The following is a 110,411-nucleotide window of genomic DNA, read 5'->3' on the forward strand; positions in this document are numbered from 1 at the left end:
GTACCAGAGTTTCGGCGGCCATAGCGCGAGGGAAACGCCCGGACACATTCCGAACCCGGAAGCTAAGACTCGCAGCGCCGATGGTACTGCAGGGGTGACCCTGTGGGAGAGTAGGACACCGCCGGACATTCTTTCGAGAAGAGCCACCCATCGCTGGGTGGCTCTTCTTGGTTTAAGCCCTCTCGGTTCCACCAGTCCGCACCGGCCTAGGCTGGGGGGATGGGGAATCGCTTGGGGGCGTCGCTGAGTCCCTACCTCCGGGCCCATGCCGACAACCCCGTCGACTGGTATCCGTGGGGTGACGAGGCGTTCGCCGCCGCACGCGAGCGCGACGTGCCCGTGCTCGTCTCGATCGGGTACGCGACGTGCCACTGGTGCCACGTCATGGCCCGCGAGAGTTTCAGCGATCCCGCGATCGCTGAGCTGCTCAACTCGCGCTTCGTCGCGATCAAGGTCGACCGCGAGGAGCATCCCGACGTCGATGCGAGCTACCTCGCCGCGGCATCCGCCTTCACGCGCGAGCTGGGCTGGCCGCTCACGGTGTTCGCGACGCCCGAGGGTCGCACGTTCTACGCGGGCACGTACTTCCCTCCGCGATCGGTGCGGGGCGTCCCGTCGTTCGCCGAGGTGCTCGGCGCGGTCGATGAGGCCTGGCGTGATCGACGCGGCGAGTTGCACGAGACCGCCGGAGCGGTCGCCGAGGCGCTGGCCGCGGCATCCGTCGCCTCGACCGCGGGCGAGCTGCCAGGGCCCGCCGAACTCGACGGCGCGGTGGCCTTGCTCGCGGAGGACGAGGACCGGCTGCACGGCGGGTTCGGCACCGCGCCGAAGTTCCCCGTCGCCCCGGTGCTCGGGTTCCTCAGCCAGGCCGGGCCTGAGGGTCGGCGCCTCGCGGAGCGATCCCTGAAGCTCATGGGCGCGTCGCCGCTGCGGGATCCGGTCGAGGGCGGGTTCTTCCGCTACGCGACCCGCGCCGACTGGAGCGACCCGCACTACGAGCGGATGCTCACCGACAACGCGCTGCTGCTCGGCGTCGCCGCGGACCTCGGTCGCGGTGACGGTGCGGCCGCATTCGCGCACCTGTTGGCGAGCGGCGTCGTCGGGTTCCTGACCGAGCGGATGCAGCTGGTCGGCGGCGGCTTCGCGAGCGCGCAGGACTCCGAGAGCTGGATCGACGGGCGGCGCGACGAGGGCGGCTACTACCGGCGCGATGCGACGGGCCGGGCCGGGCTCGAGCCGCCGGCACTCGACGAGAAGGTGCTCACCGGCTGGAACGGCCTCGCGATCGGCGCGCTGGCACGCGCTGGGTTCGTCTTCGATGACGCCGTGGCGATCGCCGCGGCCCGTCGCGCGGCGGACCACCTGCTCGACCGTCACGTGCGCGTGGACGGAACCCTCGTGCGGTCGTCGCTTGACGACGTGGCATCCGACGCCGTCGCGACGCTCGAGGACACCGGCATGCTGGCCGGCGGCCTGCTCGAGCTCGCCGCTGCGACGGGCGAGGTCCGCTACGCCGAGGCCGCTCGTCGTCTCATCGACCGGGCAGCGGATGCCGCAGCAGCCCTCCATGCCGCCGACGGCATGCACGGCCCGAGGGTGCCCTTCGCCGCGCCGTCGGGCGCGGATCCGGTGCTCGCGGCGTACGGCCTGGCGCTGCCGAGCGACCCCGCCGAGGGCGCCACGCCGTCGGGCATCACGGCGTGCGCGGACGCCGCCTGGCGGCTCTACGCGCTCGGCGCTGGCGATCAGTACCTCGATCTCGCCGAGCAGGCGATGCGTTCCGTCGCGGGCATGGCCGTGCGACGTCCGATCGCGTTCGGCGGTGCGCTGGCGGTCATGGCCCGGCTCGCCGCGCCGCTCGTGCAGCTCGTCACGGTCGTGCCCGACGACGATGCAGTGGAGGAGGGGGCGGGCGCACTGCTCCGTGCCGCGACGCGGCGGCACGCGGCATCCGTGGCGGCGATCGTCACCGACTCGCAGGCCCGTGCGTTCGCCGCGGCGGGCTTCGAGCTGTTCGAGGGCCGTACCGCGCAGGACGACGATGCGACGGCGTACCGGTGCCGGTCGTTCGTCTGCGCGTTGCCCGTGCACGAACCGGGCGCGCTCGAGGAGCTCGTCGAGCTGGAGTGACCCGATGAAGCCGCTCGGCACGGTTCGCGAGGGATCCGGGCGGCCCCGAGTCATCCGTACGATGGTCGCATGAGCGATCGCGCAGCAGTCGGCACGGCCTCCGTGGTCGTCGCCCTCGTCGTCGACGCCGTGCTCGTGGTCGTCTTCGCCGTCGTGGGCCGGTCGAGCCACGCCGAGGGCCTCGATGTCGCGGGCGTCTGGGCCACGGCCTGGCCGTTCCTGGCGGGCCTCGGCGTGGGCTGGATCGCGGCGCGGGCGTGGCGGCATCCGCTCGCCGTCTGGCCGACCGGGCTCATCGTCTGGGTGGCCACGCTCGTGGTCGGCATGCTGCTGCGGCTCGTGACCGGCCAGGGCACGGCCGTCGCGTTCATCGTGGTGGCCACGCTCACGCTCGCGGTGCTGCTGCTCGGATGGCGCGCCATCGCATGGGCCGCCACCCGACTCCGCGCGCGCAGCCGGGTCGGTGCCGCATGAACGTCCTCGAGTGGCTCTTCGACGCGCAGCTCGTGATCGGCGGCCAGGTGATCCTGTGGCGCGAGATCATCGGCAACCTCTTCGGCCTCGCCAGCGCGCTCGGCGGGCTGCGCCGGAAGGTGTGGGCGTGGCCGGTCGGCATCATCGGCAACGCGCTGCTGTTCACCGTGTTCCTCGGTGCGGTGTTCCACACGCCGAACCCGGTGAACCTGCTCGGCCAGGCGGCGCGGCAGGTGATGTTCATCGTCGTGTCGATCTACGGCTGGGTGCAGTGGGCGCGGCACCGGCAGGTGAGCGAGTCGGCGGTCGACCCGAAGTGGGCCGGCGCGCGCAACCGCATCATCCTGGCCATCACGCTGGTGGGCGGCACGCTCATCCTCACGCCGATCTTCCGCGCGCTCGGCTCGTTCGAGCCGGTCTGGGCCGACGCCTGGATCTTCATGGGCTCGCTGCTCGCGACCTGGGGCATGGCCAAGGGCTGGACGGAGTTCTGGCTCATCTGGATCGCCGTCGACATCGTCGGCGTGCCGCTGCTGGTCAGCGCGGGCTACTACGCCTCGGCGTTCCTGTACGTGTTCTACGGCGCGTTCACGCTGTTCGGGTTCATCACCTGGATGCGCGTGCAGCGGCGGGCGAAGCTCGCCGAGGGCGTTTCACCGGCCTGACCGGCGGGGTCGACGGCAGGCGGGTGTCACCGGTGGGGTGGAAACTCACCAGGCCGAGGGCACGCGGTCGAGCACCGACCACACGGCCGAGCTGAGCTCGGGGTGGTCGAGCGCGATGTCGCGCAGCAGTTCGAACTCGAATCGGGCCGCGTCGCCGTCGCGCGCGGCCGGGTGGTACGCCCGGGCGCGTGCCGGGCTCCAGCGCTCGGAGTGCAGCCGCTCCTCGCGGAGCGTGGCGACGACCTGCTCGTCGACCGACGGGAGGTCGGGCAGGAACACCCACGGGTCCTCGCCGAGCCGGCACCGCAACTCGATGAGCGCCGACAGCTCGTCGCGGGCGTCCTGTCTCAGGCGCTCCAGCGTCGATGCGTCACTCATGCGCGACCTCCCCTCGCTTCCTCGATCGTAGCCAACGCCACGTCGACCCCTGCAACGCTACGTGGCCCGTGTGACGTCGGGGTTACAGCGCATGAAGGCACGTGTACGCCAGATGACGACGAGATGACGCCGACGCGGCCTCCGCGGCCGACGCCTGCTTGAATGATCCGGCCGGGGAAGTCCGTGAGAGGAGTGCGCGTGGTCGCAGAGGTGCTGATCCTGCACGGGTGGCAGAACCGCCGCCCCGACGGGCACTGGCAGCGGTGGCTGGCCGGCGAGCTCGGGGCGAGCGGGGCGATCGTCCGCTACCCGCAGCTCCCCGAGCCCGACGAGCCCGTGCTCGACGACTGGCTCCGCGCGCTCGACGCCGAGCTCGACGGCACGGTCCCCGACGAGCTCACGGTGGTCGCGCACAGCCTCGGATGCCTGCTCTGGCTCGCGCACGCGGCGCGGCGAGCCGAGCGCGGCGAGGGCGCGCCGCTCGCCCGACGGGTCGTGCTCGTCGCACCTCCCGCGCCCGACATCGTCCGCGGCATTCCCGAGATCGCGGCGTTCGAGCCCACTCTCGATGGTGCGACGCGGGACGCACTCACGGCGACGGCGTGGGAGCGCGTGACGATCGTCGCCGGCACCGAGGACCCGTTCTGTCCCGAGGGCGCCGAGCGCGCGTACGCGATCCCGCTCGACGCCGAGTACGTCGAGGTCGTGGACGGCGGCCACCTCACGATCGACGACGGCTACGGTCCCTTCCCGCTCGTGGGCGACCTCGTCCTGCGCTGACCGTCGCCGCGGAGCTCGGCCCGGCTCGCCGGTGCGATTGAATGGTCCGGTGACCTCCGGCACGGCCCCCATCGACGAGCGCACGATCGACCTGGTGCGCCGGCTCCGCGACGACCTGCGCTCGGCCGGCTTCACCGTCGAGGCGCTCGACGACCTCTGGGGCGCGGATGCCGCGTCCGCCCTGCATCGCGGCGAACGCGTCCCGGCGCGACGCGTGCTCGACGCCCGCCGAGCCGGTCACGACCACGCCGCCGACCTGGCGTCGCTCGCGGAGCTGTTCGTGCTCGGCCTCCCCGTGCCCGAGCCCGAGGCGGCGCACGCCCTGCCGACGCTCGACGTCGACGGGGCCGTCGAGCTCGGGCTGCTCGCACGGGATGCCGCGGCGTCGGCCCGAGCCGAGACGACCGGCGACGGGGCATCCGTTCGCGCCCTGCTCGACCTGCGGCCGTACGCGTTCGTGGACGCGCTCGGCGACGGGCACTGGTGGATCCTCTCGGATCTCGGCGAGGTCGCCCTCGGCCACGAGCTCGGCGAGCAGCACGTGCTCGGCGTGGGCGGCGCGTCGATGACGCTGTCGGGCCTCATGCTCCCCACGCCCGCGCGCACGGTGCTCGACCTCGGCACGGGCTGCGGCATCCAGGCCATGCACGCGAGCCGGTTCGCCGACCGCGTGGTCGCGACCGACATCTCCGAGCGGGCGCTGCACCTCGCGCAGCTGAACGTGGCGCTGAACGGGATCGAGGGCGTGGAGTTCCGCCTCGGGAGCCTCTTCGAGCCCGTCGCGGGGGAGCGGTTCGATCGCATCGTGTCGAACCCGCCGTTCGTGATCACGCCGCGCGTGCCGGGCGTGCCCGAGTACGAGTACCGCGACGGCGGCATGGTCGGCGACGGCATCGTCGAGGCCGTGATGCGCGGTGCGGCGGAGCACCTCGAGCACGGCGGCATCGCCCAGCTGCTCGGCAACTGGGAGGTGCGCGACGACGAGGACGGCCTCGATCGCGTGCGCGGCTGGACGGGCCACCTCGAGCACTGGATCGTCGAGCGCGAGGTGCAGCGCGCCGCCGAGTACGCGGAGACCTGGATCCGCGATGGCGGCACGCGCCCCGGGACCGCCTCCTTCGATCGGCTCTACGACGCCTGGCTCGACGACTTCGAGCGTCGCGGCGTGCGCGAGGTCGGCTTCGGCTACGTGCTGCTGCGCCGTCCGGCCGAGGAGACGGCGCCCCGACTCGCGCGCGTGGAGCGGCTGCACGGGCCGCTCGGCTCGGGCGGGGACGCCGGCGGCCTCGGCGCACACCTCGCCGCGTGCCTCGACGCGCACGATCGGCAGGCGCGGCTCGACGACGGGGCGCTCGCCGCGCTCCGGCTCACCGTCGCAGGAGACGTCACGGAGGAGCGCCACCACTGGCCCGGCGACGAGCATCCCACGGCCATGCTGCTGCGGCAGGGCGGCGGGTTCGGGCGTGTGCTGAGCCTCGACACCGGGCTCGCGGCGCTCGTCGGCGCGTGCGACGGCGAGCTGCCCGTGTCCGTCATCGTCGCGGCGATCGCCGACCTCCTCGAGGTGGACGCCGACGCCCTCGGCGCCGACCTGCTGCCCGCGGTGCGGGCGCTGGTCGACGATGGGATGCTGCTGCTGCCGACCGAGTGAGGGCCGGCCCGCGGCATCCGCTCAGACCGTGCCGGCCGGCGGCCAGACCCCGATGATGAGCGCCATGATCACGACCGTGACGAGCTCGTGCGCGATGTTGAGGATCGTGAGCCCCGCGGGACGACCTTCGAACGCGTCGTGCGTGATGAAGCGCGCGGCGGTGAAGCCGGCCCAGAGCAGCACGCCGGTCAGCAGGGCGATGCCCAGGTAGCTTCCACCGAGCGCCGTCCACGCCACCTGCGTCGCGATCGCGAGCACCCACGCGCTGATGAAGCTCACGACGAGCGTCGTGAGGATCGGGATGGCGGCGTTCCGGTCGCCCGGATCGACCTTCGCGACGCGCATCCAGTAGTTGCCGAAGACCTTGGGCGTGTACCAGACCGACCCGACGACCATGGTCGAGAGCGTCGCCAGGGCGACGGCCCAGTAGTTGACGTCGAGCATGGCGGTGCCTCCCCCCGCGGCCCGGACCGGGCCTGTCCGGAGTCTATCGGCGGCGCCCACCGCGGCCGGGCCGCCGGGTCACGGCGTTCCCCGAGCCGTCGGCGGTATCCTCGGTTCGCACGTCCGAAAGCGAGCCCATGGCCGAAAGCCCCCTCTCCGAGTCCCCGTACGAGGTGCTCGGCGTGTCCGCCGACGCGGATGCCGCCGCGCTGCGCCTCGCGTACCGCCGGGCCCTGCGCACCGCCCACCCCGACACGGGCGGCGACGCCACGCGCTTCCACGCCGTGCAGCACGCATGGGTGCTCATCGGCACGCCCGAGGCCCGGGCGGCGTTCGACCGCGGCGTGAGGAACGGATCGGGCGGTCCGAGCGCCTCGACCCGCGAGGCGTGGGCGCCGGCCGCGCCGAAGCGGCCGCGCGACTCGCGCCCGCTCGCGCGCTCGTACGGGCACCCGGGCGGTCTCACCCGCGAGCGCTACCTCGACCGCATCCGGGAGTGGGTCGGCCGCGGCGTCGAGGTGCCCGATCCCTACGATCCGACGCTCGTGAGCCGTGCGCCCCGCGAGATCCGGCACATCCTCGCCGACGCCCTCGTCGAGGAGTCGACCGCCCGGTCGCTCTCGACGCTGGGCATCGCCTACACGATCTGGCACGACGTCGCGACGGATGCCGCGGGCCCCGGATTCCCGCCGAAGCTCGACCACCTCGTGCTCGGCCCCACGGGCCTGTTCGCGATCCAGTCCGAGGACTGGGGCGGACCCGTCGCACTGAAGCGCGGCGAGCTCGTGGGCGAGGCGCTCGCCGGCGAACGGCCCTTCCGCGCCCTCGCGGCGCGCGCCAAGGCGATCGGCCGGGCGGCGCGAGTGAAGCCGACGGCGCTCGTGATCGTGGTGCCCGATGAGTACGCGGCCGAGCCGCTCGCGCTCGGCGGCAGCATCCGCGGCGCCGCGGTGGCGCTCGTGCGCAGCTCGCGGCTGGCGAGCGCCGTGCGCGAGGGCATCCCCGGCTCCGCGCACCTCGGCGGCACCGAGGTCATGGAGGTGCGCTCGCGGCTGCAGGCGGTCGTGCGGTTCGCGTAGTCCCCGGACGGACAGGTCCGGGCGGACGAGCGGCCCCGCGGCATCCGGCATCATGGGAGGATGCCCGACCTCGACCGTGACGCCCACCTCGCCGACTTCGCCGAATTCATCGTCGACTCGCCCTCGTCGTACCACGCCGCCGTTGCGGTGGCCGCGCGACTCGAGGCCGCCGGGTTCGAGCGGCTCGACGAGCGCGAGGAGTGGCCGACCAGGCCCGGCAAGCGCGTAGTGGTGCGCGACGGCGCGGTCATCGCCTGGGTGCAGCCGGATGCCGCGAGCCCGACGACCCCGTTCCGGATCCTCGGCGCGCACACCGACTCGCCAGGCTTCAAGCTCAAGCCGGGCATGTCCACGAGCGCGGAGGGCCTGCTTCAGGCGGGCGTCGAGATCTACGGCGGCCCGCTGCTCAACTCGTGGCTCGACCGCGAGCTCGAGCTCGCCGGCCGGCTCGTCACGGCCGACGGCGTCGAGCACCTCGTGCGCACGGGGCCGCTGCTGCGCATCCCGCAGCTCGCGATCCACCTCGACCGCGAGGTGAACAAGGCCCTCACCCTCGACAAGCAGCGGCACATGCAGCCCATCTGGGGCGCCGGAGCCGGGCAGGACGTCGTCGCGCACCTCGCCGCCGTCGCGGGCGTCAATCCCGACGACGTGGTCGGGCACGACGTGCTCGTCGCCGACACCGCGGTGCCCGCCCGGTTCGGGCTCGACGACGTGCTGTTCGCCGCGGGCCGCATGGACAACCTCGCTTCCGTGCACGCGGGCCTCGTGGCCCTGCTCGCCGCGCCCGCGAGCACGGGGCACGTGAGCGTGCTGGCCGCATTCGACCACGAGGAGATCGGCTCGGAGTCGCGCTCGGGCGCGAGCGGGCCGTTCCTCGAGGACGTGCTCACGCGCATCGCCGCGGGCCTGGGCGCCGACGCCACCGACCGCCGCCGCGGGTTCGCCGACTCGTGGCTGCTCTCGTCGGACACCGGTCACGCCGTGCACCCGAACTACCCCGAGCGCCATGACCCCGGCAACCGCCCGGTGCTCGGCGGCGGACCGCTGCTGAAGCTCAACGCCAACCAGCGGTACGCGACCGACGGCGTGGGCTCGGCGCTCTGGGCGCGCGCGTGCCGGCAGGCGGGCGTCTCGACGCAGCCGTTCGTGTCGAACAACCAGGTCCCCTGCGGCACGACGATCGGCCCGCTGTCGGCGACCCGGCTCGGGATCCGCACGGTGGACGTCGGCGCGCCGCTGCTCTCGATGCACTCGGCCCGCGAGCTCGCGCACGTCGACGACCTCGTCGCGCTCGCCGAGGCGGTGACGGCGTTCTTCGCGCCCGAGGACTGATCCGCCGGCCCGGCTCGGCTCCGGCACGCTGGCCGGATCTCGCGGCACGACGGCGCGAATTGACGGGCCGGGCGGCGCGTGGCGGTGCGAGGGTGGTCGCATGACCGAGACGACCGCCCCCGCCGCATCCGCCCTGTTCGAGCACGTCGCGACGCGCGACGAGGCGATCGCCCACTTCCGCGGCCGCCTCGCGGTCGAGGCCGACGTGTCGGATGTCGCGGCCGCCCTCGCGGAGCCCGAGCCCGGGTTCGTGCTCGTCGACACCCGCAGCGACGAGTCGTGGGCGCAGGGGCACGTGCCGGGCGCGCTGCACCTGCCGCGGCGCCGGATCGAGGAGCTCGCTCCCGAGCTGGTCCCGGCCGGCACGCCCGTGGTCGTCTACTGCTGGGGTCCCGCCTGCAACGGCGCCACGCGTGCGGCACTGGAGTTCGCGCTGCTCGGCCACCCGGTGAAGGAGATGATCGGCGGCTTCGAGTACTGGGTGCGCGAGGGGTTCGCGTTCGACACGGCCGACGGGGCCGCGCAGCTGCCCGCCGACGCGCTGACGAACGTCGCGCCCGACGGGTTCGGCGCGTCGTCGGCGTCCGGTGCGCGCGGCGAGCTCCTGACCGGCGACGCGATCGCCGCGGGCATCACCTGCGCCTGCTGAGGGCGCGCCGTCCACGACGGACGACGCGCCGCCGGCGCGAGCCTCGGCTCAGGCGAGGATGACGAGCGGCGCGGCGGGGTCGGCCGTCCACTCGTCGAGCGACCCGTCGTAGATGGCGACATCGGGATGCCCCGCGCGTCGGAGTGCGAACCCGGTGCCGGCCGCCGCGATGCCGGCGCCGCAGTACACGACGACGCGCGCTGCGCCGCCCTCGGTCGCCGCGGCGAGCCGCGCGTCGAGCTCCGCGCCCTGCAGCAGCGTGCGGGTCTCGCGGTCGACGACGCTGCCCACGGGCACGTTGACGCTGCCGGGGATGTGGCCGCGACGGGCGCGCCGCCCGGTCTCGCCGCGGAAGTCGCTCGGCGGCAGCGCGCAGACGAGCGCGGCATCCGCCTCGCCGGCGACGATGCGCTGCACCTCGGGCCCGTCGGCCCAGAAGCCCTCGCGCGGCGTGAGCCTGAGCGCGCCGGCCTCGCGCGGCGCCTCGAAGCCGGTCTCGACGTCGCGGCCCTCGGCGCGCCAGCGGGCGAGGCCGCCGTCGAGCAGTGCCACCCGCTCCACCCCCGCCGAGACGAGGAGCCACCAGAGCCGGGCGGCCCACTGGCCGATCGAGGAGTCGTAGACGACGACGGCCATGCCGTCGTCGATGCCGAGGTCGCGGGCCGCCCGCTCGAGTCGCGCCGGCTCGGGTCGGGTGAAGGAGTACGGTCCGTCGGGGTCGGAGAGCTCCTCGAGCAGGTCGCCGAACACCGCGCCCGGGATGTGGCCCTCGATGAGGTACTCGTCGAGGCCGCTCAGCCAACGGAAGCCGGCCGCCGTCTCGGTGCCGAGCACGCTCGCGTCGACGACCACGAGCCCCGGATCGCCCAGGTGGGCGGCGAGCCAGTCGGTGGAGACGAGGTCGGACGGGAGGTCGAGTGCCGGCATGCCGACACGCTAGTCCGACGGTCGATACGACGTGGCGGATGCCGCAACAGGCCGTAACCCGCCGGCGCGGCGGCGCGGCGGCGCGTCAGCGCAGCATCCCCCGCCGGCTCTCGAGCCAGAGCGTGTGCTCGCGCAGCCCGTTCCGCACGGCGGACTTGATGATGAGGTAGCCGATCCAGAGCATGAGGGCGAGGATCGCGAGGTAGACCACCAGGCCGATGACGAGGCCGATGAGGCCGGCGCTGGTGACGAGGTCGGAGACGTCAGGGGTGTCCATCAGCACAGGTTGCCAGACGCGCGCGTCGGCGCGCGACCGTCCCGATCGGGGGACACCACCGGGCGACGGTGCCGACGGGACGCCGGGCGGGGCCGGCGTCTCGGGTTCAGCACTCGATGACGTTCACCGCGAGGCCGCCCTCGCTCGTCTCCTTGTACTTCGTCATCATGTCGAGGCCGGTCTGGCGCATGGTCTCGATCACCGTGTCGAGCGACACGAGGTGCGTGCCGTCGCCGTGCAGCGCGAGCCGGGCCGCCGACACCGCGGTCGACGACGCGATGGCGTTGCGCTCGATGCAGGGGACCTGCACGAGGCCCGCGACGGGATCGCAGGTCAGTCCGAGGTGGTGCTCCATCGCGATCTCGGCGGCGTTCTCGATCTGGCGCGGCGTGCCGCCGAGCACGGCGCACAGGGCCCCGGCGGCCATGGCGCAGGCGGAGCCGACCTCGGCCTGGCATCCGCCCTCGGCGCCCGAGATCGACGCGTTCTTCTTCACCAGGCTCGCGATCGCCGCGGCGGTGAGCAGGTAGCGGCGGATGCCCGCGGCATCCGCGCCCGGCACGAAGCGCAGGTAGTAGTGGCCGACGGCCGGGATGATGCCCGCCGCGCCGTTCGTGGGCGCGGTGACGACGCGGCCGCCGGACGCGTTCTCCTCGTTCACGGCGAGGGCGAAGGCGTGCAGCCACTCGGTCGAGGTGTCGCGCAGATGTTCGTCGCGGTCGTACTCCTCGAGGCGCCGGCGCACCTCGGGCGCGCGCCGCTTCACGCCGAGTCCGCCGGGCAGCGTGCCCTCGGTGGCGAGTCCGTGCTCGACGCACTGGGCCATCGCGGCCCAGATCGCGTCGAGTCCGGCGTCGATGCCCTCGGCGCCGTGCACGGCGACCTCGTTGTGCCGCGCGACGTCGCAGAACGAGACGCCGTGCTCGTCGCAGAGGTCGAGCAGCTCGGCCGCGTTCGAGTAGGGCAGCGGATGCCGCAGTGCCTCGGACTGCTCGGGCGCGTCGCCCTCGCGGCGGATGAAGCCGCCGCCGACCGAGTAGTACGTCTCCTCGGCGAGCGGGAGCGCGTCGTCCTCGCCCCAGGCCTGCAGCGTCATCGCGTTGGGGTGTCCGGGGAGGCGGGTGCGCGGTTCGAGGCTGAGGTCGTTGCGCGTCATGGTGATGGCGTGCGTACCGGCCACGCGCACCTCGGCGCCCTCGTCGCCGAGCCGCGTCCAGGCGCCGCGCACGTCGTCGGGGTCGCAGTCGTCGGGCTTCAGGCCGGCGAGCCCCGCGACGACCGCGTCGGGCGTGCCGTGGCCGAGCCCGGTGGCGCCGAGCGAGCCGTAGAGCGAGCAGGTGATGCGCGTCACACGGGGGAGGATGCCGTCGTCGGCGAGCCGCTCGGCGAACGCTCGCGCCGCCCGCATCGGGCCGACGGTGTGCGAACTCGAGGGGCCGATCCCGATCGAGAAGAGATCGAGGGCTGAGACGAACGCTGTCACCCCTCAAGGCTACGTCGCAGCACGCGCACGCATCCGTCGTCGGATCGAAAGAATCGTGCGCCGAGGGCCGGTTCGTCGCGGAACCACGCGAAGTGGGGCGCTGCGTGCTCACATGAGCAGTCCTCGACGATTGCTGGTGCGATACGCAACCGAGGTTGACAAACGCGCGGAAGCAACCTAGGTTGCCTGTATGGCCCCGATCTCACCACCGCCCATCGGCGGGCTCGCCGATGAACTCGCCGCCGTCGTCGCGCTGCGGGAGCATGCCGACCGGCTCGAGGACGCCGCGGTCGAGCGCGCCCTGCGCGACGGCTGGAGCTGGAGCGAGATCGCCGAGGCGCTCGGCGTGACGCGGCAGGCCGTCCACAAGAAGCACATCCGCCGGCTCGACGGGGCCGGCATCGACCTGAGGAGGCGTCGTGGCTGAGCAGGACTTCGCGCACGTCGCGCGGCGCACGATCGTCCGGGCGGTCGAGGAGGCGACGGACGCCGGCGCTCCCGCCGTCGAGGCGGAGCACCTGCTGCTCGCGATCGCGTCCGAGCCCGAGCAGGTCGGCCCCGTGCTCGACGAGTTCGGGCTCGACCGTGCCGCAGTCGTCTCGATGCTCGCGGTGGAACGCGAGCGTTCGCTCGCGACCGCCGGGATCGGCTCCGTCGACCGGGGCCGACTCGCCGCGACCCCGAGGCGCACGCGTCCCGGGTGGGGCACGTCGGCGCGGGAGGCGATCGTGCGGGGGAGCCGGCTCGGCCGCCGGGATCGACAGCGCACGAGCGAGGCCGACCTGCTCACCGGCATCCTGCAGGCCGAGCTCGGCACGGTGCCGCGGGCGTTCGCCTTCGCGGGCGTCGACCGAGCGGCGGTCGTCGCCCGGTTGCGGGAGCGCGCCTGAGCGCCGAGCGCTGATCGGCGAGCGCTGATTCCGGCTCGGCCTGCGGCGGGCCCGGCGGAGCCGTGCGCTCGGGCGCGCCCGACCTCCCGCGACAGCGCACGACAGCACCGTGACAGCCGCATGCAAGCGGCAGTGAGGAGCATCGAGGACATGGACACCACCACCACACGACCCGGCACCGCGCCGGCGACGGCCTGGGCCGTCGAGGTCGACGGCCTCGTGAAGTCGTTCGGCACGAACCGCGCCGTCGACGGCGTCGACCTGCGCGTCGAGACGGGCACCGTCTACGGCGTGCTCGGCCCGAACGGCGCCGGCAAGACCACCACCATCTCCATGCTCGCGACGCTCCTCCGGCCTGACGCCGGCAGCGCCCGGATCTTCGGGCACGACGTCGTCCGCGAGCCGCAGGTCGTCCGTCAGCTCATCGGCGTGACGGGCCAGTACGCCTCGGTCGACGAGACGATGACCGCGACCGAGAACCTCGTACTCTTCGCGCGGCTGCTCGGCGTCGGCCGCACCGCCGCGAAGCGCAAGGCCGCCGAGCTGCTCGAGGAGTTCGGGCTGACCGAGGCGGCGAAGCGCCCGCTCGCGCAGTTCTCGGGCGGCATGCGCCGCCGGCTCGACCTCGCCGCGAGCCTCATCTCGCAACCGCCGCTGATCTTCCTCGACGAGCCGACGACGGGCCTGGACCCGCGGACTCGCGCGCAGATGTGGGACACGATCCGCCGCCTCGTCGCCACGGGCTCGACCGTGCTGCTCACGACGCAGTACCTCGACGAGGCCGACCAGCTGGCCGACCGGATCGCGGTCATCGACCGCGGTCGCGTCGTCGCCGAGGGCACCTCCGACGAGCTGAAGTCGTCGGTCGGGCGCTCGAGCCTGCAGCTCCGGCTCGACGACCCGCGCGACGTCGAGGACGCGATCCTCGCGGTCGAGCGCGTGCTCGGGGCCCGCCCGACCGCCTCGCCCGAGGGCGCGCACCTCTCCGCGCCGATGCAGGACCCCGACCGGGTGACCGACCTGCTCCTCACGCTGCGCGACGCGGGCATCCACCTCACCGAGCTCAGCGTGCAGAAGCCGACGCTCGACGAGGTGTTCCTCACCCTCACGGGCCATGGGGTCGAGGCGGACGACGCCGACGCCGAGGCATCCGACACCGACCGCCGACTCGAAGGGAGCCGCGCATGACCACCGCGACCATCGTGCCGGGCGCCGAGCGCGTCCTGCCCAACCGGGTCGGCCTCGGCCAGACCCTCGCCAACTCGTTCAGCATGGCGTGGCGCGGCCTGATCCGGATGTACCGGCGTCCAGAGCAGCTCATCGACGTGACGCTGCAGCCGATCATCTTCACGGTGATGTTCACCTACATCTTCGGCGGCGCCATCTCGGGCGACCCGATGGCCTACCTGCCGTTCTTCCTGCCGGGCATCCTGGTGCAGACGGTCATCACGACCTCGGTCGTGACCGGCACCCAGTTGCGCGAGGACATGGACAAGGGCGTGTTCGACCGGTTCCGCACGCTGCCGATCGCGCGGATCTCGCCACTCGCGGGTGCGCTCCTCGCCGACACGCTGCGGTACGCGATCGCGACGACGATCACGTTCGTGACGGGCTATCTCATGGGCTACCGGCCCGAGGGCGGCTTCGGCGGCGTGCTCACGGCCTCGCTCCTCGTCATCGTGTGCGCGTGGGCGCTGAGCTGGATCTTCGCCTTCCTCGGCGTGATCGCGCGGTCGGCGTCGGCGGTGCAGGGCATCTCGTTCCTCGTGCTGTTCCCGCTCACGTTCCTCTCGAACGCGTACGTGCCCGAGAAGACGATGCCCGAGTGGCTGCAGTGGTTCGTGCAGGTCAACCCGGTGACGCACCTCGTGAACGCCGCGCGCGGGCTCACGATGGGCACCGACGCGACGGGCGACATCTGGGTCACGCTGCTCGGCGCCGCGGCCGTCGTGGTCGTGTTCGCGCCGCTCACGGTGCGCGCCTACATGCGCAAGGCGTAGCCGGCCGGCCGCTCAGGCCGACGCAGCCGACGGGACGGGCGCCGCGACGAGGTCGCGGGCTCGTTCCGTGCGTTCGGCGGCGGTCATCGCGGCGACGCGGCCGCGCACCTCGGCGAGTCGCTCGGCGCCCACGATCGCCTCCACCTCGACCGCGAGGTCGACGAGGCGCAAGGCGGGCAGGTCCTGCCGGGCGCGCAGCGCCTCCGCGAGCGCGAACAGTTCGAGCGCACGGTCGGCGAGGTCGGGTCGACGGATGCCCCAGGCGCTCCATCCGGCTGCGACCGTGCCCAGCACGGGCCGGTCGGTGTAGCCGGGCCGGGCGCGGAGCAGCCCCGACGCGCGACGCCGCAGGGACTCCGCCCACGACGCGACCGTCTCGGCGGGCCATCCCTCGCGAGCGCCTCCGGCCACGAGCGTCGCGAGCGTGAGCAGGTACCAGGGCGACGACCGCGAGCTCGGGTCGCGGAAGCCCTCGACCACTCGGCATCCGAGGGCGAACGCCGTGGCCTGGTCGCCCTCGATGCGGGCGAGCTCGGCGAGCCCGAGCTCGGCGACCTGCGCGAGCTCGAGGCCGTCGAGCATGGCGCGGTCGTCGTCGCGCAGCGCCTCGAGCCGCGCACGCGCCTCGTCGTTGCGGCCGGCGGCGACGAGGCCGCCCGCGGTCATCCACTCGAGCTGGAGCAGGTCCTGCTCGGCGTCGAGGGCGAGGAGGCCGCGCTCCGCCCGGACCGCCCAGTCGAGCGCCTCCTCGGGCCGTCCGCCCTGGCTCGCGAGCTGGGCGAGCAGCAGGGCGCAGAGCGCCGAGATCCACACGTCGCCGACCGACGTCGCGATCTCGTACGCGCGAATCGCGTACCGTCGCGCCTCCTCGGGTCGGCTGTCGTTCTCCTCGAACTGGGCCATCATCACGTTGCCGAGCATCGCGGTCGACGGGTCGTCCGACGAGACCATCGCGCCGAGCCGGGCGGTCGCGGCCTCTGCGTCGGGCGTGCCGAGCAGCACCTCGCTGAGCTCGGCGAGCCATCGCGGCAGGGGGAGGTGCTCGCCGGCGAGTACACGCAGCCGCGCGGCGGCGCGCAGGCCGGTCATCGTGAGCATCGCGAGGTTCGTGCCGGCGATGATGGCGAGCGAGAGCGTCGCGGGCTCGGCGAGCTCCGGCGCCGGGTGGTAGCCCCGTGTCGCCTCGAGCACGGCGTCGCTGAACCCGACGATCTCGGAGTGCCGGCTGCGCGCCGTCCAGTAGTAGGCGAGCGGACCGAACACCGCGAAGACCGTGGCGCCGCCACGACGTCGGATGCCGCGTCGGAGCACCGCCACGAGGTTGTCCTGCTCGACCGTGAGCGCGGCGATGCCCTCGAGCTGGCGGGGGCTCGTCGCCTCGAGGTAGCGCTCGCGCGCGAATCCGGCGGCCCAGCGGTCGATCTCGTCGAGGGCGTCCTCGCGGGCGGCGTCGTCCTGCTCGGCCTGCCCGAACTCGCGGACGGTCTCGAGCATCCGATAGCGCGGCCGCCCGAGCCGGTCCTCGCCGACGACGAGCAGCGACTGGTCGATGAGGCCCTCGAGCACGTCGAGCGCGTCGGCCGTGCCGAGCACCGACTCGGCGGCCTCGAGTCCGAAGCCGTCGACGAACCAGGCGAGTCGCGGCAGTGCCGCGCGCTCGGCCGGTGCGAGCAGCGCCCAACTCCACGCGATGACGGCGCGCAGCGTGCGCTGGCGCTCGGGTGCGGCACGGTCGCCGCCCGTGAGCAGTGCGAAGCGGTTCTCGAGCCGGGCCTCGATCTGCTCGACCGAGAGCGAGCGCACGCGCGCGGCGGCGAGCTCGATCGCGAGCGGGAGGCCGTCGAGCCGCTCGCAGAGCCGCGCGATCGGCGCGAGCGGGAGCGTGGCGCCGGGTCGGGCCGCCCGGGCGCGCTCGAGGAAGAGCAGCACGGCGGGTCCGGGATCGTTCGCCGACCCCGACTCGCCGACGTCGCCCGCCGACAGGGGCTCGAGCGCGTACACCTGCTCCGCGGCGATCGCGAGCGGGCTCCGACTGGTCGCGAGCACGCGCAGGCGGGGCACGGCGGCGAGCAGCTCGGCGGTCCAGTCGGCGGCGCCCTCGACGACGTGCTCGCAGTTGTCGAGCACGAGGAGTGTCGGGCGCTCGCCGAGGCGGTCGACCAGGCGCGCCTGCATGTCGGGGCGCTGCGCCCGGTCGGCCAGGCGGGCCGACGTGCTCGCCTCGCGGATGCCGAGGGTCGACGCGAGCGCGAGCACCACGTCGTCGTCGCTGCGGACGCTCGCGAGCTCGACCACCACGACGACGGGCGCGTCCGATCGCCCGGCGACCTCCTGCGCGAGCCGCGTCTTGCCGAGGCCGCCGGCGCCGAGGATCGTCACGAGGCGGTGCTCGCCGAGCAGGCCCTCGACCCAGGCGACGTCGGCGTCGCGGCCGATGAGCGCGTTCGGCGCGGCGCGCACGCCGATGCGCACCCGGGTGTCGCGCGCGGGCTGCGCCATCGCCGGGGGCTGCGCTGCTGCCTCGTGCTCGCGGAGCAGCTCGGCGTTCAGGGCCACGAGCTGGGGACCGGGCGAGATCCCGAGCTCGTCCCGGAGCGATGTGCGGACGGCCGCGAACGCCGCCAGGGCGTCGGCGCGGCGACCCGCGGCCGCGAGCGCCCGCAGCCAGGTCACGTGCAGGTGCTCGTCGAGCGGATGCCCCGCCACGAGCGGTTCGAGCTCGGCGACCGCGCCCTCGGGGTCTCCCGCATCGAGCAGGCACCGGGCGCGCAGCTCGCGCAGTCCGAGCCGGAGGGCGGCTGCGGCATCCGCGAGCTCTCGACCGACCGGGGCGTCGCCGAGGTCGACGCCGGGCTCGCCGCGCCACAGCGCCAGGGCATCGTCGAGCGTCGTCACCGCTTCGCGCGGCTCGCCCGCGGCGGCGGAGCGGGCGGCGCGACGGCCGAGCTCGTGTGCCAGCGCGACGTCGGTCTCGAGCATCCCGACGTCGAGCGCGTACCCGCCCGGACGGGACGCGATGAGCCCGTCGGCGCTCGCCGAGCGCAGGCGCGAGACGAGCGTCTGCAGCGCGGCCTTGGCGTGCCGCGGTCGGTCGTCCTCGTCCCAGACGCCCTCGGCGATCGCCTCGACGCCGCGCGTGCGGCCGGCTCCCGCGCCGTTCGGCTCGGCCAGCGTGACGAGCAGCGCCTTCGCGAGCACGCCGGTCGGCTCCGCGAGCGCGCCCGAGCGATCCTCGACGAGCACGGGGCCGAGGAGCGCGACCCGGATGCCCCGGCTGTCGGTCAGCACGCCGATGAGCCTACCCGCCGGAGGGCGGGCAGGCTCATCAGGTCGCGCCGTGGGACGCGGCATCCGATCAGGAGATCTTGCGGCGGTAGGCGAGCATCGCGAAGCCGTAGGCCACCACGAGGATGCCGACGAGCCAGGCGAGCGCGATCCAGATGTCCGAGCCCACCGGCTGGCCGGTGAACAGGGCGCGGATGGCGTCGACGATCGCCGTGACCGGCTGGTACTCCGCGAAGACGCGGACCGGGCCGGGCATGCTCTCGGTGGGCACGAACGCGGAGCTGATGAACGGCAGGAAGATGAGCGGGTACGAGAACGCGCTCGCGCCGTCGACCGACTTCGCGGTGAGGCCCGGGATCACGGCGAGCCAGGTGAGGGCCAGGGTGAACAGCACCATGATCCCCGCCACGGCGAGCCAGGCCAGCAGGTCGGCGCCCGTGCGGAAGCCCATGATGAACGCGACGCCGACGACGATCGCGAGCGACACGAGGTTCGCGACGAGCGAGGTCAGCACGTGCGCCCACAGTACGCTCGAACGGGCGATCGGCATCGACTGGAACCGCTCGAAGATGCCGCCCTGCATGTCCAGGAACAGCCGGTAGGCCGTGTAGGACACACCTGAGGCGACCGTGATGAGCAGGATGCCGGGCAGCAGGTAGTCCACGTACTGCGTGTCCGAGCCCGTGTCGATCGCGCCGCCGAAGACGAACACGAACAGCAGCATGAAGGCGATCGGCATGATCGCGGTCGTGATGATCGTGTCGAGGCTGCGGGTGATGTGGCGCAGGGATCGGCCGGTGAGCACGGCGGTGTCGCCGAGGAAGTGCGTGGTCGTGGTCATCGTTCCGGTTGCGGTGGTCATCATCGGTCCTTTCGAGTCGTGGCGGTGGTGGCCGCGTCGGCGTCGGCGGTGCCGTCGTCGCCGACGAGGGTGAGGAAGATCTCCTCGAGGGTGGGCTGCTTCTCGACGTACTCGACCTTCGCCGGCGGCAGCAGGCCCTTGAGCTCTGCGAGCGTGCCGTTCACGAGGATGCGGCCCTGGTGCAGGATCGCGATCCGGTCGGCGAGGTGCTCGGCCTCGTCGAGGTACTGCGTCGTGAGCAGCACCGTGGTGCCGTTCGCGGCGAGCTCCTTGACGGACTGCCACACCTCGATGCGCGCCTGCGGGTCGAGCCCCGTCGTGGGCTCGTCGAGGAAGATGATCGGCGGGTTGCCGATCAGGCTCATCGCGATGTCGAGGCGTCGGCGCATGCCGCCCGAGTACTCGGCCACCTTGCGGTTGCCCGCCTCGGTGAGCGAGAAGCGCGCGAGCAGGTCGTCGGCGATGCGGCCGGGACCGGGGAGGTGCCGAAGCTGCGCGACGAGCACCAGGTTCTCGCGGCCGGTGAGGACCTCGTCGACCGCGGCGAACTGCCCGGTCAGGCTGATCGAGGCGCGGACCTCCGCGCCCTTCGCCGCGACGTCGAAGCCGTTCACGCTGGCCGAGCCGGCGTCGGCGCGGAGGAGTGTGGACAGGATCTTCACGACGGTGGTCTTGCCGGCCCCGTTGGAGCCGAGGAGGGCGAAGATGCTGCCGCGGGCGACGTCGAAGTCGACGCCGCGCAGCACCTGCAGGTCCTTCGCGTAGGACTTCTCCAGGCCCTGCACGCGGATCGCGGGTGCCTGGGTCGGTTCGGTGGTCATCTGGATCTCCGTTTCTCATCTGGAGCGCGGTGCACGGGACGTGCGTCGCGCGCTGGTGCGGTGTTCTCGTGGTGTTTCCGGGCGCACTCGACCACCCCGACGTCGGACGTCGGTCGTCCGGCGGGTCGTGCGTGGCGGTGCGGGTCGGTGTGCCGGCTGTGTTGCTGGTCGGCTAGCGGGCCGGCGTCGTGCTCGGGCGGCGGATCAGGATGTCGCCCCAGCTCGTGCGGGCGTGGAGCTCGACCGTGTTCTCGTCGGCGCCGGGCGCGTCCGAGGGCGTGAGCTTGTTGCGGACGGCGCCGTGCTGGCTCGAGACGTCGAGCCACGCGGCCGTGCCCTCGGCCACGCCCACCTCGATGCCGCCGTAACCGGCCTCGAGCTGAACCCGGCCGCCGTCGATGCGCTCGACGAGGAGGTTGCCGTAGCTGCTCTTCGCCGTGACCGCACCGCGCGCGTTGGCGACGGTGACGTCGCCGTGGGCCCCCTGCACGACGAGCGTGCCGGTCACCTCGCCGATCGTCGTGGAGCCGTTGGGGTTCTTGATGATCGCCTCGCCGGAGAGCTCGCGGATGCGGATGCTGCCGGCGGAGGAGGTGAGCTCCACGGCGCCGGTCGCGCGACCGACGATGATCGCGCCGGACGCAGTGCGGGCCGTGACGCGCTCGGCCTCGTCGACCCGGACGTCGCCGGCGCCGCTGCGATAGGCGACGGCGCCGAAGGATCCCTCGGCGAGGAGGCGGCCGGCGCCGGTCGCGCCGCGTACCTCGGAGCCGTCGGGTACCTGGATCGTGACGTCGACCTGGCCGGAGCCGCCGAACGGGGTGTAGTGCAGCCAGCCCTTCGTCGTGCGCACGGTGAGCACGTCGCCGACGAGCTCGACCTTCGCGTCGGCGGCGGTCTTGACGTCGCTCGACTTCTCGGGGTTGGCGGGCCGGACCTCGACGACGGTGTCGGCTCGGTCGGAGGCGACGACGTTCACGTCGCCCCAGCCGAGGTCGAGGTCGACGACGACGGGATGCGGGGTCTCGTAGCTGGTCATGATGACTCCTTCGTGATGGTCGGTGGATCAGCGGACCCAGCCGGTGACGCGGTTCGCGTCGCCGTCGGCCGGGCGGGTCTCGGTGGGCCGCGAGGGGGCGGGCTCGACGGCGGCGGCGATCGCGCGCACGAGCCAGGTGTTGACGGAGACGCCGTCGCGGGCGGCGGCCAGCTCGACCTGGGCCTTCAGCTGGTCGGGGATGCGGAGCGTGGTGCGGCTCGTCGACGCGTCGTCGGCGATGGGCAGCGCAGCGGATGCCGCGGGGAGCTCCGTCGCCGGCGCCGAACGATCGGACGCGGGCTCGAACGTCGTCGCCGGGGGAACCGTGACGACGAACTCGGGATCGCGACCGCGGAGCCGCACGTCGACGGCGCCGGGGGCGAGCTCTGCGGTGATCTCCGCCGCGGCGTCGGAGAGCGCCTCGAGCAGCACCAGCCGCACGGAGGCGTCGAGGGGGGCGGTCAGTCGCTGTGCGAGACCGAGTGCCTCCTCGCCGCCGGCCTCGGCTGCGATGGCCAGCTGGCGCTGGAGTTCGTCGACGTATCCGGTGAGTTCCATGACACCAGTGTGACACCACAGTGGTGTCATGTCAACACCATCTGCGTCAGATTGGTGTCACTCGCTGCGTCAAGTGGTGTCAGCGGGTGGTGTCGGGTGCCGTCACCGTCGTCCTCCCGGCGGCTCGGCGGTCGCCCAGCCGGCGCCACGTAGGCTTGGTCGGATGTCCTCCACCGACCCGAGCGGCACGACCTTCGCGCCCGCGCCCAAGTCCTCCTCCGCATCCGGCGGCGTCGAGGTGCGCCTCGTGCGCGACGACGAGCACGAGGCGGTCGGCGCGCTCGCCCGTCGGGCCTACGCCGGCGACTTCGTGCTGAGCCCCGACTACCTCGCCGAGATCGAGTCGGTCGCCGGGCGGGCCGGCGAGCACGAGGTGTGGGTGGCCGCGGATGCCGCGACGGGCGCGCTGCTCGGCACCGTCTCGACGCCGCGGGCCGGCCGTCGCATGTCGGCCGTCGCGCAGCACGACGACGAGCTCGACTTCCGGTTCCTCGGGGTCTCGGCCGGGGCGCGCGGCCGCGGGGTCGGCGAGGTGCTCGTACGGCACGTCATGGAGCTCGCCGCTCGTCGCGGCATCCGTCGCGTGGTGCTCAACACCGGACCCGAGATGCGGTCGGCGCAGCGGCTCTACGAGCGGCTCGGATTCGCGCGCCTGCCCGAGCGCGAGCACGTGGTCGAACTGCCGAGCGGCCGGAGCTTCCTGATGATGGCGTACGGGCGCGACGTCGACGGGGCATCCGAGTCGGCGGCATCCGAGTCGTCGGCATTCGAGTCGGCGGCATCCGAGTCGGCGGCATCCGAGTCGTCGGCGGCCTGAGGCTCCGCGGCCGTCGCGCTAGCGGACGGTCTTGCGCGCCGTGATCTGGCCCGTGTCGAAGCCGAGCAGGTGCAGCCCGCCGTGGAACCGCGCATGCTCGACCTTGATGCAGCGGTCCATGACGACCGTGAGCCCCTGCTCCTCGCCGTAGTACGCGGCGTCCTGGTTCCAGATGCCGAGCTGCACCCAGACGGTCTTCGCGCCGGAGGCGACCACGTCGTCGACGACCTGCGGGATGTCGCTGCCGCGGCGGAACACCACGACGATGTCGGGCACTTCGGGCAGGTCCGTCAGGCTCGCGTACGCCGGCTCGCCGAGGATCTCGGTCTCGTTCGGGTTCACGAAGTAGAGGCGGTAGTCGCTCGACTGCTGCAGGTACGTGCCGACGAAGTAGCTCGAGCGCGACGGCTTCGGCGAGGCGCCGACGATCGCGACCGACTCGGCGGCGTTCAGGATGCGCAGGCGCTGCCGCGCGTCGGGCCCCGTCCACGTGCGCTGCGAGTGCAGCAGCTTCGCGAGCGGCGAGTTCGCCGGCAGTTCGCAGGAGAGGCCGTTGACGAGCCGGACGGTCTCGACGTCCGCGGCATCCGTCGCGGCATCCGCGCTGCCCTGAGCCCGTCGAAGCGTCGACTCGGTCGTGAGCGTGTCGGTCATCACTTGCCTCCCGTGGCCTGGGCGAGCGCCTGGTCCAGATCGTAGATGATGTCGTCGGCGTCCTCGATGCCCACCGACAGGCGGATGACGCCGGGCCCGACGCCGGCATCGAGCAGCTGCTGCTCGGTGAGCTGGGCGTGCGTGGTCGACGCCGGGTGGATGATGAGCGTCTTCGCGTCGCCGATGTTCGCGAGGTGGCTGGCGAGGTTCACCGACTCGATGAGCTGCTGGCCGACGGCGCGGCCGCCCTTGACCTCGAAGCTGAACACCGAGCCGGGGCCCTGCGGCAGGTACTTCTGCGCCCGGTCGTGGTGCGGGTGGTTCGGCAGGCCGGCCCAGAACACGCGCTCGACGCGCGGATCCTGCTCGAGCCACTCGGCGACCGTGCGCGCATTGTCGACGTGCGCCTGGATGCGGTAGGGCAGCGTCTCGACGCCCGTCGCGAGCAGGAACGCCGAGTGCGGCGCGAGCGTGGGGCCGATGTCGCGCAGCTGCTCGGCGCGCAGGCGGGTGAGGAACGCGTACTCGCCGAAGTTGCCCGACCACTGCAGGCCGCCGTAGTGCGGCACGGGCTCGCCGAAGAGCGGGAACTTGTCGGAATGCCAGTGGAACCGGCCCGACTCCACGACGACGCCGCCGAGGGTCGTGCCGTGGCCGCCGAGGAACTTCGTCGCCGAGTGCGTGACGATGTCGGCGCCCCACTCGATCGGGCGGTTGAGGTAGGGGGTCGGGATCGTCGAGTCGACGATGAACGGGATCCCGTGCGCGTGCGCGACGTCGGCGAGCGCCTCGAGGTCGGCGATCTCGCCCGACGGGTTCGCGATCGTCTCGACGAAGAGCGCCTTCGTGTTCTCCTGGATGGCCGCGGCGTAGTCCTCGGCGTCGGCGCTCGCGACGAACGTCGTGTCGACGCCGAAGCGGCGCAGCGTCACGTCGAGCTGCGTGATCGAGCCGCCGTAGAGGTTCGCGCTCGCCACGATGTGGTCGCCCGCGCCGACGAGGCTCGCGAAGGTGATGTACTGCGCCGAGAGGCCCGACGCGGTCGCGACGGCGCCGAGTCCGCCCTCGAGGCTCGCGACGCGCTCCTCGAAGCTCGCGACGGTCGGGTTGGCGAGGCGCGAGTAGATGTTGCCGTACTTCTGCAGGGCGAAGCGCGCGGCGGCATCCGCCGTGTCGTCGAAGACGAACGCGCTGGTCTGGTAGATCGGCAGGGCGCGGGCCCCCGTCACCTGGTCGGGGATGTTGCCCGCGTGGATCGCACGCGTCTTGAAGCCGTATTCGCGGTCTGCCATGCGGTCCACGCTAGCCGTGCGCCGGGGGCGCCTCGCGCACCGTCGTAACCGGGGGCAACGGGCGGCTCAGCCGACGACGTCGTCGGTCGACACCACGCGTGCGAACTCGCCGCCGTCGAGGTTCACGGCGGTCGCGCGGGCGAGTTCCGAGGCGGTGAGCCGGATGCCGCCGGGCCCCTCGAGGTCGAATGTGTGCGTCGCGTCGAGCGGCACGATCACGTCGTAGCCGAGGTTGCCTCCGACGCGCGCCGTCGTCTCGACGCACATGTTCGTCTGGATGCCGCAGACCACGACCTGTCGGATGCCGCGGTCGCGCAGCCACGCGTCGAGGTCGGGCGTCCCGTGGAACGCCGAGTTCACCAGCTTCGAGACGAACAGCTCGTGCGGGGCGTCGGCCACCACGTCCTTCAGCGCGTTGCCCGGAGTGCCGGGCGCGAGCGGCGAGCCCTCCTCCTCGGAGTCGTGCCGCACGAGGACGATCGGACGCCCCGCGTCCGTCCAGGCGGCGACGAGCCGGCCGATGTTCGCCTCCGCGTCTGGGTTGTCGCGGGGTCCCCAGCCGGGGTCGTCGAACCCCTGCTGCACGTCGATCACGAGGAGGGCGGCGTCGTCGGCGATGTCCATGCGTCCATCCTGCGTCCGCGCCACCGGATGCCGGCCGTGAATGCCTGCCGATCGTCGTCGGGATCCTGCCGCCCTAGGCTCGGGGGATGATCCTCGAGCACGCGATCCTGCCCGTCGTCCCCGGCCGCGAGCGCGACTTCGAGGCGGCGTTCGCCGAGGCGAAGCCGATCATCGCGTCGATGCCCGGGTTCGTCGACCTGACGCTGTCGCGCTCGTTCGAGACGCCGAGCGCGTACCTGCTGCTCGTGCACTGGGAGAGCGTCGAGGCGCACGAGCAGGGCTTCCGCGGCTCGCCCGAGTACGAGCGCTGGCGCGCGCTGCTGCATGAGTTCTACGAGCCGTTCCCGGTGGTCGAGCACTTCGCCGAGGTCGCGCGGGCCTGACGCGAGCGGATGCCGCGCGGCATCCGCTCGCCGACTGCGCCACTTCGACGCCTGCTGCGCCAGTTCGGGTGGCGCGCAGGGCGCCGAACTGGCGCAGCGGCATGGCATGACGCGAGCGGATGCCGGGGGCATCCGCTGCCCGGCCGCGCACTGGGCTGCACCGGCTGCACAGGGCTTGATCAGGCCCGCTTGCTAGCCTCGAGGGAGGTCGCACCGCGCGGCCCCGGACGAGGGAACCCAGTACCCGGAACGCGACAAGACTGGCACTCAGGAGAGTGGACAGTCATGGCTTGGGTCATCCTCATCGCATCCGGCGTGCTCGAGGCCGTCTGGGCGACGGCGCTCGGCAAGTCCGAGGGCTTCACGAAGCTCTGGCCGTCGGTCATCTTCTTCGGCGCGCTCGTGCTCTCGATGGGCGGGCTCGCCTGGGCGATGCGCGACATCTCCACGGGCACCGCGTACGCGGTGTGGGTCGGGATCGGCGCGGCGCTCACGGTGATCTGGGCGATGGTCACGGGCGACTCGGACGTCTCGTGGATGAAGCTCGCGCTGATCGCGGGCCTCGTGGGCTGCGTCGTCGGCCTCAAGCTCGTCGACGGCAGCCACTAGCCGCGATCGCGTACCGAGCGGATGCCGCGGCCTCGCGCCGCGGCATCCGCTCGATCGTCGCATCGCGTGTAAAGAATGCTTGACATGGTGTCGTGTTTGGTTGACACTAGCCATGTCAAACATTGTTTACCTGAGGAGCTGGCATGTCCTACGAGGAGAAAGGGACCTGGGTCTACCTGGTCATCGCCGTCGTCGGCTACACCGTGTACCTCTCGCTGCTGCTGCCCCAACTGGTCGGCGGAGTCCCGGTGGCCGACGTCGACTACGTGCCGATCATGCTCTGGACGATCGGCGGCGCGATCGTCGTGACGATCGTGCTGCGCATCCTCGTCGAGATCGTGTTCCCGAGCGAGAGCACCAGGGGCGACGTCCGCGACAAGGAGATCGACCGGCTGGGCACCCGGGTCGGCAGCTCGTTCGTCGTGATCGGGGCGCTCGGCGCCCTCGTGCTCGCAATGCTCGAGGCCGACTGGTTCTGGATCGCGAACGTCATCTACCTGTGCTTCGTGCTCTCGGCGCTGCTCGAGAGCATCACGCGGCTGGTCGCGTACCGCAGGGGCGTGCCGACATGGTGAAGCCCACGCGCGTGACGAACGACCTTCGCGCGCTGCGGTTCCGCCACGGCGAGATGACCCAGGCCGAGCTGGCGCAGCGCCTCGGGGTGACCCGCCAGACCGTCATCGCCATCGAGCAGGGCCGCTACTCGCCGTCGCTTGAGATGGCCTTCCAGATCGCGCGGGTGTTCGGGGTCCCGCTCGACGACGTGTTCCAGTACCCCGAGGTCGAGGAGACGAAGCGATGAGGGCAGCGAGGTTCGACCGGTACGGACCGGCCGAGGTGATCCGGATCGAGGAGCGGCCCGTTCCCGAGGTCGGCGACGACGAGGTGCTGGTGCGGGTGGATGCCTCGGCGGTCGGCGTCGCCGACGCCGTGAGCCGCTCGGGCACCCCGTGGTTCGCCCGTCTGTTCTTCGGGCTGCGACGGCCGAAGTACCCGAGGCTCGGCACGGAGTTCGCGGGCACGGTCGAGCGCGTCGGCGCCGACGTGACGCGCTTCGCGCCGGGCGACCGGGTCTTCGGCGCCGCCGAGGTCGGTGCGGGCGCGACCGCCGAGTACGTCGTGGTCGGCGAGCATGCCGCCGTTGCCCACGCGCCGGCCGGGCTGGATGCCGCGCACGCCGTCGCGACCGTCGACGGCTTCCTGACCGCCCTGCCGTTCCTGCGCGACGCGGGGGAGGTGCGACCCGGGCAGTCCGTCCTCGTGAACGGCGCCTCGGGCACGGTCGGCTCGGCCGCGGTGCAGCTCGCGAAGCACCTCGGGGCATCCGTCACCGCGGTCACGAGCGGCCCGAACGCGGAGCTCGTGCGCTCACTGGGCGCCGACCGCGTCATCGACTACACGCGCGAGGACTTCACGTCCGAGCGCGAGGCCTACGACGTGATCTTCGATGCGGTCGGCAAGCGCTCCTTCGGCGCCTGTCGACGCGCCCTCACGGCCCACGGCTTCTACCTCACGACGGTGCCGACCGCGGCGATCATGCTGCAGGCGCCGTGGACCCGCCTCTTCCGGGGCGGCCGGCGCGCGGCCATCGCGTTCACCGGCCTGCGCGACCCGCGCACGAAGGGCGTCGAGCTCGAGCAGCTCGCCGCGCTCGTGGAGTCGGGCGCGTTCGTCCCGGTCGTCGACCGCGTCGTGCCGCTCGAGGAGCTCGTCGCCGCGCACCGCCGCGTCGAGAGCGGGCACAAGGTCGGCAGCGTCGTGATCGCGATCACGGATGCCGCGGAGCCGGAGGATGCGGCAGTGTCGGCGAGCACCGCCGACACGTGCGAGGCGAACGGCGCGCCCGCGTGAGGGCCGTCGTGCAGCACCGCTACGGCGGACCCGAGGTGCTCGAGCTCGCCGACCTCGACGCGCCCGAGCCCGCCGCCGACGAGGTGCTCATCCGCGTCGAAGCGGTGGCCGTGAGCGCCGGCGACGTGTTCCTCATGCACGGCGAGCCGCGCATGGTGCGACTCGCGTTCGGGCTCTCGCGTCCGAGGCGACCGGTGCCCGGCCGCGACGTGGCGGGCGAGGTCGTCGCGGTCGGATCGTCGGCCACGCGGTTCCGCGTCGGCGACCCCGTGTACGCGGAGTCCGACCAGGGCGGCTGGGCCGAGTTCGTCACGGTGCCCGAGGGCTTCGTCGCGCGGCGGCCGACCTCGGTCGACGCGGTGCACGCCGCGGCCGTGCCGGTGTCGGGCACGACCGCGCTGCAGGGACTGCGGCTCGCGGGGGTCCGACCAGCGCAGCACGTGCTGGTGAACGGGGCGTCGGGCGGCGTCGGGGGGTTCGTCGTGCAGCTGGCGAAGGCGATGGGCGCCGAGGTCACCGGCGTCTGCCGTGGCGCGAAGGCCGACCACGTGCTCGCCATCGGCGCCGACCACGTGATCGACCACACGACCGAGGACTTCACCGCGCACCAGGGACGCTACGACGTCGTGTTCGACCTGGTCGCCGACCACTCCCTCGGCCGCACGCGCCGGGCGCTGCGCCGGGGCGGCACGCTCGTGCTGTCCTCGGGCCGCGGCGGCCGCGTGTTCGGGCCGCTCGGGCGCATCGCCGCGGCATCCGTCACGTCGCCGTTCGTGCCGCAGCACCTGCGCACCCTTGCGGCGAAGCGCGACGGCGACGACCTCGCCGAGATGACCCGGCGCATCGACGCGGGCGAGGTGCGGCCGGTCGTCGACGCGGTGTTCGCGCTCGAGCGGGCGGCCGAGGCCGTCGCCCGGTTCGAGGCGGGCGACGTGCGCGGCAAGCTCGTGCTCGCCGTGCGCTGAGCGGCGCGAACGCCGGTCGCCCCCGCCGCTCAGCCGAGCAGCACCGCGCCGTAGGCGAGCGCCGCGACGAGCACCCACGACGTGAGGCCCACGACGAGGGCGCGCCATCCGGTGCGCACGAGCTCGACCACGCGGATGGACGCGCCGAGCGCGAACAGCGCCGTCGCGAGCAGCGCGGTCTGCGCGACGTCGGCGCCCGTGAGCAGCCACTCGGGCAGCGGCACGAACGAGTTGAGCAGCACCGCCGCGAGGAAGCCGGCGATGAACAGCGGCACGATCGGCGGGCGCGGGCCGGCCGGCTCGATCGCGCGTCGCCGCTCGACCGCGGCGGTGATCGCCACCATCGGCGCGAGCATGAGCACGCGCGTGAGCTTCACGACGACCGCGACCGCGAGCGCGGCCGGCCCCGCGAGCTGCGCCGTCGCCACGACCTGCCCGACGTCGTGCACGCCCGCGCCGACCCAGTGCCCGAAGCCCGTCGCCGAGAGCCCGAGCGGATGCCACAGCGCGGGCAGCACCGCGATGGCGAGCGTGCCGCACAGCGTCACGAGCGCGACGGGCACCGCCTGCTCCTCGTCGCGGGCGCGCACGGTCGCCCCCATCGCGCCGATCGCGGAGGCGCCGCAGATCGCGAACCCGCTCGCGACGAGCACCGGCTGGTGGCCGGGCAGCCCGAGCGCCCGCCCGAGCCCGATCGTGCCGGCGAACGTCAGCACGACGACCGCGATCGTCGTCAGGATCGTGATCCAGCCGAGGCCGGCGATGTCGACGAGGCTGAGCTTCAGGCCGAGCAGGACGATGCCGAGGCGCAGCAGGCGGCGCGCGGCGAGCTGCATCCCCGGCGCGAGGCGGCCGGCGAGCGCGGGCTGCAGCGCGGGCACCTGGCCGACCACGATCCCGAGGGCCACCGCGGCCGTGAGGATCGGGACGGCCGGCACGGCGAGGTGCACGAGCCATGCCACGAGCGCCGCGGATGCCGCGACGGCGAGTCCCGGCATCCGTTCGCGCACCGGGCTCACGTCGCCCAGGCGGGCGTCCAGAAGTGGAGCTGCCGGAACTCGGGCGTGACCGGCACGGCGGTCCAGATCGGGTAGTAGAACGCCGAGATGAGCAGGGCGAAGCCGAGGAAGATCGCCACGATGGCGATCCCACGTTCTCGGCGCCATCGCAGGTCGTCGCGTCGGCCGAGGATGATCATGAGCACGGCGGTGAGCGCCAGCATCGTGTAGGGCTGGAACGCGATCGAGTAGAACTGGAACACCGTGCGGTCGAGGTAGGCGAGCCACGGCAGGTACCCCGCCGCGAGGCCGAGCAGGACGAGTCCGACCTGCCACTCCCGGTAGCGCACGAGCCGATACAGGAGGTAGAGGCACGCGAGCGCGGCCGCCCACCAGATGAGCGGGTTGCCGATGCCGATGATCGACTCCCAGCAGGTCGCGGCGCCGCATCCGCCCGACCCGTCGTCGGTCGACGAGAAGTACATGTTCGTGGGCTTGACCATGATGAGCCAGGTCAGCGGGTTCGCCTGCGACGGATGCGTGGCGTGCACGCCGATGTGGTACGTGTACGCGGACTGGTGGTAGTGCCACAGGCTCTGCAGCGCGTGCGGCACCCAGGCGAACAAGCCGGTGGCCGCGTTCTCGGCCTCGTCGGCCCAGTGCCGGTAGTAGCCGCCGTCCGTCGTGAGCCAGCCCGTCCACGACGCGAGGTACACGGCGAGGGCGACCGGCACCATCAGCAGGAACGTCACCGGCCCCTGCTTCAGCACCGCGCCCGTGAGCCAGAACGGCACGCCCGAGCGCCGGCGTGCGAGGGCGTCGACGACGATGAGGTAGAGCCCGAACGCCGCGAGGAACCACGCGCCCGACCACTTCACGGCGCACGCCGCGCCGAACGCGACGCCTGCCGCGACGACCCACGGCCGCGCCCAGAGCGCGGGCCCGTAGTGCGGATCGCGCCCCTGCGCGCGGGCATCGGCCAGCCGCCGGGCGAGCTCGCGCGCGGCGTACTCGCGATCGAGCAGCACGAACCAGAAGCCGAGCAGCGCGAACAGCATGATCCAGTTGTCGAGCAGCGCCACGCGCGACATCACGATGGCGTTGCCGTCGATCGCGAGCAGGAACGCCGCCATCACCGCGACGATCGTCGAGGGCCAGAGCCGGCGCGCGACCATGGCCAGGATGAACACCGCGGCGGTGCCCGCGAGCGCCGTCGTGGCCCGCCACCAGAACGCGCTGTCGGCGCCGAAGACGGCCATGCCGAGCGCGATCATCCACTTGCCGAGCGGCGGATGCACCACGTAGGCCGGGTCCGTCGTGAAGATGTCGGTGTCGCCGCGGGCGAAGTCCGCGTCGGCGTTCTCGGGCCAGGCCGACTCGTAGCCGTTGTGGAGCAGCGTCCACGCGTCCTTGACGTAGTACGTCTCGTCGAAGACGATCGCCTGCGGGTGCCCGAGGTTCCAGAACCGCAGCACGGCGGCGAGCAGCGTGACGAGGATCGGCCCGCCCCAGTACCAGAGGGTGCGACGTCGCGGCGTCGAGAGGACGCGGCCCCACCAGCGATCGAGCGGCGTGCCGCGCTCGTCGTCGTCGTCTGCGCGGGCGGGGGTGCCGGCGGCCTCGGCGTCGGGCGCGGTCGGTGCAGGGGGCGTGTCGTCGCCGGATGTCTCGGCCCTTGCCCCGTCCTCGGGATGCTTCGCCGGGTCGTCGCCTGCACGCGATTCGCGCGCGTCGGCGGCGCCCGTCTCAACACCCATGCGCCCCAGAGTAATCGCGCGAACCGTGCCCACCACTCTCGGGGACGGGGATGGGGGACACTGGGGGCATGATCATCCTCGCGGCGACGCCCATCGGCAACCTCGGCGACGCGTCGGCGCGCCTGCGCGAGGCGCTGGAGCAGGCCGCGGTCGTGGCATCCGAGGACACCCGCGTGACGCAGCGGCTGCTCGCCGGGCTCGGCGTCGCCAACCGGCCGCGCCTCATCGCGCTGCACGAGCACAACGAGCGGCAGAAGGCCGCCGACCTCGTCGAGCTCGCGCGTGAGCAGGATCTGCTCGTGCTCTCCGACGCGGGCATGCCGACCGTCTCCGACCCGGGCTTCCCGCTCGTGCAGGCCGCGGTCGCCGGGGACGTCGGGGTGACCGCGATCCCCGGTCCGTCGGCCGTGATCACCGCGCTCGCCGTCTCGGGCCTGCCGACCGACCGGTTCGCATTCGAGGGGTTCCTGCCGCGCAAGGCGGGCGACCGCGCGCGCCGCCTCGCCGAGCTCGCGGGCGACCGCCGCACGCTCGTGTTCTTCGAGGGGCCGTCGCGACTGGCCGTGAGCCTGGAGGCGCTCGCCGACGCGTTCGGTGCCGATCGCCCGGCCGCGGTGTGCCGGGAGCTCACCAAGCTGCACGAGGAGGTGCGCCGCGGCGGCCTCGGCGAGCTCGCCGCCTGGGCCGCCGATGGCGTGCGCGGCGAGATCTGCATCGTCGTCGGTGGCGCGCCCGAGGGGTCGGCGGATCCCGCGGGGGCCCTCGACCGCGTGCTCGAGCTCGCGGCATCCGGCACCCGCCTGAAGGACGCCGCGGCGCTCGTGGCCGCGGAGAGCGGCCTCGGCAAGCGGGACCTGTACGAGGCGGCGCTCGCGGCGCGCAAGTAGTGCGCTGCGGGCGTCGTCGCGCTCGACTGAGCACCGGCGCGCGCCGATGCGCGCCCATCCGACGTTCAACCAGAGGCTGAACCGCATCTGGACGCTCCCTGAATGTTCCACCGCTGTCCCCCCATCAGGGGGACAATGGCAGTACCGCACAACGGTGGAGGTGCCATATGGCGCACGCAGTGAGGTTCGCAGCATTCGGGGGCCCTGAGGTGCTGGAGGTCGTCGAGATGCCCATGCCCGAACCAGGCCCGGGCGAGGTGCTCGTCGAGGTGTTCGCGACGGGGTTGAACCCGGTCGAGAGCGCGATCCGGCGCGGCGATCACCCCGAGCGATGGCCGGTCGAGCTCCCGGCGACCGAGGGACGCGACCTCGCCGGCGTGGTGATCGCGACGGGGCCCGGCGCCGAGCGGTTCTCGCGAGGCGACGAGGTCATGGGCTTCGTCTCGCACGGCGCGCAGGCGACGCACGTCGTCGTGCCCGAAGGCAACCTCATGCCGCGTCCGCCCGCCCTCTCGTGGGAGGTGGCGGGGTCGCTGTACACCGCGGGCACGATGGCGTGGAGCGCCGTCGAGGGCCTGCAGCTCGGCCCGAGCGACACGGTGGTCGTGACCGCGGCGGCCGGTGGCGTCGGATGCCTCGCGGCCCAGTTCGCCCGCATGCGCGGGGCGACCGTGGTGGGCACGAGCGTCGAGACCCGCTTCGACTTCCTGCGCCAGTTCGGCATCATCCCGACCGGCTACGGCGAGGGCCTCGCCGAGCGGGTGCGCCTGCTGACGCCCGGACCCGTGACCGCGTTCCTCGACTTCCTCGGCGGGCAGACCGCCGCGGCGCGCGCGCTCGGCGTCCATCCGTCGCGCGTGCTGACGGTGCTCGACTGGGACGCCGTCGACGAGCACGGCGTCATGCACGTCTCGCCGGGCGACGTGGTCGCCCTCGGGCGGGTCGCCGCGCTCGCGGCGGCACGACGCATCCGGCTGCCCATCGCCGACGTGTTCCCCCTCGACGCCGTCGCCGACGCGTACCGCGCGCTCGAGAAGCGCGAGGCGCCCGGCAAGATCGTGCTCGGCCTCAGGGTCGTCGGCTACGCCGGGCAGCGCGTGCAGGAGCCCGAGCTCAAGGAGCAGGACGTGACCCTCGGCGTGCTCACCCCGCACGCGCACATGGACGTGGAGGAGGCCGTGCCGCCCGCCGTCGGCGACGGCAGCGTGCGTCGTCGGCACCGTGAGGAGCGCGCCAGGAACGCGTGAGCGGAGGGGCCGAATGCGCCGCGCGCCCAGCAGCGGGGCGGCACCGCGGGCGAGTCCGCCTGGGGCGTAACCCGGCGCTCGGGGCATCCGCGCGCCCATAGGATTGAGCGCATGGCCGACGCCTCCTCGTTCTACATCACCACGCCCATCTTCTACGTGAACGACGTGCCCCACATCGGGCACGCGTACACGGAGGTGGCGGCCGACGTGCTCGCGCGCTGGCACCGCCAGGCCGGCGAGGACACGTGGTCGCTCACGGGCACCGACGAGCACGGCCAGAAGATCCTGCGCACCGCGACCGCCAACGGCGTGACGCCGAAGGAGTGGGCCGACCGCCTCGTCGACGAGGCGTGGAAGCCGCTGCTCGAGACCATCGACATCGCGAACGACGACTTCATCCGCACGACCGACGAGCGGCACGAGGTCAATGTGCAGCGCTTCCTGCAGAAGCTCTACGACGAAGGCCACATCTACACGGGCGAGTACGAGGGCTACTACTGCGTCGGCTGCGAGGAGTACAAGCAGCAGTCCGAGCTCGTCGAGGGCACGGGGGAGTACGAGGGCCAGCTCGTCTGCGCCATCCACTCGAAGCCCGTCGAGCTGCTGCACGAGAAGAACTACTTCTTCCGCATGTCCGCGTTCGCCGACAAGCTGCTCGCGCTCTACGAGGAGCAGCCCGACTTCGTGCAGCCCGAGTCGGCGCGCAACGAGGTCGTCTCGTTCGTGCGTCAGGGCCTCGCCGACCTCTCGATCTCGCGCTCGACGTTCGACTGGGGCGTCAAGGTCCCGTGGGACGACACGCACGTCGTCTACGTGTGGTTCGACGCGCTGCTCAACTACGTCACCGCGGTCGGCTACGGGCAGGACGAGGCGGAGTTCGCGCGCCGCTGGCCCGCCCAGCACATCGTCGGCAAGGACATCCTGCGGTTCCACGCCGTGATCTGGCCGGCCATGCTCATGGCGGCCGGCCTCGAGGTGCCTCGCGGCGTGTTCGGCCACGGCTGGCTCCTCGTCGGCGGCGAGAAGATGTCGAAGTCCAAGCTCACGGGCATCGCGCCGTCGCAGATCACCGAGACGTTCGGCTCCGATGCGTTCCGGTTCTACTTCCTCTCGGCGATCCACTTCGGACAGGACGGCTCGTTCTCGTGGGAGGACCTCGCCGCGCGCTACCAGGCGGAGCTCGCCAACGGCTTCGGCAACCTCGCGTCGCGCGTCGTCGCCATGATCACCCGCTACTGCGACGGCGTCGTGCCGACGGCCGGCGAGCTCTCGGCCGCCGATCATGAGATCGCGGCCATCGAGCAGCGAGCGACGGATGCCTCGTGGTCGGCCGTGAACCGGCTCGCGATCCACGAGGCGATCGCCGCCGCGTGGGAGCTCGTCGACGCCCTCAACGGCTACCTGACGGTCGAGGAGCCCTGGACGCTCGCGAAGGACCCGCACCAGCGCGCCCGCCTCGAGACCGTGCTCGCCACGGCGTACCACGGCCTCGGCACGCTCGCCGTGCTGCTCTCGCCCGTGCTGCCGGAGGCGACCGCGAAGCTGTGGACGGCGATCGGCGCGCCCGGCACCGTGCAGGAGCAGCGCATCGACCGCGCGAACGAGTGGACCGTCGGCGCGCGCGTGTCGCCGCTCGAGGCGCTCTTCCCGCGCGTCGAGGTCGCCGAGTGACGGTACCCGTTCGTCGAGTAGCGCCGCGCGGAGCGCGACGCGTATCGAGACGCGTCGAACGACATGCCTGACCACCTCCGCACGCGCTCCGACCCTTCGACCGGCTCAGGGACCAGGGCGTATCCGCCGCTGCCCGAGCCGCTCGCCGTCGGCGTCTACGACAACCACACGCACCTCGAGATCGCCGACGGCGCCCTGCCCCTCGACGTCCACGAGCACCTCGAGCGCGCGGCATCCGTTGGCGTCGTGGGCGCCGTGCAGGTCGGCACGGATGTCGCGACGAGCCGCTGGTCGGCCGACGTCGCCGAGCGCGAGCCGCGCCTGCTCGCGGCCGTGGCCCTGCACCCGAACGAGGCGCCCGAGCTCGAGGCGGCCGGCACGCTCGACGACGCGCTCGCGGTGATCGACGAGCTCGCCGCCCGGCCGCGCGTACGCGCGGTCGGTGAGACCGGGCTCGACTTCTACCGCACGGGCGAGGACGGCCGCGGCGCCCAGTTCCGCTCGTTCGAGGCGCACATCGACATCGCGAAGCGGCACGGCGTCGCGCTGCAGATCCACGACCGCGACGCGCACGACGAGGTGCTCGAGACGCTGCGGCGCGTCGGTGCCCCCGAGCGCACGGTGTTCCACTGCTTCTCGGGCGGCGAGGAGCTCGCGACGACCGCGGCCGAAGCCGGCTGGTACCTCTCCTTCGCCGGCAACGTGACGTTCAAGAACGCCGAGAACCTGCGCGAGGCGCTGCGGGTCGCGCCGCTCGACCGCATCCTCGTCGAGACGGATGCCCCGTACCTCACGCCCGTGCCGCTGCGCGGGCGTCCGAACGCGCCCTACCTGGTGCCGCACACGATGCGGTTCATGGCCGAGGTGCTCGGCGCCGACCTCGACGAGCTCTGCGCGCAGGTCGCCGCAAATACCGAGCGCGTGTACGGCTCGTGGGATGATGTGCCCATGGGGGAGACCAGGGCGTGAACGCCCATCGCCATGCGGCGGACGGCGACGAGCCGGCTCCGCGCCTGCTCGGTCCTGCGGAGATCCGCGATCTCGCCGAGCTCCTCGACGTGACGCCGACGAAGAAGCTCGGCCAGAACTTCGTGCACGACGGCAACACGGTCCGCCGCATCGTGCAGACCGCGGGCGTGCAGCCCGGCGAGACGGTGCTCGAGATCGGACCGGGCCTCGGGTCGCTCACGCTCGGGCTGCTCGAGGCCGGGGCATCCGTCGTCGCCGTCGAGATCGACCGGCGCCTCGCCGAGCAGCTGCCGCACACCGTGAGCATCATGCAGCCGGGGCGCCCGCTGACGGTCGTGCACGACGACGCGCTGCGGGTCACCGAGCTGCCGGGCGAGCCGGTGCGGCTCGTGGCCAACCTGCCCTACAACGTGTCGGTGCCCGTGCTCCTGCACCTGCTCGAGCACTTCCCGTCGCTGCGGGCCGGCATCGTCATGGTGCAGGCCGAGGTCGGACATCGCCTCGCCGCGGACCCCGGGTCGAAGGTCTACGGCGCGCCGAGCGTCAAGGCCGCGTGGTACGGCAACTGGCGCCTCGCGGGCCAGGTGTCGCGCATGGTGTTCTGGCCGGTTCCCAACGTGGACTCGGTGCTCGTCGGCTTCGAGCGCGACGAGGAGCCCGGCACCGAGGCGGAGCGGCGCGCGACGTTCGCGCTCGTCGACGCGGCCTTCCAGCAGCGCCGCAAGATGCTCCGGCAGGCGCTCTCGAGTGTGCTCGGCGGCTCCTCCGCGGCCGCCGCGGCGGCGCTGGAGCGGGCCGGTGTCGACCCGCAGACGCGCGGCGAGCAGCTGCGCGTCGAGGACTTCCTCGCGATCGCCCGGGCGTCGGAGACGGCGCGAGCCTGACGCCGGCGCGACCGCCGGATGCGGCTGCATGCGCCTTCCGCGCCTCCGGCGACCGCACTACCGTGGAGCCATGAGCACGCCGGTGGCCAGCAACGCCGAGGGCGTCGGCGACGACGCGGTTCGCGCGGCGACGGGCCGGGACCGCGCCGAGTGGTTCGCGCTCCTCGACGAGGCGAGGGCCGCGACGTGGACGCACCAGCAGGTCGCCACCTGGCTCGTGCGGGAGCACGGGGTCGACGGCTGGTGGGCGCAGGGCGTCACGGTCGGGTACGAGCAGGCACGCGGCATCCGCCGGCCGGGCCAACGGCAGGACGGCACGTTCGAGGCGAGCGTGAGCCGCACGGTCGACCTCGCGCCGACCGACGCGCTGCGGGCGCTCGCCGCGGTGGTGACGCTGCGGCTCGACGTGGATCCGCTCGCGCTCAACCTCACCGCGAAGCATCCGACGGCCCGGTTCCCGCTCGAGGGCGGCGAGTACGTGCTCGCGACGGTCAGCCCGGTCGCCGGCGGTCGCTCGTCGATCGGCCTCACGTGGGGGCGCATGCCCGACGACACGCGGCTCGCCGAGGTCAAGGACCGCATGCGCGAGTGGCTGCGATCGGTCGGCTGACCCGCTGCACGAGCCCGCCTCGGCGCCGAGGCCGTGGGATAGCGTGGCTTCATGACGATCGCGGCGACCGACGAGGCAGTGCACGTCCGGGCGCCCGGCAAGGTCAACCTCTTCATGCGCGTGGGCGAGGTGCAGCCCGACGGCTACCACGACGTCGCCACCGCCTACCAGGCCGTCTCGCTCTACGAGGACGTGAAGGCCTGGCCCGACGATGAGTTCAGCGTCACGTTCGGCGGCAGCATCGACACGTCGAGCCTGCCGACGGATGCCTCGAACCTCGCGATCAAGGCCGCGAAGCTGCTCGCCCGCACCGCCGGCGTGCCCGGCGGCGTGCACCTCGAGATCGAGAAGCACGTGCCCATCGCGGGCGGCATGGGCGGCGGCTCGGCGGATGCCGCGGCGACCCTCGTCGCCTGCGACGCGATGTGGGGCACCGCGCTCTCGAAGGACGAGCTGCACGCGCTCGCGGCGAAGCTCGGCGCCGACGTGCCCTTCGCCCTCACGGGCGGCACCGCGATCGGCACGGGACGCGGCGACCGCCTCAGCCCGGCGCTCGCGACCGGTTCGTTCCACTGGGTGCTCGCGGTCGCGGAGTTCGGGCTCTCGACGCCCGGCGTCTACCGCGAGCTCGACCGCCGCCGCGAGACCGATCCGCTCCTGAACGCGCCCACGTCGTCGCCGACCGTCGACACGGCCGTGCTGCAGGCGCTGCGGGCCGGCGACGCGCACCTGCTCGCCGACGCGCTGCACAACGACCTGCAGGCCGCCGCACTCGGGCTCGCGCCGGGCCTCGGCGGCATCCTCGAGCTCGGCGAGACGCACGGTGCGATCGCGGGCCTCGTCTCGGGCTCGGGTCCCACGGTCGCGTTCCTCGCCGAGGACGCCGACACGGCCCTCGAGCTCCAGGTCGCGCTCTCGGCCGCGCGCCTGAACGCGGTGCACGTGCACGGGCCCGTCTACGGCGCCCGCATCGTGCACGCGTAGGCTCGTCGGGACATGGCACACCTCCTCGGCGCTGAGCGCCTGCACCTCGAGTTCCCGACGCGCACGGTCTTCGACGAGGTCACCCTCGGCATCGACGAGGGCGACCGCATCGGCGTCGTCGGCCGCAACGGCGACGGCAAGTCGACCCTGCTGAAGCTGCTGGCGACGCGGCTCGAACCCGACGGCGGACGGGTGACGCACCGCCGCGGCATCCGGATCGGGATGCTCGACCAGGCCGACGCGGTCGACCCGGGCCACACGGTCGCGGAGGCCGTCGTGGGCGGCATCGAGGAGCACGTGTGGGCGGGCGACGCGAAGGTGCGCGACGTGATCGGCGGCCTGCTCGCCGACGTCCCGTGGCAGGCGCAGGTCTCGAGCCTGTCGGGCGGCCAGCGCCGGCGCGTCGCGCTCGCGGCCCTGCTCATCGGCGACTGGGACGTCGTGTTCCTCGACGAGCCCACGAACCACCTCGACGTCGAGGGCATCGTTTGGCTCGCGCAGCACCTGAAGGCGCGATGGGCGACGGATGCCGGTGCGCTCGTCGTCGTGACGCACGACCGCTGGTTCCTCGACGAGGTGTGCACCGCCACGTGGGAGGTGCACGACGGCATCGTCGAGCCGTTCGAGGGCGGCTACGCCGCCTACGTGCTGCAGCGCGTGGAGCGCGACCGGATGGCCGCGGCATCCGAGGCCAAGCGGCAGAACCTCATGCGCAAGGAGCTCGCCTGGCTGCGCCGGGGCGCGCCGGCGCGCACCTCGAAGCCGAAGTTCCGCATCGAGGCGGCGAACCACCTCATCGAGAACGAGCCGCCCGCGCGCAACCCGATCGAGCTCAACCGGCTCGCGGTGTCGCGCCTCGGCAAGGACGTCGTCGACCTGCTCGACGTGTCCGTGGTCTATCCGGTGGCGGATGCCGCGCCGGAGGCGCCCGACACGAAGACCGTGCTGCACGACGTCGAGTGGCGCATCGCGCCCGGCGAGCGGACCGGCATCCTCGGCGTGAACGGCGCGGGCAAGTCGACGCTGCTCGGACTCGTCACCGGTGCGGTCGAGCCGACGACCGGCCGCGTGAAGCGCGGCAAGACCGTGAAGATCGCGACGCTGAGCCAGGAGCTCGCGGAGCTCGCCGAGTGGAGCGAGCAGCGCGTGAGCGCCGTCGTCGCGGAGCAGCGCACCGCCTACAGGATCGGCGAGGGCTCGAAGGCCGTCGAGCTGACGCCGGGTCAGCTGCTCGAGCGGCTCGGGTTCACGAACGCGCAGCTCTCGACGCCCGTGAAGAACCTGTCGGGCGGCCAGAAGCGACGGCTGCAGCTGCTGCTGATCCTGCTCGCCGAGCCGAACGTGCTCATCCTCGACGAGCCGACGAACGACCTCGACACCGACATGCTCGCGGCGATCGAGGACCTGCTCGACTCGTGGCCGGGGACGCTCCTCGTCGTGAGCCACGATCGGTACCTCATCGAGCGCGTCACCGACCGGCAGTTCGCGATCCTCGACGGGCACCTGCGCGACCTCCCGCGCGGCGTCGACCAGTACCTCGAGCTGCGGCGGCAGGCGGCGGCGAGCACGGAGGCAGCGGGGCGGCCCGGTCTCGAGACGCGGTCGGCCGCGCCGGGCGCTCCTCGACCAGCGGATGCCGCTGCGCCGGTCGCTACTCGACCAGCGCAGGTGGCGGCCGCCGCACCCGCGCTCGCCGGCGCCGAGCGCCGCGCCGCCGAGAAGGAGCTCTCGTCGATCGACCGCCGGCTCGAGAAGCTGCAGTCGCAGATCGCGGAGCAGCACGAGCGCCTCGCCCGCCACGACCAGAGCGACTACGTGGGACTGGGGACGCTCGGCGACGAGCTCGCGGGGCTCGAGGCATCCGTGGCGGAGCTCGAGACGCGCTGGCTCGAGGTGTCGGAGGCGCTCGAGGGCTGAGTTCGAGCCCGCCGTGGGCGTTGCTCGCTAGCACCACACCGGCGAACGGTGTTCGGTTGTGTCGCAGCATCCGTCGTAATGCAGCTTCACATCCGCAGGAACTGTGACCGATCGTGACCCGTCTGGCGTGAGGCCGAAGATCCTTCGCCTAACGTGGAGGTGCGCGCGCGTTCGCGGCATCGAAGCCCCCACCGTTCACCGACCGTGGCGGAGCCATGCCTGCTCCACTGCACACCAGCACCCTGGACGCGCGCGCCCATGCGAAAGGGAGTCCACCGGAATGTCACGCACCAGCACCAAGATCCTCGCCGCGCTCGCGGCCCTGCCCCTCATCGCGAGCCTCGCCGCCTGCGCCACGCCCGCGGCCGGCGAGACGGCCGACGACGTCGTGAAGATCGGCGTCGTCGGGAAGGGCGACCCGCAGTGGGCCGCCTTCGAGGAGGCCGCCGCCGACGAGGGCATCCAGATCGAGATCGTCGACTTCGCCGACTACGCGCAGCCGAACCCCGCCCTCACCGAGGGCGAGCTCGACCTGAACCAGTTCCAGCACATCGTGTACCTCGCCGACTACAACGTGTCGGCGGGCGAGGACCTCGCCCCGATCGGCTCGACGGCCATCTACCCGCTCGGCCTGTACTCACTGAAGTACGACTCCGTGAAGGACATCCCCGCCGGCGAGACGGTCGCCGTGCCGAACGACGCGTCGAACCAGGCCCGCGCGCTGCTCGTGCTGCAGTCGGCGGGCCTCATCGAGCTGAAGAGCGGCGGCACCATCTTCTCCGACCTCGCCGACATCGACGAGGCGAAGTCGAAGGTCGAGGTCACCGCGCTGGAGGCGTCGCTCACCGCGACGTCGCTGCCCGACGTCGCCGCCGCGATCATCAACAACGACTTCGTCGAGGACACCGGCCTCACGTTCGACGACGCGATCGCGAAGGACGACCCGAGCGACCCCAACGCGCTGCCGTACGTCAACATCTTCGCGGCGCGCGCCGAGGACCAGGACAACGAGACCTACCTGAAGCTCGTCGACATCTTCCAGACCGACCCCGACGTGCAGCGCGCGCTCGTCGACGCCTCGGGCGGCACGGGCGTGCCGATCGTCACCCCGGTCGAGGACCTCGAGGACTCGCTCGCCAAGGTCGAGGCCGACACGAAGTCCGCCAAGGGCTGACGCCGCACACGATCCACGATCGATCGCCACGAGCGGGCGGTGGGCGCCGATCCGGCCCCACCGCCCGTCGCGGCGTGCGGAAGGAGCATCCATGGCCCTCGTGAGCCTCACCAACGTGACCAAGAGCTACCCGTCGCCCGAGCGCGGCGGCGCCCCGGTGGTCGCCGTCGACGACGTCTCGCTCGACATCGAGCCCGGTGACGTCTACGGCATCATCGGCTACTCGGGCGCGGGCAAGTCCACGCTCGTGCGCCTCGTCAACGCCCTCGAGCCCGCGACGTCGGGCTCGATCACGGTCGACGGGCGCGACCTGACGACGATGCCCGAGCGCGAGCTCCGCGGCATCCGACTCGGCATCGGCATGATCTTCCAGCAGTTCAACCTGTTCGGGTCGAAGACGGTGCAGCAGAACGTCGCGTACCCGCTCAGGGTCGCGGGTGCGTCGAAGTCCGAGGTCGACGCCAGGGTCGCCGAACTGCTCGACTTCGTCGGCCTCGCCGACAAGGCGCGCAACTATCCCGATCAGCTCTCGGGCGGGCAGAAGCAGCGCGTCGGCATCGCGCGTGCCCTCGCCACCTCCCCGCGGCTGCTCCTCGCCGACGAGGCCACGAGTGCGCTCGACCCCGAGACGACGCACGAGGTGCTCCAGCTCCTCAAGCGCGTGAACCGCGAGTTCGGCGTGACGATCATCGTCATCACGCACGAGATGGACGTCATCCAGTCGATCGCGACGAAGGTCGCGGTCATGGACGGCGGCCGGGTGATCGAGCACGGCGACGTGTTCGACGTGTTCTCCGACCCGCAGAACCCGTCGTCGGCGCGGTTCGTGTCGACGGTCGTGAAGGGCATCCCGTCGCCGGCCGAGCTCGCCGTGCTGCGCGAGCGGCACGAGGGTCGCATCGTGACGATCTCGTTCCGCGACGGCGACGCGTCGCAGGCGGCGGTGTTCCTCGAGCTCGGCGCCGCGGGCCTCGAGTTCGAGCTCGTCTACGGCGGCATCAACGACATCCAGGGGCGTGCGTTCGGGCATCTCACGCTCGCGATCCGAGGCGCGGATGCCGCGATCGACGGCGCGCTCGCGAGCATCGGCTCGCGCGTCGACGTGACGGAGGCAGCCTGATGGATCGCCTGATCGAGCTCCAGGGCGAGTTCTGGGTCGCCGCCGTCGAGACCCTCTACATGGTGGGGCTCACGCTGCTGTTCGGCGGCATCGCGGGCCTCCTGCTCGGCGTCGCCCTCTACACGACCCGTCCCGGCAGCCTGCTGTCGAACCGCGTCGTCTACAACGTGGTCAACGTCGTCATCAACTTCTTCCGGCCGATCCCGTTCATCATCTTCATCGCCGCGGTGCAGCCGCTGTCGCGGGTCGTGGTGGGCACCGGCATCGGGAACAACGCGCTCATCTTCGCGCTGTCGCTCGCCGCGTCGTTCGCGATCGCGCGCATCGTGGAGCAGAACCTGCTCACCGTGTCACCGGGCGTGATCGAGGCGGCGCGCTCGATGGGCGCGGGCCCGATCCGCATCCTCGTGACCGTCGTGATCCCCGAGGCGCTCGGGCCGCTCATCCTGGGCTACACGTTCGTGCTCGTCGCGATCGTGGACATGACCGCGGTGGCCGGCCTCATCGGCGGCGGCGGCCTCGGCACGTTCGCGCAGGTGTACGGCTACCGCCAGTTCGAGCCGGTCATCACCTGGGCCGCCGTGCTGCTCATCGTGGTCTTCGTGCAGGGCGTGCAGTTCCTCGGCAACTGGTTGGCGCGCAAGGTGCTGCGGCGGTGAGGTCTCGTCCTCCACACCTCGTGACGCGAGTACTGGCTCCACCGAACCGCGCCTGAGCGCAGCCTCGGTCGGCGACCGTGGAACGTTCGAGGCATGACCCGACTCGACACGACAACCGACCAGACGCATCAGCCCATTCCGACCGACGAGGACATCCGGCAGCGCGTCGGCGACCTGCTGGACCGTGCGGTCCGCCGCCAGTGGTGGACCCTGTACCTCGACGACCAGGACGTGCAGCGGCCGGTGCTCATGCCCATGGCCGGTTACCCCGAGGATCCGCACGAGCCGTGCGGCGCCGAGGGCACCGTGGCCGAGGTCCTGGCGAACCGGCTCGCGAGCATCGTCGGTGAGATCGGGGCGGCGAAGGTCGTCTTCGTCTGGGAGCGCCCGGGGAGCGACGAGCTCATGTCCGGCGACCGGGAGTGGGCCGGCGCGCTCGGTGCAGCCTGTCGCGCGGCCGGCGTCGAGGTTCGGGCGCAGCTCATCCTGCACGACGGCGGCGTTCGGTGGATCGCGCAAGACGACGCCTGAGTGGGGGGGCGAGCCTCGGGGCCTGCCCCTCGGGGCCCGAGCTCGGGGCCCGAGGCTCGGGCCCCGAGCTCACGAGCTCGCGAAAGCCCCTGAGGGTCGGGCAGGCGTCGTCGAATGGGCCGTTCAGAACGGCGGGGTCTCGGGAGGCGTCCCATCCCGAGAACGGGAGGGGTCGACCGGATCGAGGCGCTCTGCTCGAGCCGGGTGGGGCGCAGCGCGCGCCGGGATCCGCACCGACGCCTCGGTGACGTATCGACGACCGGCCGGGGAGCGCCACTCGAGTGTTCCGTGCTCGAGATGTCGCACCGACCAGGACGACTCGTGCTTCAGGTGGTGATGGTACGGGCAGAGGTGCGCGAGGTTGTCGAAGCTCGTGCTGCCGAGGTCGGCCCAGCCTTCGGTGTGGTCGAGCTCGCATCGAGCGGCCCGCCGGTTGCAGCCCGGGAACCGGCAGCTCTCGTCGCGCACTCGCAGCCACTTCGCGAGGTCGGCGGGCGGACGGTACGTGGTGCGGTCGACGTCGAGCACCGTGCCCGACACCGGGTGGGTGAGGATGCGCGTGAACGAGGGCGCCTGCGCGGCGAGCCGTCGGGCCGTCTCGGGGTCGATCGGGCCGTAGCCCTCGAGGTCGGCGGGCACGTCGTCGAGGCCGAGGAGCGTGAGCACCGGCACGGTCACGTGCACCGACGGTCTCACGGTTGCCGCGGCGACATGGAACGCCTCGCCGATCGGCGGGACGCCATGCAGCAGCAGGTCGCGTGCGACATCCGCACGGAGTTGATCGGGGGTGCGGGCATCGGCCACGGCTGACGCCTCGCCTGCCCCGCCGCTCACTTCGGCGGCCACCCGGTCGAGCCGGTTGCGGATCAGCAACGCATCGCTCGCCGAGAGGTGCAGGTGGAGCCATGCCATGCCGTCGCGCGCGGGCTCGAGCTCGACCCGGCGTTCGGCGAGCGCCTGTGCATGGCGTTCCGCGAGCGATTCCGCCTGCACGGACTCGCGCAGGCGTCGAGCGACCCGACGGAGGCTCGCCGCCGTCATCGTCGCGGCGCGCTCGACGAGCTCGACATCGAGACGGGCTCGTACCGCGGCATCGGTCACATCCGCAGTCTCGTCGATGACGACACGCGCGTGCGACTCATCGATGTCGCCCACGCGAAGGGCCGCGAGGGTCGCGGGGAGCTGGTTCGCGAGCGTCCACGACTCCGACACGAGTCGCGTCATGGTGCGCTCAGGGAGCCGCAACGCCGTCGCGAGCTCGGCGATCACGGCACGTCGGGCGACCTCACGTCGACGCTCGGGCGAGAGGGACGGCGCCGTGAACGCATCAGCGCTGCGCATCGCGTAGTCGACGGCGAGATTGATCACGTCGACGCGCATCGCCGCCTGCATCGCCTCCAGCCGGCGTGCCTGGACCGCGGCGTCGACCAACCCGGCGAGGCCGTCTTGGGCGATCGCGAAGGGCGAGGATTCGGGCGCAGGTGCGATCCCTGGACGGGGAGTCGCGATCGCCATCGGCATGCGTCGATTCTATCGAGATTCGAACGTATGTTCGAGCACTTGTGGAGAACTCGCGAGGAAGCCCGGTCGGATGCGGAAGCCAGGATCCGCCTCACGGGGGAGGCGGACCACCCCCCGTCTCCCGCATGATCTGGCGTATGAGCGAAACCATCTTCACGCCGGGAGCCGTCGTGGTCACGGCGCGCGGACGCGGCACGGTCGTCGATGTCCGGGCCACTCCCTCCGGCAAGTTCGTCTTCGGGGTGGAGGATGTCGACGGCGAGGTGACCTACTTCACCGAGAAGGCCGTCCGGCTCGCGTAGGACCCAGCTCGAACGCGATGCCGAGCCGGACGCGAGACAGCACCACGACTCCGTGACGCGCGCGCTCAGTCGAACCCGAGGCTGAGCTTGCGCAGCAGTCCCGCGAGTCGCTTCTGCTCGGCGGCCGGCAGGCTCTCGAGCAGCTCGGACTCGGCGTCGACGAGCCGCGTGATCGCGGCGTCGACGCGGGTGAGGCCGGCGGGGCTCATCTCGACGAGGATGCCGCGTCCGTCGTTCGGGTCGGTCTGGCGCGACACGAGCCCGCGCTCCACGAGCCGGTCGATGCGGTTCGTCATCGTCCCGCTCGAGACGAGCGTCTGCTGCAGCAGCTGCTTCGGCGAGAGCCGGTACGGCGTGCCCGCGCGCCGCAGGGCCGAGAGCACGTCGAACTCGGATGCCTCGAGCTCCGAGCGCGCGAACGCCTGCCGCCGTGCCCGGTCGAGGTGCTTCGAGAGCCGCGCCACGCGCGAGAGCACCTGCAACGGCGCGAAGTCGAGGTCGGGACGCTCGCGCTCCCAGTCGCCCACGATCCGGTCGACCTCGTCAGCATCGGTCATCCCGCCATCATCCCACCGCCGGCGGTGGGGCCGAGGCCGAGCGGCGGCGTCCACGGCAGTCCACGGCGAGCGGATGCCGCAGGGCCGCGCCCGTGCGCCATGGCAGACTTGTGGGCGGCGCAGGGCCCGACCCCCGCGCAGTCCGCCATGGTGTAACGGCAGCACGACAGCCTTTGGAGCTGTGAGGACCAGGTTCGAATCCTGGTGGCGGAGCATGGACCAGCAACTCGCCATCATCGTGCTCGCCGCCGGCCAGGGCACGCGCATGAAATCCGCCACCCCGAAGCTCCTGCACCCCCTCGCGGGGTCGCCGATCGTGGCCCACGTGCTGCGCACGGCGCAGGCGCTCGACGCCGCGCACGTGATCGCCGTCGTCCGGCACGAGCGCGACCAGGTCGCCGCCGCCGTCGAGGCGACGCTGCCCGGCACGGTCGTCGTCGACCAGGACGAGATCCCCGGCACCGGACGTGCCGTCGAGCAGGCCGTCGCGGTGCTCCCCGACGACTTCGCGGGGGAGGTGCTCGTGCTCAACGGCGACGTGCCGCTCCTCGACGCCGACACGCTCGCCGCCTTCCTCGAGCGTCACCGCGGCCATGCCGCGCAGGCATCCGTGCTCTCGGCGTTCTACGACGACCCCACGGGCTACGGCCGCGTCGTGCGCGACGACCACGGCGCGTTCGACCGCATCGTGGAGCAGAAGGACGCCAGCGACGACGAGCGGGCGATCGACGAGATCAACGCCGGCATCTACGCGTTCGGCGCGGGCGCCCTGCGCGACCAGCTCGCGAACCTCACGACCGACAACGCGCAGGGCGAGAAGTACCTCACCGACGTGATCCAGCTGCTGCGTTCGGCGGGCTCCGAGGTCGAGGCGGTGCCGGTGTCCGAGCCGTGGCTCGTCGCGGGCATCAACGACCGCGCGCAGCTGTCCGAGACCGCAGCCCGCCTCAACGCACTCATCGTGCGCGGCTGGCAGCTCGCCGGCGTCACGATCGAGGACCCGGCCACCACGTGGATCGACCTCGACGTGACGCTCGAGCCCGACGTGACGATCCGCCCCGGCACGCAGCTCAAGGGCGCCACGGTCGTCGCGACCGGGTCCGTGATCGGCCCCGACACGACGCTCGTCGACTGCGAGGTCGGGCGGGGCGCCGAGGTGAAGCGCACGGATGCCACGCTGTCGGTCATCGGCGACGGCGCATCCGTCGGCCCCTTCTCGTTCCTGCGGCCGGGCACCGTGCTCGGCGCCGACGGCAAGATCGGCACGTTCGTCGAGACGAAGAACGCGACCATCGGCGCGGGCAGCAAGGTGCCGCACCTGTCCTACGTCGGCGACGCCACGATCGGCGTGCACACGAACATCGGCGCGGGCTCGATCTTCGCCAACTACGACGGCGTGCGCAAGCACCACTCCGAGGTGGGCTCGCACGTGCGCACCGGCTCGCACGGCGTCTTCGTCGCGCCCGTTAGGATTGCCGATGGGGCCTACACGGGCGCCGGCACGGTCGTCCGGAAGGACATCCCGGCCGGGGCGCTGGCCGTGAACGTGGCCCCGCAACGCAACATCGAGGGATGGGTCAGGAAGCATCGGCCCGGCACCGCAGCGGCCCGGGCCGCCGAGGCCGCCGACGAGGCATCCGGCCCTGCTTCGGACGACGCAGCCACCGACTGACGCACCGGCTCACGCGGGTGGAGAGGACACACCACATGTCGGGAATCGAGACCACCGGATCGAAGCGCCTCGTGCTCGTCTCCGGGCGGGCCCACCCCGAGCTCGCCGAGCAGATCGCGGAGGAGCTCGGCACCGAGCTGATGCCGACCGACGCCCGCACGTTCGCGAACGGCGAGATCTACGCGCGCTACGACGAGAGCGTGCGCGGCACCGACGCCTTCGTGATCCAGTCGCACACCTCGCCGATCAACGAGTGGCTCATGGAGCAGCTCATCATGATCGACGCGCTGAAGCGCGCGTCGGCCAAGCGAATCACGGTGGTCTCCCCCTTCTACCCCTACGCCCGGCAGGACAAGAAGGGCCGCGGGCGCGAGCCCATCTCGGCGCGCCTCGTGGCCGACCTCTACAAGGCCGCCGGCGCCGACCGCATCATGTCGGTCGACCTGCACGCCGCGCAGATCCAGGGCTTCTTCGACGGCCCCGTCGACCACCTCTTCGCGATGCCCGTGCTGCTCGAGCACTTCCGGGAGAAGCTCGACGCGAACACGCTCACGGTGGTCTCGCCCGACATGGGCCGCGTGCGCGTCGCCGACATCTGGAGCGACAAGCTCGGCGTGCCCCTCGCGATCATCCACAAGCGCCGCGACCCGCTGGTGCCCAACCAGGTGTCGGTGCACGAGATCGTCGGAACCGTCGAGGGCCGCGTGTGCCTCCTCGTCGACGACCTCATCGACACCGGTCGCACGATCGTGAAGGCCGCGGAGGCGCTGAAGGCGAACGGCGCGATCGGCGTCGTCGTCGCCGCGACGCATGCGGTGTTCTCGAACCCCGCGGTCGAGATCCTGCAGAACGAGTCGATCGATGCCGTCGTCGTCACCGACACGCTTCCCATCCCGCCCGAGAAGCGCTGGGACCGCCTCACGGTGCTCCCCATCGCGCCGCTCCTCGCCCGGGCGATCCACGAGGTGTTCGAGGACGGCTCGGTGACGAGCATGTTCGACGGCGCGGCCTAGGTCGACGACGATGGCCATCTCGACTCCGCGTCCCTGGCTGGCCAGCTACGCCGACGGCGTCCCCGACGACATCGATCCGTTCGAGGGGTCCCTCTACGACCTCGTGCGCGGCTCGGTGGAGCAGTACGGCGGCAACGTCGCGCTCGAGTTCTTCGGCGCCACGACGACCTACTCCCAGCTCGGCGACCAGATCGAGCGCGCGGCCGAGGGCCTGCGGCTGATGGGCGTGCAGAAGGGCGACCCGGTCGCGCTCGTGCTGCCGAACTGCCCGCAGCACGTCGTCGCGTTCTACGCGGTGCTGCGCCTCGGCGGAATCGTCGTGGAGCACAACCCGCTCTACACGCCGCGCGAGCTGCGCCACCAGTTCGAGGACCACGGCGCGCGCGTCGTGATCGCCTGGGACAAGGTGGTCGCCACGATCCAGGACTTCCCGCCCGATGTCGCCGTGCAGTCGATCGTCTCGGTCGACGTGACCCGGGCGATGCCGTTCCTTACGCGGGCGATGCTGCGGCTGCCCATCGCGAAGGCGCGCGAGTCGCGGGCGGCGCTCACCACGAAGGTGCGCGGCACGACGCCCTGGCAGGAGCTCGTGGCATCCGCCCCCGTCGACGCCCACATCATCGGGCCAGAGGCCTCCGACATCGCGCTCATCCAGTACACGAGCGGCACGACCGGCTCCCCCAAGGGCGCGGTGCTCACGCACGCGAACCTCGGCTCGAACGCCGCGCAGGCGCGCGCGTGGGTGCCGCAGGTGGAGCGCGGCACGTCGGTCGTCTACGCCGTGCTGCCGATGTTCCACGCCTACGGCCTCACGCTGTGCCTGACGTTCGCGATGAGCATGGGCTCGCGGCTCGTGCTGTTCCCACGGTTCGACGCCGACCTCGTGCTGAAGGTCGTGAAGCAGCACCCGCCCACGTTCCTGCCCGCCGTGCCGCCGATCTACGACCGGCTCACGAAGGCCGCGGCGGCCGAGGGCGTGTCCCTCGAGGGCATTCAGATCGCCATCTCGGGCGCCATGCCGCTGTCGGCCGACGTCGTCGAGCCGTGGGAGGCCGCGACGGGCGGCTACCTCGTCGAGGGCTACGGGCTCTCGGAGACCTCGCCCGTGCTCATGGCCAACCCCGTCGCGCCGAACCGCAAGGCCGGCACCGTCGGCCTGCCGCTGCCGTCGACGGAGGTACGCGTCGTCGACCCCGACGAGCCGACCCGCGACCGCGAGCCGGGCGCCGAGGGCGAGCTCATCGTGCGCGGCCCGCAGGTGTTCTCGGGGTACTGGCGCAAGCCCGAGGAGTCCGAGGCCGTCTTCGTGCCCGCCGACGACGGCGGCGTCGACTGGTTCCGCACGGGCGACATCGTGGCCATCGACGACGAGGGCTTCGTGCGCGTGGTCGACCGCATCAAGGAGCTCATCATCACGGGCGGCTTCAACGTCGCGCCGAGCGAGGTCGAGGAGGCGGTGCGCGCCCACCCCGACGTCGAGGACTGCGCCGTGGTCGGCCTGCCCGACGAGCACTCGGGCGAGCAGGTGGTCGCGGTCGTGGTGCTGAAAGATGGCGCGACGTTCGACGCCGCCGCGATCCGCGAGTTCGCGCGCGCCGGGCTGACGCCCTACAAGGTGCCCAAGCGCGTCGTGCAGGCCGACGACCTGCCGCGCTCGCTCATCGGCAAGGTCCTGCGCCGCCAGGTGCGCAACGGGCTGCTCGAGGGCTGAGCGCGGTGGCGTTCCTCTCTGGCGAGTCGGCGCGCGCGCTCGCGCGGCTCGTCGAGCTCGACTCGGCTGCGTCGGGTGACACGGATGCCGCGCCGCTCGAGCGGCTGCGGGGCGTCCGTGCGCTCGCGGCCGCCCTCGAGGCCGACCCGGCGGCGCTCACGGCCGTGCGCGAGGCGCTCGACGGCGGCGCGACGTGGGACGAGGTCGCGGAGGCCGCGGGCCTCAGCGCCTCGGCCGCGAAGTACCGCTGGGCGGGCGACGACGACACCATCGCCGAACGGCAGGAGTCGAGCCGCCGTCGCAAGCGCGACCGGCCGTCGAGCGCGCCGACCGACCTGCCGGGGCTCTCGGTGTCGGATGCCGCGAAGCGCCTCGGCCTCACGCCGCAGGCGATCTACCAGCGGGTGAGCCGCGGGCTGCTCGAGGCGACGACCATCGAGTTGCCCGACGGGCGGAAGTACAAGCGCGTGTTCCTCGCCGAGGACCGTGACAGCGACGGCGACCGCCGTGACGGCGACCCCGACGATCGCGACGGCGCCCGCGCGGCCGACTGAGCCTACGTGCGCACGCCGGGGATGGCGGGCTGCGGCCCCGACGGCATGACGCCGAGGTTGGCGATGAGCCGGCTGCCGCCGTCGTCGCGGATCTCGTAGCAGAGCCAGCCCGGGCCGCCCGGGCCGAAGAACTCGAACGAGACGCGGCCGCCCGCGGCATCCGTGTCGTAGGCGGCCACGACGACGGCGCAGGTGCGCTCGGCCGACGAGTGCGCCACCGCGACCGAGGAGAGCACGAGCGGCAGCACCATCGCGCACAGCGCCACGATGACGGCGACGCGCAGCACCTTGCGCCGCCGTTCGCCCGGCATCGGGGTCTCGTCGAACGGGTCGGGCTCGAGCTCGGGATGGCGTTCGCTCATGGTCGGCCCTCCACGAGGATCGCCGCCACGCCGGACGCGCTCGCGACGAGCGTGATGAGCGCGACGCCGACGAGGACGCCGCGCGGCGGCGTGATCGTGAGCAGCTCGCCCATGAGCTGCCGCCGGCGCACGAGGCCGACGACGACCGCGGCGCCGGCCGCCGCGAACAGGAGCACGCCGACCGCCAGCAGCGCGGGCTCGCCCGCCACGAGGCCCGCGCGGAGCGCGAGCAGCGCGTTCACGGCGATCGCGAGCGACGTGCGCACCCACGAGAGCGACGTGCGCTCGGGCTGCAGGCCGGGATCGCCGGTGGCGGGGATGCGGTAGGCGGTCACGGGAGCACCGTTCAGGACACCAGGAGGAGGAAGGTCAGGACCGCTGCGGTGAGCAGGCAGGCTCCGGCGAGCGCCGGCAGGACCCAGCTGTAGGGGAGCGGGCGGTGGCGGCGGATCGCGATCTCGTTCGCGCGCCACCGCGTGTACGACACGACGCTGAGCACGGCCGCGATGAGACCGAGCGCCACCGACACCGAGACGAGCACGACGCGCGGCTCGAGCGTCGCCGCGAACTGGTGCAGCAGCACGCCCCCTGCGAGGAGCGCGAGGGCCGTGCGGATCCACGCGAGGAACGTGCGCTCGTTCGCGAGCGTGAAGCGGTAGTCGGGGTCGTCGCCCTCGTGCTGCCACGCCGGTCCGCGCATCGACGCCCTCCTCGCCTCGGGCATCAAGCCTAATGCGAGGAGGGCGTCGTGGACCCTCGGCCCGGTGCGACCGGGCTCGAGCGCTAGTGCGACGAGGGCGTCGTCTCGATCTCCGAGCGGTCGCCCGACCAGAGCGTGTGGAACACGCCTGGCTTGTCGACGCGCTGGTAGGTGTGCGCGCCGAAGAAGTCGCGCTGGCCCTGGATGAGCGCGGCGGGGAGGCGCTTCGCGCGCAGGGCGTCGTAGTACGCGAGCGACGAGGAGAACGCCGGCGTCGGGATGCCCGCGTGCGCGGCGGTCGCGACGACGCGGCGCCAGCTCTCCTGCGCGCTCGTGACGGCCTCGCGGAAGTACGGCGCCACGACGAGCGCGACGAGCGACGGGTCGTCGGCGTAGGCCTCGGCGATGCGGTTCAGGAAGCGGGCGCGGATGATGCATCCGGCGCGCCAGATCTTCGCGATGTCGCCCTTGTGGATGTCCCAGCCGAACTGCTCGGCGCCCGAGACGATCTCGTCGAAGCCCTGCGAGTAGGCGATGATCTTCGACGCGTAGAGCGCCTTGCGCACGTCCTCGATGAAGGCCTCGGCGTCGTCGACGGTCCACTCGGTCGACGGGCCGGGCAGGTCGGCGGCCGCGTCGCGCTGGGCGCGCTTCGACGAGAGGCTGCGTGCGAACACGGCCTCGGCGATGCCCGACTCGGGCACGCCGAGCTCGAGCGCGTTCTGCACGGTCCAGGCGCCGGTGCCCTTGGCGCCGGCCGAGTCGAGGATGACGTCGACGAGCGGCTCACCGGTCTCGGCGTCGACCTGGCGGAGCACCTCGGCGGTGATCTCGATGAGGTAGCTCTCGAGCTCGCCGGTGTTCCACTCGGCGAAGACGTCGGCGATCTCGGCCGGGGTCTTGCCGGTGCCCGAGCGGATGAGGTCGTAGGCCTCGGCGATGAGCTGCATGTCGGCGTACTCGATGCCGTTGTGCACCATCTTCACGAAGTGGCCGGCGCCGTCGGTGCCGACGTGGGTGACGCAGGGCTCGCCGTCGGGCGCGACGGCCGCGATGGTCTGCAGGATCGGGCCGAGGGTCTCGTAGGACTGCACCGTGCCGCCGGGCATGAGCGACGGGCCGTGCAGCGCGCCCTCCTCGCCGCCCGAGACGCCCATGCCGACGAAGTGGATGCCGGTCGGCGCGATCTCGGCCTCTCGGCGGATCGTGTCGTGGAAGTTCGCGTTGCCGCCGTCGACGATGATGTCGCCCGGCTCGAAGCGCTTGACGAGCTCGGAGATGACCGCGTCGGTGCCCGCGCCGGCCTGCACCATGATGATGGCGGTGCGCGGCGTGGCGAGCGAGGCGACGAACTCGTCGTAGCCCTCGGAGGCGACGAAGTCGGCCTCGGGGTGCTCGGAGGTGAGCGTGCGGGTGCGCTCGGGGGAGCGGTTGAAGACCGCCACGTTGTTGCCCGCGCGGCTGGCGAGGTTGCGGGCGAGGTTCGACCCCATCACCGCGAGTCCGACGACGCCGATATTTGCTGATCCGTTTGCAGGCACGAAAGCTCTCCTCGTGTGTTCTGGGGGTCGCCCTCCAGCGTACTGTGAGCGGCGCTCACCGTTGCGCGCTGTTGCGGTGAGGGCGGTGCGGCGGATGCCCCGTCGCGGCCGTTGGGCTACCCTGCCACGCATGACCGCCCCGCCCTCGCCGCCCCGCCTCGTCGTCATGGGCCCGAGCGGCGCCGGCAAGTCCGTGGTGGGCGCCGCGCTCGCGGAGCGCCTCGCGTCGCGGTTCCCGGGCCTCGCGTTCGTCGACGCCGATGACCTGCATCCGGCCGCCAACGTCGACAAGATGCGCGCCGGCGTGCCGCTCGACGATGCCGACCGGCGGCCGTGGCTCCGGGTCGTGGGTGAGGCGCTCGCCGCCGGGGAGGCCGGCCGGGTCATCGCCTGCTCGGCGCTGCGACGGCGCTACCGCGACGTCATCCGCGAGGCCTGCCCCGATGCGACGTTCGTCGAGCTCGTCGTGCCGACGGGCGAGCTCGCCGAACGGCTCGGGTCGCGCCCCGGTCACTTCATGCCGGCGTCGCTGCTCGCCTCGCAGCTCGAGGCCCTCGAGCCGATCGAGGCCGACGAGGCCGGCGCCCGCGTGGAGAACGTCGGAACGGTCGACGAGGTGGTTTCACGGGCGATCGCGGCCATCGGGCAGGGCTGGTAGACTCACCCCTTGGTCTCCCGCGTCAGCGGCGCGGGCGATCGACATACTTCGGCGAGGGAGGCCCGGTCGTCCGCGAGAGCGGCAGGCGGGGCATCCGTGATCGACGCGGTGGAACCAGGCTTCACGGCTGTTTCCTCACGCATCAGCGCATGTCACATGCCGCGCGTTCGAGTCGAGACGACAGACACCCCCATCTGGGCCCGCGAGCCCGCAAGGAGAACCACCATGGATGAAGACAACAAGGTCGAAGCCGGCACCCGCGACACCTTCGGCAAGGGTGCGGCGCGCAAGCTCCGCGCCACCGGCCAGATCCCGGCCGTGCTCTACGGCCACGGCACCGCGCCGCAGCACCTCACCCTCCCCGGCCACCAGGTCGGCCTGCTGATCCGCAAGGCGAACGCCGTGCTCGACCTGCAGATCGCCGGCAAGAGCCAGCTCGCCCTCGTGAAGGACGTGCAGAAGGACCCGGTGCACCAGGTCATCGAGCACCTCGACCTCATCGTCGTGAAGCGCGGCGAGAAGGTCCAGGTCGAGGTGCCCGTGCACCTCGAGGGCGAGCCGTTCGCCGGCACCATCGCCGACCTCGACGCCAAGACCCTGCTGCTCGAGGTCGAGGCGACCCACATCCCCGAGCGGATCATCGTCGACATCGAGGGCCTCGAGGAGGGCACCCAGATCCTGGCCGGCGCCGTCGAGCTCCCGAAGGGCGCGACCCTCGTGAGCGACGCCGAGTCGCTCGTCGTCAACGTCCACGTCCCGCAGAAGGTCGACCTGGGCGAAGAGGCGGAGGCCGCCGAGGCCGCCGAGGGCGAGGAGGCCGAGGGCGAGGAGGCCGCCGAGGAGGCTGCCGCCGAGTCCGCCGAGTAGTCGCTCGGCGCCCATCGCGCACGGGGCCTGCGGCGCCGCATCCGGGTACGCTCGGACTGCGGGCCGCAGGCCCCGCCCCGTTTCCCCCGAACCCCGCGCCGTCGAGAGGAGCCGCCCATGGGCCTCCTCGATCGGCTGCGCTCCCGCCGGAAGGACGACCCCGTGGCCGACAACACCTGGCTCGTGGTCGGGCTCGGCAACCCCGGCGCACAGTACGCCGCGACCCGGCACAACGTCGGCCAGATGGTCGCCGACGAGCTCGCCTCGCGCATCGGCGCGACGTTCAAGTCGCACAAGACGCCGTCGCGCGTGGCCGAGGGGTTCCTCGGCCCCGGCGGCCCCAAGCTCGTCATCGCGAAGCCCAACAGCTACATGAACACCTCGGGCGGCCCCGTCTCGGCGCTCGTCAAGTACTACTCGCTGCCCGTCGACCGCGTCCTCATCGTGCACGACGAGCTCGACATCCCGTTCGACACCGTGCGCCTCAAGCAGGGCGGCGGGCACGGCGGCCACAACGGCGTGCGCGACGTGACGAAGGCGCTCGACGGCGGCGGCTTCACCCGCGTGCGGGTCGGCATCGGCCGCCCGCCCGGACGGCAGGACTCCGCCGACTTCGTGCTCAAGGAGTTCTCGGGCGCCGAGCGGCAGGCCGTGCCGAACCTGGTGTCGGATGCCGCGGACGCCGTCGAGGCGATCGTCGAGCACGGCCTCGTGGCCGCGCAGCAGCGGTTCCATTCGCCCGCGTAGCGCGCGGGGGCCGGGGAGGCGGCCTCCGCGGGCTCGACGGCTCAGATCAGGCCGCGGAGGAACTCCTCGGGCGTCTGCCCGGCGGCACGCGCACGCTCGATGAGCCGCGTGTGCTCCTCGCTCGTGAGCTCGAGCGCCAGCGTCAGCCAGTCGGCGGCCGGGTCGTCGAAGTCGAAGAGCGTCGCGTCGTCCGCGGCGCGGTCCTCGAGGGCGGTCGCGGCGGGCGCGGCGGGTGGTGCTGCCGGTGCTGCCGGCGTCGCGGATGCCGCGGCATCCGCGGCATCCGTCACCGGCTCGCATTCGCCCGTCCACCCCGGACCGCTCGGGACCTCGCGCCCCTGCTGGTAGGCGAGCGCGACGGCGCGGGCGCGCTCGTCGGCCGCCTCGTTGGCCGGATGCCCCGCGTGCCCGCGCACCCACTCGAACCGGTAGCGCCGGCCCTGGGTCGCGGCGTCGAGCTCCTGCAGGAGCTCGAGGTTCAGCACGGGCTTGCCGTCCGCCTTGCGCCAGCCCTTGCGCTTCCAGCCGGCCATCCACTTCGTGACCGCGTTGATCACGTACTGGCTGTCGCACTGCACGAGCAGCTCGTCGTCGAGGTGCGCCGTCGCGCGGAACAGCTCGAGCACGGCGGTGAGCTCGCCCTGGTTGTTGGTGCCGCGCGGCCAGCCGCCGGCAGCCCAGCACTCGTCGTCGACGTACCAGGCCCATCCGGCGGGGCCGGGGTTTCCGAGGGCGGAGCCGTCGGCTGCGGCGATGATCATGCAGGGTGTCCTTCCGTCCGGCGCTCATGCTAGCGGGAAGCTCGCTCCCTGAGCCTGTCGAAGCGAGCGACCCGTGTCACGGACCGGGCTCCCTTCGACGGCCTCGGGGAGCGGGGCCAGCCCCAGCGTCGGAGGCCGGGCGTAGACTCCTACGGTGATCCTGCAGGGCTTGAACACGGCGCTTTCGCGCGCCTCCACGATCGACGGCGCACTCGCCGAAGCCCTGCGGAACGCGGACTTCTCGGCGCCATCCGGACTCGACGCGCCGCTGCTCGCGGGCCTGCTCGCCCGACGAGCAGAGGCCGGGCTGCCGCCCGCGCTCCTCGTCGTCACGGCGACCAGCCGCGAGGGCGAGTCGGTGCGCTCGTCGATCGCGCCCTACCTCGACGACGCCGAGATCCTCGAGTTCCCCGCGTGGGAGACGCTGCCGCACGAGCGGCTGAGCCCGTCGGCCGAGACGGTGGGGCGCCGGCTGCACGCCCTGCGCCGCATGCACGACTGGGCCGAGGAGGGCGCGCGGCATCCGCTCGTCATCGTCGCGTCGGTGCGCGCCGCGCTGCAGCCGCTCGCCGACAACCTCGCCGGGCTCGCGCCGATCGAGCTCGTCGCGGGCGGCCGCGGCTACGACCTGGCCGAACTCGCGGCGCGGCTCGTCGACCTCGCCTACGCCCGCGTCGACATGGTCGCCCGGCGCGGCGAGTTCGCGGTGCGCGGCGGCATCCTCGACGTGTTCCCGCCCACCGCCGACCACCCCGTGCGTGTCGAGTTCTTCGGCGACGAGGTCGAGGAGCTGCGGGCCTTCTCGGTGGCCGATCAGCGGTCGCTGCCCGAGCCGGTCGAGCGCGTGGCGCTCGCGCCGAGCCGCGAGCTGCTGCTCACGCCCACGGTGCGCCAGCGCGCCCGCGAGATGGTGCACGAGTTCCCGAGCCTCGCCGGCCTGCTCGAGAAGGTCGCCGAGGGCATCCCCGTCGAGGGCATGGAGTCGCTCGCACCCGCGCTGCTCGAGCGGCTCGTGCCGCTCGCCCACTACCTGCCCGAGGGCGCCGCGGTGGCGGTGCTGCAGCCCGAGCGCGTGACCGGGCGTGCGGTGAGCCTCGCCGAGACGAACCGCGAGTTCCTGGGCGCGGCATGGAGCGCCGCCACGGTGGGCGCCGAGGCGCCGATCGACCTGGCCGCAGGCGACTTCCTCACGGTGCGCGAGTTCCGCCAGGCGACGCTGTTCAGCGCGCCCGGCGAGCCCGACCCGCGCCGGGCGTGGTGGACGTTCTCGGGCTTCGACCTCGGCGACGCCGCGGCGGTCGTCGCGGCATCCGGCGACGAGGAGGCCGCCGCGGCCGCGGCCCAGGCCGCCTCCGACTACGTGCGCGTGGCCGCGAACGCGATGCCGAGCTTCGCCGGCAACGTCGCGGGCGCCATCGACCACGCCGCCGAGCGGCTGCGCGACGGATGGAGCCTCGTCGTGGCCTCCGCCGGCCATGGACTCGTGGAGCGCGCACGCGACGTGCTCGCCGAGGCGGGGCTCGCCGCACGCATCGTCGAGTCGGTGCCCGCCGACCTCGAGCCCGGGGTCGCCTACCTCGTGCAGGCCGACGCCGCACGGGGCTTCGAGGTGCCCGAGGCCAAGCTCGCGCTCATCGCCGAGACCGAGTTCTACGGCCGCTCGGCGGGCTACGACGCGCGCCAGAACAAGAAGCTCGCCACCCGCCGCCGCAACGTCGTCGACCCGCTGCAGCTCAAGGCCGGCGACTACGTCGTGCACCAGACCCACGGCATCGGCCGGTTCGTCGAGATGGTGCAGCGCGAGGTCGCGACCGGCAGCCGGCCCACCGGGCCGAGCCGCACCGCGGGCATCCAGCAGGCGCCCACGGCCGTGCGCGAGTACCTCGTGCTCGAGTACGCGCCCTCGAAGCGAGGACAGCCGGGCGACCGGCTGTTCGTGCCCACCGACCAGCTCGACCTGCTCAGCCGCTACGTCGGCGGCGAGGCGCCGTCGCTGTCGAAGATGGGCGGCAGCGACTGGGCGCAGGCGAAGGGCCGCGCACGCAAGGCCGTGCGTGAGATCGCAGTCGAGCTCGTGAAGCTCTACTCGGCGCGCATGGCGGCGAAGGGCCACGCGTTCGGGCCCGACACCCCGTGGCAGCACGAGCTCGAGGAGGCGTTCCCGTTCGCGGAGACGCCCGACCAGCTGCAGACGATCGACGAGGTGAAGGCCGACATGCAGCGGCCCATCCCCATGGATCGCCTGCTCGCCGGCGACGTCGGCTTCGGCAAGACCGAGGTCGCCGTGCGCGCCGCGTTCAAGGCCATTCAAGACGGCAAGCAGGTCGCGATGCTCGTGCCGACGACGCTGCTCGTGCGGCAGCACCTCGAGACGTTCTCCGAGCGGTTCGCCGGGTTCCCCGTGCACGTGCGCGCGCTCAGCCGGTTCCAGACCGACAAGGAGGTGCGCGAGGTCGTCGCCGGACTCGCCGACGGGACCGTCGACCTGGTCATCGGCACGCACCGCATCCTGACCGAGAAGGTGAGCTTCAAAGACCTGGGACTGCTCATCATCGACGAGGAGCAGCGCTTCGGCGTCGAGCACAAGGACCAGCTGAAGAAGCTCAAGACCAACGTCGACATCCTCGCGATGAGCGCGACGCCCATCCCGCGCACGCTCGAGATGGCGGTCACCGGCATCCGCGAGATGTCGACGCTCGCGACGCCGCCCGAGGATCGCCACCCGATCCTCACGTTCGTCGGACCGTACTCCGAGCAGCAGGTCGCCGCGGCCATCCGTCGCGAGATGCTCCGCGAGGGCCAGGTGTTCTTCGTGCACAACCGGGTCTCCTCGATCAACCGGGCCGCGGCGCAGCTCGCCGAGCTCGTGCCCGAGGCCCGCATCGCCGTCGCCCACGGCCAGCTCAACGAACACGTGCTCGAGCAGATCGTCGTCGACTTCTGGGAGCGCAAGTTCGACGTGCTCGTCTCGACGACCATCATCGAGACGGGCCTCGACATCTCGAACGCGAACACGATCATCATCGACCGCGCCGACAAGTACGGCCTCTCGCAGCTGCACCAGCTGCGCGGTCGCGTCGGCCGCGGCCGCGAGCGCGCCTACGCGTACTTCCTCTACGACCCGGCCAAGCCGCTGTCCGAGACGGCGCACGACCGGCTGTCGACCATCGCCGCGAACAACGAGCTCGGCGGCGGCATGCAGATCGCCCTGAAGGACCTGGAGATCCGCGGCGCGGGCAACCTGCTCGGCGCCGAGCAGGCCGGCCACATCGCCGGCGTCGGATTCGACCTCTACCTGCGCATGATCGGCGAGGCGGTGTCGGCGTTCCGCGGCGACGTGGCGGAGGGCCAGACGGAGCTGCGACTCGAGCTTCCCGTCGACGCGCACATCCCCGAGGAGTACGTCGACTCCGAACGGCTGCGCCTGGAGGCGTACCAGAAGCTGTCGGCGGCGAGCGGTCCGGCCGCCAAGGACGGGCAGATCGACGCCGTGCTCGACGAGCTCGTCGACCGCTACGGCGCCCCGCCCGAGCCGGTCAAGCACCTCATCGCGATCTCGCGGCTGCGACGCACGGCCCAGCTCGCGGGGCTCTCCGATGTCATCGCCACGGGCTCGAAGCTGCGCATCGCGCCAGCGAAGATCCCCGACTCCCGGCGCGTGCGCCTCGAGCGCCTGTACCCGGGCGCCAAGCACTTCGCGCAGAACGACGTGATCCTCGTGCCGTTCCCGATGCCCGGCGGCGAACTCCCCGAGGATGCCGAGCTCATCGAGTGGGTGTCGAGGCTCGTGACGGCGATCTTCCCCGCGCCCGAGCCCGCAGCGGGCCAGGCGGATGCCGCAGGCGCGACGGCTGCGGCCGCAGGCTAGCCGCGGCATCCGCGCGCGCTGCCTTCGCCGCCACGCCGCGGCGCGGTGCGCGACGCTAGTGCGAGAACGCGCCGCCCTGCCCGGCGTGCTCGCCGCGGCGCCGGTAGTGCCGCGACCGGGCGGTCACCACGACGGCCGACAGCACGATCGCGACGCCCGATCCGAGCAGCACGGCCAGGGTCCCCTCGTCGCGGACGCCGGGCAGGCGTGCGAAAGCGAGCTCGTTCATGAGGAGCGAGACCGTGAAGCCGATGCCGCCGAGCGCGCCGACCACGGCGAGGTCGGCGAACGTGAGCGGCGTCCCCGAGCGGCGCCGCGCCACGAGCGCGCCGAGCAGCCCGGCCGCGACGATGCCCACGAGCTTGCCGGCGGGCAGTCCGACGAGGATGCCCCAGAACGCCGGGTCGAGCTCGGCCGGTGACACCTGCGGCACCACGACCATCGCCGCGGTGAGGGCGAACAGCGGCAGGATGACGCCGTTCGACCACGGCTCGAGCGCGTGCGCGGCACGACCGGCCGGGCGTCGCGACATCACGAGTCCGAGCGCGACGCCCGCGATCGTGGCGTGCACGCCCGACCGGTAGGTGAAGTACCAGGCGAGCACCGCCAGCACGACGAGCAGCAGGTTGATCGGCCACTGCGGGCGACGCGAGAGGATCCACGCCGACCGCGGCTTCATGATCCGGCTCACCGCGCCGAAGAGCGCGATCGCGATGCCGGCGTACCCGAGGTAGGCCAGGTCGGCGTCGGTGGTGAAGAAGAACGCGATGATGAGGATCGCGATGAGGTCGTCGAGCACCGCGAGCGCGAGCAGGAACACGCGCACGCGCGTCGGGATGAACCGGCCGAACACCGCGAGCACGCCGAGGGCGAAGGCGATGTCGGTGGCTGTCGGGATCGGCCATCCGTCGACCGTCTCGGAGCCGGCCGTGAAGGCGACGTAGATCGCCGCCGGCACGACGACGCCGCCCACCGCGGCGATGGCCGGCAGCAGCGCCTTCGAGAGGGAGTTGAGCTCCCCGATGACGAGCTCGCGCTTGAGCTCGACCGCGACGATGAAGAAGAAGATCGCGAGCAGGCCGTCGGTGATCCAGTGCCCGGTCGAGAGGTCGACGCGGAGGAACGGGATCTCGAGGTGCGCGTCCTTGACGGCGATGACGGATGCCCCGAAGGGCAGGTTCGCGATGAGGAGGCCGAGCACGGCGGCGGCGAGCAGCAGCGCGGCGGCCACGCGCTCGGAGCGGAGGAACGACATGGGAGCCCCTGTCTGGCGAGGTGAATCGCCGGTCGGTGAACGGTGTCGACGCCATCGCGTCGGCCGACCAGGCTTCCCGGCTCTCCGTGGGCGAGTCTAGCGACGGCGCGCGGGCTACGCTGTGCCGGTGTCGTTCTCGCTCTGGATCACGCTGCTCGCCGCGTGCTTCGTCATCAGCTTCACGCCCGGAGCGGGCGCGATCAACACCATGGGCAACGCCCTGAGCCACGGGTTCCGCCGCTCGATCTGGGGCATCCTCGGCCAGCAGGCCGCGCTGATCGTGCACATCGCGATCGTCGCGCTCGGCGTGGGCGTGCTCGTGGCGAGCTCGCCGATCGCGTTCAACGTGATCCGGTATGCGGGCGCCGCGTACCTCGTGTACCTCGGCGTGCGGCAGCTGCTGCGGAGGCCGGCGGCGGACGCCGAGCCGGTCGCGGCGGCCGAGTCGGCCTCGTCCGAGGCATTCGAGGCATCCGGGGCACCCGGGGCACCCGGGGCATCGGGGGACTCGAGGTCGTCGGATGCGCGTCGCGCCTCCGATCGGCCCGAGCCGTCCACCGCGGTCGAGGTCGCACCGGATGCCACGACGGCGCCGTCACCGCCCGAATCGCGCTGGTCCATGTTCCGCCGCGGCCTGTGGGTGAACCTGCTGAACCCGAAGGCGATCGTGTTCTTCCTCGCGTTCCTGCCGCAGTTCATCCGCCCGAGCCTGCCGCTCCTCCCGCAGTACCTCGTCGTCGCGGCGACCGTCGTCGTCGTCGACGTGATCGTGATGTGGGGGTTCTTCGCCTTCGCCGCGCACGGCATGCGCCGGTTCACCCGCTCGGCGCGCGGGCAGCGCATCGTCGACGCGGTCTTCGGCCTGCTCTTCATCGCGGTCGGCATCCTGCTCGTCTTCCTGCACTGACGCCTATGCTGGCCGGATGAGCGCCGAACACCCGCGCCTCGAGGAACTCGTCGCGATCGTCGCGCAGCTGCGCGCGCCGGGCGGGTGTCCGTGGGACGCCGACCAGACCCACGAGAGCCTCGTGCAGTACCTCGTCGAGGAGAGCTGGGAGCTCATCGACGCGATCGAGTCCGGCGACCGCGACGAGATGATCGAGGAGCTCGGCGACGTGCTCTACCAGGTGCTCTTCCACGCCGACATCGCCGCGCACACGCCCGGCGAGGACTTCGACATCGAGGACGTCGCGGCGCACATGACGGCGAAGATGGTGTCGCGGCATCCGCACGTGTTCGGCGGCGATCGCACCGCCGAGACGGCCGACGACGTCGTGGGCTTCTGGGACGAGCTGAAGGCCGGCGAGAAGCCGCACCGCACGAGCGTGCTCGACGGCATCCCGCGCGGCATGCCCGCGCTCGCGCTGGCGCAGAAGGTGCTCGGCAAGGCCGCGAAGGTGGGCGTCGAGGTCGGGGTCGAGGTCGCCTCGGTTCCGGATGCCGCGGGGCGGCCGGCGCCCGCCACGGAGGAGGAGCTCGGGGCGACGCTGCTCTCGCTCGTGGCATCCGCTCGGGCGCAGGGGCTCGACGCCGAGCGCGCGCTGCGGCACGCCGTGCGCGGACTCGAGGACGACGTGCGCGCGGCCGAGGCCGTCGCGTCCACCCGGGCGACCTCGGGCGCCTAGGTTCCCGCCCGGCGTTCGGCTCGCGCCCGCGCGGCGTCGTGCGCGCTGCGGAGGAGCGCCAGCACCGTCGACATCGTGCGCTCGCCCGGGACCACGACGCTCACCCAGCCGAGCACTCCGTAGACCGGGTGCGGGTTGACGACGTCGGTCGCGGTGAAGTCGCGCGAGCGCTCGAGGTGCCGTGGCTCCTCGCCCGTGAGCTCGACGAACGCGGCCCGGTCGACGTGCACGTTCACGCGCCACCGCCCGTCGGCGTCGAGGTCGGACGCGATGTCGTCGGGGTAGTCCTTGGTCACGATCGTGCCGTAGGGCTGGGTGTGCTGCGGCATCCGCCCGTCGGGCGCGAAGTAGAAGAACGCGTCGCCCCAGGCGAGCTCGGGTGTGCCGTCGCCCGGGCCGGGCAGGACGACGAGTGCGCCGTCGAGGCCTTGCACCTCGTCGATGATCTGCTGCATGCTCATGGTTCAAGCATGTGGTTGAAGTGCTTCTGTGGGGTTTCGGGAGGCAACGTGGGGGGGCGTCCGCTGCGCACGGCCGACGTCGTCCGTGCGTCGGGGTACTCGCCGCAGCAGGTGCGCGACCTCGAGCGGCTCGGCGTCATCCCGCACGCCGAACGAGCCGGCAACGGCTACCGCGCCTACACGCGGGTCCACGTCGTGGCACTCCGCGCCTATCGGGCGCTCGCGTTCGCGGCCGGTCTGGTGGCGTCCCGGCACTTGCTCGCCGAGGCGTGGGGGCAGAGCACGGCGGATGCCGCGGCGGCGATCGGCGACGTACATGTGCGCCTCGCGCGCGAGCGCGACGAGGTGCTCCTCGCACGGCGGGCGCTCGCCGCGATCCGGTCGGAGGCGGGCGCGGTGGACCCGAACCCGCGGTCGGCGGAAGGTACGGACGGAGGCGCGGGCGCGGGCGACGCGATGTCGATCACCGAGCTCGCCGGGGCCCTCGACGTGCGCACCTCGACGCTGCGCTTCTGGGAACAGGAGAGGCTCGTGCACCCAGACCGGATCACGTCCGTGCGCGCACGGCACTACGCGCCGAAGGCCGTGCGCGAGGCGCGGATCGTCGCCGCGCTGCGACGCGCGGGCTACGGCGTCCCGGCCGTGCGCGAGCTCATGAGCGCACTCGATCACGCCGACGGGCTCGGGGCGGCCGACCGCGTCCTGCAGTCACGGCTCGACGGGATCGCCGGACGGACGGTCGCGCTGCTGCGGGCCGGATCGGACCTCGCCGACGTGCTCGACGCGCTCGCCCCCGGCACGTCGGTTGCGCGCTAGGCCACTCGGCTCCCCGACGGAAGCCGCCGCGCCGGCACCTCCGTGCGCCGCCACGCCCAGAAGAGCGCCGCGCCGCCGAGCAGGGCGTTGATCGTGAGGCCCACGAACCACGACGGCACCGAGCGGTCGTACACGTCCTGCGGTGTCTCGACATCGGGCTGGACGTACTCGCCCGACGGTCGCCAGGTCGCGCAGTCGTCGATGAGCGCGTCCGTCTCGGGCGCATGCTGCGCCGAGCGCACGCCCACGGCGATCCAGCCGAAGAGGTCGCGCGGACTGCCGTACTCGTCGAACGTGCCCGGCGCGGCATCCGCCAGCACCACGTACGGATTGGCCGCGAGGAAGCCCCAGACGAGGTCGAACCGCGGCGTCGGGTACTCGCGGATGTCGGGCGGCAGGCACGGAGCCAGTTCCCCGGCCGGCGGGGGACCGTCCTGCTCGAGGGCCTGCCAGTCGACGCCGACGTAGGTCTGCCGCACGGTCGTCTGGATCGCCGTGCCGCCGAGCCCGAACGCGATGAGCGTGCCGATGCTGAGCGCCGCGACGACGAGGTAGGTCACGGCGACGGAGAACAGCGGCTTCGTGAGCACGCCCGAGAGCCCCACGCCGATCGCGGCGATGACGCCGAGCTCGATCGCGAGCACCAGCACCGAGACCATGATGGTCGGTGCGGAGACCTGCCCGAGGGCGACCGCGAAGACGAGGAACGGCAGGGATGCCGCGAGGAACGCGAGCGCCGTGAGCCACGCCGCGATCCACTTGCCGACCACGAGCTGCGCCGTGGTGATGAGCGTGACCTGCGTGGTCGCGAGCGTGCCGGCGTCGCGCTCGCCGTTGATCGCGTTGCCGCTGAGGGCGGGCGAGACGAGCGTGCCGAGCAGCAGCACGAAGAAGACGATGGTGGAGAACACGCCGCCGCCGCCGTCGTCCCACGCGTTGGTCGCGAGCACGAGCAGCCCCGTGACGATCGTCACGAGCAGCACGAACACGCCGAGCAGCACGTACCACGCGACCCCGCGCACGCGCTGCTTGAGGTCGAGCGTCACGATGAGCCACATGCCGGCGAGGAAGCCCTCGTCGGGACGCGCCGCGGTCGTGGGCGCCTGCACCGGGGTCGTTCCGGGTGCGGCGCTCATGCGCGGGCCTCGCCGTCGATGGGGGCCGCCGGGTCGGGCGCGGATGCCGCGGGCGGAGGCCCGGCGCGGTTGAGGTCGAGGAACACGTGCTCGAGGTCGCCGACGGCGGGCGCGAAGGACGAGACCGGCACGCCCACGCTCACGAGGTGCGCGAGCAGCTGCGCGGCATCCGCTTCGCTCGCGAGCGGGACGATCGCGCCGAGGTGGTCGATGTGCGCGACCGTGCCGAAGCCCGCGGCGATGAGCGCTTCGCGGAGGCGCTCTGCGTGCAGGGCCCGCACCCGCCACTGCCGTGCGCTGCGCCCCGCGGCGGCGACGGCGTCGGCCGCGGCCGTCACGCCGTCGGCGACGTACACGGCGGTGTCGGCCATCTCCTCGAGCTCCGCGAGCACGTGACTCGACACGAGCACCGTCTTGCCCTCGCCCGCCAGGCGCCGGACGAGGTCGCGCAGCGCGACGCGCGCGCCCGGATCGAGCCCCGACGCCGGCTCGTCGAGCAGCAGCACCTCGGGGTCGTGCACGAGGGCTCTGGCCAGGCTCAGCCGCTGCTTCTGCCCGCGCGAGAGCACGCGCGTGGGCCGGTCGGCGAGCGGTCGAAGGTCGACGAGGTCGATGAGCTGCGCCGAGCGAGCGGATGCCGCATCCTTCGCCATGCCGTACATGCGGGCGCTCGTGGTGAGCGCGTCGCGCACCGTGAGGGCGGGCCACGAGCCGAGCGTGTCGGGCATCCAGCCGATGCGCGCACGCACCTCGCGCGGCTGCGTGACCGGATCGAACCCCGCGATGCGGATGGAGCCCGCGTCTGGGGTGAGGAGGGTCGCGAGCATCAGGAGGAGGGTCGTCTTGCCGGCGCCGTTCGGTCCGATGAGCCCCGCGACGTGACCCGGCGGCACCGAGAAGCTCGCGTGCCGGACCGCCTCGACCTCGCCGAAGGAGCGGGCGACCCGCTCCACCGTGATGCCCCCCACCGTGCCACCGTCCCGTCCGCCGCGTCGCAATCGGTCGGAGTCTAGCGGCGTGGTGCGACGCCGCGCGGGAATCGCGGTGGGTCCTGTGGACAGGCGGCGAGGTCGCGTGCCGGGGCGAGTCGGGGTCGCGTGCGCACGGCCGTCGGCGTACGGTCGGGGCAGGCGCATCACCATCACCGCACGCATCGCCGACGGCGACGAGGGGATCGAGGGCGACATGGGCATCGAGGAGGAGCGGCTCGCCGAGTTCTTCGACGAGTACGCCGCGGCGCTGCGGGAGTTCGACGCCGAGGCCACGGCCCGCCTGTGGGGCCTGCCCGGCATGATCGTCACCGACGACTTCGCGGGCGCGCTCGAGAGCCGCGCCGACATGGCCGCCGGGCTCGCGTCGTCGTACCCGCTGTACCGGCGCCTCGGGCTCGAGTCCGCGCTGCCCGAGATCCTCGCGGTCAGCGCGCTCACCGACCTGATCTCGCTCGTGCGGGTGCGCTGGAGCTACCTCGACGCCGCCGACGAGGTCATCGTGACCACCGACTACGAGTACCTCGTGCGCGACGACGCCGACGCGCTGCACGTCTACCTCGCCGTGGGCATCGACGAGGCCGACGCATTGCAGCGGGCGGCGCGCATGCGCGGCGTCGACCTCGACCTGTTCGGGTGAGCTTCCCGGTCATCGAGGGGCGGTACCCGGTGATCGAGGAGCGCCGCCGCAGGCGACGCGTCTCGAGATCCCGGTGCGTCTCGAGACGCGTCCGGCTCCGCCGGGCGCTCCTCGACGAGCGGATCGCCGGGCCAGTGCTGGAAGAATGGTCGGCATGGCCGCAACCGTCACCCCTCCGCGCGGCATGCGCGACTTCCTGCCCGCCGAGAAGGCCCGGCGCGAGCACGCCCTCGGCGTGATCCGCGGCGTCTACGCGGCGCACGGCTTCGACGAGATCGAGACGCCCGTGATGGAGGACTCCTCGCGCCTGCACGCCGGACTCGGCGGCGACAACGAGAAGCTCGCATTCGCGGTGATGAAGCGCGGCCTCACGGCAGACGACCTGGCGGACGCCGCGGCATCCGGTGAGACCCTCGCCCTCGCCGACCTCGGCCTGCGCTACGACCTCACGGTGCCCCTCGCGCGGTTCTACGCGACGCACCGTGCCGCGCTGCCGCCGGTGTTCCGCGCGATCCAGATCGCGCCCGTGTGGCGCGCCGAGCGCCCGCAGAAGGGCCGCTACCGCCAGTTCGTGCAGTGCGACATCGACATCATCGGCGAGCCCGGACCGCTCGCCGAGCTCGAGCTGCTCACCGCCACGATCGCCACGCTCGATGCGCTCGGCCTCGGCGGCTGCACGATCCGGCTCAACGACCGGCGCGTCCTCGGCGGCATCCTCACCTCGTGGAACGTGCCCGACGACCTGCGCGAGCGCGCGCTCATCACGATCGACAAGCTCGACAAGATCGGCACGGCGGGCGTCGCGGCCGAGCTCGTCGAGCTCGGGGCGGTCGACGCGTCGACGGACGTCGCGGCCCAGCTCGAGGCGCTCACCTCGGCCGACTGGCACCTGCACGACGGCGTCGTTCCGCCGCCCGCGTGGCTCGACCTGGACGCCTATCGCGACCTGCTCGCGCTGCGCGCGGCGCTGCCCGACGCGGCGATCGAGTTCGACCCGACGCTCGTGCGCGGCATGGGCTACTACACGGGCACGATCTTCGAGATCGCGCACCCCGACTTCGGCTACTCGCTCGGGGGGGGCGGCCGCTACGACCACATGATCGGACGCTTCCTCGGCCAGGAGGTGCCGGCCTGCGGCTTCTCGATCGGGTTCGAGCGCATCGTGGACCTCCTCGCGATCCGCGACCACTCGCGCCCGCGCGCGGTCGTGCTCGTGTACGACCCCGACACGTCCCCCGCGGAGCTGCTGCGCCTGAAGGACGAGCTCGTCTCGGGCGGGATCCGCGTGCGCCTCGAGCGTCGCGTCAAGAACCTGCGCGCCCTGCTCGACCGCGTCGCCGCCGACGGCTTCGACGCCTTCGCGCAGGTCGGCCCCGACACGGCGGATGCCGCGTCGCTCGCGTTCCGCGACCTCTCCGCGTAGCGCGGGCCATGGTCTCCCTGCGCGGCTCGCGCCGGGTCTCCCTGCGCGGCGCGTGCCGCGCGCACCGCGCGCTCCGCGCGTCCTTCCGCGAGTGGGCGATCTTGGCGCGCCGCGAGAGCGGACGATCGCCATGATCGCCCACTCACGGAGCTGAGCGCGCCAGTCGAACTCGCCGGATCCGCGCGATGAGCCGCTCCGGTTCGTCGTACAGGGCATGACGGGTCACGCGGATGACGCGCCAGCCCGCGTCCTCGAAGCGTTCGCGTCGCTCGATGTCGTGCTCCCATCGCCTCGCCTCGCGATGGTCGCCGCCCTCGTACTCGATCGCGATGCGAAGGTCCGGATACGCGAGATCGGGATGCAGCATCAGGCCTCGTCCGACGGCCACCGGATGACCGATGACCGGTTCGGGGAGTCCGGCGGCGACGATGACGAGGCGCAGGAGCGTCTCCATCCGCGATGCGGGCCCCACGCGAATCTGCTCGAGCGCCCACCGCGCCGCGCGCGCACCACGGCATCGGGGAGACCGATGCAGCGTCGCTGCGAGCTGCGGGAGTGTGGTGAACGCGGGCTCGCGTGAACGACCGAACCGTGATCCCGTCACCAGGAAGTCGCCCACCGCGGTGAGATCCTCGCGGCGCAGCCCGCCTGCGAGGTGCAGCCACGTCGCCTCGGGTGAGACCACCGGCAGGCCGAATCGCAGCACGACCGGGAAGCCGCCCGACGATCGATGTCCCACGGTCCCCGTCGTGCGCGCACGCGTCACGCCGGGACTCATGATGTGCAGTGGCTGCGCGGCGCTCATCCTCGACGGGAGCGGCGCCCCGAACAGCAGCGCTGCGGTCTGGTGGCTGAACGCCTCGCCGGCACGGAGCAACGGCTCGTAGGCCTGGCAGGCCTCGACGATCGCCTCGACGTCGAGTCCGAGCGAACTGACGCCGGTGAACGGATGCTGCACGCGACGTGCCCGCAGTCGGGCCCGCGTCGTCTCGAACTGGGCATGGTCGCTCGTGCGGATCGCCGCGCCGCGCGGGATCGGGTCCTTCGCTCCTCCGGGCATGCGCCCAGCGTGCCGATTTCCGCAGTTCGCTGCTCCAGCTCTCCACACAACGACGCGAGTGGGCGATCTTGGCGACCGCGCGTCGGGGTGACGCGCCAAGATCGCCCACTCGCGGAAACGACGGGAGACGAGGAGGGGCGCGCGGAGCGCGGGTGGGGCGGATGCCGCGGCCCCGCGGCATCCGTGGCGCGTCATGGGTGAGCGCGCCTCACTAGACTGTCTGGCGGATCACGACGGAGTCGTCCGACGCACACCCCCATCACAGAGGAGTTCACTGTGGCATTCATCGAAGCTGTAGGCGCCCGCGAGATTCTGGATTCTCGCGGCAACCCGACCGTCGAGGTGGAGGTGCTGCTCGACGACGGCTCGCTGGCGCGCGCGGCCGTCCCCTCGGGCGCGTCGACCGGCGCCTTCGAGGCGTACGAGCTGCGCGACGGCGACAGCGACCGCTACCTCGGCAAGGGCGTGCAGAAGGCCGTCGACGCCGTGCTCGACGAGCTCGGCCCGGCCATCGAGGACCTCGACGCCGCCGACCAGCGCCTCGTCGACGCCGCGCTCATCGAGGCCGACGGCACCGAGAACAAGAGCCGTCTCGGCGCGAACGCCATCCTCGGCGTGAGCCTCGCGGTCGCGAAGGCCGCCGCCGACTCGGCCGACCTGCCGCTGTTCCGCTACCTCGGCGGCCCGAACGCGCACGTGCTGCCCGTGCCGATGATGAACATCATCAACGGCGGCGCGCACGCCGACACCGGCGTCGACATCCAGGAGTTCATGATCCTGCCGATCGGTGCGCCCACGTACTCCGAGGGCCTCCGCTGGGGCGTCGAGACGTACCACGCGCTGAAGAGCCTGCTGAAGTCGAAGGGCCTCTCGACGGGCCTCGGCGACGAGGGCGGCTTCGCCCCCGACTTCGAGCACAACCGCGCGGCGCTCGACTTCATCGCCGAGGCGATCGGCACGGCGGGCTTCACGCTCGGCACCGACATCGCGCTCGGCCTCGACGTCGCCGCCAGCGAGTTCTACGAGAACGGGGTCTACCGCTTCGAGGGCAAGGACCGCACGTCCGACGAGATGAACGCGTACTACGCCGAGCTCGCCGCCGCGTACCCGCTCATCTCGATCGAGGACCCGCTGAACGAGGACGACTGGGAGGGCTGGGCCGCGCTCACCTCCGAGCTCGGCACGAAGCTCCAGCTCGTCGGCGACGACCTGTTCGTCACCAACCCGGCGCGCCTGGCCGACGGCATCGCCCGCCACGCCGGCAACTCGATCCTCGTGAAGGTCAACCAGATCGGCACGCTCACCGAGACGCTCGACGCCGTGAAGCTCGCGCAGCGCGCCGGCTACACCGCCGTGCTGTCGCACCGCTCGGGCGAGACCGAGGACACGACCATCGCCGACCTCGCCGTCGCGACCGACTGCGGTCAGATCAAGACGGGCGCGCCCGCCCGGTCGGAGCGCGTCGCCAAGTACAATCAGCTCCTGAGGATCGAAGAAGAACTCGGTGAGGCCGCGGTGTACGCGGGCCGCACGGCGTTCCCGCGATTCACGGCCTGAGCAGACTGAGGTCATGACGGGGGCGGCCGTGAGGCCGCCCCCGTTCTCCTTTCCCGGGTCGGTGAGGAGGGGCCATGCATCCGGATGCTCCGCGCCCTCCGCGCTCGTCGGGCGTGCCACGCCGGCCCGCCGTCCCGGGTCGTCCCGGCGCCGTCCCCGGTACGTCGAAGTCGGATGCCGCGGCGTCGGCCGCGAAGCGCTCGGCCGCGTCGTCGGCCCCGGCGAAGGCGAAGCCCACGCCCTCGAAGGCACCGACGGCGTCGAAGTCGGATGCCGCGACGGGCGCGACTCCCAGGGGCGCCCCGAAGGGCGCGCCGACCACGAGCTCGAAGCCCACGGCGTCGAAGGCGGCCACGGCCGGAACGTCCGCCGCCGGAAGCAAGCCGGCCAAGCCCGCCAAGGCCGCCCGCGGAGCGAAGCCCGCGAAGGGCGCGGCCTCCGCATCCGCGTCGAAGACGTCACGCCCGGGTCGCGGCGGCAACGGCCCGACCCGCCCGCCGAAGGCCCGCTCGAAGGCAGGGTCTGGCGGCGCGGCATCGACCGATCGCGCGGGGTGGCTCAGCGGCATCCGATTCTCAGGGTTCTCGCTCATCATGATGGGTGTGCTCGTGCTCGCGGTGGTGGTGCTCGCGCCGACGATCGCGGCGTTCGCGCAGCAGCGCCAGCAGATCGCGGAGCTGCGCGCCGCCGTCTCCGCGCAGGAGGCGGAGGTGCAGCGCCTGCGCGACGAGCGCGAACGCTGGAACGACGAGACGTTCATCATGACCCAGGCCCGCGAGCGGCTGTACTACGTGATGCCGGGTGAGGTGAGCTACCTCGTCATCGACGACCGTACCGAGGCGGCGAAGGCGGATGCCACTGCCGCCGTCTCGGCCGAAGTGACCGAATCGAAGGGCGACTGGATGCGCACCCTGCTGGACTCCGTGATGACCGCGGGGCTCGCTCCCGCGCCGACGGATCCGGCGGACGCACCCGCCGATACCCCCGCGGACGCGCCCGTCGGCGCGCCGGCGGAGGGGGGCGGACGATGAGGCCGCCGTTCCCGCCGGTGAGCGAGCGCGACATCCGCATCGTCTCGGCGCAGCTGGGTCGCCAGGCGCGCGACGTCGTCGGCATCCCCGCGCGCTGCGTGTGCGGTGCGCCGACGGTGGTCGCCACGCGGCCGCGCCTGTCGGACGGCACGCCCTTCCCGACGTTCTACTACCTGACGCATCCGGTCGCGACCGCGGCGATGTCGTTCCTCGAGGCCGCGCAGGTCATGGTCGAGTGCAACGAGCTGCTCGCCGCCGACGCCGACGTGCGCGCCGGGTACGAGCAGGCGCACGTGGACTACCTCGCCGACCGCGAGTCGATCGAGGTCGTCGCCGAGCTCGCCGGCATCTCGGCCGGCGGCATGCCGACCCGCGTGAAGTGCCTGCACGCCCTCGCGGCGCACGCCCTCTCGGCCGGACCGGGCGCGAACCCGATCGGCGACATCGCGCTCGAGCGCTCGACGTGGACGCCCGAGGTGTGCCAGTGCCCCGACTACGGCGTCGACGTGCCCGACCCCGAGGACCCGGCCGACGACGACACCGGAGGGCGCGCGTGACGCGTCGTGCCCGACGCGTCCGACCGCTCGCCGTCGCGGTGCGGGCGGCCGCCGTCGGCGCCGTCGCGACGACGATCGCGCTCCTGGGCGCGACGCCGGCGCACGCCGACACCGTGCGCGACCTCGAGTACTGGCTCAACGACTACGGCTTCACCACGGCGTGGAACACCTCGCGCGGCGACGGCGTCACCGTCGCGATCATCGACACGGGCGTGAACGGCAACGTCGCCGAGTTGAAGGGCGCCGTCGTCGGCGGCACGGATGTCTCGGGCATCGGCACGCCCGACGGTCAGACGCCCGTGGGCGACGACCCCAACCACGGCACGATGGTCGCGTCGCTCCTCGCCGGACGCGGCACCGGCGAGGGCAACGGCGTGATCGGCATCGCCCCGCAGGCCGACCTCCTCACCGTCTCGGTGGCCTTCGGGCAGGACACCGGCGCCGAGAAGTCGAACGACGACCAGATCGCCGAGGCCGTGAAGTGGGCGGTCGACAGCGGGGCCGACATCATCAACATGTCGCTCACCCGGAACACGCGGGACTGGCCCGAGAGCTGGGACAACGCGTTCCTCTACGCGTTCGAGCACGACGTGGTGGTCGTCGCCGCCGCCGGCAACCGGGGGAGCGGCACGAGCGAGGTGGGCGCACCGGCCACGATCCCGGGCGTGCTGACCGTGGCGGGCGTCGACAAGGAGAAGAACGCGAGCTTCGACGCCAGCTCGCAGGGCATCACGATCGCGGTCGCCGCCCCGAGCGAGGACCTCGTTGGGGTGCTGCCCGACGGCAGCTACGTGCAGTGGAGCGGCACGAGCGCCGCGGCCCCGATCGTGTCGGGCCTGGCGGCCCTCGTGCGCAGCGAGTTCCCCGACCTGAGCGCCGCGAACGTCATCGAACGACTCATTCGGACGGCCGATCCGCACGGCCAGTCGGTGCCGAGTCCGCTCTACGGATGGGGCATCATCGACCCCGTTCCGGCTCTCACGGCCGAGGTGCCCGAGATCGAGGACAACCCGCTCGGGAGCCTCGCTGAGTGGATCACGCTGCACCGGCGAGCGGATGCCCCGAGCTCCGAGGGCGGCGACGATTCGCAGGAGGTCGTGCCGATCGCCGACCCTCCGCTGCCCCGATCCGACGAGGCGAAGACCCTCCTGCCGACGGCGTGGACGCTCGCCTATATCACGGTGCCGCTCTCGTTGGTCGCCGGATTTGGTACGCTAGCAGCGCTGTTGGGCATCGGCGCCACTCGGCATACCAGGCGGACTGTCCGCACTCGCGAGCAGTGATCGCAAGCAACAGATACTGAGGAGTCCATTCACCGTGCCCAAGATTCTCATCGTCGGTGGCGGCTATGCGGGGTTCTACACAGCGTGGAAGCTCGAGAAGTGGCTGCGCGCGGGCGAGGCCGAGGTCACGATCGTCGACCCGCTCCCGTACATGACGTACCAGCCGTTCCTTCCCGAGGTCGCCGCGGGTTCGATCGAGCCCCGTCACGCGGTCGTCTCGCAGCGCCGGCACCTGAAGAAGACCAACGTCGTCACGGCCAAGGTCACCCGCATCGACCACGCGTCGAAGACCGCCACGATCACGCCCGAGCTGGGTGAGCCGTGGGAGTTCGAGTACGACGTCGTCGTGGTGACGGGCGGCGCGGTGTCGCGCACCTTCCCGATCCCCGGCATCGCCGAGAACGCGATCGGCCTGAAGGCCATCGAGGAGGCCGTCGCGATCCGCGACCGCGTGCTCAGCAACTTCGACAAGGCGGCGAACCTCCCGCCCGGCCCCGAGCGCGAGCGCCTGCTCACGTTCGTCGTCGTCGGCGGCGGCTTCGCGGGCATCGAGATCTTCGCCGAGCTCCGCTCCTTCGCCAGCGCGCTGCTCGAGTACTACCCGCAACTCACGTTCGACGAGACGCACTTCCACCTCATCGAGGCCATGGGCCGCATCATGCCCGAGGTGTCGCTCGAGACCAGCCACTGGGTCATCAAGCACCTCGCGCAGCGCGGTGCCGAGATCCACCTCGACACGCAGCTCACGAGCGCGGTCGACGGCAAGATCGAGCTCTCGACCGGCGAGACCTTCGAGTCCGACCTCATCGTCTGGACCGCGGGCGTCATGGCCAACCCGGCCATCGTGCGCTCGAGCGACCTCCCCGTCGAGGAGCGCGGCCGCGTCATGACCCGTGCCGACCTCCGCGTCGGCGACGAGGACGACTTCGTGCCCGACGCGTGGGCGGCCGGCGACATCGCCGCCGTGCCCGACCTCTCGGGTGGCGGCGTGGGCGGCTACTGCGTGCCGAACGCGCAGCATGCGGTGCGCCAGGGCAAGCTCCTCGCGAAGAACATCGTGGCGGTGCTTCGTGGCGAGGAGCCCAAGGAGTACTTCCACAAGAACCTCGGCGCGGTCGCCGGCCTCGGCATCGGCTCGGGCGTGTTCCAGTCGGGCAAGCTCGCGATCAAGGGCCTCATCGCATGGTTCGCGCACCGCGGCTACCACGGTCTCGCCATGCCCAGCTGGGAGCGCAAGTTCCGCGTGTTCTGGGGCTGGTGGAACAACTTCTGGCTCGGCCGCGACATCGTGTCGCTCTCGGCGCTGCAGCAGCCGCGCGCCCAGTTCGAGCTGTTCGCCGCCCGCCCGAAGCCGCCGGCCGCCGCTGCGCCCGCACCGGCTCCGGCCGTGGCAGCAGGCACGGCAGCGCCCAAGGCCGTGAAGGCAGGTGCGACGCCGGCGAAGGCCGTGGCCGAGAAGGCCGACGCGAAGGCCGAGCCGGTCGCCGCCAAGTGATCGCGGTCTCCGCGAAGTAGTGTTGACGCGGCGTCGCCCCTCGGGGCGGCGCCGCGCTCCCGTAGCCCAACTGGCAGAGGCAGGCGACTTAAACTCGCCGAAGTCTGGGTTCGAATCCCAGCGGGAGCACCGTGCTCAGTGCCATCGGATCCGCGGAATCACGCAGACGTTGCGATCTTCATCCTTCGGGGTTCGCAGCGACGACGAGCCTCATGGCAGCTGACGCGTGGCCCAGCATCCGCTGGACCGCCTTGACGTTCGCGCCGGCGCTGAGGTCGTGAGGCGTGAGCCTCGGGAGTCGGTTCGGGCTCGCCGAATCGGTCGCGCGCGCGGTCTGCGGTCCGGTCCGCACCACGAGGGTGTGAGGAGGCGGGATCGGGCGCCGATGGAAATGGCGCCGACAGTAGCCTGAGTACGTTCCGGCGAAACGCGCTGCGCGCATCAAGGGAGAGGGACGCGATGAGACCACTTCGATACTCGATCAACGTCACACTCGACGGCTGCGTCCATCACGAGGCAGGGCTCCCTCCCGATGAGGAGTCGATGCGCTACTGGACCGCTGAGATGGAACGAGCCGATGCCCTGATATTCGGCCGGGTGACCTACGAGATGATGGAGTCGGCGTGGCGGCGGCCGGCCACGGGCGCGTGGCCTGACTGGATGGGTGAATGGGAGATCCCATTCGCCGAGGCCATCGACCGGTCGAAGAAGCATGTCGTCTCGAGCACGCTGAGCGGGGTCGATTGGAATGCCGAGCTGGTGCGCGGCGACGTGGGGCACGCGGTTCAGCAGCTCAAGCAGGAGCCGGGCGAGGGCCTGTACGTGGGTGGCGTGACGCTCCCGCTGGCGTTGGCAGATCTGGGACTGATCGACGAGTACGCGTTCCTCGTGCAGCCGGTCCTTGCCGGACACGGGCCGACGTTGCTCGCCGGCCTGCGCGAGCGCATCCAGCTCGAGCTCGTGGATCGCCATGAGTTCCGGTCGGGGGCGGTCGCCCTGCGATACCGGCCCGCGCGATCAACGGCTTGAGGAGATGATGGAGTTCGACGCTGAGACGGTCGGTCAGCTCCTCGATGAGCTGGGGACCGTAGCCACGAGCGGCTCATGCGCGGCATTGCTTGGAGGGACGTGGACAAGCTGTGAGCTCGCACATGTCCGAGACGTACGCTCCGGAGATGAATACACCTCACGCGACCGTCCCCCGCCCACCGAACCCGTCAGCGGAAGATCTCGACGACCAGCATCGCTCCGAAACGTTCTGGGCGGCATTCGCCGGCGCCCCCGCCAGCCCCACCCGCTGGCTGGACAGCGCAACCGCCGCGTGGCGTCCCGAGGCCCCCGCAGGCGGGTCGGCCGACTGATGTCCGACACCTCGAACTGGGTGTCGGACCGATTCGCGCCGTTCGCCGTGGACCACATCCTGATCGACCAGCTTCCGCAATCCCTCGGGACCCTCGAGGCGCCCGAACAGTACACGGTCATGGCGCTGTTCACTCGTCGGCCCCTTCCGCAGGAGATCGTTCTGCTCAAGGAGCCGTCCGTCGAGGAGCGTCTCGTCACTGCCGGATACCCGCGTGTCTCCCTGACGGTCGCCGACCGGAGGCTCATCATCACCAACACCAACCTCCACGAGCTGAAGCAGGGGCTGGCCCGGACGATCGGTCAGATCCTCGACGACATCGGCAAGCGGGTCGCGACGACGCGTTCCGCGCAGGCGATGGATGCCGCCGAACTGGCCACCCGTGCGGCGGAGCGTGCGAGTCACGTGATCGATGAGGTATCCCGGATCGACTTCTCGCCGCGCACGTCGACCTACACGTAGGCGGAACGCTCTACGTGCTCAACCCCACCGTGGCGGCGCAGATGCCCGGCTGGTGGGCGCCGATCCCGCCCGACGTCGCGGCGGCGATCGCGGCGGACGTCCACGGCCAGGTTCCGTACAGCGGGTTCGAGTCGTCGTTCCCCGACTGATCCACCCTCCTCGGCAGGCACTGCAGTGCGACCCTGCGGTGTCCGGCGCTGCGTCAACGTCGCGTGGCGACAACTCACCCGGATGTCCGAGGCTCTTGGATCTTCAGCCGTGGTTCAGCCGTGAAGGGGCACGCTGGGCGTAGGAGCGCGAATGCGGTTGCTGGTGGTGGAGGACGAACGGCGGCTTGCCGACGGCCTTCGGCGCGGCCTCGAGGCCGAGGGGTTCGCCGTCGATGTCGCCTCGAACGGCGTCGACGGCCTCTGGCTGGCGACCGAGCAGTCCTATGCCGCGATCCTGCTGGACATCATGCTTCCGGGCAAGAGCGGGTACGTCGTGTGCCGTGAGCTCCGCGCTGTGGACGACTGGACACCGGTGCTGATGCTCACGGCCAAGGACGGGGTGTGGGACCAGGTCGAGGCGCTCGAGACCGGGGCGTACGACTACCTCACCAAGCCGTTCTCGTTCGCGGTCCTGGTCGCGCGGGTTCGCGCACTGATCCGACGCGGCGCCGGCCCACGACCGTCCGTGCTGCGCGTCGGCGACCTCGCGCTGGATCCCGCGACTCGACAGGTACGTCGAGCCGAGGCGACCATCGAGCTCACCGCCCGGGAGTTCGCCGTCCTCGAGTACCTGATGAGGCGGCCGGGCGAGGTGATGTCGAAGGCCGAGATCCTCGGTGGCGTGTGGAGCTTCGACTTCGACGGCGACCCGAACATCGTCGAGGTGTACATCGGCCACCTCCGGCGGAAGGTCGACCGCCCGTTCGGTCATCGGAGCCTCGAGACCGTCCGCGGGGCGGGGTACCGCGTGGTCGACGATGGCGCGTGAGTCGCCGCGACGGAGTCGTCTGGGTATCCGGCCATGGGTCACGCTGGTCGCGACATCCGTCGTGGCGGGCGCGCTCGTGCTCACCGCCGTCGGCTTGTGGATCCTCGTGCGGAGCTCGTTGTACGGCGGCCTGCACGAGGCGGCCGCGCAGGATGCGGGTGCGGCATCGGCCGCGGTCGACCGCGGCGGTCGGCTGGGCGAGCTCGACGACGACCGCCTCACGCAGGTGATCGGCCCCGACGGGTCGGTCACGGCGTCGAGTCCGGGTGCGCCGAGCGATCCGGTCGGTCGACCCGGCTCGCTACCGGACACCGTCGAGGTCGGGGGCGTCGACTACGTGATCGCGGTCGACGATATCGACGGCGGGGGATTCGTGATCGCCGGTCGGCCCACCACGTCCGCGGACGCGACGCTCCGGCTCGTCGCGGTGGGCCTGGGCGTCGGGGTCCCGCTGCTGGTCGTGCTGGTCGGCGTCGTGACGTGGGTCGGCGTGGGGCGTGCGCTGAGCCCGGTCGAGCGGATGCGACGACAGGTCGACGGTGTCGACGCGTCGTCGCTCGGCGATCGCGTCGACGATCCCGGCTCGGATGATGAGGTCGGACGCCTCGCTCGCACCATGAACCGGATGCTCGATCGCCTCGAGATCGCGCAGGCGTCGCAACGTCGATTCGTGTCGGATGCCTCGCATGAGCTGAAGTCGCCCCTCGCGTCGCTCAGGCAGACGGCGGAGCTGGCAAAGGATCACCCCGACCTGCTCGGGCCCGACGAGCTCGCGGACGCGGTCCTCGACGAGGGAGCACGGCTCGACCGGCTCGTGCAGGGCCTGCTGCTGTTGGCCAAGGCGGACGAGGCCGCGCTGCTGCTGGACCCGCGCGACGTGGACGTCGACGACCTGCTTCTCGAGGAGGCCGCCCGCCAACGCCGCGCCGGGCTCCACGTCGACACCACCGGAGTGTTCGCGTCGCGCGTGCGCGGGGATGCGGAGCTGCTCCAGCAGGTCGTGCGGAACCTCGTCGACAACGCCGCGCGCCACTCGCGGGGGCGACTGCGCCTCGCGGTCCGTCCCGGCACTCCACGGGAGGGATTCGTACTGCTCAACGTCGGTGACGATGGCGCGGGGATCCCGCCGGAGGACCGGACCCGGATCTTCGAGCGGTTCGTCCGCCTCGACGACGACCGGTCGCGAGCCAGTGGGGGCAGCGGTCTGGGACTCGCGATCGCGGCGGAGATCGTCCACTCGCACGGCGGCGCCATCCACGTCGAGCAGGATCCGGAGCTCGGCGGGGCCCTGATGGTGGTGGAGCTCCCGGCGATCGTGTGAGCATCGACGGTCGCATGCACCGCGATCCCCCCGGACCTCGGAGGTTCGCTTCAGCCTCGCTTCAGCGACCTCGCCCGACACTGTGAGCGACGCCGAGGAAAGGAACAGCAGCACCATGAGGAAGCGAATGATCGGAATCACCGCCGCAGCGGCCGGGGCCCTGCTCGTGGCAGGAGGTACCGTCGCGGCCTTCGCAGTGGCCGGAGGCGACGACGGGGCAGACGGCGCGGGAGACAGCTCCACCGCGATCACCGGCACCGAGCTCGAGCAGGCGACCGCCGCAGCCGTGGCCGCCGCCGGTCCGGGTACCGTCACCGAGTCCGAGGCCGGTGGCGACGAGGCGGCGTACGAGATCGAGCTCCAGCTCGATGCGGGCGGGTCGGTCGACGTCCGACTCGACGAGCACTTCGACGTCGTCGGGGTGTCCCCGAACAACGAGAGTGCGAATGACACCTCCCAGCAGTCCGAACCCCCGCAGGGCGACGGCGACGGGGAGACCGCCGACGACTGAGCTCGAATCGTCGACCGGAGTCCGGACGTTCCGGACTCCGGTTCGTGCGCTCCCGCGCTGAGGACGAGGCGGAAATCGACATGGTGTGAAATCCGGCGCGCGACGACCGTTAGGCTAGCCTTACCTACTCGTCGTGAGGATCCCATCTATGCGCCACCTGCTTCGTGCTGCCCTCGTTCCGCTCGCCGTCGCGCCGCTCCTGCTCGCGGGCTGCGCCGCCGGGGGGAGCGGCGCCGCATCGGGTGACGCGCTGGTGATCTACAACGCGCAGCACGAGCAGCTCACCGAGGAGTGGGCGGAGGCGTTCACGAAGGACACGGGCATCGACGTCGTGCTGCGCAACGGCGGTGACAGCGAGCTGGCGAACCAGCTCGTGGCGGAGGGCTCCGCGTCGCCCGCCGACGTGTTCCTCACCGAGAACTCGCCCGCGATGTCGCTCGTCGAGGAGGCCGGCCTCTTCGCGCCGGTCGACGAGGCCACCCTCGAGCTCGTCCCCGAGCAGTACCGCCCGTCGACGGGCGCGTGGACCGGCATCGCCGCCCGTTCGACCGTGCTCGTGTACAACCCGTCGCTCATCACCGAGGACGAGCTGCCGGCCTCGCTCATGGACCTTCAGCAGCCCGAGTGGAAGGGGCGCTGGGGCGCGGCACCGAGCGGCGCCGACTTCCAGGCCATCGTCTCCGCCGTGCTGGCGACGCAGGGCGAGGAGGCGACGAGCGCCTGGCTCGACGGGATGCACGAGAACGCCACGATCTACCGCAACAACATCGCGACCATGAAGGCGGTGAACGCGGGCGAGGTGCCGGTCGGCGTGATCTACCACTACTACTGGTACCGCGACCAGGACGAGACCGCCGAGAACAGCGGCAACACGAAGCTGCACTACTTCGGCAACGAGGACCCGGGCGCGTTCGTGAGCATTTCGGGCGGCGGCGTGCTGAAGTCGAGCAAGCGTGCCGAGGAGGCGCAGGAGTTCCTCGCGTGGCTCGCCGGCACCGAGGGCCAGACCATCCTCGGCGAGGGCTACAGCTTCGAGTACCCGGTCAGCTCGGGCGTGCCGGCACGCGAGCCGCTGCCTCCGCTCGACTCGCTCGGCTCGCCCGCGATCGACCCGTCGACCCTCAACGGTCCCCAGGTCATCGACCTCATGACGGAAGCCGGACTCCTCTGACCCAGACGGCGACGACACGAGGACCGGCGACGGTCGCCGACCGGAGGCGACCGCCCGCCGGACTCGTCGTCGTCGTCGCCGTGCTCGGCGCCGCCGCGCTCATCCCCGTCGGCTACGTCGTCCAGGTCGCCTTCGAGATGGGGTGGCAGCAGCTCGCCGAGCTCGTGTTCCGTCCCCGCGTCGGCGAACTGCTCGTGAACACGGTCCTGCTGGTGGTGCTGGGTGTGCCGCTGACCGTGGTCCTCGGCGTCGGCGGAGCCTGGCTGGTCGAGCGCACCGCGCTCCCGGCCCGACGCCTGTTCGCCGTGCTGCTCGTCGTGCCGTTGACGATTCCCGCGTTCGTCGCGAGCTACGGCTGGGCGAGCGCGATCCCGTCGATCAACGGACTCGGCGGGGGCCTGCTCGTCGCCGTGCTGGCCTACTACCCGCTCGTGTACCTGCCGGCGCTCGCCGCGCTCCGCGGTCTCGACCCGGCGCTGGAGGAGTCGGCACGGTCACTCGGGATGGGCTCGTGGGCCGTCTTCCTCCGTGTCGTGCTCCCGCAGCTCCGGCTGGCGATGCTCGGCGGCGGACTCGTGGTGGCCCTCCACCTGCTCGCCGAGTACGGCGCGTTCGCGTTCCTGCGCTTCGAGACGTTCACTACGGCCATCGTCGTCGCCTACCAGGCGAGCTTCGCCGGTCCGAACGCCGCCGCGCTCGGTGTCGTGCTCGCCCTGCTCTGCTTCGTCGTGCTCCTCGTCGAGGCCACGGCCCGCGGGCGCCTCCGCTACGCCCGGGTCGGCGGCGGTTCACCGCATCCTGCGCCCCGGCTCGGACTCGGTCGTGCCACCCCGCTCGTCGTGGTCGCGCTCGTCGCCCTGGCGGTGGCCTCCTCGGTCGTCCCGCTCGTCGGCGTCATCCGCTGGGCTCTGGTGACGGATGCCGCGAGCTGGGCGCCCGTCGTCGAGGCGACCGTGCAGACGCTGCTGCTCGCCGTCGGCGGCGCGATCGCGGCCCTGGCGGTCGCCCTGCCGGCCGCCTGGCTCTCCGCACGGTATCCCGGACGCATCGCGCGGACGCTCGAGGGCGCCTACTACTTCGCGAGCAGCCTGCCGGCGATCATCGTCGCGCTCGCGCTGGTGACCGTGACCCTCCACGTGCTGCCGGGCCTGTACCAGACCGTCGCGACCGTGATCGCGGCGTACGTGGTGATCTTCCTCCCGCGCGCCCTGGTCTCGGTGCGGGCCGGCATCGCGCAGGTGCCCGAGACCCTCGAGGAGGCGGCGCGCTCCCTGGGCACGTCGCCGTTCGTCGCGAAGCTCCGCGTGACGGGGCCGCTGCTGCTTCCGTCGATCGCGGCCGGTGGGGCGCTCGTGGCGCTCGGCGCCGCGAATGAGCTCACCGCGACGCTGCTGCTCGCCCCCACGGGCACGCAGACGGTCGCCACCGGGTTCTGGGCCGCGGCATCCGCGGTCGACTACCCCGCTGCCGCGCCCTACGCGATCACCCTCGTGCTGCTGTCGATTCCGGCGGTGGCGCTCATGCTCGCCCAAGTGAAAGCCAGGAGGACCCCATGAGCCTGCAGCTGACCGACGTGTCGAAGTCGTTCGGCCGCCTCGGCGTGCTGGACGCGGTGTCGATCGACGTGCCGCGCGGCGCCCGCCTCGCAGTCGTCGGCGCATCGGGGAGCGGCAAGAGCACGCTGCTGCGCATCATCGCCGGCTTCGAGCGCCCCGACGCGGGCACGGTGGTCCTCGACGGCCGGACGCTCTCCGGCGCGGGCGCCGACGTGCCGGCGCACCGGCGCGGGATCGGCTACGTCGCGCAGGACGGCGCACTGTTCCCGCACCTCACGGTCGCCCGGAACATCGCGTTCGGCATCCGGCGCCGGCCCGACCGCACGCGGCGCGTCCGCGAGGTCATGGAACTCGCATCGCTCGAGCCGCAGTTGGCCGACCGGTACCCGCACCAGCTCTCGGGCGGGCAGCAGCAGCGGGTCGCGCTCGCCCGGGCGCTCGCCCTCGAGCCATCCGTCATCCTGCTCGACGAGCCGTTCAGCGCACTCGACACCGGCCTGCGGGCGCACACGCGCGCCGCGATGGTCGACGCGCTCGAGCGCAGCGGCGTGACGACGGTGCTCGTCACGCACGACCAGGAGGAGGCCCTCTCGTTCGGGCACCAGATCGGCGTCATCGCCGACGGACGGCTCGTGCAGTCGGGTCAGCCCTCGGAGGTCTTCGACGCCCCGGTCGACGCCGAGATCGCGGAGTTCCTCGGCGACGTCGTCATGGTCCCGGCCGAGGCCGCGGGCGATGCGCAGGCGATGTGCGCGTTCGGATGCCTCGAGGTCCGGCACGACCGCAGCGGCGGCGCCGCCCGGGTGTGCGCGATGCTGCGGCCGTCGCAGCTCCGCGTCGACGACGCTGCCGAGGGCGGCAACGCGACCGTGGTCGGGATGCGCCCCGCGGGCAGCACCGCCGAGCTGCGACTCCGTCTCGGCGCAGCCGAGATCCCGGTCGAGGTGACGCACCGGCTGCCGCTCCACGAGGCGTCGCGGTTCCGCCCCGGATCGACCGTGACGGTCGACGTCGATGGCGGGGTCGTGCTCTACCCGGCGACCGCGCTCCGGTCGCGCGGCGACGTCGCGGAGCCCGCACCCGCGGCCTGACGACGGCGGCGCAGCGCGCCGAGTCCCGTCGTGGCCAGGCGGTACGCGTACCAGGCCGCGATGCCGACCGCGAACGACAGCAGCGTGCCGAGCCACGGCGCGGACTGCTCCCATGCCGGGTACACGACCCAGTGCGTCAGGTAGACGAAGAGGGATGCCCCGGCCACGAGGCGCACGGCGGGCACGATCGGCCGCGGCATCCGCAGGCTCGGCGCCCAGACCAGCAGCAGCACGCCCGCGATGATGACCCCCTCGCGGAGAGGGTCGCCGAAGAACCCGACGGTGGCGGCCACGGCGACCGCGGAGACGAGCAGGCGCTTCCGCACGGTGTCGGCCCGGGCGACGGCCCAGCCGAGCACCAGGCACCAGAGCACCGTCGCCACGGCGTAGCGCTCGACGCCGTGCGCGTCGATGCCGACGAGGGCGTACCGGACGCCGAGCGTCGCGGCGAGCAGGGCGAGTGCGAACGCCCACGGATGCCGCCGCTCGAGCCGGTCGACGGGCCGGATCGCGAGGAGCAGGGCGAGTCCGAGCATCGTCCAGACGGCCGCTTCGAGGAACCAGAACTGCCACTGCTCGTTCCAGCGCCCGTCGCCCGGGACCAGGTTGTTCACCAGCAGCGCTGTCGTCGGCACGTACTTGCCGCTCACCAGTCCGACCGCTCCGATCCACAGCAGGGCCGGGACGGCGATGTGCGCCGCGCTGCGGAGCAGGCGCCGCGAACGCGCGCCGCCGGCTCCCGCCGCGAGCTGGAACCGGGCGAGGTTGTAGCCGGCGACGGCGAGCAGGAGGTGGGCACCGCCCTTCACGCCGAGCAGGTCGGCGTGCGTGGCGACGATGAGCACGATCGCGATCGCCCGCAGGATCGCCGGCGTCTCCACGTTCGGGAACCACGAGCGGGGGAGTCGCGCGGTCCGCGATCGGCCGGCACGGACCGTCGCGTCCTGCGGGGTCGGAGCGTCCGTGGGCGTGGGTGCGGACACCTGGTGCTCGCTGGTTCCAGCGTCGGCGGCAGGCGGCGCGATGCTCTCGGCCAGCGCGTGCGGCGACTGGGAGGGCCAGTCGCGGGGAAGGCGGCCGAGCAGCCCCTCGAGCCGGAGCGAGACCTCGACGTAGCTGAGCGAGTCGCCGCCGAGGCCCGCGAAGGTGTCCTCGGCGGTCGCGTCGGGCCGGCCCAGCAGCTCGGCGTACAGGTCGCGGATGGTCTCGGCGGTGACCGTGCCGGTGGCGGCGTCCATGCCGTCCGCGGCCTCCGTCGCCGCTTCGTCGTCACGTCGGTCGAGCAGGTCGGCGTGCCGGACGAGGGCGGCGAAGTCGGGCTTGCCGGTCGACGTGCACGGGAACTCGGCGATGGGGTAGGCCCGGACGGCGTGCACGGGGATGCCCAGCAACGCGGCCGCACGCGTCCTGGCCGTCTCGAGGAGCCGCTCGGCGCGGACGAACACCAGCAGCCGCTCGCCCGCACTCGCGGTGCGGACCTCGATGCCCTCCTCGGCCAGCAGCCGGTGCACGGCGTCGAGGTCCACCCGCAGGCCGTACACCTTGACGAAGCGGTTCATCCGGCCGACGACCTCGAACAGCCCGTCCTCGCGCTGCTTGGCCAGGTCGCCCGTGCGGAGCTCGTGCACGGTGCGTCCGAGGGCGAAGTCGTCGGACGACTCGGCGTAGCCGAGCATGACGTTCGGGCCCTCGTACACGAGCTCCCCGACGTGCGCGCCGGGCTCGGCGTCGATCCGGAGCCGGCCGCCCGGAATGGGGCGGCCGATCGATCCGGCGGCCCGTTCGGCGAGCTCGGCGGGCACGTACGCCATGCGTGCCGTGGCCTCGGTCTGCCCGTACATGACGACGAACTCGAACCCGCGGCGATCGCCGAGTCGCGCGAAGCGGCGCACGGCCTCGGGCGCCAGTCGCCCGCCGGCCTGCGTGAGGTAGCGGATGCTCCGCGGCATCCGCTCGGCGAACCCGCCGGCCTCGAGGAGCTCGAACGTGTACGGCACGCCGGCGAACGACGTGATCCGGTGCTCGGATGCCTCGTGCCAGAACTCCGCGTCGGTCACCGAGCGATCGGTGAGCACGAGGCTCGCGCCGGCCACGAGGTGGCTGTTGATCACCGAGAGCCCGTAGCAGTAGTGCATGGGGAGGGTCGTCACCGCCCGATCGTCGGGGGTCAGGCCCAGGTACTCGGCGATCGCCCGGGCGTTGCTCTCGAGGTTCTCCCGCGAGAGGCGCACCAGCTTCGGCGAGCCGGTCGACCCCGACGTGCTGGCGAGCAGCGCGAGCTCGGGGGAGAAGCGGTGCACGGTGCCCTCGCGGACCTCGTGCAGGGCCACCGCGTCACCCGACCCGGCGGCCACGAGGTCGGGGTCGAACCGATCGGCGAGCGACGCGCGGTGCCGGATCGAGCCCTCGTCCTCGCCGGGCGCGACCAGGAGCACCGGGTGCCCGCCCGCCAGTGCGGCCAGGTACGTGACGATCGGCTCGACCGCATTCGCGGCCTGCAGCATGACGAGCCGGCGGCCGTCGCCGAGTTCGGCACGACGCGCGTCGACCCGATCGGCGAGCTCCCCGTAGGTGATCCGCTCTGCACCCGACACCAGGGCGATGCGGTCGGGACTGCCCCCGAGCAAGGTCAGGCCGGGCGAGAGCGCGGTGGTGGGCACAGGTGTACTCCGAGTCGGATGCGGGGGTGTCAGGTAAGCCTAACCTCACTTGCCGCGGCATCCGAATGGCCGCCCGGTCTATGACATCGGCAGCGGGGTGAACGGGTGGCCGAGGGCGTCGGACACCTCGGTGAAGACGCGGACGGCCGGGAACATGCACGGCACGCCTGTCGTGTTGTCGGCGAGCGTCTTCGAATCCGAGCAATCGCCCGACGGGATGTCGCTGTTCACGAGCACCACGATCGTCGAGTCGCTCGCAGCGTGATGGTACACCGTGGTGTTGTAGCCCTCGATGTCGCCGGTGTGGCCCACCCAGCCGGCGATACAGCCGTTGCCGTAGCCGTAGCCGCCCTCGGCGGGGATCGCCGCGAGGCGCTCGACGGCCATGTCCTCGTCGAGGATGCCCTGGCCGGTCGAGAGCACGCGGCCCCACTCGAGCATGTCGTCGATGTTCGAGATGATCTGCCCGGCGGTCCAGGCGGAGGTGGGGCTCCAGTTCGTCGTCTCCACGGGTTCCTGCGAATCGGCGGGCGTGCCCTGCAGGCTGAATCCGGAGAGGTGCGGATCGGGCATCTCGTTGGTGTCGGGGAAATACGTGTCTTCGAGCCCCAGGGGCTCGAGGATCTCGGACTGCAGCACCTCGGGGTACGGGCGACCGGTGACCTGCTCGATCACCGTGCCGAGGAGCACGTAGTTGGTGTTCGAGTAGTTGAACTGGGTTCCCGGGTCCGACAGCGGGGGCATGCCGAGTCCGTAGGAGAGCAGCTCCTCGGGGGTCCAGGGCTGCGTGGGGTCTGCGAAGAGCCGGGTCGTCATGGCGTCGTCGGCGGTGTAGCTCGGGATGCCGCTCGTCATGTTCAGCAGCATCCGGATCGTGACCTCGTCGCCGTTCTGGACGCCGTCGACGTACTGGTCGATCGTGTCGTCGAGGCTCAGCTCACCGTCCTCCACGAGTTGCAGGATGAGCGAGCTGGTGAACGTCTTGGTGATCGACCCCACTCGGGTGAAGTCCTGGGCCGTGGTCGAGGTGCCGGTCGTGGGGTCGGCGTCGCCGAACGCCTCGATCCACGTGCCCTCGGGCGTGCGGACGCCCACGATCGCGCCCGGCGCGGACGCGAGTGCGAGGCCCTGCTCGGCGGCGTCGTGGAGCTCGTCGGCCAGGTCGAGGTCGCCGGTCGTGGCGGTCGCGGGCAGCTCGGCGGTCACGACGGCCTCGGGCGCGACGCCGAGGCACGTCGCCGCCGCATCGTCGGAGGCCGGCGCCGACGACGAGGCCGTCGAGACCGGGGAGGCGGTGCAGGCGGAGAGGCCGAACGCCACCACCCAGAGGGCGGTCGCCCCGACGGCGAGGATCGTGGATCGGTGGGGCGCAGTGGCTGGGTTCTGGCGCATCGGGTTCCGCCTCCGAGTCGATCGACCACGTGGGCCCATCGTGCTCCTCCGCCGCGCGACGCGACAAGGCGACGAGCACCCCCAATTCGAGTGCGCGATCACGCTCGTCGAAGGTCGGATCGCGACATTCCCCCCGAGGTGTTGCGCTGTGTTTCGGCCGAGGTCTAGCGTCAGGGCAGGATCGGCGCATTGGACGACGCCGAAGGACGAAAGGTGCGACGATGAACAGTCTCTGGGATTTCCTCGTCTGGCTCTTCTGGATCTACATCGCGATCGCGTGCATCTGGATCTTCATCACGATCTTCATCGACATCTTCCGTGACAAGTCGCTCAACGGATGGGCGAAAGCGCTCTGGGTGATCTTCCTCGTGATCCTGCCGTTCCTGGCCGCGCTGGTCTACCTCATCGCCCGCGGCAGCTCGATGGCCGAGCGGCGTGCGGGGGAGATGCGCCAGATGCAGGCCGCGAACGACGAGTACATCCGAAGCGTCGCCGGCAGCGGCGGCACCTCCGCGGCATCCGAGATCGCGAACGCGAAGCAGTTGCTCGATTCGGGCGCGATCTCGCAGGCGGAGTACGACCAGCTGAAGGCCAAGGCGCTGAGCAGCTGATCCGACTGGGGAGGACGGCGGCGGTCGACGCGCAAGGCGCGACCGCCGCCGTTCTCGTGCCCGGCGGCGACTCGCCGGCAGCACGAGCGGCGTGTCCGCGGGCTGCATCGCACGTGGTCGCGGATGCAGCTCGCCCGCTGAGCACGGCGACCCGACGGTCATCGGAAGCGTCGACGCCTGGACGTCCATGCCAGGTACGTGCCGACCGCGCCGACGGCGCCGAGTCCGGCGCCCATCATCGTCCCCTCCCATCCGCGCCACCGCCGTCCCCCGGCCACCAGTCCGCCGATGCCGCTGATGAGCGCCGCGCCGAGCATGCCGGCGACGAGTCGGTTCCCGATCCGCTCGGCTCGTCCCACCAGCGGGTCGAGCTCCGCGGCTCGCAGGTGCAGCTGGATGCCGCCGGTGTCGGCGACGTCGACGAGCCGGCGGACGATGCTCGGCAGATCGAACGCGAGCTCGCCGGCGTCGATCGAGGCCCGTCCCAACCGCCTCGCGATGGCCGACGCACGAAGTCGCTCCCACGACAGCCGTTCGGCGTAGGGTTCGAGTGACTCCCCGAGCCGGAAGTCGGGATCGAGCCGGGTCGCGAGCGCCTCGATCAGCAGCAGCGCCTTGAACAGCAGGACGAGCTCGCGCGGCAGTCGCACGCGATTGCTCCGCAGGATCGCGAACAGGTCGGCCATCATCCTCGCGAACGGGGTCTGGCGCACCGACCGGAGGCGGTAACGGCTGACGAACGGTCGGAGGTCGTTCCGGAGCATGACGCGGTCGACGGATCCGGTCCCGACCGTGACTTCGATGAGGGCGGACGTGAGCAGGTCGGCGTCGCCGCGGACCATCGCGATGAACAGCCGCGCCAGCTGTCCCCGCAGGTCCTCGCCGATCACGCCGACCATCCCGAAGTCGATGAGCGCGATCGTGCCGTCGGCGCGGATGAAGAGGTTCCCGGGGTGGAGGTCGGCATGGAAGAAGCGATCCTCGAAGATCATCTTCAGGACGATCTCGGCTCCACGCCTGGCCACGAGGTCGCGATCGACGCCGGCCTCGTCCAGCGCGGCGGTGTCGGCCACGTTCATGCCGCTCATCCGCTCGAGCGTGAGCACGCGGGACGTGGTGTGCTCCCACGAGATGCGCGGGATGACGACGCCGTCGTCGTCCTCGAAGTCCCTCGCGAACCGCTCGGCGTTCCGAGCCTCCTGGAGGTAGTCGAGCTCGGCGCGGATCGTCTCTGCGAACTCGGCGACGATCCCGACGGCATCGATGTCGCGGGCGAACTCCCACGTCCGCTGCGCCCGGGCGGCGAGGTTCTGCAGGATCTCGAGGTCGACCTGCACTTGGAGCACCGCGCCCGGCCGGCGGACCTTCACCACCACGGGCGTGCCGTCGGCGAGCGTCGCCGCGTGGGCCTGGCCGATCGAGGCCGATGCCATCGGCCGATTCTCGAACGCGGCGAAGATCGCCTCCGGATCCGCCCCCAGCTCCGTGCGGATCACCGCACGGATCTCGTCGACCGGCACCGGCGGCGCGGCATCCTGGAGCTTCGCCAACTCGGTGATGAACGACGGAGGGAGGAGATCCGATCTCGTGGACAGGAGCTGGCCGAGCTTGATGAACGTCGGGCCGAGTTCCTCGAGTGCGGCCCGGAGGTGCGCAGGGGACTCGGCGGAGGCTCGCTTCGCCGCGTCGGCCGCGCCGCCCGGCCCGGCCGAGAGGACGCGCTCCAGTCCGAGGAGCCCCACGACGAGACCGAGCCCGTGGCGTCGGAAGGCTGAGGCGATCTGGAGGTATCGGGCGGCGTGCGTCTGCTCGATCCGGTCACCCTCGGCCATGGATCACCGTCGCCCGTCGCCGGTCTCGTGCACGACCAGCACCGGGCAGTGCGCGTGCGCGGTGCACTCCGCGCTCACGGACCCGAGGAGGAGTCCCGCGAAGCCGCCGTGTCCGCGCGTGCCGAGCGCGAGCATCCGCGCCCCCTTCGAACGGTCGATGAGGACCTCCGCCGGGCGACCCTGCTGCGTGCCCGCCTGTCACCCGCTCGGGAACCGACTCGCCGAAGGCGGCCTGAAGGGTCGCCTCGACGACGCGATGGGCGTCCTGCTCGGGAGTGATGTCCGAATCCGGGTAGTAGTAGTTGCCGTACAGGAGCGTCGGATGGTTCCAGACGCCGAGCGCGTGGACCTCGACGTCGAGCCTGTCGCCGAGCTCTGCCGCCAGCCGGAGTGCGGCGATCGACGAGTCCGAGCCGTCCACCCCGACGACGATCTCCCCTCGGGACTCCTCAGCGGGTCGTGCGGCGCCGTCGGTCGACGTGCGGTGCGTTGCCATCATGCTCGCCTCAGGCGTGGTGGGGGCCGTACGAGCGCCCCGACGGGTTGCGGACGACGACGCGGACGCTGATCGGCGTGAGCGAGTCGGCCCGGTCGGACGGGCGACGGCTCAGCCGTGACAGGATCACGCGCCCGTCGTGGGGCGAGATCGTCAACGTCGCCGCCGCGGTGCGGACGGTGGTCCTGGTGATGGACGTCGTATGGCTCACGGAGTGCTCCTCGTCGAGATCGGGGGTTCAGCGCGCCCGCGCTGGGCCTCGGCCGGTCGGCGTCGCGCAGTCGGTGCGGGCGTGATGGGCAGCAGGCCGAGGAGCAGCATCACGAGGCCGAGCTCCACGGCGCCGGCGATGAAGTAGACCGCCTGCAGGAAGCTGAACGGGATGAACATCATCTGCACGAAGATCCAGATGAGGGCCGCGAATCCTGCGGCCGCGCTCGCGAGGAGCGCCGACGGACGCCGCCGCCGGAGCAGGATGAACGCCAACGTGTGGATGCCGCCGAGGACCAGGGCGAGCGCGAGGCCGGGCACCAGGTACGACGAGAACGCCGAGCCCTCGAGGTACTCGACCGGCGGGGAGAGCACCGTCGCGAGGTCGGGCACGAGTGCACCGACCATGAGGGAGAGCCCCCCGGCGACCGCCGTCACGGCCACGAACGCCTCGACGACGAGGAGGGTGATGCGAGTGGCTCGCTTCGTGTCCATGGCGCCAGTGTGACCCGATGACCGATGCCCCGTGGGGACGAAGGTCCCGTCGCGGTTCGGATCAGTCGGCCGCCACGTGCGGGACGATGACCACCGGCCCGCCCGCGTTCAGCAGCAGCTCGCTGTTGGTGCGCCCGAGCGGCCGGAATCCGCGGGCTCCGGCCTCGGTGGGGCGACCGCTGACCGTGAGGACGGCGCGGCGGGAGGCCTCCGCGAGCGCCTGCCCCGCCGGTGCGGTCGACCGGCGGAGCTCGATGTCGACGGACTGCTCCTCCGCATCGGCGACATCGAGGAGTCGGGCGAGTTCCCGTTCGTCGAACGGGAGGTCCCGGTCCGACCGGATCACGATGAGCGGCTCACCCAGGCGCGACGCTTCCCGCAGCGCGTAGCGCACCGAACCGATCCAACCCGGGGCGTTCCCGGCGCCGGCCACGACGCCGCTCCGCCGGTCGCCGGCCGAGCCCGCGACGACCGCCACCGGCACCGGCGCGGTCGCCGCCAGCTGCAGCCCTCGCGCACCCAGCGCGCGGCCGTGGAAGGTGCCCGTCTTGTGGGAGCCGATGACCACGGACTCGTACGCCGACGCCGATGCGGCCAGTTCGATCATCGGAGCGCCCACGTCGATGGCGGCGGACACCGGCACCCCGTCGGCCGTCTCGCGTGCGAACGCGAGCTCCCGGACGGCGAGGCGTTCGGCATCGGTGCGCAGCTCCCGCAGGTCGCGGTCGCTGATCGTGCCCCACTCGTCGTCGACGACGTTCAGCAGGAACACGCCGACGCCGAGCTCCTCGGCCCGAGCGAGCGCCCACACGACGGCCGAGCGGCTCGCGACCGAGCCGTCGATGCCCACGAGGATCGTCGGGTCCATCTCCACCGCCTCTCCGACGTGCGGAGCTCCGCCGATCCCGAGGGGACCGCGATCCGCACGTGGCCATGTTCGGCGCGTCCGCGCTCATCGGTCGGGTCTTTGGTCCCCTGCTCGCTGACGACCCCTCCAGCGCGGTGGTAGCCTGCGGTCAAGTCGTCCCGGAGGTGCTATGCCCGGTCAGCGGTCGCCTGGGTCGCTCCCGGGAAATCCCGGGTCCGAGCTGGATCGCGCCCTCCACGAGCTCGTCGAGCGCGCCGGCGAGGTGGTGCACTCGCAGGACCGGCTGCGGTCCCTCCTGCGGGCCACGCAGGCGGTCGTCGAGCCGCTCGACCTTCCCGTCGTCCTCGAGCGGATCGTGCAGGCGGCCGTCGAACTGGTCGACGCCGAATACGGCGCGCTGGGCGTGATCGCCGAGGAGGGCGGCCTCGAGGCGTTCGTGCACGTCGGGATGCCCCCGGAACAGGTCGAGGCGATCGGACACCCGCCCGAGGGGCGCGGGCTGCTCGGGGCGCTGATCGACGATCCGCGACCGATCCGGCTCCGGCACATCGCCGAGGATGCGCGATCGGTCGGATTCCCGGCGGGGCATCCGCAGATGGAGGCGTTCCTCGGCGTCCCGGTGCGCGTGGGCGATGCCGTGTACGGGAACCTGTACCTCGCCGAACCGCGCTCCGGCGAGTTCACACCGGCGGACGAGGAGCTCGTCTCCGCGCTGGCGGCGACGGCGGGATCCGCCATCGCGAACGCGAGGCTCTACGACGAGACCGTCCTCCGCCAGCAGTGGACGGCATCGTCGGCCCAGATCGCGTCCGCGCTGCTCGACACCGCGAGCTCGGCGGCGCTTCCCCTGCTGGCCGACGAGCTCGTCGCCAGGTCCGCGGCCGACCGCGTCTGCATCCTCGTCGCGGGGAGCGAGCCCCTGACGCTGCGGATCGCCGAGGCGCGCGGTGCCGATGCCGACGACCTCGCCGGCTCGGTGGTCTCGTCGATGGATACCGCGGCGAGCCTCGCCCTCGAGTCCGGGGAGTCGCGTCTCGTGGCCGGGGTTCGCGAGGCGCGCACGCCCGATGCGCTCGCGATCGTCGGCGAGCGCGGCGCGGGCCCGGTCATGATGGTGCCCCTCACCCACGCGGACTCGGTGTCGGCGGTGGTCACGGTGGGCCGTGCGCCCGGCCGGCCGTCGTTCTCCTCCGCCGAGCTCGACATCGCCGACGACCTCGCGATCCGGGTCGGGCTCGCGATCGAGCTCGCCGAGGCGCGCGAGCAGCGGCAGCGCGCCCAGCTCGGCGAGGACCGCACGCGCATCGCACGCGACCTGCACGACCACGTGATCCAGCAGCTGTTCGGCCTGGGGCTCGAGCTGCAGTCGCTCGCGCACGACTCCCAGCCGGATGCCGCGGCTCGCCTGCAGGAGGCGGTCGCCACCCTCGACGACGCCATCTCGCAGATCCGCACGATCATCTTCGCGATGCGCCCGCGTGGGCCCGAGCGCTCGTTGCGGCACCGGATCCTCGACCTCGTGGCGGAGGGCTCCTCGGGCTTCCCGCACCCCGTGCCCGTGGCCTTCTCGGGACCCGTCGACCTGGTGATCGAGGGCACGCTCGGCGACGACGTCACGGCGGTCGTCCGGGAGCTCCTGGCGAATGCGGCGCGGCACTCCGGCGCGGACCAGATCCGCATCTCGGTGGCCGTCGACACCTCGTGGGTGCGGGTGACCGTCGACGACGACGGGGTCGGCATCCCCGAGCACGGCCGACGGAGCGGCCTCCAGAACCTCCGGATCCGGGCGGAGCGTCGCGGCGGGACCATGCGCATCGACTCGGCGCCCGGGATGACGGAGATCGAGTGGCGGGTTCCGGCGCCCGGATCGCGGTCCGGCTCCGAGGCCGGGGCGATCGGCGGCCCCCGATGACGCGCATCTTCCTGGTCGACGATCACGAGATCGTCCGGCGCGGCATCGCGGAGCTCCTCGATCGCGAGTCCGACCTCGAGGTCGTCGGAGAGGCGGGCGACGTCGCGCACGCGCTGGCGCGGATCGAGGCGACGCGACCCGACGTCGCGGTGCTCGACGTGCGGCTCCCCGACGGGGACGGCGTCGAGCTCTGCCGCGAGATCCGGTCGCGGCATCCCGAGGTGCGCTGCCTCATGCTCACCGCCTACGACGACGACGAGGCGACCATGTCCGCCGTGCTCGCCGGAGCATCGGGCTACGTGCTGAAGAACGTGTCGGGCTCGGACCTCGTCGCGGACATCCGCGCCGTGGCATCCGGTCGCTCGCTGCTGCACCCGGCGGCCGCGCGGCACGTCGCCGAGCGGGCGCAGGCCGACCGCGACGACCCGCGCTTCGGCTCGCTGCAGCTCAGGGAGCGGCAGGTGCTGGCGCTCATCGCCGAGGGCCTCACGAACCGGCAGATCGGCGAGCGGCTCGGCCTCGCCGAGAAGACCGTGAAGAACTACGTCTCGGGGCTGCTGCGGAAGCTGGGCCTCGAGCGGCGCACGCAGGCGGCCGTGTACGAGCTGGAGCGTCGCGACCCGCAGGCGTGAGGCGCGGCATCCGCAACCCTGCCGCTGTGCCCTCGCGCGCCCCTGCCCCAGTGCCGGTGCCCATGTGACTTTGGGCCCGATCATGCGGTCGCACGGGGCGCCATCCTGTGACCATGTTCACCAAGGTCATCGCAGGGTGGGACGGCAGTCCCGAATCCGAGGCGGCAGCGGACTGGGCCGCCGAGCACTCCGGTGGAGCGCCGCTCACGCTCGTCCATGCCATCGGGGGGAAGCCGACCGGCAGCGAGTACCTGCAGGCCTCGGGTGAGCGTTCGGCGGAACGGACGAGGCTGATGGATGCCGCGGAGCGACTCCGCGCGTCGCATCCGGAGCTCCGCGTGGAGACGGAGACCGTGCACGGCTCGGCGATCGATGCGCTCGGGGAGCGGCTCGCCCCCGACGTGCTCGTCGTGGTCGGCGGCCCCGACCACCCCCGGACGACCAGGTGGACCCTGGGATCGCGCCTGGCCGGACGCCACGACGGGGGAACCGTGGCGGTGATCCCGGAGACCCCGGCGACCGAGCGGCGGGTGGCCGTGGTCGCCGGGGTCGACGGGTCGCAGGCCTCGCTGGCCGCGGTCGACGTCGCCGCCGAACTGGCGGACCGGCTCGGCGCGCCGCTCGAGCTCGTTCATGCCTGGCGCGTGCCCGCCGAGTGGGACACGGCGCTGTCGGGCTACGGCTCCGACGTCGACCGGCTCGAGGAGATCCATCGCGACGTCCTCGACGAGGCGGTCGAGTACGCACGCGGACTCGGCGCGAAGCCGACCGGCCGGCTCGAGGCCGGCTCCGCGGCCGAGGTGCTCCGCAGGATCGGCGAGTCGTCGCGGCTCCTGGTCGTGGCCAGCCACGGCGCGGCGGCGTTGACGCGGTTCTTCCTCGGCTCGGTCAGCCACGACCTGCTCGTCGAGGCGCCCGCGCCGGTCATGATCGTCGCGCCGAACGGCGCGCGTCCCGAGTGAGCGAGAGCTCCGAGGAGGTCACCATGTCCATTCCTCCCACCGCGGCGCCCGGCGGGCCCGTGCCGTCGCAGGCGACGCCCGCGTCGGACCGGTCGTTCATCGCGACCTGGATGTTCTCCTGGTTGCTCGGCTTCCTCGGGGTGGACCGGTTCTACCTCGGGAAGGTCGGCACGGGGATCCTGAAGCTCCTGACGATCGGCGGGCTCGGGATCTGGTGGCTCATCGACCTGATCCTGACCCTGGCCGGCGTGCAGCGCGACAAGGACGGGCGACTGCTCCCCGACTTCGAGGAGCACAAGCTGATCGCCTGGATCATCACCGCAGCGGGGTTCGGACTGTGGATCCTCACGACCGCGGTCTCCCGGGTGTTCGTGTACGTGCCCGAGCAATTCGGTCCGATGCTCCCGTGGTGGCAGGGGCAGTAGCCCCTCACCCCACGTGGATCGTGGGACGCTCGGCCGGGTCCTTCTCGACCTCGCGGAGGATCTCGCGGACGACGGGGGCGGTGTCCCCCCGGCCGAGCAGGATGTACCTCACCATGTGCACGAGCGGGTTGCCCTCCGCCCATTCGAAGAACGCGTGGGGGCGGACGCCCGTGGCATCCCGCATCGCCACCAGGATCGCGGCGATCGCGTTCGGGGCCGCCGGACTGTCGGCGCGCAGGATCCGGTGATCCCCGACCTCCAGGCCGCGGACGTGCAGCACCTCCTGGAAGTCGGACGGGTCGACCACGTTGATCTCGAGGAACAGCACGTCGGCCCGACCGGGGACCGGGTTGAGCTCGCGCTGCGCGCGTTCCTTCTGCCGGTAGTCGGCGGCCTCGCGCATGCCCGGCCGGATGGCGACGAGGTCGAGCCGGCCGTCGTGCACCAGGGAGTCCTCGATGAAGCGACGGGCCGCGTCGTCGAACTCGATGCGGTCGGCGCGGATCTCGGTCGTGCGGGTGACCCGGGAGATGATCGACACGGCGACGATGCCGAGGATGAACATGGCCGAGATGGCGAGGCCGTCGGGCTTCTCGACGATGTTGTCGACGAGCGCGTAGCCGAGGAGCACCGTCAGGGCGGCGAAGCCGACGATGGGCGCGGTGCGCTTGCGTCGGATCGCGGAGATGAGCACCGCGACGGACGCGGAGGCCATCATGGCGAGGATCCCGGTCGCGTACGCGCCGGCCTGGGCGTCGACATCGGCCTGGAACGCGATCGTGATGACGATGCTGATCGTCGTGTAGACGAGCACGACGGGCCGCACCGCCCGGCTCCAGTCGGGCGCCATGCCGTAGGCCGGCAGGTACCTCGGCACGATGTTGATGAGGCCGGCCATCGCGGATGCGCCGGCGAACCACAGGATCAGGATGCTGCTGATGTCGTAGACCGTGCCGAACACCTCGCCGAGGTACTCGTGGGCGAGGTACGAGAGCGCTCGGCCGTTGGCCGGCCCGCCCTCCTCGAACGCCTCCGGCGGGATCAGCAGGGTCGTGACGAGGCTCGACGTGATCAGGTAGACGGACATGATCAGCGCCGCGGTCGTGAGCAGCTTCTTCGTGTTCCGGATCCTCGAGGCGAGTCGCTCCTCGGCCGTCGTGCCGGATGCCGCCACGAGGGGCATCATGCTGACGCCCGTCTCGAATCCCGACAGGCCGAGGACCAGGAGCGGGAACGCGAGGAGGGCGGGCAGCAGGATCGCGGCGAATCCGCCCCGGCCCTGCGTGAGCGCCTCCCACCAGTCGGTGATCGTGAGCGGATGCTCGAAGATCGCGACGAGCCCCGTGCCGATGACTATCGCGTTGAGCGCGAGGAAGACGGCGACGAGCGGGATCGCGACGTTCACCGCCTCGGTGAAGCCGAGCAGGAACACGCCGCCCAGGATGACCAGGAGCCCGATGGTGATCGGGACCGCCCACCCGTGGAACACCGCCGGCGTCAACGGGTTCTCGATGATGTGCACCGTCGCGTCGGCCGACGACAGCGTGATCGTGATGATCCAGGAGGTCGCGACGAAGCCCAGGAGCACCAGGACGAAGATCTTGCCCCGCCAGAACGGGAGCAGGCGCTCGAGCATCGCGACGGACCCTTGCCCATGGGGGCTCTCCTTCGCGACCCGCCGGTACATCGGCAGCATCCCGAGCAGGGTGAGCGCCACGATCAGCAGGGTCGCGATTGGGGAGACGGCGCCGGCCGCGATGATCGCGATCGAGGGCAGGTACGACAGCGTGGAGAAGTAGTCGACGCCCGTGAGGCACATCACCTTCCACCAGGAGTGCTGCTCGACGTGGGCCTCCCGGATCTCGGGGCCGGCCGGCTGGACGGTGCGCTCGAGGAGCCAGCGCGACAACGGCGTCCCAGGTCGACGGTCATTGGGGCCCGGCACGGATGCGGGGAACTCGAACTGCGACCAGTCAGGCATCTCGTCCTCCCATGCGCCGCCTCGCGGCGGCGATCACCTCGTCCACGGGCCGGCTCGTCAGAGCCACCCCTTCGTCTTGAAGACGGCGTACAGCACCACGCCGAGCGCGACCATGAGCACGATGGCGAACGGGTAGCCCAGCGCCCAGTGGAGCTCGGGGATGTTGCTGAAGTTCATCCCGTAGATCGTGGCGACGAGCGTCGGCGTGAACAGGATCGCGGCCCAGCCCGACACCTTCTTCACCGACTCGTTCTGCTGCTGGGCCACGAGGGTCATGTGCGTCTGGAGGGCGGACTGGAGCAGTTGCCGCTGGGCGTCGGCGCGCTCGACGATGCGGATCGTGTGGTCGAGCACGTCGCGGAACGACCGCCTCACCTCCAGCTCGACGCCCTCCTTCGGGAGGTCGTCGCGGAGGGCCGTGAAGATGTCGATGAGCGGCTTCGTCGCCCGACGGAAGTCGCTCACCTCACGGGTGAGGTCGTAGATGCGGCGGGTGACCGCCGCGTCCCCGCTCTCGAAGAGCTCGTCCTCGACCTGCTCGACGTCGGCGTCGAGTCCCGCGGCGACCGGGTCGTACTCGTCGACGACCTGGTCGGCGACGGCGTAGAAGACCCCGAGCGGTCCGCGGGCGAGCAGCTCGGGCGCGGCCTCGAGGCGTCGCCGCACCTTCGCGATGTCGGGCGATTCGGCGTGCCGGATGACGATGACGAAGTCCGGGCCGATGAACAGGTGCACCTCGCCGAACTCGACGGTGTCGGTCTCCTCGATGTAGCGCGCCGGCCGCAGTACGGCGAAGCGGATATCGCCGTAGCGGTCGAGCTTGGCTCGCTGGTGTCCGTTCAGGGCGTCCTCGACGGCGAGCTCGTGCAGGTGGAACTCGTCGGCGACGGTCTGCAGCTCCTCGGTGTCGGGCCGGTAGAGCCCGATCCACGCGAAGCCGCCGTGCTCCTCCAGCGCATCGAACGTCGCGTCCAGGCTGTCGGGCGAGGCCACCCGGCGCCCGTCGACGTAGATCGCGTTGTCGATGACGGTCACAGGGTCAGTCTCCCCCTTCCAGCGCCCCGCGAGCCTCCCCTTGCGGCCCGAGTTCGGGGGAGGGTGGCCGAGGGGCCCATGCTGGCGCCGTACGCGCTTCGAGCGCATGATGTGACGTGGGCGTGAACACGCCGCCGACCATCGATGAGGATCGTCGCCCATGGTTCAACCGGAACTCCCCGATCCAGGCTCCGACCACGATGCCGCGCGCTTCGTGGCGCTCGCCGCCCTCGCCACGGACCTCGCCGGCCAGTTCGCGCTCGAGCCCCTGCTCGAACGCATCCTGCGGCACACGATGAAGCTCCTCGAGTGCGACAGCGGCTCGATCTGCACCGTCGACGAGTCGGCCGGGACCTACCGCAAGGAGGTCGACCTGGGGGTCGGATGCCTCTCGGGCCAGACGTTCCCGCTGAACGAGGGCGTCACCGGCGCGGTCGTGCGCGCGCGGAGCTCCGTCATCTTCGACGAGTACGCCGACGTGCGCGGCGGACACATCTCGGAGCGCGACCGGGCGTCGCTGCACGGCGTGATCGGGGTGCCGATCCGTTGGGCGGGCTCGATCATCGGCAGCTGCGTCGTGTTCAGTCGCGATCCCCAACGGCAGTTCACCGAAGCGGATGCCACGCTGGTGGAGCTGTTCGCGACGCACGCGGCGATCGCCATCGCGAACGCACGCGCACATTCCCTGGCGAACGAGCGCGAGCGCGAGGCCGCGGTGCTCGCCGAGCGGGAGCGGGTGGTCCGCGACGTCCACGACACCGTCGGACGAGGCCTGGCCGCGGTCGTGCTGCGGCTCGATGCCGCCGATCGCGCCGTCACCGATGCACGCGACCCGCGCGGCGCCCTGGCCGAGGCGAGAGCCGCCGCCCGATCGGCGCTCAGCGAGACGCAGCGCACGGTGCTCGGACTCGGCCCGTCACTCCTCGAAGGTCGCTCGCTCAGCGATTCGCTCGCCCTCGAACTCGCCTGGGTGGAGTCCACCGCCGGGGTGGCGACACGCCTGATCCTCATCGGCGAACCGCAGGCGCTGCCGCCCGAGACCGCCCACCAGCTCTTCCGCATCGTCCAGGAGTCGCTCACGAACGTCGTCGAGCACGCGGAGGCGCACCAGGTGCGGGTGGGGCTGGTCTACGGCGGTGAGACGACCACGGTCATCATCGAGGACGACGGTCGCGGCTTCGACGTGACCGCGCTCACCGCGACGTCCAGCCGGGCCACGCCCGCGACGGCGTTCGGCCTCCAGGGACTCGCCTCCCGCGCCCAGCACCTCGGGGGCACCCTCCAGGTGGAGTCGACGCCGCACTGGGGCACGCGGATCCGGGCCGAGGTGCCGACCTCGCCGACCACCCGGATCGGCGCGGTCCGCTCGCGCTGGCGGGTCCTCGTCGTGCACGAGAGCGCCGTGGTGCGCGCCGGTCTCGTCCGGCTCCTCAGCAACGTCGAGCCCGAGATCCAGGTCGTCGGCGAGGTCGGGGACGCCGGACAGGCGGTCGAGGCGTTCGAGCTGCTGCGTCCGCACGTCATCCTCGCGCACCTCGACCTGCCGCACATCGACGGCGTCCAGCTCACCTCCTACCTGCGGGCCGTCGACCACGAGGCCTCGGTCGTCCTGCTCATCCACAGCCTCGACGACGAGCGCGTGCGCGGCGCGGCGCGGATCGGCGCCGTCGGATTCGTCGAGCACGAGGCCGAGCCGGGCGACCTCGCGCGCGCGGTGGTCGCAGCGGCGCGCGGCGACTCGCTCATGACCGCCGACGTGCTGCGGGGATTCGCTGCGACGCCGACCGACGACGTCGACCACCTCACCGCACGCGAGAAGCAGGTCCGTGCGCTCGTCGAACGCGGCTTTCCCGACAAGCGCATCGCCGCCGACCTCGAGATCTCGGTGAAGACCGTCGAGAAGCACGTCAGCGCGATCCTCAGGAAGACGGGAGCGTCGAACCGCACGATGCTCGCCGGCCGATCCGCGCTGCATCCGCACTGAGGCGCATCGCGTGGTGGATTCCCCTACCAGGGGGTAGGGGAACCTCACCTGTCGGCGCCCGCGCAGCCTGCATAGCCTGAGCATGACGACGAGGAGGTTGCCGTATGCCAGTCGTGTCACTCCGCGAGATCGTCGATCGGGCCTTCCGGGAGCGCTACGGCGTTCCGGCGATCAACATCGTGAACGACCTCACCCTCGAGGCCGTGCTCGCCGGCGCCGTCGAAGCGCGGTCGCCCGTCATCGTCCAGACCTCGGTGAAGACCGTGAAGTCGATCGGGCTGGACGTGCTGTACGGAATGTGGCAGACGATGACGGCGGGCATCGAGGTGCCCGTGACGCTCCATCTCGATCACTGCCCCGAGCGCCAGGTCATCACCGACTGCCTCGAGCGCGGCTGGAACTCGGTCCTGTTCGACGCGTCCACCCTGCCGGTCGAGGAGAACCAGCGGCAGACCGTGGAGGTCGTCGCCGAGGCCCGTCGCCACGGCGCGCACGTGGAGGGTGAGATCGAGGCGATCAAGGGCGTCGAGGACGGCATCGGCAGCGACACCGAGACCCGCAGGCAGAGCCTCGAGACCGCTATCACGTTCATCCGCGAGACCGGGGTCGACGTGTTCGCTCCGTCGATCGGCAACGCGCACGGCGTCTACTCCGCATCGCCCGACCTCGACTTCGCCCGCGTGACGGACCTCGTCGAGGCCACGGACACGCCCATCGCGCTGCACGGCGGCAGCGGGATGACGGATGCGCAGTTCCACGACCTCATCTCGCGAGGATGCGCGAAAGTGAACATCTCGACCGCGCTCAAGATCGAGTTCATGCAGACGAGCCTGGCGTTCCTGAAGGGCGCCGAGGCGGCCGACAAGTGGGACCCGCCCTCGCTCTTCGCCGACGTGCGCTCGCACGTCATCGCGCTCACGACCGGTCTCGCCGCGACGTTCGGCAGCGCCGGCAAGGCGTGGTGAGCGATGCCGCACCTCATCTTCGACTGCGACGGCGTGCTCGCCGACACCGAGCGCAACGGACACCTCCCCGCCTTCAACCGGACGTTCGCCGAGTTCGGCGTGCCGGTGCAGTGGAGCGACGCGGACTATGCCGTGAAGGTGCTCATCGGCGGCGGCAAGGAGCGGATGGCCAGCCTCCTGACGCCCGAGTTCGTCGCCGCGAGCGGGCTCCCGGCCGACGAGGAGGGCCAGCGGGAGCTCCTCGCGCAGTGGCACCGCCGCAAGACGGCCATCTACACGTCGCTGGTCGAGTCCGGCGCGCTGCCGGCACGGCCCGGCATCGCGAGGGTCGCCGGGCAGGCGGATGCCGCGGGCTGGGGACTCGCCGTCGCCTCGACGTCGGCCGAGGCATCCGTGCGCGCCGTGCTGGAGCACGCCGTGGGCGAGGCACTCGCGACCCGGTTCTCGGTCTTCGCCGGCGACATCGTGGCGCACAAGAAGCCGGCGCCCGACATCTACCTGCTCGCCCTCGACGAGCTGGGCGCCGACCCCGACGCCACGCTCGTCATCGAGGACAGCGGCAACGGCGTCGAGGCCGCCGTGGCCGCCGGGCTCCGCACGCTCGTCACGGTGAGCAGCTACACGGCCGACGAGGACTTCACCGGAGCCTCGCTCGTCGTCTCCTCGCTCGGCGACGCGACCGAGCCCGCGCGGGTCCTCGCCGACCCGGTGGGGGTCGCCCCCGGGCCCGAGCTCGAGCTCGGCGACCTCACCCGCATCCTCGACCTCGACCGACCGCAGACCCGCCAGGAGGAGTCATGACGAGCTTCAGCGACACCGAGTTCGTGGTGCGCACCGTCGCCCAGACCGCCGTCGACAACGAGAAGTACTTCGGCGACCTCGATTCGGTCGTCGGCGACGGCGACTTCGGATTCTCGCTCGCTCGCGGATTCGAGATCGTCCTGAAGGACTGGGACGGCTACGACCGCGGCGACATCGGGACCTTCCTGCAGAAGATCGGGGTCACCATCGGGAGCCGCATCGGCGGCACCTCGGGTCCGATCTGGGGCACCGGGTTCCTGCGCGCGGCCGGGATCGCGAAGGGGAAGGACGAGCTGTCCGGAGCCGACGCCGTCGCGATGCTCCGCGCGTCGATCGAGGGGATCAAGGCGCGGGGGAACGCCGAGCTCGGCGACAAGACGCTGCTCGACGCGCTGTCGCCCATGACCGACGCGATCGAGGCGGCGCTCGCCTCGGGCGCCGACTCCGAGGCGGTCGTGGCCGCGGCGGCCGAGGCCGCGCGCACGGCGGCGGACGCGACCACGCCCATGATCGCCAAGCGCGGACGTGCGGCGTACACCGGCGAGCGCAGCATCGGCTCGCCGGACGCCGGTGCCGTCGCGATCGCGGTCATCGCCGAGGCGATCGCCGCCGGCTGGCCGACGAGAGACCCGAACGCCTGACAACCAGTGGAGGTAGTGGAAATGAAGAAGTTCGTCAACGACCCGCAGCAGTTCGTCCCCGACATGCTCAAGGGCCTCGCCCTCGCCAACCCCGACACGCTGAAGTACGTCCCCGAGTACAACCTCATCATGCGAGCGGATGCCCCGCGGGACGACAAGGTGTCGATCATCCAGGGCTCCGGCTCGGGCCACGAGCCCGCCCACGTGATGGCGGTCGGCCCGGGGATGCTGGACGGCGCCTGTCCGGGCGACGTGTTCGCCGCGCCGCCGATGGACTACGTCTACGAGTCGACGAAGCTCCTCAACTCCCCGAAGGGCGTGCTCCTGCTCGTGAACAACTACACGGGCGACCGCATGGCCTTCGACATGTCGCAGGAGATGAGCCTCGCCGACGGCGTGAACGTGAAGACGCTGTTCATCGACGACGACGTCGCGGTCCAGGACTCCACGTGGACGGTCGGCCGCCGCGGCGTGGCCGGCAACTTCTTCGTGATCAAGGCCGTCGGCGCGGCGGCGGAGGCGGGCGCGGACCTCGACGAGCTCGTGCGGATCGGCGAGAAGGTGAACTCGGTGACGCGCACGATGGGACTGGCGCTCACCGCGTGCACGCCGCCGGCCAAGGGATCGCCGCTCTTCGAGCTCGGCGACGACGAGATCGAGATCGGCGTCGGCATCCACGGCGAGCCGGGTCGCCGTCGCGCCAAGATCGTGTCGTCCGACGAGCTCGTCGACATCCTGCTCGAACCGGTCGTGGCCGACCTCCCGTTCGTGAGCGGCGACCGCGTGGCCCTCATGATCAACGGGCTCGGCGGCACGCCGATCAGCGAGCTCTACGTCGCCTACGGCCACGCCCACGAGGAGCTCGAGAAGCGCGGCATCACCGTCGCGCGCAGCTACGTCGGCGAGTACTGCACGTCGCTCGACATGGCCGGCGCATCGCTCACCCTCGTCCGCCTCGACGACGAGATCGAGGCGCTCCTCGCGGCTCCGGCAGAGATCGGACTGCGGATCTTCTAGGCGTCCGAGGACGATCGGCGGGCGCGGCCCAGGTGCCGCACGAGCACCACCGCGCCCGCCGCGACGACCAGCACGGCGAGCAGGGGGATCCACGGGATCGCCCAGCCCATCCCGCTCGCGCCGACGGCGTCGAGCGGGCCGGTGGACCCCGCCGGATCGGTGTAGAGCGGGACCGCGGTCACGGCGGCCGACAGCGTGCCCACCTGGCCGACGTCGTCGATGGGCGCGGACACGCTCCACGACTCTCCGGGCAGCAGCTCGGGAGTGTTCCCGAGCTCGCCCGCCGTGCGCGGCGTCAGCCCGAACGGCCCGCTGAGGGCGACCGACTGCTCGGCCGCGAGCACCGTGTCGCCCGTGTTCCGGATCGTGTACGTCACGGTCGCCGTGCCCGAGCCGAGGAGCTCCGGGGAGTAGCCGACGCGGACGTCCTCGACGGACAGGCGCGGGTGGAAGGTGCCGCCCACGTGGAGGCGGACGCGGATGGCCGCGCGATGCTCGACGCCCGAGTCGGCGGATGCCGCGGGAACGGTCGTGACGATGCCGCCGACGTACTCGCCGCGCGCATCCAGAGGCACCGTGATCGCGAAGGGAACCTCGGCGGACTCGCCCGCCTCGAGGGCCACCGAGGCGGCGGGGAGCGCGAGCCAGGCGCCCACGCCGATCTGCTCGTGGCCGCTCGTGCGCAGGTCGAGCTGCCCGGCCTCCGTCGTGAAGGCGTCGGCCGCGTGGAGCCGCACCTCGATCCGCCCATCGCCGGTGTTCGCGACGAGCACCCTGTCGTCGATCCGATCGCCGGGTTCGACCGAGTAGTCGTAGTTCGCACGGCCGGCGCCGTAGGGTCCGTCGATCGTCGCGACATCCCACGCCGCGTCGGTCGCGGCGGCGGACGCGGGTGCGGGGGTGGCCGCGGGCGCCGAAGCGGGTGCGGCGGAGACGGCGGGCGCGGCCGAGGCCGCGGGGCCGGCCGCGGAGGCGACGCTGAGCGCCCCGGCGGCGATCGCGACGGCGGCGACGGCAGCGGCGCCGCGAGCGACGGCGCGCGCGGCGCGGAGGATCGGGGTGTCGAGTCGCGGGCGTCGTTCCCGGTGGGCGGAGGCGGTCATGGTGCGATGGTCCTGTCGTTGCGGGGTGGGCTGGGCGTTGCCCGGATGAACCGTGCGGGTGGACGGGCGCCGCGGCGCCCGCCCACCCGACTGCGGCGGGACGGTCAGTCGATCGTGGTGATCGTCACGTCGTCCTGCTGGGTGGTGACGGCCGGGGCCGTCGCGCCACCGCGCGGACCGCGGGTCTCGTCGTACCTGTGGATGACGACCTGGTCGACGACCGAGCCGACGGGCTGGGCCGGGCTCGCGCCCTCGTCGGGACCGCACCAGCTCTCCTGGCCGAGCTCGACGGCCGCGTTGGGCGCCGCGCACGTGCCGCTGCGGATGTTCTCGACCTGCAGGTGCTCGTCGCGCACCGAGACCTTCACGTAGCTGCGGACGTGCTCCTGGTCCTCGACCGAGTTGGCCCAGTGGCTCGCGGGGTTGAGCGGGTCGGGACCGAAGTCCGAGCCCACGCGCGGTGCGGTGAGGTCGTAGTACTTCGAACCCGAGGCCGAGTTCGCCGTGACGTAGACGACGCCGCCCGGGCCCTGGAACACGCTGTCGGCACCCGGCTGTTCGTCGGGGTTCGCCTTCTCGCCGTTGCGGATCAGGTAGCTGCGCGAGTACGAGTGGTCGTGGCCCTGGAGCACCAGGTCGACGCCGAGCTCGGAGAACGCGGTCGGGAAGTCCCGACGGCGCTCCTGCGCGTCGCTGTCGTTGGCGTGCGAGGCCGGCGAGTAGATCGAGTGGTGGTACACGAGCACCGTGTACTTCGCCTCGTCGCCGTGCTCCGCGATCACGTCGCTGACGTAGCCGATGTGCGCCTCGTCGGCGTCGACCCCGGGCTCCGCGCTGGTGGTGTACGCGTTGCTGTTGAGGTCGATGAAGAGCACGTCCTTGTACGTGAACCAGTAGTCGCCGCCCGACTGCGCGGCCGGGTTGCCGCGGTAGTGCTTGGGCGAGCGGTCGGTGTTCGGCGTCCACAGGTGCTGCTCGTAGGCCTTGCCGCCGACGTCGTGGTTGCCGATCGTCGCGACCCACGGCACGGAGCGGAGCTCCTCGGGCGCGAGGAACGCCGTCCACTGCGACTCGACGTTGGCGGTCTCGACCTGGTCGCCGCCCGAGACGAGGAGCTCTGCCTCGGGGTTCGCGCCGACGGCGACCTCGAGCGTGTCCTCCCAGCCGGCCTGGTCCTTCGGGACGTTGCCCGACGAGCCGATCTGCGGGTCGCCGAAGAACAGGAAGTCGAAGTTGCCGTCGAACTTCCGGGTCTTGAACTCGGAGGCCTCGGACCAGCCGCCGTCGCCGCCGACCCGGTACGAGTACTTCACGTTCTCGCTGAGGCCGGTGATCACCGAGTGGCCGTTGTAGCCGCCGTTGACCGTGTTCGCGCTCACGACCGCGGGGAAGACCGCGGCGTTCGCAGGGAACCGGCCCTTCTTGATGGAGTTGGTCGGTGCGACCTGCACGACCTGCGCCGTCGACGCCGAGGCGTACCAGTTGACGACGCGCTGCGACTCGTCGGCCCCCGTGAGGAGGATGATGTCGTCGATCGCGGCGGGCTCCGCGGCCTGGGCGGCGCTCACGGCGAAGCCGCCGAGCACCATGGCGGTGCAGGCGGCCGCCGCGGCGGCTCCCAGCGCGGCGCGGCGCCGCACTGCATGGAATGGCGCACCGAGGGTGCGCGGGATTGCCTTCATCGGGAGATGACTCCTTGTTCGGGTGGGGTGGTGGCCGCAACCGGCCGACGGTCACGTTCGTCCCGCCGTCTGTCGATCGGGTGAACCGTGGCGGAACAACGTGGCGCGTGACGTCGAACACTCGAAGGAGAGCGATTTCCGTGCGGTAGAAACGTCGTGTGCCGAGCCGTAGCAGCGACGTCCGTCGTGCCCGTCCCCGTCCCCGAGCCGCCGCGTTCGCGGCATCCGCTGCCCTCGCCCTCGTGCTGGGCGGATGCGCCGCCTCCGACGACTGGTCGGCTCCGCGGCACGCCGTCGAGCCGGTCGGCACGCTCGCGCCCGGGTTCATCGATGCGGCCGCGCCGCCGTCGCCCGAGGCGACCGTGACGCCCGAGCCCGGCACCTGGGACGGCGTGCACCCGCCCGCCGGGTACCGCGTCGTGCTGCTGACGGCGGAGTACGACCCGGCGACCGCGCAGCTCGCGACGGGCGTGACCGAGTGGGCGGGAGCCGAGCGCGTGAGCCTCAAGCGCGTGGAGGTCGCCGCCCCCGACGGCGCCGTGGGCGGCATCACCGAGGCCATGGACCTCGACCCCGACCTCATCATCGCGACGGGTCCGGCGCTCGTCGACGCCCTCGCGCTCGTCACGGCGAGTCACCTCGACCGGCAGTTCCTCGTGGTCGGCGCCCAGGTGCCCGAGCCGACCGGCAACGTGACGGCCGCGATCTGGGACGGTGCCGCGTCGCGCGGCAGCGAGGTGGCCGACACCGCCGACTCGCACGACGAGACGGCCTACACGAGCGAGCGGGCGGATGCAGCGGTGCGCGCCGGCGTCGCGAGCGTGCTGCACGACGTCACGGGCATCGTCCTCCAGCTCGGCTGAGTGCGAGGCCCGCGGCATCCGCTTCACCCGATGCCGAGCACCCGCTGCACGAACCAGACGAGCCCCATGACGGCCACGCCTCCGGCGACCACCACGCCGACCGCGAGCCCCGTCCTCGGGGTCTTCCCGCGGAGCACGAGCAGCAGCGGGAAGACCGCCAGGATGATCGAGACCTGCACCGCCTCGATGCCGACGTTGAAGACGAGCAGCGAGAGCAGCAGCGGCCATGAGAACGGCTCGTCGATGCCCAGCGCGCCGGCGAAGCCCAGTCCGTGCATGAGCCCGAAGCCGAACACGACCGCGAGTCGAGCCCAGTCGGCGCGGTCGAAGCCGCGGCCGTTGGACGGCGCCAGGCGCATCGCCGGGTCGCGGCGCTCGCGCCAGACGCGCCAGAGGTACCAGATGGCGACCACGGCGATCGACAGCGCGATGAGGGGCTCCACGACCGCGCCGGGCACCGAGACCACGCCGAGGGCGGCGAGGATGAACGTCACCGAGTGGGCGGCCGTGAACGCGGTCGCGGCCAGCACGACGTCGCGAAGGCGTCGCGAGCCGACGATGAGCGCGAGCAGGAAGAGGATGTGGTCGATGCCGAAGAGCAGGTGCTCGGCGCCGAGCACGAAGAAGTGCGAGAGCCGCTCGGCGAGCGCCTGCTCGGTGCTGAAGGTCGGCGTCTCGCCGTCGAGCGTGGCGTTGCCCGAGCGCCCGTCGAGGTCGTACTCGAGGATCGTCACCGTGCCCTTCACGTACGCCTCGTCGTCGGGGAACAGCGCCGTGCGGAACTCGTGCGCGGCCGCGGGCTCGCAGGCGTGGTCGAGCGTCAGCACCGCGTACGGCACGCCCTGGCGCTCGACCACGTCGAGGTCGCCGACCCGCGTCGGCGTGCATGGCCGGCCGCCCGC

Annotated in this window: 109 protein-coding genes, 2 tRNA genes, 1 rRNA gene, 1 pseudogene and 1 riboswitch (1 of these 114 running past the window's edge); of the genes and pseudogenes, 73 read left to right on the forward strand and 40 right to left on the reverse strand. The window is 72.2% G+C overall.

Annotation, left to right across the window (positions count from 1 at the left end):
* The first annotated feature begins 10 nt into the window (after positions 1–10).
* The 4 genes from rrf (at position 11) to pnuC (ending at position 3,269) form a co-directional block, all read left to right on the forward strand.
* Positions 11–127: ribosomal RNA gene (gene rrf, locus ACWGO8_RS13500) — 5S ribosomal RNA — on the forward strand.
* Positions 128–219: 92 nt separating this feature from the next.
* The gene (locus ACWGO8_RS13505; RefSeq protein ID WP_452043568.1) at positions 220–2,130 is read left to right on the forward strand and encodes a thioredoxin domain-containing protein; all 1,911 of its coding nucleotides are present in this window, start codon (positions 220–222) and stop codon (positions 2,128–2,130) included.
* Between the two features lie 69 nt (positions 2,131–2,199).
* Positions 2,200–2,604, forward strand: a complete 405-nt coding sequence (locus tag ACWGO8_RS13510) for a DUF3054 domain-containing protein (protein ID WP_452043569.1) — start codon at positions 2,200–2,202, stop codon at positions 2,602–2,604.
* On the forward strand, positions 2,601–3,269 hold the full coding sequence (gene pnuC / locus ACWGO8_RS13515; RefSeq protein ID WP_452043570.1) for a nicotinamide riboside transporter PnuC: 669 nt from the start codon (positions 2,601–2,603) through the stop codon (positions 3,267–3,269). Before ACWGO8_RS13510 ends, pnuC begins: the two co-directional genes overlap by 4 nt.
* A gap of 45 nt (positions 3,270–3,314) precedes the next feature.
* Here the strand turns inward: pnuC and ACWGO8_RS13520 are convergent, their stop codons facing one another.
* The gene (locus ACWGO8_RS13520; RefSeq protein WP_452043571.1) at positions 3,315–3,647 is read right to left on the reverse strand and encodes a hypothetical protein; all 333 of its coding nucleotides are present in this window, start codon (positions 3,645–3,647) and stop codon (positions 3,315–3,317) included.
* A gap of 198 nt (positions 3,648–3,845) precedes the next feature.
* Between ACWGO8_RS13520 and ACWGO8_RS13525 the strand changes: the two genes are divergently transcribed.
* Together ACWGO8_RS13525 and ACWGO8_RS13530 are read left to right on the forward strand one after the other, a co-directional pair.
* Positions 3,846–4,427 carry an RBBP9/YdeN family alpha/beta hydrolase gene (locus ACWGO8_RS13525; protein WP_452043572.1) on the forward strand — a complete coding sequence of 194 codons (582 nt, stop codon included), beginning with the start codon at positions 3,846–3,848 and terminating at the stop codon, positions 4,425–4,427.
* A 49-nt stretch (positions 4,428–4,476) separates the two neighbouring features.
* Positions 4,477–6,078 carry a DUF7059 domain-containing protein gene (locus tag ACWGO8_RS13530; RefSeq protein ID WP_452043573.1) on the forward strand — a complete coding sequence of 534 codons (1,602 nt, stop codon included), beginning with the start codon at positions 4,477–4,479 and terminating at the stop codon, positions 6,076–6,078.
* Between the two features lie 21 nt (positions 6,079–6,099).
* On the opposite strand, the gene ACWGO8_RS13535 is transcribed toward ACWGO8_RS13530, so the two are convergent.
* Positions 6,100–6,522: a DUF1761 domain-containing protein gene (locus ACWGO8_RS13535; RefSeq protein WP_452043574.1), complete on the reverse strand. Its 423-nt coding sequence runs from the start codon at positions 6,520–6,522 to the stop codon at positions 6,100–6,102.
* 137 nt (positions 6,523–6,659) lie between these two features.
* On the opposite strand from ACWGO8_RS13535, the gene ACWGO8_RS13540 reads away from it, so the two are divergent.
* From ACWGO8_RS13540 to ACWGO8_RS13550, 3 genes are all read left to right on the forward strand, one after another.
* Positions 6,660–7,601: a DnaJ domain-containing protein gene (locus ACWGO8_RS13540; protein WP_452043575.1), complete on the forward strand. Its 942-nt coding sequence runs from the start codon at positions 6,660–6,662 to the stop codon at positions 7,599–7,601.
* Positions 7,602–7,661: 60 nt separating this feature from the next.
* Positions 7,662–8,936 (forward strand): M18 family aminopeptidase, encoded by a 1,275-nt coding sequence (locus ACWGO8_RS13545; RefSeq protein ID WP_452043576.1) that lies wholly within the window; start codon positions 7,662–7,664, stop codon positions 8,934–8,936.
* A 100-nt stretch (positions 8,937–9,036) separates the two neighbouring features.
* Positions 9,037–9,585 (forward strand): rhodanese-like domain-containing protein, encoded by a 549-nt coding sequence (locus ACWGO8_RS13550; protein ID WP_452043577.1) that lies wholly within the window; start codon positions 9,037–9,039, stop codon positions 9,583–9,585.
* Between the two features lie 48 nt (positions 9,586–9,633).
* Here the strand turns inward: ACWGO8_RS13550 and ACWGO8_RS13555 are convergent, their stop codons facing one another.
* From ACWGO8_RS13555 to ACWGO8_RS13565, 3 genes are all read right to left on the reverse strand, one after another.
* Positions 9,634–10,512, reverse strand: coding sequence for a sulfurtransferase (locus ACWGO8_RS13555; protein ID WP_452043578.1), 879 nt, complete (start codon positions 10,510–10,512; stop codon positions 9,634–9,636).
* Positions 10,513–10,597: 85 nt separating this feature from the next.
* Positions 10,598–10,789: a hypothetical protein gene (locus ACWGO8_RS13560; RefSeq protein WP_376957584.1), complete on the reverse strand. Its 192-nt coding sequence runs from the start codon at positions 10,787–10,789 to the stop codon at positions 10,598–10,600.
* 106 nt (positions 10,790–10,895) lie between these two features.
* Complete coding sequence (locus ACWGO8_RS13565) at positions 10,896–12,272, reverse strand: L-serine ammonia-lyase (protein ID WP_452043579.1); 1,377 nt, start codon at positions 12,270–12,272, stop codon at positions 10,896–10,898.
* 190 nt (positions 12,273–12,462) lie between these two features.
* On the opposite strand from ACWGO8_RS13565, the gene ACWGO8_RS13570 reads away from it, so the two are divergent.
* The 4 genes from ACWGO8_RS13570 (at position 12,463) to ACWGO8_RS13585 (ending at position 15,162) form a co-directional block, all read left to right on the forward strand.
* Complete coding sequence (locus ACWGO8_RS13570) at positions 12,463–12,699, forward strand: helix-turn-helix domain-containing protein (protein WP_376957588.1); 237 nt, start codon at positions 12,463–12,465, stop codon at positions 12,697–12,699.
* Positions 12,692–13,162: a Clp protease N-terminal domain-containing protein gene (locus ACWGO8_RS13575; RefSeq protein WP_452043580.1), complete on the forward strand. Its 471-nt coding sequence runs from the start codon at positions 12,692–12,694 to the stop codon at positions 13,160–13,162. The genes ACWGO8_RS13570 and ACWGO8_RS13575 overlap by 8 nt, the downstream gene beginning before the upstream one ends.
* A gap of 150 nt (positions 13,163–13,312) precedes the next feature.
* Positions 13,313–14,350 carry an ATP-binding cassette domain-containing protein gene (locus ACWGO8_RS13580; RefSeq protein WP_452043581.1) on the forward strand — a complete coding sequence of 346 codons (1,038 nt, stop codon included), beginning with the start codon at positions 13,313–13,315 and terminating at the stop codon, positions 14,348–14,350.
* Positions 14,347–15,162: an ABC transporter permease gene (locus ACWGO8_RS13585; protein ID WP_452043582.1), complete on the forward strand. Its 816-nt coding sequence runs from the start codon at positions 14,347–14,349 to the stop codon at positions 15,160–15,162. Before ACWGO8_RS13580 ends, ACWGO8_RS13585 begins: the two co-directional genes overlap by 4 nt.
* 12 nt (positions 15,163–15,174) lie before the next feature.
* On the opposite strand, the gene ACWGO8_RS13590 is transcribed toward ACWGO8_RS13585, so the two are convergent.
* The 5 genes from ACWGO8_RS13590 to ACWGO8_RS13610 all read right to left on the reverse strand — a co-directional run bounded on the left by ACWGO8_RS13590 (position 15,175) and on the right by ACWGO8_RS13610 (position 21,727).
* Positions 15,175–18,450 (reverse strand): ATP-binding protein, encoded by a 3,276-nt coding sequence (locus tag ACWGO8_RS13590; RefSeq protein ID WP_452043583.1) that lies wholly within the window; start codon positions 18,448–18,450, stop codon positions 15,175–15,177.
* Positions 18,451–18,517: 67 nt separating this feature from the next.
* Positions 18,518–19,309 carry an ABC transporter permease gene (locus ACWGO8_RS13595; protein WP_452043584.1) on the reverse strand — a complete coding sequence of 264 codons (792 nt, stop codon included), beginning with the start codon at positions 19,307–19,309 and terminating at the stop codon, positions 18,518–18,520.
* Complete coding sequence (locus ACWGO8_RS13600) at positions 19,309–20,130, reverse strand: ABC transporter ATP-binding protein (protein WP_452043585.1); 822 nt, start codon at positions 20,128–20,130, stop codon at positions 19,309–19,311. Before ACWGO8_RS13600 ends, ACWGO8_RS13595 begins: the two co-directional genes overlap by 1 nt.
* A 172-nt stretch (positions 20,131–20,302) precedes the next feature.
* Positions 20,303–21,169 carry a DUF4097 family beta strand repeat-containing protein gene (locus tag ACWGO8_RS13605; RefSeq protein WP_452043586.1) on the reverse strand — a complete coding sequence of 289 codons (867 nt, stop codon included), beginning with the start codon at positions 21,167–21,169 and terminating at the stop codon, positions 20,303–20,305.
* A gap of 27 nt (positions 21,170–21,196) precedes the next feature.
* Positions 21,197–21,727 carry a toxin-antitoxin system HicB family antitoxin gene (locus ACWGO8_RS13610; RefSeq protein WP_452043587.1) on the reverse strand — a complete coding sequence of 177 codons (531 nt, stop codon included), beginning with the start codon at positions 21,725–21,727 and terminating at the stop codon, positions 21,197–21,199.
* A gap of 163 nt (positions 21,728–21,890) precedes the next feature.
* Between ACWGO8_RS13610 and ACWGO8_RS13615 the strand changes: the two genes are divergently transcribed.
* On the forward strand, positions 21,891–22,544 hold the full coding sequence (locus tag ACWGO8_RS13615) for a GNAT family N-acetyltransferase (protein WP_452043588.1): 654 nt from the start codon (positions 21,891–21,893) through the stop codon (positions 22,542–22,544).
* Between the two features lie 18 nt (positions 22,545–22,562).
* Here the strand turns inward: ACWGO8_RS13615 and ACWGO8_RS13620 are convergent, their stop codons facing one another.
* The 3 genes from ACWGO8_RS13620 to ACWGO8_RS13630 form a co-directional block, all read right to left on the reverse strand.
* Positions 22,563–23,081 (reverse strand): CoA-binding protein, encoded by a 519-nt coding sequence (locus ACWGO8_RS13620; protein ID WP_452044567.1) that lies wholly within the window; start codon positions 23,079–23,081, stop codon positions 22,563–22,565.
* 116 nt (positions 23,082–23,197) lie between these two features.
* Positions 23,198–24,490 carry an O-acetylhomoserine aminocarboxypropyltransferase/cysteine synthase family protein gene (locus ACWGO8_RS13625; RefSeq protein WP_452043589.1) on the reverse strand — a complete coding sequence of 431 codons (1,293 nt, stop codon included), beginning with the start codon at positions 24,488–24,490 and terminating at the stop codon, positions 23,198–23,200.
* 66 nt (positions 24,491–24,556) lie between these two features.
* Positions 24,557–25,114 (reverse strand): cysteine hydrolase family protein, encoded by a 558-nt coding sequence (locus ACWGO8_RS13630; RefSeq protein WP_376957608.1) that lies wholly within the window; start codon positions 25,112–25,114, stop codon positions 24,557–24,559.
* 86 nt (positions 25,115–25,200) lie between these two features.
* Here ACWGO8_RS13630 and ACWGO8_RS13635 point away from each other — a divergent pair, with 86 nt between their 5' ends.
* From ACWGO8_RS13635 to ACWGO8_RS13660, 6 genes are all read left to right on the forward strand, one after another.
* Positions 25,201–25,497: an antibiotic biosynthesis monooxygenase family protein gene (locus ACWGO8_RS13635; RefSeq protein WP_452043590.1), complete on the forward strand. Its 297-nt coding sequence runs from the start codon at positions 25,201–25,203 to the stop codon at positions 25,495–25,497.
* A 202-nt stretch (positions 25,498–25,699) separates the two neighbouring features.
* A riboswitch (guanidine-III (ykkC-III) riboswitch) is annotated at positions 25,700–25,765 on the forward strand.
* Positions 25,766–25,782: 17 nt separating this feature from the next.
* On the forward strand, positions 25,783–26,106 hold the full coding sequence (locus ACWGO8_RS13640; protein WP_452043591.1) for a DMT family transporter: 324 nt from the start codon (positions 25,783–25,785) through the stop codon (positions 26,104–26,106).
* Positions 26,107–26,249: 143 nt separating this feature from the next.
* Positions 26,250–26,681, forward strand: a complete 432-nt coding sequence (locus ACWGO8_RS13645; protein ID WP_452043592.1) for a hypothetical protein — start codon at positions 26,250–26,252, stop codon at positions 26,679–26,681.
* The gene (locus ACWGO8_RS13650) at positions 26,675–26,908 is read left to right on the forward strand and encodes a helix-turn-helix transcriptional regulator (protein ID WP_376957396.1); all 234 of its coding nucleotides are present in this window, start codon (positions 26,675–26,677) and stop codon (positions 26,906–26,908) included. The genes ACWGO8_RS13645 and ACWGO8_RS13650 overlap by 7 nt, the downstream gene beginning before the upstream one ends.
* The gene (locus tag ACWGO8_RS13655; RefSeq protein ID WP_452043593.1) at positions 26,905–27,957 is read left to right on the forward strand and encodes an NAD(P)-dependent alcohol dehydrogenase; all 1,053 of its coding nucleotides are present in this window, start codon (positions 26,905–26,907) and stop codon (positions 27,955–27,957) included. Before ACWGO8_RS13650 ends, ACWGO8_RS13655 begins: the two co-directional genes overlap by 4 nt.
* Complete coding sequence (locus tag ACWGO8_RS13660; protein ID WP_452043594.1) at positions 27,954–28,922, forward strand: NAD(P)-dependent alcohol dehydrogenase; 969 nt, start codon at positions 27,954–27,956, stop codon at positions 28,920–28,922. The genes ACWGO8_RS13655 and ACWGO8_RS13660 overlap by 4 nt, the downstream gene beginning before the upstream one ends.
* 29 nt (positions 28,923–28,951) lie before the next feature.
* Here ACWGO8_RS13660 and ACWGO8_RS13665 read toward each other — a convergent pair whose 3' ends face one another.
* Both ACWGO8_RS13665 and ACWGO8_RS13670 read right to left on the reverse strand, forming a co-directional pair.
* Entirely contained in the window at positions 28,952–29,920 is a 969-nt protein-coding gene (locus ACWGO8_RS13665) for a YeiH family protein (RefSeq protein ID WP_452044568.1), read from the reverse strand.
* A gap of 17 nt (positions 29,921–29,937) precedes the next feature.
* Complete coding sequence (locus ACWGO8_RS13670) at positions 29,938–31,677, reverse strand: dolichyl-phosphate-mannose--protein mannosyltransferase (protein ID WP_452043595.1); 1,740 nt, start codon at positions 31,675–31,677, stop codon at positions 29,938–29,940.
* 68 nt (positions 31,678–31,745) lie between these two features.
* On the opposite strand from ACWGO8_RS13670, the gene rsmI reads away from it, so the two are divergent.
* The 12 genes from rsmI to ACWGO8_RS13730 all read left to right on the forward strand — a co-directional run bounded on the left by rsmI (position 31,746) and on the right by ACWGO8_RS13730 (position 44,330).
* Positions 31,746–32,564 carry a 16S rRNA (cytidine(1402)-2'-O)-methyltransferase gene (rsmI, locus tag ACWGO8_RS13675; protein ID WP_452043596.1) on the forward strand — a complete coding sequence of 273 codons (819 nt, stop codon included), beginning with the start codon at positions 31,746–31,748 and terminating at the stop codon, positions 32,562–32,564.
* A gap of 233 nt (positions 32,565–32,797) precedes the next feature.
* A complete protein-coding gene (locus tag ACWGO8_RS13680; RefSeq protein ID WP_452043597.1) occupies positions 32,798–33,811 on the forward strand; it encodes an NADP-dependent oxidoreductase in 1,014 nt (337 codons plus the stop codon).
* A gap of 111 nt (positions 33,812–33,922) precedes the next feature.
* A complete protein-coding gene (metG, locus tag ACWGO8_RS13685) occupies positions 33,923–35,482 on the forward strand; it encodes a methionine--tRNA ligase (RefSeq protein WP_452043598.1) in 1,560 nt (519 codons plus the stop codon).
* A 63-nt stretch (positions 35,483–35,545) separates the two neighbouring features.
* Positions 35,546–36,451, forward strand: coding sequence for a TatD family hydrolase (locus ACWGO8_RS13690; protein ID WP_452043599.1), 906 nt, complete (start codon positions 35,546–35,548; stop codon positions 36,449–36,451).
* Positions 36,448–37,335: a 16S rRNA (adenine(1518)-N(6)/adenine(1519)-N(6))-dimethyltransferase RsmA gene (rsmA, locus tag ACWGO8_RS13695; protein ID WP_452043600.1), complete on the forward strand. Its 888-nt coding sequence runs from the start codon at positions 36,448–36,450 to the stop codon at positions 37,333–37,335. Before ACWGO8_RS13690 ends, rsmA begins: the two co-directional genes overlap by 4 nt.
* A 70-nt stretch (positions 37,336–37,405) precedes the next feature.
* The gene (locus ACWGO8_RS13700; protein ID WP_452043601.1) at positions 37,406–37,945 is read left to right on the forward strand and encodes a hypothetical protein; all 540 of its coding nucleotides are present in this window, start codon (positions 37,406–37,408) and stop codon (positions 37,943–37,945) included.
* 51 nt (positions 37,946–37,996) lie between these two features.
* Positions 37,997–38,929 (forward strand): 4-(cytidine 5'-diphospho)-2-C-methyl-D-erythritol kinase, encoded by a 933-nt coding sequence (locus tag ACWGO8_RS13705; RefSeq protein WP_376957377.1) that lies wholly within the window; start codon positions 37,997–37,999, stop codon positions 38,927–38,929.
* A gap of 12 nt (positions 38,930–38,941) precedes the next feature.
* Positions 38,942–40,846, forward strand: coding sequence for an ABC-F family ATP-binding cassette domain-containing protein (locus ACWGO8_RS13710; protein ID WP_452043602.1), 1,905 nt, complete (start codon positions 38,942–38,944; stop codon positions 40,844–40,846).
* A gap of 280 nt (positions 40,847–41,126) precedes the next feature.
* The gene (locus tag ACWGO8_RS13715; RefSeq protein WP_452043603.1) at positions 41,127–42,020 is read left to right on the forward strand and encodes a MetQ/NlpA family ABC transporter substrate-binding protein; all 894 of its coding nucleotides are present in this window, start codon (positions 41,127–41,129) and stop codon (positions 42,018–42,020) included.
* A 91-nt stretch (positions 42,021–42,111) separates the two neighbouring features.
* A complete protein-coding gene (locus tag ACWGO8_RS13720) occupies positions 42,112–43,140 on the forward strand; it encodes a methionine ABC transporter ATP-binding protein (protein ID WP_452043604.1) in 1,029 nt (342 codons plus the stop codon).
* Positions 43,140–43,799 (forward strand): methionine ABC transporter permease, encoded by a 660-nt coding sequence (locus ACWGO8_RS13725; protein WP_376957370.1) that lies wholly within the window; start codon positions 43,140–43,142, stop codon positions 43,797–43,799. The genes ACWGO8_RS13720 and ACWGO8_RS13725 overlap by 1 nt, the downstream gene beginning before the upstream one ends.
* A gap of 93 nt (positions 43,800–43,892) precedes the next feature.
* Positions 43,893–44,330 (forward strand): hypothetical protein, encoded by a 438-nt coding sequence (locus ACWGO8_RS13730; protein WP_452043605.1) that lies wholly within the window; start codon positions 43,893–43,895, stop codon positions 44,328–44,330.
* Between the two features lie 123 nt (positions 44,331–44,453).
* Here ACWGO8_RS13730 and ACWGO8_RS13735 read toward each other — a convergent pair whose 3' ends face one another.
* Positions 44,454–45,851 carry a DUF222 domain-containing protein gene (locus tag ACWGO8_RS13735; RefSeq protein WP_452043606.1) on the reverse strand — a complete coding sequence of 466 codons (1,398 nt, stop codon included), beginning with the start codon at positions 45,849–45,851 and terminating at the stop codon, positions 44,454–44,456.
* Between the two features lie 137 nt (positions 45,852–45,988).
* Here ACWGO8_RS13735 and ACWGO8_RS13740 point away from each other — a divergent pair, with 137 nt between their 5' ends.
* Positions 45,989–46,153: a hypothetical protein gene (locus tag ACWGO8_RS13740; RefSeq protein WP_452043607.1), complete on the forward strand. Its 165-nt coding sequence runs from the start codon at positions 45,989–45,991 to the stop codon at positions 46,151–46,153.
* 65 nt (positions 46,154–46,218) lie between these two features.
* Here the strand turns inward: ACWGO8_RS13740 and ACWGO8_RS13745 are convergent, their stop codons facing one another.
* Entirely contained in the window at positions 46,219–46,710 is a 492-nt protein-coding gene (locus ACWGO8_RS13745; protein WP_376957362.1) for a MarR family winged helix-turn-helix transcriptional regulator, read from the reverse strand.
* A gap of 141 nt (positions 46,711–46,851) precedes the next feature.
* Here ACWGO8_RS13745 and ACWGO8_RS13750 point away from each other — a divergent pair.
* The 5 genes from ACWGO8_RS13750 (at position 46,852) to ACWGO8_RS13770 (ending at position 51,660) form a co-directional block, all read left to right on the forward strand.
* Positions 46,852–46,923 (forward strand) — tRNA-Gln (locus ACWGO8_RS13750).
* A gap of 1 nt (position 46,924) precedes the next feature.
* The gene (gene glmU, locus ACWGO8_RS13755) at positions 46,925–48,382 is read left to right on the forward strand and encodes a bifunctional UDP-N-acetylglucosamine diphosphorylase/glucosamine-1-phosphate N-acetyltransferase GlmU (RefSeq protein ID WP_452043608.1); all 1,458 of its coding nucleotides are present in this window, start codon (positions 46,925–46,927) and stop codon (positions 48,380–48,382) included.
* A gap of 35 nt (positions 48,383–48,417) precedes the next feature.
* Positions 48,418–49,395 (forward strand): ribose-phosphate diphosphokinase, encoded by a 978-nt coding sequence (locus ACWGO8_RS13760; RefSeq protein ID WP_452043609.1) that lies wholly within the window; start codon positions 48,418–48,420, stop codon positions 49,393–49,395.
* A 10-nt stretch (positions 49,396–49,405) separates the two neighbouring features.
* Entirely contained in the window at positions 49,406–51,106 is a 1,701-nt protein-coding gene (locus ACWGO8_RS13765) for a long-chain-fatty-acid--CoA ligase (RefSeq protein WP_452043610.1), read from the forward strand.
* Between the two features lie 5 nt (positions 51,107–51,111).
* Positions 51,112–51,660 carry a hypothetical protein gene (locus tag ACWGO8_RS13770; RefSeq protein WP_452043611.1) on the forward strand — a complete coding sequence of 183 codons (549 nt, stop codon included), beginning with the start codon at positions 51,112–51,114 and terminating at the stop codon, positions 51,658–51,660.
* 2 nt (positions 51,661–51,662) lie between these two features.
* Here ACWGO8_RS13770 and ACWGO8_RS13775 read toward each other — a convergent pair whose 3' ends face one another.
* The 4 genes from ACWGO8_RS13775 to gndA form a co-directional block, all read right to left on the reverse strand.
* Complete coding sequence (locus ACWGO8_RS13775; protein ID WP_452043612.1) at positions 51,663–52,022, reverse strand: hypothetical protein; 360 nt, start codon at positions 52,020–52,022, stop codon at positions 51,663–51,665.
* Complete coding sequence (locus ACWGO8_RS13780) at positions 52,019–52,357, reverse strand: DUF202 domain-containing protein (protein WP_452043613.1); 339 nt, start codon at positions 52,355–52,357, stop codon at positions 52,019–52,021. Before ACWGO8_RS13780 ends, ACWGO8_RS13775 begins: the two co-directional genes overlap by 4 nt.
* An 11-nt stretch (positions 52,358–52,368) precedes the next feature.
* Complete coding sequence (locus tag ACWGO8_RS13785) at positions 52,369–52,722, reverse strand: YidH family protein (protein WP_452043614.1); 354 nt, start codon at positions 52,720–52,722, stop codon at positions 52,369–52,371.
* A gap of 83 nt (positions 52,723–52,805) precedes the next feature.
* Complete coding sequence (gene gndA / locus ACWGO8_RS13790) at positions 52,806–54,263, reverse strand: NADP-dependent phosphogluconate dehydrogenase (RefSeq protein ID WP_452043615.1); 1,458 nt, start codon at positions 54,261–54,263, stop codon at positions 52,806–52,808.
* Between the two features lie 130 nt (positions 54,264–54,393).
* Between gndA and ACWGO8_RS13795 the strand changes: the two genes are divergently transcribed.
* The 3 genes from ACWGO8_RS13795 to pth all read left to right on the forward strand — a co-directional run bounded on the left by ACWGO8_RS13795 (position 54,394) and on the right by pth (position 56,535).
* Positions 54,394–54,921 (forward strand): gluconokinase, encoded by a 528-nt coding sequence (locus tag ACWGO8_RS13795; protein WP_452043616.1) that lies wholly within the window; start codon positions 54,394–54,396, stop codon positions 54,919–54,921.
* A gap of 225 nt (positions 54,922–55,146) precedes the next feature.
* Positions 55,147–55,788, forward strand: coding sequence for a 50S ribosomal protein L25/general stress protein Ctc (locus tag ACWGO8_RS13800; RefSeq protein ID WP_452043617.1), 642 nt, complete (start codon positions 55,147–55,149; stop codon positions 55,786–55,788).
* Positions 55,789–55,905: 117 nt separating this feature from the next.
* On the forward strand, positions 55,906–56,535 hold the full coding sequence (gene pth / locus ACWGO8_RS13805; protein ID WP_452043618.1) for an aminoacyl-tRNA hydrolase: 630 nt from the start codon (positions 55,906–55,908) through the stop codon (positions 56,533–56,535).
* Between the two features lie 41 nt (positions 56,536–56,576).
* On the opposite strand, the gene ACWGO8_RS13810 is transcribed toward pth, so the two are convergent.
* Positions 56,577–57,296, reverse strand: a complete 720-nt coding sequence (locus ACWGO8_RS13810; protein WP_452043619.1) for an RNase H family protein — start codon at positions 57,294–57,296, stop codon at positions 56,577–56,579.
* Positions 57,297–57,450: 154 nt separating this feature from the next.
* Between ACWGO8_RS13810 and mfd the strand changes: the two genes are divergently transcribed.
* Positions 57,451–61,164, forward strand: a complete 3,714-nt coding sequence (gene mfd / locus ACWGO8_RS13815; RefSeq protein WP_452043620.1) for a transcription-repair coupling factor — start codon at positions 57,451–57,453, stop codon at positions 61,162–61,164.
* A 55-nt stretch (positions 61,165–61,219) separates the two neighbouring features.
* On the opposite strand, the gene ACWGO8_RS13820 is transcribed toward mfd, so the two are convergent.
* Positions 61,220–62,419, reverse strand: a complete 1,200-nt coding sequence (locus tag ACWGO8_RS13820) for a Na+/H+ antiporter NhaA (RefSeq protein ID WP_452043621.1) — start codon at positions 62,417–62,419, stop codon at positions 61,220–61,222.
* Positions 62,420–62,546: 127 nt separating this feature from the next.
* On the opposite strand from ACWGO8_RS13820, the gene ACWGO8_RS13825 reads away from it, so the two are divergent.
* Positions 62,547–63,326 (forward strand): LysE family translocator, encoded by a 780-nt coding sequence (locus ACWGO8_RS13825; RefSeq protein WP_452043622.1) that lies wholly within the window; start codon positions 62,547–62,549, stop codon positions 63,324–63,326.
* A gap of 16 nt (positions 63,327–63,342) precedes the next feature.
* On the forward strand, positions 63,343–64,044 hold the full coding sequence (locus tag ACWGO8_RS13830; RefSeq protein WP_452043623.1) for a MazG family protein: 702 nt from the start codon (positions 63,343–63,345) through the stop codon (positions 64,042–64,044).
* Here the strand turns inward: ACWGO8_RS13830 and ACWGO8_RS13835 are convergent.
* Positions 64,041–64,505 carry a DUF6194 family protein gene (locus tag ACWGO8_RS13835; RefSeq protein ID WP_452043624.1) on the reverse strand — a complete coding sequence of 155 codons (465 nt, stop codon included), beginning with the start codon at positions 64,503–64,505 and terminating at the stop codon, positions 64,041–64,043. The two genes, ACWGO8_RS13830 and ACWGO8_RS13835, sit on opposite strands and share 4 nt — an antisense overlap.
* 48 nt (positions 64,506–64,553) lie before the next feature.
* Between ACWGO8_RS13835 and ACWGO8_RS13840 the strand changes: the two genes are divergently transcribed.
* Positions 64,554–65,321 carry a MerR family transcriptional regulator gene (locus tag ACWGO8_RS13840; RefSeq protein WP_452043625.1) on the forward strand — a complete coding sequence of 256 codons (768 nt, stop codon included), beginning with the start codon at positions 64,554–64,556 and terminating at the stop codon, positions 65,319–65,321.
* On the opposite strand, the gene ACWGO8_RS13845 is transcribed toward ACWGO8_RS13840, so the two are convergent.
* Both ACWGO8_RS13845 and ACWGO8_RS13850 read right to left on the reverse strand, forming a co-directional pair.
* Positions 65,318–66,457 (reverse strand): ABC transporter permease, encoded by a 1,140-nt coding sequence (locus ACWGO8_RS13845; protein ID WP_452043626.1) that lies wholly within the window; start codon positions 66,455–66,457, stop codon positions 65,318–65,320. The genes ACWGO8_RS13840 and ACWGO8_RS13845 overlap by 4 nt on opposite strands.
* A complete protein-coding gene (locus ACWGO8_RS13850) occupies positions 66,454–67,425 on the reverse strand; it encodes an ABC transporter ATP-binding protein (protein ID WP_452043627.1) in 972 nt (323 codons plus the stop codon). The genes ACWGO8_RS13845 and ACWGO8_RS13850 overlap by 4 nt, the downstream gene beginning before the upstream one ends.
* A gap of 106 nt (positions 67,426–67,531) precedes the next feature.
* Here ACWGO8_RS13850 and ACWGO8_RS13855 point away from each other — a divergent pair, with 106 nt between their 5' ends.
* Positions 67,532–68,086 carry a hypothetical protein gene (locus ACWGO8_RS13855; protein WP_452043628.1) on the forward strand — a complete coding sequence of 185 codons (555 nt, stop codon included), beginning with the start codon at positions 67,532–67,534 and terminating at the stop codon, positions 68,084–68,086.
* A 154-nt stretch (positions 68,087–68,240) separates the two neighbouring features.
* Complete coding sequence (hisS, locus tag ACWGO8_RS13860; RefSeq protein WP_452043629.1) at positions 68,241–69,509, forward strand: histidine--tRNA ligase; 1,269 nt, start codon at positions 68,241–68,243, stop codon at positions 69,507–69,509.
* A gap of 142 nt (positions 69,510–69,651) precedes the next feature.
* Here the strand turns inward: hisS and ACWGO8_RS13865 are convergent, their stop codons facing one another.
* Entirely contained in the window at positions 69,652–70,569 is a 918-nt protein-coding gene (locus tag ACWGO8_RS13865; protein ID WP_452043630.1) for an endonuclease domain-containing protein, read from the reverse strand.
* A gap of 276 nt (positions 70,570–70,845) precedes the next feature.
* Between ACWGO8_RS13865 and eno the strand changes: the two genes are divergently transcribed.
* From eno to ACWGO8_RS13940, 15 genes are all read left to right on the forward strand, one after another.
* Positions 70,846–72,126: a phosphopyruvate hydratase gene (gene eno, locus ACWGO8_RS13870; protein ID WP_376957315.1), complete on the forward strand. Its 1,281-nt coding sequence runs from the start codon at positions 70,846–70,848 to the stop codon at positions 72,124–72,126.
* 74 nt (positions 72,127–72,200) lie between these two features.
* A complete protein-coding gene (locus ACWGO8_RS13875; protein ID WP_452043631.1) occupies positions 72,201–73,157 on the forward strand; it encodes a septum formation initiator family protein in 957 nt (318 codons plus the stop codon).
* A complete protein-coding gene (locus tag ACWGO8_RS13880) occupies positions 73,154–73,714 on the forward strand; it encodes a DUF501 domain-containing protein (protein WP_452043632.1) in 561 nt (186 codons plus the stop codon). Before ACWGO8_RS13875 ends, ACWGO8_RS13880 begins: the two co-directional genes overlap by 4 nt.
* Positions 73,711–74,997 carry a S8 family peptidase gene (locus ACWGO8_RS13885; RefSeq protein ID WP_452043633.1) on the forward strand — a complete coding sequence of 429 codons (1,287 nt, stop codon included), beginning with the start codon at positions 73,711–73,713 and terminating at the stop codon, positions 74,995–74,997. Before ACWGO8_RS13880 ends, ACWGO8_RS13885 begins: the two co-directional genes overlap by 4 nt.
* A gap of 34 nt (positions 74,998–75,031) precedes the next feature.
* On the forward strand, positions 75,032–76,492 hold the full coding sequence (locus tag ACWGO8_RS13890; protein WP_452043634.1) for an NAD(P)/FAD-dependent oxidoreductase: 1,461 nt from the start codon (positions 75,032–75,034) through the stop codon (positions 76,490–76,492).
* A 55-nt stretch (positions 76,493–76,547) separates the two neighbouring features.
* Positions 76,548–76,621 (forward strand) — tRNA-Leu (locus tag ACWGO8_RS13895).
* A gap of 330 nt (positions 76,622–76,951) precedes the next feature.
* Positions 76,952–77,521, forward strand: a complete 570-nt coding sequence (locus ACWGO8_RS13900; RefSeq protein ID WP_452043635.1) for a dihydrofolate reductase family protein — start codon at positions 76,952–76,954, stop codon at positions 77,519–77,521.
* A 331-nt stretch (positions 77,522–77,852) separates the two neighbouring features.
* On the forward strand, positions 77,853–78,314 hold the full coding sequence (locus ACWGO8_RS13905; RefSeq protein ID WP_452043636.1) for a hypothetical protein: 462 nt from the start codon (positions 77,853–77,855) through the stop codon (positions 78,312–78,314).
* Between the two features lie 14 nt (positions 78,315–78,328).
* Positions 78,329–78,463: a hypothetical protein gene (locus ACWGO8_RS13910; protein WP_452043637.1), complete on the forward strand. Its 135-nt coding sequence runs from the start codon at positions 78,329–78,331 to the stop codon at positions 78,461–78,463.
* A 151-nt stretch (positions 78,464–78,614) separates the two neighbouring features.
* Positions 78,615–79,292 carry a response regulator transcription factor gene (locus ACWGO8_RS13915; RefSeq protein ID WP_452043638.1) on the forward strand — a complete coding sequence of 226 codons (678 nt, stop codon included), beginning with the start codon at positions 78,615–78,617 and terminating at the stop codon, positions 79,290–79,292.
* Between the two features lie 61 nt (positions 79,293–79,353).
* Positions 79,354–80,613 (forward strand): sensor histidine kinase, encoded by a 1,260-nt coding sequence (locus ACWGO8_RS13920; RefSeq protein ID WP_452043639.1) that lies wholly within the window; start codon positions 79,354–79,356, stop codon positions 80,611–80,613.
* Between the two features lie 127 nt (positions 80,614–80,740).
* A complete protein-coding gene (locus ACWGO8_RS13925) occupies positions 80,741–81,124 on the forward strand; it encodes a PepSY domain-containing protein (RefSeq protein ID WP_452043640.1) in 384 nt (127 codons plus the stop codon).
* 148 nt (positions 81,125–81,272) lie between these two features.
* Positions 81,273–82,295, forward strand: coding sequence for an iron ABC transporter substrate-binding protein (locus tag ACWGO8_RS13930; RefSeq protein ID WP_452043641.1), 1,023 nt, complete (start codon positions 81,273–81,275; stop codon positions 82,293–82,295).
* A gap of 80 nt (positions 82,296–82,375) precedes the next feature.
* Positions 82,376–83,851 (forward strand): ABC transporter permease, encoded by a 1,476-nt coding sequence (locus ACWGO8_RS13935; RefSeq protein WP_452043642.1) that lies wholly within the window; start codon positions 82,376–82,378, stop codon positions 83,849–83,851.
* Positions 83,848–84,942, forward strand: coding sequence for an ABC transporter ATP-binding protein (locus tag ACWGO8_RS13940; protein WP_452043643.1), 1,095 nt, complete (start codon positions 83,848–83,850; stop codon positions 84,940–84,942). Before ACWGO8_RS13935 ends, ACWGO8_RS13940 begins: the two co-directional genes overlap by 4 nt.
* Here the strand turns inward: ACWGO8_RS13940 and ACWGO8_RS13945 are convergent.
* Positions 84,882–87,602 (reverse strand): AMP-binding protein, encoded by a 2,721-nt coding sequence (locus ACWGO8_RS13945; RefSeq protein ID WP_452043644.1) that lies wholly within the window; start codon positions 87,600–87,602, stop codon positions 84,882–84,884. The genes ACWGO8_RS13940 and ACWGO8_RS13945 overlap by 61 nt on opposite strands.
* A 78-nt stretch (positions 87,603–87,680) precedes the next feature.
* Positions 87,681–88,994 carry a serine hydrolase domain-containing protein gene (locus ACWGO8_RS13950; protein ID WP_452043645.1) on the reverse strand — a complete coding sequence of 438 codons (1,314 nt, stop codon included), beginning with the start codon at positions 88,992–88,994 and terminating at the stop codon, positions 87,681–87,683.
* A gap of 221 nt (positions 88,995–89,215) precedes the next feature.
* Between ACWGO8_RS13950 and ACWGO8_RS13955 the strand changes: the two genes are divergently transcribed.
* A complete protein-coding gene (locus ACWGO8_RS13955; RefSeq protein ID WP_452043646.1) occupies positions 89,216–89,605 on the forward strand; it encodes an SHOCT domain-containing protein in 390 nt (129 codons plus the stop codon).
* A 158-nt stretch (positions 89,606–89,763) separates the two neighbouring features.
* Here ACWGO8_RS13955 and ACWGO8_RS13960 read toward each other — a convergent pair whose 3' ends face one another.
* The 6 genes and pseudogenes from ACWGO8_RS13960 to ACWGO8_RS13985 form a co-directional block, all read right to left on the reverse strand.
* Entirely contained in the window at positions 89,764–91,437 is a 1,674-nt protein-coding gene (locus ACWGO8_RS13960; protein ID WP_452043647.1) for an ABC1 kinase family protein, read from the reverse strand.
* A gap of 3 nt (positions 91,438–91,440) precedes the next feature.
* Entirely contained in the window at positions 91,441–91,572 is a 132-nt protein-coding gene (locus ACWGO8_RS13965; protein WP_452043648.1) for a universal stress protein, read from the reverse strand.
* Between the two features lie 106 nt (positions 91,573–91,678).
* Positions 91,679–91,936, reverse strand: a pseudogene (locus tag ACWGO8_RS13970) (universal stress protein); the annotation flags it as partial.
* Between the two features lie 7 nt (positions 91,937–91,943).
* Positions 91,944–92,144: a hypothetical protein gene (locus ACWGO8_RS13975; protein WP_452043649.1), complete on the reverse strand. Its 201-nt coding sequence runs from the start codon at positions 92,142–92,144 to the stop codon at positions 91,944–91,946.
* Positions 92,141–92,638 (reverse strand): hypothetical protein, encoded by a 498-nt coding sequence (locus ACWGO8_RS13980; protein ID WP_452043650.1) that lies wholly within the window; start codon positions 92,636–92,638, stop codon positions 92,141–92,143. The genes ACWGO8_RS13975 and ACWGO8_RS13980 overlap by 4 nt, the downstream gene beginning before the upstream one ends.
* A 61-nt stretch (positions 92,639–92,699) precedes the next feature.
* Positions 92,700–93,506, reverse strand: coding sequence for a universal stress protein (locus ACWGO8_RS13985; RefSeq protein ID WP_452043651.1), 807 nt, complete (start codon positions 93,504–93,506; stop codon positions 92,700–92,702).
* Positions 93,507–93,675: 169 nt separating this feature from the next.
* On the opposite strand from ACWGO8_RS13985, the gene ACWGO8_RS13990 reads away from it, so the two are divergent.
* The 4 genes from ACWGO8_RS13990 (at position 93,676) to ACWGO8_RS14005 (ending at position 97,437) form a co-directional block, all read left to right on the forward strand.
* Positions 93,676–95,418, forward strand: coding sequence for a GAF domain-containing sensor histidine kinase (locus ACWGO8_RS13990; protein ID WP_452043652.1), 1,743 nt, complete (start codon positions 93,676–93,678; stop codon positions 95,416–95,418).
* Positions 95,415–96,050 carry a response regulator gene (locus ACWGO8_RS13995; RefSeq protein WP_452043653.1) on the forward strand — a complete coding sequence of 212 codons (636 nt, stop codon included), beginning with the start codon at positions 95,415–95,417 and terminating at the stop codon, positions 96,048–96,050. Before ACWGO8_RS13990 ends, ACWGO8_RS13995 begins: the two co-directional genes overlap by 4 nt.
* 113 nt (positions 96,051–96,163) lie before the next feature.
* A complete protein-coding gene (locus ACWGO8_RS14000) occupies positions 96,164–97,012 on the forward strand; it encodes a universal stress protein (protein ID WP_452043654.1) in 849 nt (282 codons plus the stop codon).
* A gap of 23 nt (positions 97,013–97,035) precedes the next feature.
* On the forward strand, positions 97,036–97,437 hold the full coding sequence (locus ACWGO8_RS14005) for a TM2 domain-containing protein (protein WP_452043655.1): 402 nt from the start codon (positions 97,036–97,038) through the stop codon (positions 97,435–97,437).
* Between the two features lie 4 nt (positions 97,438–97,441).
* On the opposite strand, the gene ACWGO8_RS14010 is transcribed toward ACWGO8_RS14005, so the two are convergent.
* Positions 97,442–99,418 carry an amino acid transporter gene (locus ACWGO8_RS14010; RefSeq protein WP_452043656.1) on the reverse strand — a complete coding sequence of 659 codons (1,977 nt, stop codon included), beginning with the start codon at positions 99,416–99,418 and terminating at the stop codon, positions 97,442–97,444.
* A 57-nt stretch (positions 99,419–99,475) separates the two neighbouring features.
* On the reverse strand, positions 99,476–100,453 hold the full coding sequence (gene corA / locus ACWGO8_RS14015) for a magnesium/cobalt transporter CorA (RefSeq protein ID WP_452043657.1): 978 nt from the start codon (positions 100,451–100,453) through the stop codon (positions 99,476–99,478).
* Between the two features lie 160 nt (positions 100,454–100,613).
* Here corA and ACWGO8_RS14020 point away from each other — a divergent pair, with 160 nt between their 5' ends.
* The 5 genes from ACWGO8_RS14020 to dhaK all read left to right on the forward strand — a co-directional run bounded on the left by ACWGO8_RS14020 (position 100,614) and on the right by dhaK (position 105,861).
* Positions 100,614–102,437, forward strand: coding sequence for an ATP-binding protein (locus tag ACWGO8_RS14020; RefSeq protein ID WP_452043658.1), 1,824 nt, complete (start codon positions 100,614–100,616; stop codon positions 102,435–102,437).
* A gap of 104 nt (positions 102,438–102,541) precedes the next feature.
* On the forward strand, positions 102,542–103,402 hold the full coding sequence (locus ACWGO8_RS14025) for a class II fructose-bisphosphate aldolase (protein WP_452043659.1): 861 nt from the start codon (positions 102,542–102,544) through the stop codon (positions 103,400–103,402).
* A 3-nt stretch (positions 103,403–103,405) separates the two neighbouring features.
* Positions 103,406–104,203, forward strand: coding sequence for an HAD-IA family hydrolase (locus ACWGO8_RS14030; RefSeq protein WP_452043660.1), 798 nt, complete (start codon positions 103,406–103,408; stop codon positions 104,201–104,203).
* Entirely contained in the window at positions 104,200–104,844 is a 645-nt protein-coding gene (gene dhaL / locus ACWGO8_RS14035) for a dihydroxyacetone kinase subunit DhaL (protein ID WP_452043661.1), read from the forward strand. The genes ACWGO8_RS14030 and dhaL overlap by 4 nt, the downstream gene beginning before the upstream one ends.
* A 21-nt stretch (positions 104,845–104,865) precedes the next feature.
* Positions 104,866–105,861, forward strand: a complete 996-nt coding sequence (dhaK, locus tag ACWGO8_RS14040) for a dihydroxyacetone kinase subunit DhaK (RefSeq protein ID WP_452043662.1) — start codon at positions 104,866–104,868, stop codon at positions 105,859–105,861.
* Here the strand turns inward: dhaK and ACWGO8_RS14045 are convergent.
* Positions 105,858–106,964 (reverse strand): WxL protein peptidoglycan domain-containing protein, encoded by a 1,107-nt coding sequence (locus ACWGO8_RS14045; protein ID WP_452043663.1) that lies wholly within the window; start codon positions 106,962–106,964, stop codon positions 105,858–105,860. The two genes, dhaK and ACWGO8_RS14045, sit on opposite strands and share 4 nt — an antisense overlap.
* Before the next feature lie 104 nt (positions 106,965–107,068).
* Positions 107,069–108,646, reverse strand: a complete 1,578-nt coding sequence (locus ACWGO8_RS14050) for a fibronectin type III domain-containing protein (protein WP_452043664.1) — start codon at positions 108,644–108,646, stop codon at positions 107,069–107,071.
* A gap of 158 nt (positions 108,647–108,804) precedes the next feature.
* Between ACWGO8_RS14050 and ACWGO8_RS14055 the strand changes: the two genes are divergently transcribed.
* Entirely contained in the window at positions 108,805–109,509 is a 705-nt protein-coding gene (locus tag ACWGO8_RS14055) for a hypothetical protein (protein ID WP_452043665.1), read from the forward strand.
* A gap of 23 nt (positions 109,510–109,532) precedes the next feature.
* Here the strand turns inward: ACWGO8_RS14055 and ACWGO8_RS14060 are convergent, their stop codons facing one another.
* Positions 109,533–110,411 carry the 3' portion of a HupE/UreJ family protein gene (locus tag ACWGO8_RS14060; RefSeq protein WP_452043666.1) on the reverse strand. The gene runs 342 nt beyond the window's last position, so only the last 879 of its 1,221 coding nucleotides appear in the window; the start codon falls outside the window, past its right edge — the gene reads right to left on this strand; it ends in the stop codon at positions 109,533–109,535.

Source organism: Agromyces sp. NPDC055661 (assembly GCF_053618135.1).

Bases quoted from the DNA above. Each gene is read 5' to 3' on its own strand.
- ACWGO8_RS13705 (WP_376957377.1), top strand. From the start codon at position 37,997: ATGACGATCGCGGCGACCGACGAGGCAGTGCACGTCCGGGCGCCCGGC.
- ACWGO8_RS13990 (WP_452043652.1), top strand. From the start codon at position 93,676: ATGCCCGGTCAGCGGTCGCCTGGGTCGCTCCCGGGAAATCCCGGGTCC.
- dhaK (WP_452043662.1), top strand. From the start codon at position 104,866: ATGAAGAAGTTCGTCAACGACCCGCAGCAGTTCGTCCCCGACATGCTC.
- ACWGO8_RS13745 (WP_376957362.1), bottom strand. From the start codon at position 46,710: ATGACCGATGCTGACGAGGTCGACCGGATCGTGGGCGACTGGGAGCGC.
- ACWGO8_RS13720 (WP_452043604.1), top strand. From the start codon at position 42,112: ATGGCCCTCGTGAGCCTCACCAACGTGACCAAGAGCTACCCGTCGCCC.
- ACWGO8_RS13690 (WP_452043599.1), top strand. From the start codon at position 35,546: ATGCCTGACCACCTCCGCACGCGCTCCGACCCTTCGACCGGCTCAGGG.
- ACWGO8_RS13645 (WP_452043592.1), top strand. From the start codon at position 26,250: ATGTCCTACGAGGAGAAAGGGACCTGGGTCTACCTGGTCATCGCCGTC.
- ACWGO8_RS13820 (WP_452043621.1), bottom strand. From the start codon at position 62,419: ATGTCGTTCCTCCGCTCCGAGCGCGTGGCCGCCGCGCTGCTGCTCGCC.
- ACWGO8_RS13845 (WP_452043626.1), bottom strand. From the start codon at position 66,457: ATGAGCGCCGCACCCGGAACGACCCCGGTGCAGGCGCCCACGACCGCG.
- ACWGO8_RS13560 (WP_376957584.1), bottom strand. From the start codon at position 10,789: ATGGACACCCCTGACGTCTCCGACCTCGTCACCAGCGCCGGCCTCATC.
- ACWGO8_RS13700 (WP_452043601.1), top strand. From the start codon at position 37,406: ATGAGCACGCCGGTGGCCAGCAACGCCGAGGGCGTCGGCGACGACGCG.
- ACWGO8_RS13965 (WP_452043648.1), bottom strand. From the start codon at position 91,572: ATGCTCGCGCTCGGCACGCGCGGACACGGCGGCTTCGCGGGACTCCTC.
- ACWGO8_RS14045 (WP_452043663.1), bottom strand. From the start codon at position 106,964: ATGACCGCCTCCGCCCACCGGGAACGACGCCCGCGACTCGACACCCCG.
- ACWGO8_RS13630 (WP_376957608.1), bottom strand. From the start codon at position 25,114: ATGGACATCGCCGACGACGCCGCCCTCCTCGTGATCGACGTGCAGCAG.
- ACWGO8_RS13605 (WP_452043586.1), bottom strand. From the start codon at position 21,169: ATGACCAGCTACGAGACCCCGCATCCCGTCGTCGTCGACCTCGACCTC.
- ACWGO8_RS13925 (WP_452043640.1), top strand. From the start codon at position 80,741: ATGATCGGAATCACCGCCGCAGCGGCCGGGGCCCTGCTCGTGGCAGGA.
- pth (WP_452043618.1), top strand. From the start codon at position 55,906: ATGGGCCTCCTCGATCGGCTGCGCTCCCGCCGGAAGGACGACCCCGTG.
- ACWGO8_RS13835 (WP_452043624.1), bottom strand. From the start codon at position 64,505: ATGAGCATGCAGCAGATCATCGACGAGGTGCAAGGCCTCGACGGCGCA.
- ACWGO8_RS13905 (WP_452043636.1), top strand. From the start codon at position 77,853: ATGTCCGACACCTCGAACTGGGTGTCGGACCGATTCGCGCCGTTCGCC.
- ACWGO8_RS13680 (WP_452043597.1), top strand. From the start codon at position 32,798: ATGCCCGAACCAGGCCCGGGCGAGGTGCTCGTCGAGGTGTTCGCGACG.
- ACWGO8_RS13900 (WP_452043635.1), top strand. From the start codon at position 76,952: ATGAGACCACTTCGATACTCGATCAACGTCACACTCGACGGCTGCGTC.
- ACWGO8_RS14025 (WP_452043659.1), top strand. From the start codon at position 102,542: ATGCCAGTCGTGTCACTCCGCGAGATCGTCGATCGGGCCTTCCGGGAG.
- ACWGO8_RS13940 (WP_452043643.1), top strand. From the start codon at position 83,848: ATGAGCCTGCAGCTGACCGACGTGTCGAAGTCGTTCGGCCGCCTCGGC.
- glmU (WP_452043608.1), top strand. From the start codon at position 46,925: ATGGACCAGCAACTCGCCATCATCGTGCTCGCCGCCGGCCAGGGCACG.
- ACWGO8_RS13670 (WP_452043595.1), bottom strand. From the start codon at position 31,677: ATGGGTGTTGAGACGGGCGCCGCCGACGCGCGCGAATCGCGTGCAGGC.
- hisS (WP_452043629.1), top strand. From the start codon at position 68,241: ATGGCCGCAACCGTCACCCCTCCGCGCGGCATGCGCGACTTCCTGCCC.
- ACWGO8_RS13995 (WP_452043653.1), top strand. From the start codon at position 95,415: ATGACGCGCATCTTCCTGGTCGACGATCACGAGATCGTCCGGCGCGGC.
- ACWGO8_RS13740 (WP_452043607.1), top strand. From the start codon at position 45,989: ATGAGCGAAACCATCTTCACGCCGGGAGCCGTCGTGGTCACGGCGCGC.
- ACWGO8_RS13570 (WP_376957588.1), top strand. From the start codon at position 12,463: ATGGCCCCGATCTCACCACCGCCCATCGGCGGGCTCGCCGATGAACTC.
- ACWGO8_RS13960 (WP_452043647.1), bottom strand. From the start codon at position 91,437: ATGGCCGAGGGTGACCGGATCGAGCAGACGCACGCCGCCCGATACCTC.
- ACWGO8_RS13545 (WP_452043576.1), top strand. From the start codon at position 7,662: ATGCCCGACCTCGACCGTGACGCCCACCTCGCCGACTTCGCCGAATTC.
- ACWGO8_RS13830 (WP_452043623.1), top strand. From the start codon at position 63,343: ATGAGCGCCGAACACCCGCGCCTCGAGGAACTCGTCGCGATCGTCGCG.
- ACWGO8_RS14030 (WP_452043660.1), top strand. From the start codon at position 103,406: ATGCCGCACCTCATCTTCGACTGCGACGGCGTGCTCGCCGACACCGAG.
- ACWGO8_RS14005 (WP_452043655.1), top strand. From the start codon at position 97,036: ATGTCCATTCCTCCCACCGCGGCGCCCGGCGGGCCCGTGCCGTCGCAG.
- ACWGO8_RS13595 (WP_452043584.1), bottom strand. From the start codon at position 19,309: ATGACCACCGCAACCGGAACGATGACCACGACCACGCACTTCCTCGGC.
- ACWGO8_RS13810 (WP_452043619.1), bottom strand. From the start codon at position 57,296: ATGATCATCGCCGCAGCCGACGGCTCCGCCCTCGGAAACCCCGGCCCC.
- ACWGO8_RS13535 (WP_452043574.1), bottom strand. From the start codon at position 6,522: ATGCTCGACGTCAACTACTGGGCCGTCGCCCTGGCGACGCTCTCGACC.
- ACWGO8_RS13730 (WP_452043605.1), top strand. From the start codon at position 43,893: ATGACCCGACTCGACACGACAACCGACCAGACGCATCAGCCCATTCCG.
- ACWGO8_RS13735 (WP_452043606.1), bottom strand. From the start codon at position 45,851: ATGCCGATGGCGATCGCGACTCCCCGTCCAGGGATCGCACCTGCGCCC.
- ACWGO8_RS13505 (WP_452043568.1), top strand. From the start codon at position 220: ATGGGGAATCGCTTGGGGGCGTCGCTGAGTCCCTACCTCCGGGCCCAT.
- dhaL (WP_452043661.1), top strand. From the start codon at position 104,200: ATGACGAGCTTCAGCGACACCGAGTTCGTGGTGCGCACCGTCGCCCAG.
- rsmI (WP_452043596.1), top strand. From the start codon at position 31,746: ATGATCATCCTCGCGGCGACGCCCATCGGCAACCTCGGCGACGCGTCG.
- ACWGO8_RS13875 (WP_452043631.1), top strand. From the start codon at position 72,201: ATGCATCCGGATGCTCCGCGCCCTCCGCGCTCGTCGGGCGTGCCACGC.
- ACWGO8_RS14010 (WP_452043656.1), bottom strand. From the start codon at position 99,418: ATGCCTGACTGGTCGCAGTTCGAGTTCCCCGCATCCGTGCCGGGCCCC.
- ACWGO8_RS13915 (WP_452043638.1), top strand. From the start codon at position 78,615: ATGCGGTTGCTGGTGGTGGAGGACGAACGGCGGCTTGCCGACGGCCTT.
- ACWGO8_RS13725 (WP_376957370.1), top strand. From the start codon at position 43,140: ATGGATCGCCTGATCGAGCTCCAGGGCGAGTTCTGGGTCGCCGCCGTC.
- ACWGO8_RS13785 (WP_452043614.1), bottom strand. From the start codon at position 52,722: ATGCGCGGACCGGCGTGGCAGCACGAGGGCGACGACCCCGACTACCGC.
- ACWGO8_RS13650 (WP_376957396.1), top strand. From the start codon at position 26,675: ATGGTGAAGCCCACGCGCGTGACGAACGACCTTCGCGCGCTGCGGTTC.
- ACWGO8_RS13540 (WP_452043575.1), top strand. From the start codon at position 6,660: ATGGCCGAAAGCCCCCTCTCCGAGTCCCCGTACGAGGTGCTCGGCGTG.
- ACWGO8_RS13555 (WP_452043578.1), bottom strand. From the start codon at position 10,512: ATGCCGGCACTCGACCTCCCGTCCGACCTCGTCTCCACCGACTGGCTC.
- ACWGO8_RS13520 (WP_452043571.1), bottom strand. From the start codon at position 3,647: ATGAGTGACGCATCGACGCTGGAGCGCCTGAGACAGGACGCCCGCGAC.
- ACWGO8_RS13655 (WP_452043593.1), top strand. From the start codon at position 26,905: ATGAGGGCAGCGAGGTTCGACCGGTACGGACCGGCCGAGGTGATCCGG.
- ACWGO8_RS13625 (WP_452043589.1), bottom strand. From the start codon at position 24,490: ATGGCAGACCGCGAATACGGCTTCAAGACGCGTGCGATCCACGCGGGC.
- pnuC (WP_452043570.1), top strand. From the start codon at position 2,601: ATGAACGTCCTCGAGTGGCTCTTCGACGCGCAGCTCGTGATCGGCGGC.
- ACWGO8_RS13760 (WP_452043609.1), top strand. From the start codon at position 48,418: ATGTCGGGAATCGAGACCACCGGATCGAAGCGCCTCGTGCTCGTCTCC.
- ACWGO8_RS13585 (WP_452043582.1), top strand. From the start codon at position 14,347: ATGACCACCGCGACCATCGTGCCGGGCGCCGAGCGCGTCCTGCCCAAC.
- ACWGO8_RS13775 (WP_452043612.1), bottom strand. From the start codon at position 52,022: ATGAGCGAACGCCATCCCGAGCTCGAGCCCGACCCGTTCGACGAGACC.
- ACWGO8_RS13615 (WP_452043588.1), top strand. From the start codon at position 21,891: ATGTCCTCCACCGACCCGAGCGGCACGACCTTCGCGCCCGCGCCCAAG.
- ACWGO8_RS13800 (WP_452043617.1), top strand. From the start codon at position 55,147: ATGGATGAAGACAACAAGGTCGAAGCCGGCACCCGCGACACCTTCGGC.
- ACWGO8_RS14020 (WP_452043658.1), top strand. From the start codon at position 100,614: ATGGTTCAACCGGAACTCCCCGATCCAGGCTCCGACCACGATGCCGCG.
- ACWGO8_RS13550 (WP_452043577.1), top strand. From the start codon at position 9,037: ATGACCGAGACGACCGCCCCCGCCGCATCCGCCCTGTTCGAGCACGTC.
- ACWGO8_RS13610 (WP_452043587.1), bottom strand. From the start codon at position 21,727: ATGGAACTCACCGGATACGTCGACGAACTCCAGCGCCAGCTGGCCATC.
- ACWGO8_RS13980 (WP_452043650.1), bottom strand. From the start codon at position 92,638: ATGGACACGAAGCGAGCCACTCGCATCACCCTCCTCGTCGTCGAGGCG.
- ACWGO8_RS13880 (WP_452043632.1), top strand. From the start codon at position 73,154: ATGAGGCCGCCGTTCCCGCCGGTGAGCGAGCGCGACATCCGCATCGTC.
- ACWGO8_RS13510 (WP_452043569.1), top strand. From the start codon at position 2,200: ATGAGCGATCGCGCAGCAGTCGGCACGGCCTCCGTGGTCGTCGCCCTC.
- ACWGO8_RS14000 (WP_452043654.1), top strand. From the start codon at position 96,164: ATGTTCACCAAGGTCATCGCAGGGTGGGACGGCAGTCCCGAATCCGAG.
- ACWGO8_RS13640 (WP_452043591.1), top strand. From the start codon at position 25,783: ATGGCTTGGGTCATCCTCATCGCATCCGGCGTGCTCGAGGCCGTCTGG.
- ACWGO8_RS13635 (WP_452043590.1), top strand. From the start codon at position 25,201: ATGATCCTCGAGCACGCGATCCTGCCCGTCGTCCCCGGCCGCGAGCGC.
- metG (WP_452043598.1), top strand. From the start codon at position 33,923: ATGGCCGACGCCTCCTCGTTCTACATCACCACGCCCATCTTCTACGTG.
- ACWGO8_RS13715 (WP_452043603.1), top strand. From the start codon at position 41,127: ATGTCACGCACCAGCACCAAGATCCTCGCCGCGCTCGCGGCCCTGCCC.
- ACWGO8_RS13865 (WP_452043630.1), bottom strand. From the start codon at position 70,569: ATGCCCGGAGGAGCGAAGGACCCGATCCCGCGCGGCGCGGCGATCCGC.
- ACWGO8_RS13665 (WP_452044568.1), bottom strand. From the start codon at position 29,920: ATGCCGGGACTCGCCGTCGCGGCATCCGCGGCGCTCGTGGCATGGCTC.
- ACWGO8_RS13795 (WP_452043616.1), top strand. From the start codon at position 54,394: ATGACCGCCCCGCCCTCGCCGCCCCGCCTCGTCGTCATGGGCCCGAGC.
- ACWGO8_RS13580 (WP_452043581.1), top strand. From the start codon at position 13,313: ATGGACACCACCACCACACGACCCGGCACCGCGCCGGCGACGGCCTGG.
- ACWGO8_RS13600 (WP_452043585.1), bottom strand. From the start codon at position 20,130: ATGACCACCGAACCGACCCAGGCACCCGCGATCCGCGTGCAGGGCCTG.
- ACWGO8_RS13930 (WP_452043641.1), top strand. From the start codon at position 81,273: ATGCGCCACCTGCTTCGTGCTGCCCTCGTTCCGCTCGCCGTCGCGCCG.
- ACWGO8_RS13950 (WP_452043645.1), bottom strand. From the start codon at position 88,994: ATGCGCCAGAACCCAGCCACTGCGCCCCACCGATCCACGATCCTCGCC.
- ACWGO8_RS13710 (WP_452043602.1), top strand. From the start codon at position 38,942: ATGGCACACCTCCTCGGCGCTGAGCGCCTGCACCTCGAGTTCCCGACG.
- ACWGO8_RS13985 (WP_452043651.1), bottom strand. From the start codon at position 93,506: ATGGACCCGACGATCCTCGTGGGCATCGACGGCTCGGTCGCGAGCCGC.
- ACWGO8_RS13765 (WP_452043610.1), top strand. From the start codon at position 49,406: ATGGCCATCTCGACTCCGCGTCCCTGGCTGGCCAGCTACGCCGACGGC.
- ACWGO8_RS14050 (WP_452043664.1), bottom strand. From the start codon at position 108,646: ATGAAGGCAATCCCGCGCACCCTCGGTGCGCCATTCCATGCAGTGCGG.
- ACWGO8_RS13955 (WP_452043646.1), top strand. From the start codon at position 89,216: ATGAACAGTCTCTGGGATTTCCTCGTCTGGCTCTTCTGGATCTACATC.